Origin of the sequence: Mariniphaga anaerophila (assembly GCF_900129025.1) — a bacterium.
Classification (GTDB): domain Bacteria; phylum Bacteroidota; class Bacteroidia; order Bacteroidales; family Prolixibacteraceae; genus Mariniphaga; species Mariniphaga anaerophila.
This window is the reverse complement of sequence record NZ_FQUM01000012.1, coordinates 1-91,064: the sequence shown is the minus strand read 5'-3', so window position 1 is coordinate 91,064 and position 91,064 is coordinate 1. Positions and strand designations below refer to the sequence as shown.

Sequence of the window (91,064 nt, the reverse complement as noted above, 5' to 3'; positions counted from 1 at the left end):
TCGCGTAGTTGCCCGAACCTATCTCACCCGAAAGACCTTCTCTTTTCATAAATCCCTATTCCCTTAAATTATCTTTAAAACGAAAGAAATATCTTGCTAACATTTCTTTTTCTTTCTTTTCACCTTCTTAAAACACAACAAACATATGTAAAAAGAAATAAATAACAACAAAAAATTAGCAAAAAATTAAGAAATAGACATCAACTAAAACTTTATCCCGAAACACCACTTCTACTACTTACTTTAATAAAAACATAACGGAAAAGGCTATATTTGCATAAAACAATAATAAATAAGCATCATGTTAAGTATCGCAGAAAGGCACAAGTACATCCTGGACATGCTCAATAAAAATGGGTTTATTAAAGTATCGGACATCTCTAAAGAACTCGATGTTACACCCGTTACAATACGAAAGGATTTAAAATACCTGGAAGAAAAAAAGCTGCTTTACCGGACTCATGGGAGCGCAAGCCCCGTAAACCCACATACTGCGGATATTAATCTGCAGGAAAAGGAAAAAATGAGAACGTCGGAAAAAAAGAGAATTGCGATGGCTGCCTGCAAACTAATCGAAGAAAATGATTCTATTATTATTGCTTCCGGATCAACGGCTCATACATTTGCCCAGGAGTTGAACCCCAAAGGAAACCTTACCGTCGTGAGCGCCTCCCTGAAAACATCTATTCTGCTTAACAATATTCCCAACATTGAAGTAATCCAGCTGGGAGGAATTGTCCGCAAAAACTCTTTCTCTGTAGTAGGCGATTTTGCGGCCCAGCCTTTTAATGATCTAACCTGCTCTAAACTTTTTTTGGGCGTGGATGGGATTGATTTTGAAAATGGAATAACCAACTCAAACATTGAAGAAGCAATTCTGAACAAAAAAATGATGAATGCAGCCTTGCGAACGATTATTCTTTCCGACTCCTCCAAATTTGGGAAAAGAGGTTTCGGCAGGATATGTCCGCTCGATCAGGTTGACACTATCATTACCGATTCTGGCATTCCTCAACAAACAGCCATTGCCATAGAAGAAATGGGAATTGAACTCATAATTGTGTAAAATAAAATTTCTTGTTACTAAAAAGCATCCGGCCATTTACAAAAGGGGACATTATCCCCTTTCTTTCTTTGCTGATTTTCTTTCTACGCACGGTTTTTCTGAATACTTTATCAATTTGAGTGGTCCAGCCAATCCTGAAACCCCCAGATTAAAACCTTTTCTTACACCGATATAAGAAGTCCAAATATTATTCAAATGCCCCTTTTCGCGAAGGTCTCCGATTAACCGGTTTCGGTTAGTTGTTGCTATTACTATTTCCAAACGATTATGTTTCGTCAATATCTCAGTAACCGGAATAGTTACACCCGGAAACCACACGTTTTCAAGAAATCGTCCGTTCAACCTTACTTCACCTGTGGTTCCAAAAATACCCAAATCGAGGCAGACAGAACTACGATTATCAAGATACTCCGAAGGAACACTAAAATCAATAACATATTTCATTTCACCAGAGAAGTACTTAATCTGGGACACATCTGATTCTGTTAACAATCCCAAGTTCGAAATAGTAACAGGCTCAATAGAATCTCCCCCAATCGATAAAAAACTTACACTTCCGCTGAAGTCAGATACATTATATATATCAGGAGATACGGCATCAAATGAAACTCGTTCTCCCAGATTTGTAGTAGTATGATAAACACCGTTAACATAGCCGGTTAACGACCAGTTGCCATTTTCCAGTTTGATTTCAGGAACTACATCAGACGAAACGCCCTCGGCTTGTGCAGGAAATATTTGACGTCCATCCAATTCGACCTTAGTAACAAAATTCTTTCTACTTCCTTTTTTGAATATAAAGAATAGAGATTCATTGGGCTGCAGCCGAACCGGAACAGTGGTTTCTTCATTACTTTGTATGTAAACCAGCTGGTTCTTACACTCTCCTGTCATCGGGTTCCAAATTTCAAGGCTCTTGTCACCTACTGCGAAATTACACTCAAAATTCAGAAGCTGATTATGTTGATTTACTACAAAAAACACATCTTCTTCTGGGGTAGTTTTGTGAATCGATAATACTTCAAGAGAATCGGGCAGAGTAGTTGAAAGAGCCGGTGCAACTTTTAACTCCTTCAACATGTCGTTTACAGAAGCTCCCCAACAAACCAATCCTTTTCCATGTGGATTTCTTCCGGTTTCACCTTTCTTGTAATCTCCCCAAAGCTCTGACATCAATTTTTCAAAGCCATTCCTATTTTCAGTCATGTCTTTTAGCGACAACAAATACTGAGGTTTTTCCCCAAAAACAACAGCGCCATCCCTAACCAACCTGTCGATTTCGATTAAAGTAGAATAATTTATGGAACGAACATTCGGCAAAGCCAATATTGAGAATTCAGCACCAGAAGGAAATGATATTTTTCCTTCTTTTACTACAGCATTTTGAAGCAGGTCGAAATTACACGGGATGGCATGAATATCTTTAGGAAGATTATTGACCAACTCAACATTTAAATCATGAGGCAGCTGGTCTCCAACAAAGTAAAGCACTTCTGCCGGAATAATTCCTTTTTGCAATACGTATTGAATACGTGCCTGATAATCGAGCCAACCCCTGGAGTAATTCCACCAAGGCGTATTTCTGTTAAAATGAGAACCAAAAGCATACAAAGTTAATCCCGGCTTCTGCTCATTGGGCTGATGGACATAACTATGAAGAACCATCTGGTTGATACCCGAACAGAAAGCTCTGTCACCATACAATTTTAAGTCGGCTGGTGTTTCACTGTGGCGGCAACTTGCAGTGAATGCTTCGGAAGCCAGCACAGGCTTGTTGTATAAGCCCGACAACGATGCCAAACTACTTAGCGGATTGTTTTTTAATGGACTATAAGTAATAACTCCGTCGTTGGCCAATGTCCAGAATTCAGTCATTGGCAAATCTGCATAACTATTTGCTTTTAATACATCCAAAGGAGGATACATTCCCCCTCCGTAAATTACTTCAGCGTGCATTTCAAGATTGTTTCGGTGGCAAAGTTCACTGAAATGCAAATAAAAATTTTCTTCAATCATCTCAGCTATGGTTTTTCTGAAGTCGTACAAAAATCCTTCAGATAAATCCATATCCCCCACAACATCACCACATAACACAGGCAACCAATCAATTAAACTATATCCCCGGCGTTTCTCAAATTCTTCGGGCATTTGAGCAGTCCAGTTCTGAAAATCACATTCCCAACTGTCAATCAACAAAAATTTGAAAGTACTTCCATTCAATCCTTTGGAGTGTTGAACTAATTTTTGAGGAAAATTAGAGAAGTGCACATTAAGAGCAGTCGTATCCATTTTATCACATTCAAGCCCTTCTCCTTCAACAGTAGAAGGAGAATTAACAACTCCGGTTGTTGTGTATCCAAATCGAAGAATAGTCCAGTCCCCATCGGGCAAATCAATATCAATTATTCCATCTGAATTCATCTGATTGGAAAGATTGACTATTTCGTTGCTTTTTATTGCTTTGTAACCACCCAAGTCAATTCCCTTCTCGTCAAGCTGCTTTACATCCAAAATATTTCCGGAAGCAGTTTTTTCAAATACGCGTGGAACGGCAGGAGCAAACCCTGAATGATCGCCGTCTGCCAACAACTCAACATGAGACAACAAATACTTGCTGTTTCTCCATGTTGAGAGAGAAAGTCCGTCACTAATAATCAGCTTGAAACGGCTGGATTTTGTCCTGGGGAAATTTATGATTGCAGTGTCGTTAAAGCACGTCAAGTTAAACCGGGTTATCTCTTTATAACTTTCACCGCCATTGTTTGAACTCATCAGCGTGTATTGACTTGATGTGTTTTTATTGATGCCTGAACTCCCAACTTTATAGCCCTGAAAGACTAAAATTTTGTCTGCAACAAAATCAGCATTAAAAATAAACTCGATTGAGTCTCCCTTTTTAGCCTCAAAAATTGTAGACGGAGCTATTTTTTGCTGGTTATTGATGATAATCTCCGGGTTGGCAGATTGAAACGAATTCTTTTTTAAACCACTATTTTTATAGGCAACAACAGCTACGTCTTTATAAAAATCGAAATTGTTATATGGTTTATCCAGTTTTATTTTGCCTTTGAATCCGGAGGGTATAATTGTTTTGGTATAAACAAACTTTTTCATCGACATCTCAGGTTTAATCCAGGGGCCACCACTTTCACTCCACCCATCACAATTATGCACTCCTATGGTAATTCCAAGTCGTTTGGCTTCCTGCAAAGCCCATTCAAACATTTCGTACCATTTGTCTGTAACGAATTTAACTTTCTCAATTTTATAATTTTCCGACGGAAGCACACTCGCATTTTGAGGAAAACCTAAGTTAAGGATTGTTGCCTGAGCAATACCAACCTTTTTCATTGACTCCAAATCTTTGGTGATTCCCTCTTTTGTTATCATTCCATCAACCCAGTGCCACCAGGTATGTATCCTGACTTTCTCTGCCGGTTGTGTAAATTCATACTGTTTAAAAACTTCCGGCTTGTCAGTTTGCGTACAACTGGAAACGGCTAAAAAAAGCCCAACAAGCCCCGCCAGGGTCAAACCTGTTTTTGCAAAAACCTTCATATTGTTCAATAATATGCGTTCAGACAATTATCTATATTTATTCTGGATCTTATTTTATAGTCACGAGTAGAAGCAGAGTTCTACGAACCTCCTTTATCACGGCCTGCGAATATATGGAAAAAACTTGTTTGTTAATTACTTTTTCAACTTGGAAACCTTGTTAAAGAACAACAATCTGACACAGCGCGCATAACCGACACTGAGAGTATAGACAAAGCTTTACAAAGAGGCTATCAGCATTTGAACGGTATAAAATGTCAACACCTATGCCGTTCCCGTCACTCAAATTTTCACCCGTAGGGAGCAATAAAAAAACAGCAACCTTTTATAACAAAATATAGAAGGTTACTGTTCTTTCATAAATTACTAGTAATCGGGATTCTGCTCAAGCAAGGGATTCAGATTTATTTCATTTTGAGGAATTGGATACAAAACATATCCGGGTTTTATCCCAGTCACTCCCTGAGACTCAGCTGTCGAAATAAACAGATTGTGCCGATTCAGATCATTTCGGCGTTCACCTTCACCAATAAACTCTGCAGCGCGTTCATCCAGAACTGCATTTCTAAAAGATTGCTGATCCAGTCCGGCAAGATCGGGATAAACAGATTCTGGCTGTTCAAATATTGTCCCAACTGCTCTTGCCCGTTGACGAACTTTATTAATTGCAGCAAATGCTTCTGCAGTGGGTCCGTTATTCAATTCATTTAGTGCTTCAGCATAAGTCAAGTACACATCGGAATATCTTAGCACTGTGAAATTCACTCCTGTTTGCAGATACCCGGTTGCATAATCAGGATGATAATACTTCACTATATTTATTCTCTGCAATTCGACTGTATCTTCAATCCAGCTAATGGGGTTTGCTCCGGTTATTAGATATCTAGGCATACGATCCCTAACAGACCACCATTTCCGGTATGTATTTGGAGTTTTTTGAAAGTAATTATCGTCAACCTGCCAGCTTCCTGCATTCCCATCATCAAGTGTAAACATTATCCCTGTTCCATCAGGAAGTGAGTAACCTTTGGGACACAAGAAAAACGTCATATGTTCACCATAGTTCGTAGTATTATCGCCTCCGTTATTATGTTGAACAGAGAAAATTTGTTCAGAACCGTTCTTATAGGCAGGATCCCATATCTGAGAATAATCTTTATACAAATCGTAAACTCCCATATCTATCACTTCTTTGGCTGTAATTGAAGCATTTGCCCAGTCACTCTTCTGAAGATATACTTTTGCAAGCAGGGCTTTAGCAGCTCCGCTAGTAGCATAGCCTTTACTATGTTTAGCGGCATCAAACGGTGACAAGCGTACATAAGCACTTTTTAGATCTAAAATGATTTGCGCATACACCTCATCTACTGTATTTCTTGTCTTGTTTACATCGGCCAAACTTTTAGTTGCTGTAATGTGTAAAGGAACGCCACCAAAATCTTTAACTAAATTAAAATAACAAAGTCCTCGTAAAAACTCGGCCTGTCCAATCGCACTATTCTTATAGACGTCAGTCACATTACTATTTTTAGTTCGTTCAATCACTTCGTTACAACGGTTAATCATTTTATAACTCGCTTCCCAAAGCTGGTCAAAATAATTGTCACTTACTGTCCATGCAAATAAATCCCAGGCGTTCTTGTTCGGAGTAGAGGTCATGATATCAGTAGGCATGTCGCCCAGTTGTACATAAGAGCCATCTTTATAAATATAACCATCCCAAAACATTGAATAAGCTCCATTTAAGGCTAATTCTATCTCTTCCTCACTTTTATAAAAGTCATCTACATTTTGATTGCTGTAAATCTCTTCATCTAAAGAGCAAGAAAAAAAGCCAACGATAATGAAAATTAGAAAAATATAATATGCATATTTTTTCATTTGTCTACTGTTTTTTTACTGTTACTTAAAAAATAATCTTTATTCCAAATCTTATAGATTTTGAAGCAGGGTATCCAAAAAGGTCTACTCCTTTTACTGAATTATTTGCTCCAAATGAATTTACCTCTGGATCGTATCCAGAGTATTTTGTAAACACTACAGGATTATCAGCTGACAAGGAAAGCATCACGTCACTCAGACGGTTCGACTTTACAGGTATTTTATATCCTAGGCTAACTAACTGTATCCTCAAAAATGATGCATCCTCCACATTATCAGTACTAACATAACCGGGATAGTTTGAATTTGCAGCCAATTCAGTTCCTTCAGGGTTTGTTGGCGACCAGCGATTCCGTCTAATAGCGCCATAATAGGTTCCCCCATCTTTCTTTACTTTAAGAACATTCAGAACATCCTGTCCAACTGCTCCGTATGTATTTAAAATAAAGGACCATTCTTTATATGAAATACTATTGTTAAATCCAAATGTAAAGTCAGGATTTGGGTCACCAACGTAAGTACAATCATTACCATCGAAAGTACCGCTTTTATCGTAATCTCGAAATCTGGCTGATCCAGGGGTAGCAGATTTTTGTGTTCCTGCCGCATCGATATCTTCCTGAGACAGCCATATTCCATCTCTTATGACTCCCCAAAATTTTCCAACAGGTTGCCCTGGAGTAAGACGAACTGCATTACTCCCATTTAGCCCATTTTTAGCACCACCTAACCAGCCGGTATATATTTCACTTGCACCCCCTAGGTCAATTACTTTATTTCTATTTAAGGAAAAAGTCATATCAGTAATCCAGCTAAAAGAATTGGAATTCCAATTAATAGTTCTGGCCGAAATATCTACTCCAGTGTTCTGCATTGACCCAATATTCTTGAGTACACTCCCGTAACCGCTTTCCCTTGCTAAAGAGACTTCAACGAGCATATCTTTTGTCTTCTTTTTATACCCATCGATAGATAGATTTATCCGATTTTCGAAAAAACCCATATCCAATCCAAAATTCAAGTCTTTTGTTTTCTCCCATGATAAATCTGGATTAGGTATTCTGCTGGGATATGCTATCCCCACTAAATCTCCCCCAAAAACATAGCCGGAGCTATAATCTTTGGCGGTTGAAATTGTCGAAATTGATTTATAAAGCCCTATTCTTTCATTTCCGACACTCCCGTATCCAGCTCTTAACTTCAAATTACTAAATACATTCAAATCTTTCACAAAACTCTCTTCGTACAAGCGCCAGGCTACAGCCACTGAGGGAAAAAATCCCCATTTACTATTTTTTCCAAATTTTGAAGAACCATCCCAACGGCCTGTAGCAGTAAGCATGTATTTGTCGTTATATACATAGTTAATTCTACTTATATAGGAAAGCAAAATCCATCTAGTTTTAGTAGATTTTGTATATTGTTGCTTTGCAATGCCCATATTATTGTATTTGTAATAATCAGAGGGAAATCCATAGCCTGTTGCAGTTACCAATTCATCATTTTCTGTTTGATTAGTAAAACCTGCCATTACATTAACGTTGTGCTTTTCTCCTATATTCTTTTTATATTCAAGAATGTTTTCATTAAGAAAATTAGTAGTTCTTTCACTTGTAATACTAGCTATTCCTGCTTTACTTTTTGCCGCTGCTGATTCAAGAGGGTAATAAGAATGATATCTCCAGTCCCTATAATCAAGACCACCTCGAACCCTCAACTCCAAGCCATCCATAATTTTGTAGTTTCCATAAATACTTCCTAAAAGTCTGGAAGTATTATCCTGAATATCATATTCTTTAGTCATATACACAGGATTATCCATAGAGCCTATTCCCTTTTTATAATCTTTAAAAAACGTATACTTTCCGTCTTCATCTTTCACTGGTATATAAGGCCATGAAAACAGCACATTAGAAATCACATTAGTTTGTGTCCCGTACCCTTTAGAATCTGTAGGCACCATGTCATTCATTGCATTGGAAAACATAATATTAGTTCCTATGTTAAACCTTTCAGTAATATTTGCATCAAGATTAACATTCATAGAATAACGTTTTAGATTAGAATTCACGACAATCCCTTGCTGATCCAAATAACTTCCGGAAAGAAGATAACGAATTGCCGATGTTCCTCCGGAAACCGACATCTTATAATTCTGAGTCAATGCTGTGCGTAAGACTTCCCTCTGCCAGTCTGTCCCCTTACCCATTTCGGAAATCTCGCCTTCTGTAAAAGTACGAGCAGTACCGTTTAAGTCATCCGCTTCATTAACCAAAACGCCCCATTCCTCGGCTGAAAGAAATTCCAAATAGTTTGACGGAGTATCAATTGAAGTTGAGCTCTCAAAGGTTACAATAGCTTTCCCCGTTTTTCCTTTTTTTGTAGTAATTAAAACTACTCCATTTGCTCCCCTAGCACCATAAATAGCTGTAGAAGAAGCATCTTTCAATACTTCGATAGATTCAATATTTGAAGGATCTATTGAATTTAATGGATTCTGAGAGATAGCAACCGCTCCGTCGACCGAACTTGCTGAGGTAAAATCATTTGAGATCGGAAAGCCATCAACCACATACAGAGGCTGACCATCAGCCGACAATGAAGAAGTTCCTCGTATTTGCACAGAAATACCTCCACCAGGAGCATGAGAGCTAGTATTTACTTGTACACCAGCCACTCTTCCTTGCAGCGCCTGATCCGGAGTTGTTAACATATTTGAACTTAACTCCTTAGAGTTTATTGAAGAAACAGCACCTGTCAAATCTCTCTTTTTCAATGTTCCATATCCAATCGCCACAACCTCTTCAATACCAACAGTCTCTTCTACCATCACTACATTGATTGATGCTTTTCCTGCCACAGGTATTTCCTGTGTTTTCATTCCCACAAACGAAAACACAAATACAGCATCTTCAGGAAAGTTAGAAACAGAATACTCCCCATCTGCATTCGTTACCGTACCATGAGTGGTACCTTTAATTATAACGGTTACACCGGGCAAGGGTGAACCTGAAGAATCAGTCACTTTTCCAGATACGTTTTTTTGTTGTTGTACAGTTAAATTATTTCCTCCTGCTTCCGGGGTCGTCAACAAAATATACCGATCCCGTACCTTATAGCTCACATTGGTATCTGCAAACAGCTCGTCAAGAATCTTTTCAACTTTTTTGTTACGGAAATTTATTGATACTTTACGATTTACATCAACCAATTTCTCACTATACATAAAATAGAACTCGCTTTGTTCCTCAATATTACGAAGCACTTCTTTTACCGTGCTATTTTTCAAATTTACATTCAGCACCTTGGTTTGCGAATATGTTTTCTCCGCAAACACACTAAACACTGAAACCAATAATAAAAAGACAGTTAACTTCATCATTCTCAATAATCTTCGTAATTTGGAAATATTACAATCCCCAAAGTACTGTAATTTTTTTTTCATACTTTTGTAATGTTAAGATTAGAAATTGTCCGGAGTAATTACCGGAGATAATTTTTAGATTTCACAGGGGAATGTTGGCGCATTCCCCTATTGGTTTTTAAGGGCTCATATCATAGGCATTTTTGTTAGGTTATAGTTTACTTTCGCTTATCTATCCATATTTTCTGTTTGGTAAAAGTACCATCCGGAAGTTTTTTACGTGGCAATCTGGTATAAGTAATGGGGGTTGTTTCTGTCATCAGGTCAAGAATCAAAAACAAAGGATCATCGGTAAAAGTAACCGTGTATGTCAAATCCCTAACCTCTTCGGCAACCTGAATGTCGACATTAAACATTCTGCCAAGTTTTTCTGTCACATCTATAATTGGAGTATTATCAAATACCAGTTTCCCCTCTTTCCATGAAATGTATTCATCAATATTCCCTGTTGTCGACATAACCCTGTCCGTTTCTGTATCATAGGCAACATGTTGTCCCGGGAGCATTGCGCCCAACCGCTCTACTCCACTTCCCGATAATACCTTCTCTATCTCTACTTTCCCTTCTACAAGTGTTGTTGCAATAACATTATCGTCGGGGTAGGCATTAACATTAAATTCGGTTCCCAGAGCTTTTACATTCAACCTGCCCGCTTTTACAATAAATGGTTTTTCGGGATTACGAGCCACGTCAAAATATCCTTCGCCCGTGAGTGTTACTCCCCTTATGTCTCCGACAAAATCGCGGGGATACTTAATTCTGCTTCCGTAATTCAGATTTACTTCTGTTCCGTCAGATAACTGAACCACTGTTCTGGAACCGATTGGTGCAATAATTTCAATTGAATCTACAGCCAATTCAGCAGTCTGATATAAATGAATATTTCGTTCTGAAAGCAAATAGAACACAACACCAAGCAACGGAATGAAAAAAACAGCTGCAGCTCTGGTTAACCATTTTGTTACTTTCCCTAAAGAAACAACTTTACTCTCCTTCTTTTCATTCTCCCGAAGATTTATTTCGTGATGAATTTTATTGAGCAATGCGTTGTATTTCTTTGCATCTCTGTTTTTCAATTCGGGTTCAAGCAATTGCCACTGATTGTAGCTCAAATCCTTTATGTTTCCAGACAGCACACCTTGCTCCAACCATGCAACCAACTCTTCAAACTCCTTGTCTGAACAATTATTTTTTAAATATTTTAAAAGGATCTCTTTATCCATTGCTATTTGAATCTTTATACCTCCCCAAATACGGGGAGGTACTGCTAACTAAACTAAACCTCTGAAAACTATATTCTGTTTTCATCAGATTTAATACTATTACGCATAAGCCCGCAATGATAACTAAGCGAAAACTCAATTTTTTTTCTAAAAAAAGAGACACAAAAACAAAGCATTGATAACCAAACTACTATCAACATGTAATTTTATAAATTTCAAAGTGGTTACGAGGTGATTATTTACAGTACTTTCGGAAATGTTCAGTTTCTCCGCTATTTCAGAATGTGTCAACCCCTCCTCTCTGCTCAAATGATAAATTTCTTTCTGGCGCGGAGTCAGTTGTGTCAACAAAGACTCAATTTTGTTATTTAACTCTTTAAACTGAATTTCGTCGATTACCTGTTCAGCTGCATCAATACGCTGCAGGGATCTTAAATATTCCCTCGATTTTGTTTCGCTTACCCGCTTGCGCAGCAAGCTCATGGTTGAGTTGTATGCAATTGTGAACAGAAACGACTCAAAAGAGGAATAGACATCAATTTTCGCTCGTGATTCCCAGATTTTTATAAAAACTTCCTGAACAATTTCTTCGGCATCCTCTTCCTGCTTAAGATACATAAATACAAACTGATGCAACTTATGGCAGTATCTGTTATAAATGGCGTCGAACGCAGCCATATCTCCCTTTCTCAGGAGCTTCACAAGCTCGGTATTTAATATGTCTTTCTTCAAGATTAAGTCCGATTTGAGTAGCAAAGATATTGAATCAGACACAAAAATCAACATTAAAAAACAACCGAATTGTACTATCCAGATATCTCTTACAAAAAACTAAAAACATATTTTATCGGAACCAATTAGAGACAACCAATAAAAAAGTCATCCTTCGACACTACTCACCACACGCCAGTTTAGTCAGCAGATCACGAACTTCTTCGAAGTTTTCAACTTTATAACCTGCAATAGTTTGGGCTATGCCTACTTTAATGGTAATTGCATCGTCGGGTAAATCTGAAAAAAGAAACTCATCGGTCCAGTCGTCACCAACGGCCAAAATTTTATCGGCCGGCTGAGAATGAAGTACTTTTAGTGCAGCACGACCTTTGTTTACACCGCGATTTTTTATTTCAACCACTTTGTTTCCTTCCAGTATTTCAAGGTTCAGATTGGAAACCAGGCTTGTCATTTCGTCTTTCAGCTCAATGGCCCGGTTCAGGCCCAACTCAGGGTCAGACTTTCGGTAATGCCAAACCAGGCTGTAGTTTTTCTCTTCGATGAACGAACCAGGTGTACGATCCACATAAAATTCAAGCGACGAGCGAATACTCTCTTTCCACGAATCGTCGAGCGGTTCAATCATTTCCCAGTCACTACCGGCAGAACGCGACCAAACCCCATGTTCCACAATTAATGTGTAAGGTTTACTTCCGAACCATTCTTCAAAGGTATTTTTGTCGCGGCCACTGATAAGAACCACCCTGTTTTTCGGATTTTCAGCCAATTTATCAAGAATATCGTACAGCTCTTTATCAGGCCGCGCGTGCATCGGATTGTCAACAAAACCGGTAAGTGTTCCGTCGTAGTCCAGAAAGAAAATCCGATTTTCGGAACTGCAAATTTCTTTTACTATTTTGTTTTTTGACGATGCAGTAAGTCTTTTGGCAAGGTACTGCTCTTCATTCTGACGTGCTTTATCCAGGCTACTCAAAAAATCAGTAGCCCACTTTTCCACATTATAACGCTTCAGGCGCTTTTGCAAAACGGTGTTCCGTTCAACCTGTTCGTCCAAAGGCATTTCTATTGCCGTTTTTATGGCAGTGGCAATTTCTGCTTTATCGTTTGGATTGATAATCAGAGCTTCGCTCATTTCCTTTGAAGCTCCTGCCATTTCACTCAAAATCAATACTCCGCGTCCATCTGTTTTGGAAGCTATGAACTCTTTTGCAACCAGGTTCATTCCATCGCGAATGGGCGTTACCAACGCTATCTCACAATAGTTGTACAAATCTACAAGGTTCTCAAAAGGCATTGAACGGTAAAAATACCAGACCGGCGTGCGGTTGATGGTAGAATACTCGCCATTAATTCGCCCAACCACCTCATCTACTTCGCTTTTCATTTGCTGGTACTGATCGACTCCAATTCGCGAAGGCACCGCCAACAATACCAAAGTTACATTATCACGGTACTGCGGGTATTCTTCCAGAAAGTATTCAAAGGCTTCCAACCTGTTAATCAGCCCCTTGGTATAATCGAGGCGATCTATTGAAAGTATAAACTTGGTTTCAGGATAAAGCAAATAATACCTCTCAAGTTCCTTTCGAACCTCCGATTTGTCTCTTACCGAACGCTTTTGCGATTCCATTGCCGAATCATGAAACTTGTCGTAATCAATTCCCATGGGGAAGTTGTCCACCTTAACAATTCGCTGCGGAAGACTAATTTCATTAATATTGATATCGTACCCCAAAAGGCGCCGCACCGAACTCATAAAGTGGCGTTCGTAATCGAAAGTATGGAAGCCGAGCAGGTCGGCACCAAGCATTCCGTTAATAATTTCGTCGCGCCACGGAAGTATCCTGAACAGCTCGTACGAAGGAAACGGAATATGCAAAAAGAAACCGATGGTCACGTCCGGAAATTTGTTCTTAATCATTTGCGGAAGCAGCAACAAATGGTAATCGTGCACCCAAATTTTATCAACCCCTTCCATATTTTCGGCAATTACATCGGCAAACTTCTGGTTCACTCTTTTGTAAGCCTGCCATTGTTCTTCCTCGTATTCAACAAATTGTGTAAAGTAATGAAACAAAGGCCAAATGGTTTTATTACTAAATCCTTCGTAGTACAATTCCACCTCTTCTGCGGTGAGATTCACATCTACACAACCTTCTTTTTCTAGGGCCTTATTTACTTTTTTTACCTGTTTTTCCGAAAGCTCTTCCCGATCGACACCCGACCAGCCAATCCACAAACTATCAAATGATTTGTTAACTGACATCATTCCGGTTGCCAGGCCTCCAACACTTGGTGTTACTTCAACATTATCTTCTGAAATATTAATCTGTACCGGCAATCGGTTTGAAATAATTAGAAATCGACTCATAGTTTTTCTATATTTGTTCGCCTTAAATAATAAGGATAATTATACCAAATTGTCAAAGTTAAATAAAAAGGATTACAATTAATAATGACAAATCTGGATTACGGAATCATCGGAAACTGCAGTAGCGCAGCACTAATTTCAAAATCAGGAGCACTAGAATGGCTTTGTTTGCCGGTATTTGACTCAGCTTCGATTTTTGCCAAACTGCTTGACAAGGAAAAGGGAGGAAGTTTCGAATTTATCATAAGCTCTGATTATCAGCATACGCAGAGGTATTTACCGAAAACCAATATTTTAGTAACGAAATATTCAAACGGGAACGACTGTTTCGAGGTGATTGATTTTATGCCCCGCTACCATTATCATAACGGAGTAGATCATCTGTATTCGCCTCCGGACGTGATTCGGTATGTGAAAATAAAATCGGGCACTCCCAAATTCAGAGTGAATTACAATCCAAAGCTGGAGTACGCCGAAAAACAAACGACCACCGAGGTACGACAAGAATTCATTAAAAGTTTCACCCGGTCCGGAGCATACGATTCGCTTTACCTTTACACCAACATCGAAAAAGAAAAAGTCGTAAACGGAGATGAAATTGAGCTGACCCAGGATGCTTACTTTCTGATAAGTTACAATCAGAAGCTGCTGGCGCAGTCCATCGAAAGGTCTTACCTGAAATTGCAGCGAACCAAGGTGTACTGGCTCAACTGGTCGGAAGAAACGCACCGGTTCAGGGAATACGACGAACAAATACTTCGTAGCGCCCTGGTACTAAAACTGTTGAGTTTCGACAAAACAGGAGCGGTACTTGCTGCGGCAACCACTTCGCTGCCAGAAACCATTGGTGAAATTCGAAACTGGGATTATCGATTCTGCTGGCTCAGAGACGCCTCGATGGTTATAAAAGTTATGACCCAACTCGGCCACTGGAAAAGTGCCGAACGATTTATGAATTTCATTATTGATGTGGTATCGGATAAGGATGAAAAAATCCAAATTATGTACGGCATCAACAAAGAAAAAAATCTGAAAGAGCGAATACTTTCTCATTTTGCCGGATACGAAGATAGCGCGCCGGTACGTGTTGGAAATGCTGCATACAAACAAAAGCAACACGATATTTACGGAATTTTGATGGATGTGATTTACCAGCAATTCCTGTTGTTTGAGGTTTCGTTGCAAAACAGTGAGGAACTGTGGACCATCACACGTAGTATTGTGCGGATAGTAAGCAAAAACTGGAAAAAGCCCGACCGCGGAATTTGGGAAATCCGCACAGAACAACGCCATTTTGTATTTTCCAAACTGCTCTGCTGGGTAGCCATCGACAGGGCAATAAAAGTTGCCAAACTTATCAGAAGAAACGAGTATGTGGACAAATGGAGCAAGCTCCGCGACACAATCTCAAAAGACATCATAAAAAAAGGCTGGAACGAAGAAGTTCAGGCATTTACGCAAAGCTACGGCTCGAAAAACCTCGATGCGTCTACCCTGCTCATGGAATCTTTCGGGTTTATTGATGCGTCGGATTATCGCTACATCAGTACAGTAAAAGCCACACAGAAAGAATTAAGCCGCAACGGCTTGATGTACCGCTACAAAAATCGCGACGACTTTGGTCTCCCAACCTCATCGTTTACCATTTGCACATTCTGGCTTATTCAGGCTCTTTATAAAATCGGCGAACAAAAACAGGCGCGCGAACTGTTCGAGCAGCTGCTTACTTACAGTAACCACCTCGGACTATTCAGCGAAGACATTGATTTTGAATCAAAAAGATTACTGGGGAATTTTCCACAGGCCTACTCTCATTTGGCATTGATTGAAACCGCCATGCTTTTTTCAACAGACATCGAACTAAAAAACAGATTCTGAACATTATTCGAAAAAAATCATAAGTCAATCCAATAAAAAAGAACCCCTAAAAGTTATAAGCACTTTTAGGGGTTTTTCTGTTACAGACTCCAGCCGTTCTGATAATTATGTTTTATCCATTCCTTGCACATTTCCTGGGCATTCCATTCTACCCTGCTCCTCGACTCGCTTTCCACCTTGTAGGTAACTACGTCAGAAGAAAATTGCGACAGCTTGGTAGTAACCAGTTTTTCATCAGGCGAAATGTTGGTTACTTTCATATTTTCACTATCCCAAAGCAATGTTTTCTGAAGCGACTGCATGCGCACCGCCAGGTTCCCCATAACAACCATTTCGTTGAAAGGGCCTGAATATTCGAAACGCGACGCAGGTTTGCCACCGTTTTTGCAGCAATTTACAAAGTGCATTTCGTGGCGGCCACCGCCCTGCGGATCGTCAGGAATCCTATCGATATTAACTTTCGTTTCAGGAACAATTTCCTGCCCGTTTTTATATACTTTCCATTTGGAGCCATAGGCTTCTGCAATAAGTGTTGCCTTTGACCCGACAAACATAAACCCGCCGCCCGGATTCATCGGGGCATCAACCGGCAAATCGTAAGGACGAGAAGGCATCAAACCTCCGTCGTACCATGTCAATTCCAATTCAGGCAATGCGCAGTAGGGCAAATTTTTCCGTGCCGGAAACAGGTAAGATACCTTGGCAGACACCGGCGCGCTTTCAGTATTCACCAGCGACGAACTTGCCTGAAAAGCTATCGGCGCACCCAATTGCAGTGCATAGTTGGGAACATCAAGCAGGTGGCATCCCATGTCGCCCAGCGCGCCCGTTCCAAAGTCCCACCAGCCTCGCCAAATCCACGGATGGTATTCAGGATTGTACGGCCGCATGGCAGCCGGACCAATAAACAAATCCCAGTCGAGCGTTTTTGGTACTTTCACCTCTTTCAACGGTTTTGGCATTCCCTGGCGCCAAATGGGGCGATTGGTCCACACGTGCGCTTCTTTTATATCGCCAAGACAACCGCTGTGCACCACTTCGGTTACTTCGTACACCTCGTCGTTGGAATGTCCTTCGTTTCCCATTTGCGTAACCACGCCTGTTCGTTTGGCCACCTCAGTAAGGTACCTCGATTCCCAAACCGAGTGAGTTAGCGGTTTCTGAAGGTAAACATGTTTGCCTAATTCCATTGCAGCAGCGGCAGGCAGCGCGTGAGTATGGTCGGGCGTTGCAATCATCACTGCATCAATGTCTTTTTGTTTTTCGAGCATCTTTCTGAAATCTTTCCACTTTTTTGCTTTCGGGTAGGTTTCAAAAACATGATTTGCATAATCCCAGTCCACGTCGCACAAAGCAACAATATTCTGACCGGGCATATTACGCAGGTTTGTGGCTCCTTTTCCGCCGATACCAATGCCGGCAATATTCAGTTTGTCGCTGGGCGGAGTGTGCCCCAACCCTGCCACGGCACGACTGGGGATAATACTTATTCCTGCAAGAGCAGTTGCTGTTGTTCCGATAAAGTTGCGCCGGGAGTACGCTGAATTAGTTTTTAGGTTCATTGTAAAAAATTTTGGATTAATAATTTCTCGTTCGGTTTAGTTCTGTCACCCGTAAAATTATTCATTAAATTTGAAAAACGGCTATTTTTTTCTTTTCAGATTTTCGACTTACTTTTGAAAGCTGAAAAAAGATAGCATGAACATCGAAAAATATCCATCGAAACTGCTTGAAAATGCGGTGAACGAATTTTCCAAACTACCCGGGATTGGCCGAAAGAGTGCACTGCGAATGGTTTTGCATTTACTCAGGCAGGAAAAAGAAGGAGTTACGGCATTTGGGCAAAGCCTCATTCAGTTGCGAAATGAGATTAAACATTGTAAAATTTGCCACAATATATCCGATACCGAAACCTGCCAAATCTGTTCAAACCCGGCCCGCAACAATTCGGTAATTTGTGTGGTAGAAAACATCCGCGATGTAATGCTAATTGAAAATACGCAACAGTACAACGGGCTGTACCATGTGCTGGGCGGCATTATTTCTCCAATGGATGGCATTGGCCCGAACGAGCTGGAAATAAATTCGCTTGTTGAACGGGCGGAAAACACTGAAGTTGTGGAAATAATTCTTGCCCTGCCAACTACAATGGAAGGCGACACCACCAATTTTTACATTTTCCGCAAGCTGAAACAGAAACCGGTTCGCGTTACAACCCTTGCCCGTGGGGTGGCGGTGGGCGACGAGTTGGAGTACACCGACGAAATTACCCTGGGGCGTTCGCTGTTAAACCGTGTGCTGTACGAAAATTCGGTGGGAAAATAATCGGACGAAAAAATCAGAAATCTTTCTGCTTTCCGTTATCCAATGGAAATGTTACATTTGAACCATTAAAGCCAGGCTGAATAAATGGAACTTTCGGTAATTATCGTCAACTACAATGTTAAACACTTTTTGGAGCAGTGCCTGCATTCGGTACTGAAAGCTTCCATTAATATTTCTGCTGAAATATTTGTGGTTGACAACAACTCGGTTGATGGTTCCACGCAACTTGTCCGCGACAAATTTCCGCAGGTTCATCTCATCGAAAACAAAAAAAACGTTGGATTTGCCAAAGCCAACAACCAGGCAATACGCACGGCACATGGCAAATATATTTTACTGCTAAACCCGGACACAGTAGTGGAGGAAGACACTTTCACAAAAGTTATCCGGTTTATGGAAGAGCACCCTGACGCCGGTGGACTGGGGGTAAAAATGATTGACGGAAAAGGCAATTTTCTGCCCGAATCAAAACGCGGGCTGCCTACTCCGTGGGTAGCATTCTGCAAAATGTCGGGGCTGGCTAAATTATTCCCTAAATCGAAAAGATTCGGAAGGTACCACCTCTCCTACCTCAACGAAAACGAAATTCACGAGGTGGAAATACTGGCAGGTGCTTTTATGTTAATGCGAAAGGATGCTTTAGACAAAGTAGGGCTGCTGGATGAAACATTTTTTATGTACGGCGAAGACATCGATCTTTCTTACCGAATTATACAGGGCGGATACAAAAACTATTATTTCCCGAAAACAACGATTATCCACTACAAAGGCGAAAGCACAAAAAAAGGATCGCTCAATTATGTAAAAGTGTTTTATAAAGCGATGATTATTTTTGCGCAAAAACACTTTTCCGGTGGAAACGCGAACGCTTTTTCGGTGCTGCTCAATCTGGCCATCTGGTTTCGTGCGGCACTGTCGGTGTTAAAACGAATTGTAGATCGTTTCTTTTTGCCTATTCTGGATGCGCTGTTCATATTTGCAGGTTTCCTTTTTCTTACTCCGGTGTGGGAAAACCTGCGCTATCACCCCGAATATTATCCCCCCGACTTTTTACAATGGATAGTGCCTGTCTACATTTTAATTTGGTTGTCCGCTATCTTTTTTTCCGGAGGGTACAAAAAACCGGTTAAACTGGCACATGTGGAACGCGGCATTCTTTGGGGAACAATTGCCATTCTGCTGATTTATTCTCTGGTTGACATAGAATTTCGGTTTTCCAGGGCATTAATTCTACTTGGCTCTGTGTGGACCGCCATTATTCTTGTTTTGTACCGGCTGCTTTTGAACCGGATTAAACGAAATGCATTTGGGCTTGACATTAAACGCTCCAAAAAAATTGCCATTGCCGGACACCCCGCCGAAGCCTCACGGGTAAGAGAAATTCTGAATCAAACCCGCATTAAATCTGAATTTACCGGCTATATTTCGCTGGACGAAACCGACCGCGGAGAACAATACATCGGCTCCATAAATCAGTTAAACGAAATTGTTCGCATTAACCGAATCGACGAAATTATTTTTTGTGCTGAAAACATGAGTTCGGCAAAAATCATCCATGCCATGCTCGAGCTGACCTCCCTTGATATCGACTTTAAAATAGCTCCGCCGGAGAGTATCAGTATTATCGGGAGCAATTCCATCCACACTGCGGGCGACTTGTATATTGTACAGATTAACGCCATTACAAAACCCGCCAACCGAATGAAGAAAAGAGTTTTCGATTTTTTTACGGCGGCGTTTTTTCTTGTAATCAGTCCTGTTTTTATATGGATATTTAACAAAAAGCAGCGTTTTCTGAAAAACGTTTTCCAGGTGCTTTGGGGCAAAAAATCATGGGTTGGTTATGCTGAAACTCCGGAAAGCAAAACCGAACTTCCTGCAATAAAACCCGGCATTCTGTCGCCGGTTGATATGTTCGGCGACGCCGCAACCGATTGGAAGAAAAACCACCGGTTAAACTCGCTCTACGCCCGGAATTACAGCGTTACAACCGATGCAGAAATCTTATTAAAGGGGTGGAAAAACCTGGACAGGCTCGTTATCAATTAGAATCACTAAAAAAAGTAAACGGTAATCTTTCTGAAATGACAAAAAAACTACTTCAACACGGAAAAATAACCCTTCGCCCGCTGGAGCCCGGCGATATAGAATTGCTTTACAAGTGGGAAAACGACTCGAGAATATGGGGGCTGAGCAATACCCGCACTCCGTTTTCAAGATACATTTTGGCAGAATACATTAAAAATTCAGACAGAGACATATACGAAACAAAACAGTTGCGCCTCATCATCGAAAAAACAGATAATCAACCTGTCGGAGCAGTTGATTTATTCGATTTCGAACCGTTTCACCTGCGTGCCGGCGTTGGCATTTTAATTCACGACGAAAAAGACCGCAATTGCGGTTATGCAACAGATACGCTGGAAGCACTTTCTGAATATGCCCTTCATTCACTCGGGCTCAAACAACTTTACGCCAACATTTCTGCCGACAATTTTCAAAGCATCAAGCTCTTTGAAAAAGCGGGATTCACCAAGGCCGGCACAAAAAAACAATGGCTGAAAACTTTTTCCGGCTGGGTAGACGAATTGCTTTTCCAAAAAATATTGGATTAAAAAACGATATCACACCCCTTATAAAAAACCATGCTTTTTAATTCAATCGAATTTGTCATCTTTTTTCCTGTCGTTCTGCTTTTGTACTGGCGACTTTTCAACAAATTCTCGGTTAACCTGCGGAATGCATTTTTACTGGCGACCAGTTACCTGTTTTATGGATGGTGGGATTACCGGTTTCTGGGACTAGTAATTTTAAGTTCGGTAGTTGACTTTTGGTGTGGAGCAAAAATTTTTCAGGCGCAAACAAAAAGGAAGAAACGTCGTTTTCTGATTCTCAGCCTGTCGGTCAACCTGGGCGTTTTGTTTTTTTTCAAATACTTCGGATTTTTTTCCCGCGAACTTATCGCTTTATTCGCCAATTGGGGATACCCAATCCACCCGGCTACTTTAAATATCATTTTACCTGTAGGAATAAGTTTTTACACATTCCAAACCCTCAGCTACACCATCGATATTTATCGCGAGCGGTTAAAACCTACCAACGACTGGCTGGCATTCTTTTCCTTTGTAGCGTTCTTTCCCCAGCTTGTTGCCGGTCCGATTGAGCGCGCAAAACATCTGCTTCCACAATTCTACTCAAAAAAAATATTTGATTACCTACTGGCTGCCAACGGTTTTCGACAAGTACTCTGGGGATTTTTTGCAAAAATTGCGGTGGCCGACTCTGTTGCCCCGATAGTAGATACCATTTTTGCACAATATGAAACAGCAAACGCTGCCACGCTGGCAATGGGTGCCTTTCTTTTTTCCATCCAGATTTTTGGCGATTTTGCAGGCTATTCGAACATCGCCATCGGATTGGCGGCAATGCTGGGTTTTAATCTGATGCAGAATTTTGCCACCCCCTATTTTTCACGCAACATCCGCGAATTCTGGTCACGCTGGCACATTAGCCTCTCTACGTGGTTTCGCGATTATGTTTACATTCCGCTGGGAGGCAACCGCCGTTCGCCGCTTCGTCATTCCATAAACATTATGGCCACTTTTGTGCTTAGTGGTTTGTGGCACGGTGCAAACTGGACATTCATAATTTGGGGAACCATCCACGGACTGTTTTACCTGGTTACCCAGCCGTTTTCCACAAAAACCCGCTCCGATGAAATCCGGCTAAATCAGGTACTTCCCATTATTGGCACATTTGTGCTGGTTACCTTCGCATTCATATTTTTCAGAGCTGAAAATATTGTACAGGCCGGTGGAATAATTTCACGCATTGGCGGATTAGCAACCGGAAACTCCATCTTTCAAATGATGAGTTTTTCCAAAATTATTCCGGCGCTCTTTTTTTCTGTTATCCTGATTGTAACGGAGTGGCTGCAAAAAAACCGGCAACACGGACTCGATATCACTTTTGTAAAACCAGCAGTAAGACACGCCATTTACTACTTTATTATTTTCGCTATCCTGTTTTCGTTTCAAACCAACCGGGTTTTTATCTATTTTCAATTTTAACCAATGAAACTGTTTTCGCGCATATTATCGGTTCTCGTTCTTCCGCTGCTAATCATCGGCAGTACAAACTACCTGATTGACCCCGACTACACTTTACGAAAAAATTATCTACAAAAAGCAGCGCTGGCGCTGGCAAATGGAAAGTTGCTCAGCGGCCCAATCAATGCCAACGGTCGCCTGCTAAAAAAAGAATGGATAGAACAACTGCAAAAATCGCCAGAGGTGCTTATTCTGGGTTCGAGCCGAACAATGGGGGTTAGTAAAAATCTGTTTAACGGCAAACAGATCTTCAATGCATCTGTCACCAATTGTACGTTTCAGGACATGTACGCTTTTGTTGATTTAATGGGAAAAAAGACTAACACTGTTCCGAAAAAAATTATCATTTGCTGCGATCAATGGCTTTTGGGCAACTCATTTACAGAAAAACGCTGGCTTTATAACCGCAAAAATTTTATTAACCTGCTCAAAAAATCCGGCAACATTTCGCCCTCAGCATTTCCCCGTAAATGGGAACTTCAAAAAGAATGGATTAAAGAGCTTTTCTCAGTAAGGTATTTTATTCGTTCGATTAAACTGTTGGGGAAACCTGAAAAATTTGAAATCAGGAACACTGTTGTTGAAGGGAAAGCCATGCTACTGCCGGACGGATCGCGCATTCTCCCTTCCCAAATAGCAAATCCAAATCCAAAAATAGCAGAAGAAAAAGCCAAAAACTATTTTTACGCCAGCAGCGATGAAGTATTCACCCGATTAGATCCGGCACAATGCCAACTGTTCGAAAATCTCATTGGCTACCTACAGGAAAAAAACTGTAAAATCACCCTTTTTATTCCTCCTTACCATCCGTTAACGTGGCAATTAATGCACAACTCAGAAAGCCATTCGGGCATTTTTGAAGCAAACGACTACCTGCTGAATATTGCAGAAAGAAACAAAATCTGTGTAATTGGCGCTACCAATCCATCTGTTTTGAATCTCTCGCCTGCTGATTTTTACGACGGCGTACATCTAAAAACAGAAGCACTTTTTCGTTTGTTTTCCGTCACCCGATAATTATACAAACAAGCAAAAAAATACCTACTTATAGGGATTGTTTTTCTTTTTGAGTTCTGCTATTATTGCCGGCTAAAACAGGCCGCGGAATATGGCTGACAACCAATTGCCTGCCTTGGTGTTATTCTACTATTATGAAAGATACAATCGCACAATTAAAAAAAGGTGAAAAAGGAATAATAGAAAACTATTCGACCGATTTAATTCCCGTAAAACTACAAGAACTTGGTTGTCTTCCAGGAAATGAAGTTCACGTCATTCAACTCTCTCCGTTTAAAGATCTTTTCTACCTGAATATTAACGGCAGTTTTTTTGCCATCCGTAAAGAAACCGCTGCACTCATCGAAATTGCGAAAGTATTTTAACAATGGCAAAAACACTCCACGTAGCACTAATCGGAAATCCCAACACCGGAAAAACCTCCGTTTTCAATCAGCTCACCGGCTTAAACCAGAAAGTGGGAAATTACCCGGGAATTACAGTTGAAAAAAAGACAGGCACCTGCAAACTCTCCGACGAGATAAAAGCCCGGATAACAGATTTGCCGGGAACATACAGTCTCAATGCCACTTCTGCCGACGAGCAGATTGTTGTTGAGGCACTGCTTGACGAAAACCCGGAAGCTTCTCCTGATGTTGCCGTTATTGTAGCAGATGTAGAAAGTCTGAAACGAAACCTGTTTCTGTTTACTCAGATAAAAGAGTTGGACACTCCTGTTATTCTGGCTATAAACATGGCCGATAATATGGAGAAAAAGGGAATTTCGCTGGACGTGAAATTACTGGAAAAACAACTAAATACCCGCGTAGCATTAATTAGTGCCCGCAAAGGAACCGGAATTGATTCCCTGAAAAAGCTGATTCTCGAATACCAAAATCTTCCGAAAAATCCGGTTGTAAACATTTCAGAAGTTGACCCCGAATATTTTAAAAAGCTAGAGCAAGCCTTCCCCGGTAAAAACCGATACAAACAATGGCTCCGGATAACACAGAATTTCAGTTTTACAAACCGCAAAGTTAATCCGTCAGAAAACCTGGATAAAACCCTCCGAAAAGACAAAACGGAGTTAAAACGCATGCAACAAAAGGAAGCAATATTGCGCTACCTTTTCATCAATAAAACACTGAAAGAAACTTACCGGCAAGATGTTAACGCAGCGAAAGATCTCCGCAGCCGGTTAGACCAGATTTTAACCCACCGAATTTTCGGGTACGTTTTGTTTTTCCTGATTATACTGCTGGTTTTCCAATCGATTTACAGCTGGAGCAGCTACCCCATGGACTTAATCGACAGCCTGTTTGCGTCAATGTCTCAATGGGTAAAAAACACTTTGCCTGACGGCGCCTTAACAGATTTGGTTTCCGAAGGTATAATACCGGGAATAGGCGGAATCGTAATTTTCATTCCTCAAATCGCTTTTCTTTTCTTCTTCATTTCCATTTTGGAAGAAAGCGGGTATATGAGCCGCGTAGTTTTTATCATGGATCGCCTGATGCGCCGTTTCGGACTAAACGGAAAAAGTGTGGTTCCGCTCATTTCGGGAACCGCCTGTGCAATTCCGGCAGTTATGGCCACACGCACCATCGAAAACTGGAAAGAACGACTGATTACAATTCTGGTAACTCCGTTTATTACCTGCTCTGCCCGACTGCCTGTTTACCTTATTATTATTGCGTTGGTTATTCCCGACCAAACTTTCTTTGGCTTTAATTTGCAGGGGCTGACGCTCATGGGATTGTACCTCCTTGGATTTTTAGCAGCAGTAATTTCTGCATACATTCTGAATAAAATTCTGAAAATAAAAAACAGGTCATTTTTTATTGCGGAAATGCCCGACTACAAACTGCCGCTGGCAAAAAATATCGGATTAACGGTTTACGATAAAACCAGAGATTTTGTGGTGGGGGCAGGAAAAATAATTCTGGCAATATCCATTGTATTGTGGTTTCTGGCGTCACACGGATATTCAGAGCAATTTCATAATGCGAAAGAAATTGTTCTTGCACAACCCGATAGCAATCAGCTCGATGAAGAAGCGCTGGAAACCGCAATTGCCTCTTACAGGCTGCAGCATTCCTACATCGGAATTTTAGGGCACACCATTGAACCGGCAATCAGGCCACTGGGCTACGACTGGAAAATTGGAGTTGCGCTAATAACTTCTTTTGCGGCTCGTGAAGTTTTTGTTGGCTCGCTGGCAACAATTTACAGCGTTGGCACCGACGATGAAGAGACCATCAAAAACCGGCTGGCAGGAGAAACAAACATTACCACCGGGAAAAAGACGTTCAATCTCCCGACGGGAATTTCGTTGCTGCTGTTTTATGCGTTTGCCATGCAGTGCATGAGCACACTGGCCGTTGTAAAAAGGGAAACCAACAGCTGGAAATGGCCGGCAATTCAGCTCTTTTTCATGAGCGGTTTTGCCTACATTGTTTCGCTTCTGGCATATCAGTTTCTAAAATAATTCACACTGAAAATTCATGGAAGAAATACAAAATATACTGGTTTATTTAATTGTGGCAGCAGCACTGTTTTTCCTATTCAAAACGTTTTTTCGGAAGAAGAAAAAGCGAAACGCTGCCGGATGCAAATCCGACTGCGGGTGCCACTGAATACTTTTCATCCCGGAAAATTATAACGTTGAAAAGGCAGATGCCAAATTAATTGCAAATTTTCAACATCTTTCCCTACTTTTGCACCGGTTTTAAAATGAAACAATGCAAAACATCTGGCCACAAAATTTCGAAGAGAAAGTAGGATTTAACCGCGTTCGCGAAATGCTGAAAAACAAATGCCTCAGCACCATGGGAACCGAATGGGTTGATGCGATGCATTTCCACGATAATTTTGAAACCATTACCAGGCAGTTGGGCGAAACAAATGAGTTTTGCCGTATTATCCGTGAAGTAGAAAATTTTCCATCGGACCATTTTTACGATTTACGGAGCGCCTTAAAAAAGATACGCATCGAAGGCCGTTTTCTGGAAACGAGAGAGTTGTTTGATCTGAAACGGTCGCTGGAATCGATTCGCGCCATTGTTCAGTTTTTCAAAAAGCAAAACGAAGACACATTTCCCCTGCTGAAAGAGAAAACCGAGCCGGTACAAATTTTCCCGTACATCTACGATCGTATTGAAGCCATTCTCAACAAATTTGGAAAAATACGCGACAACGCCTCGCCCGAGCTGGCGCAAATTCGAAAAAGCATACTGGCGTTGCAGTCGAGCATGTCGAAAAGGCTGCATGCCATTTTAAAACAGGCACAAAAGGACGGACTGGTCGACGAAGACGCGTCGGTTTCCATCCGCGACGGAAGAGCAGTTATTCCGGTTTCCGCATCCAACAAACGAAAAATAAAGGGCATTGTTTACGATGAGTCGGCCACCGGAAAAACATCGTATGTGGAGCCCAACGAAATTGTGGAGATGAACAACGAAACCCGCGAGCTGGAATATGCCGAACGCCGGGAGATTATGCGCATCCTCATTGAGTTTTCAAACGATATCAGGCCCTACCTGTCCGATTTGGTTTACTCCTACGAATTTCTTGGTGAGATTGATTTCATCAGGGCAAAAGCACTGCTGGCGGTTGAGTTCGACGCAATTTTCCCGGTAATGCAGGAGAACCCGTTAATTCAATGGCAAAAGGCAGTCCACCCGCTTTTACAACAGGCTCTGAAAAGGGAAAACCGGAAGATCATTCCACTTGACATTCACCTCGACGAAAAAAATCACATTCTGCTCATTTCCGGGCCAAATGCAGGCGGCAAATCAGTGTGCCTGAAAACAGTTGGTCTTTTACAATACATGCTGCAATGCGGACTGCTTATTCCTGTTAACGAGGCCAGTACAACAGGAATTTTCCAGCAACTTTTCATCGATATCGGCGACGAACAGTCGCTTGAAAATGATCTGAGTACATACAGTTCGCACTTGCTGAACATGAAGCATTTTGCAAAAAACAGCAATGCAAATACCCTGGTGCTTATTGATGAGTTTGGAACCGGAACCGAGCCCATGCTGGGCGGCGCCATTGCCGAAGCAATTCTCGACGAGTTGAATCAGTTGCGGGCTTTTGGGGTAATCACCACCCACTACACCAATCTGAAACACTTTGCTTCGTCGGCAGACGGAATTGTGAACGGCGCCATGCTTTACGACGCTCAAAATATGAACCCTCTTTTTCAGCTTGAAATAGGGAAACCCGGCAGTTCGTTTGCCTTTGAAATTGCACGAAAAATTGGGCTCCCGGAAAAAATTCTGGAAAAGGCCACAGAAAAAATCGGAAAAAAGCACATTGATTTCGATCGGAATCTGCGTAAAATAAACAGGGATCAGCGCTACTGGGAAATAAAGCGGGAGAAAATCAGGAAGGTGGAAAAAATTCTGGACAACATGGCTGCCAATTACGAAACGGAGCTGAAAGAAACCCAGAAGCAAAGAAAAGAGATCATCAAAAAAGCCCGGGAAGATGCCGAAAACCTGCTTTCCGGGGTAAACAAACAAATCGAGAATACCATCCTCGAAATTAAAAAAGCACAGGCAGAAAAAGAAAAAACAAAAGATGCGCGAAAGAAGCTGGAAAAACTTAAGTCTGAAGTTGTAAAAAGCAGCAGTGCTGACGACGACCAAAGCATTTCCGCAAAAATGGACAAGCTTCGGCGCCGCGAAGAAAAACGGAATAAAAAACGCCCCGTTGATTCGAAAAAAGACATCGGCAAAAAGAAACCGGAGAAACAGGTTGAGCTGAAACCCGGCGACAAAGTACGAATTGCCGGACAGCAAACCATTGGCGATTTAATTGAGCTGAACGACAAAAATGCAGTGGTGGCGTTCGGACAACTGATTACTACCCTGCCCCGCAAACAGGTGGAACGGTTAAGCAACAACGAAGCAAAAAAAGTGGACAAAGAAAAACGGTCGGGAAACGGCACACGTCTGCTAAGCAACTTTTCAGAACGGCGGCTAACCTTCAAGCCCGAGATTGACATACGCGGGCAGCGTGCCGAAGAAGCCATTCCCAAAATTCAGGAGTTTATCGACGAAGCCATCATGTTTGAGGTAGCCGAACTTCGTATTCTCCACGGAAAAGGGCACGGTATTCTCAAAGAAACCATCCGCAGTTACCTTCGCTCAGAGCCAATGGTAAAAAGCATGAAAGACGAACATGTTGATTTTGGTGGCGCCGGCATTACCGTGGTAACCCTTGCGTTATAATTTTCTTCGTATAGAAAACTCAAACAAAAAAAGCACCATTTTGGGGACCGCACTACTGTTTTGCTGACTTAATCGTTTCCAGGTACAATTCTTCTACTTTTGCCCGGGCCCACGGGGTACGCCGAAGAAACTTCAGGCTCGATTTTATGCTCGGATCTTTTCTAAAGCAGTTGATCCGAATCCGCGCTCCCAATTTTTCCCAGCCGTAAAAACTTACCAGGTAAACGACCATGGCTTCGAGGGTTATTCCGTGTAACGGATTATTGGGTTGCATAAAATATAAATTTCTATTTCAGTAAATTTCATTTCGAAAAGCTGAAGAACAAGAACCGTCAAATTTTCAGTCCTTCAAGCATTTTTATGTACTGCTCAACTCCTGCAATAATTTCGCTTTTGTAAATATACTCGTCGGCAGAATGTGAACGCGCCGAATCGCCCGGGCCCATTTTTACTGAAGGGAAAGGAACAATGGCCTGGTCAGACGTGGTAGGCGAACCGTATAACCGGATTCCCATCTCCGCTGCTTTTCGGGCAAACGGATGGTCGACACTAATTCCGGAAGAATTTAGCCGAAATGAACGGGGTTTCACCTCAGACTGAATCAGCCCCGAAATAATTTTTGCTGCTTCTTTATTGGGGTAGTGCTCATTTGTACGCACATCCACCACAAAATGGCAAACATCCGGAACCACGTTGTGCTGCGTTCCAGCTTCAATCTGGGTAACCGTAACTTTCACCTCACCTAATAATTCCGAAGCATTTTCAAATTGATAATTCCGAAGAATCTGAATATCATCGATAGCTTTATATAGTGCATTTTCCCCTTCGTTGCGCGCTGCGTGCCCCGATTTTCCATGGGCGTAACAATCGAGTACCAAAAGGCCTTTTTCGGCAATGGCCAGCTCCATGCTTGTTGGCTCGCCTACAATAGCAAATGCAACAGGCACAATCTCGGGCAACACAATTTCCAGCCCCTGCTTTCCGGATATTTCCTCCTCGGCAGTAGCGGCATAAATCAAATTAAAAGGCAGGTCATCGCGTTCGTAAAAATGCATAAAAACAGCCAGCAGTGCCACTAACGGACCGCCTGCATCATTACTTCCCAACCCGTAAAGTTTATCGTCGTCTTCAACAGGCGAAAACGGGTCGAATGAATAACCTTTTGCCGGCCGCACCGTGTCGATATGCGAGTTTAGCAACAAAACCGGTTTCCCCTTGACAAAATGCTTGTTGTATGCCCAGGTATTATTCTTTTTAACTTTATAAGGGATATCTGCATCCTGCAAAAATTCCCTCATAATAGCAGCAGCTCTTTCTTCTTCTTTGCTGAATGAGGGAGTCGAAATCAACCGTTTTAGTAAATCAATAAATTTATCCATGTCTAATTTCAATTCCGAAGATGCAAATGTGGCAAAAAATTCCGGAATTCAATCCCGTTTAAAATACACTATCTCTGTATTTCAAAATCAAAATTACTGACGATGTCCAGTGTGGCGATGATGACAGGTTGACTTCCCTGATTCTTCAGTGTTCAAAACATCAAACAAAGCCGGATAAAACGGATTATAAAACTTATTTTCAGCAAATTAAAGACGAAACGTTTTAATTCACACAAATTAAGACAGTCTATCTAAAAACCGGACCGGATTAAAAATTACGCTTGGTTACGTATTAGTTACCAAAAAACCCAAAAAGGAAGAATGGCGCTCATTTGTGCCTTCTTTATTGAAAAAACGAATACTTTTGCACCACAAATTTTAAAGAAAAAATCATGGACGATGGCCCGTGTCATAGACAGAGAGAAGTATTAACCTGCTTGTAAGGAGGGCCGACAATGCCTCCGCGCGAGCATAAAGCATAAGGAGGCAAACCATGCTGAAAATTTTTAAAACATTCGGGGGTTACAACGAAATTCCAAATGTTGAAAAAGGGTGCTGGATAAATGTTTCAACGCCAACCCCAACAGAAATCAATCGTTTAACAAATGAGTTCAATATTCCTGCCGACATTGTTCAGGACATCCTCGATGCCGATGAGCGTCCGCGTGTGGAATTTGACGACGAATGGCAACTGGTAATTTTACGCATCCCGGTCAGCAGTCCCGACAACGGAGTTCCTTATTTTACGGTTCCGCTCGGAATTTTCCTGGCCCACAATTACACCATTACCATTTGTTCCCTTTTAAACGACGTTTTGCCATTTGAGCAGCCATCGGTTTACCGCGACATGAAACAACCAATTTCCGATGAACTCAATTTCATTCTGAAACTTTTTTTACGTTCGGCAACAACGTACCTGCATTACCTGAAACAGATTAACCAGCAAACCGCAAATATCGAACAAGACCTGGAAAAATCTATCCGGAACAAGGAGCTGAACAAACTCCTGAAAATGGAAAAATGCCTGGTTTTCTTTATTACTTCCTTAAAGGCAAACGAACTGATTCTGGCCAAACTCAGGAGTTCGAGAAAAAACAACATCAGCGAAATAAACGAGGATTTGCTGGAAGATGCAATCATCGAAAACAAACAGGCGCTGGATATGGCTCAAATATATTCGGATATTCAAAGCGGAATGATGGATGCTTTTGCTTCGGTAATTTCCAACAACCTGAACGTGGTAATGAAGCAACTTACACTCATTTCAATTATTTTGATGATTCCAACATTGATTGCCAGTTTATACGGAATGAATGTGCCAAACTACCTCGAAGGACACAGTTGGGCATTCCCGGCAATCATTGGCTTTTCCGGTTTCATGTCGTACCTGGGAGTTCTGCTTTTCCGAAGAAGAAAGTGGTTTTAAACTTCCGATTCCCTTAACTTTCTGACGGTTCTGATTAGAAACAGGAAGGCCAGAATTCCGGAAACAAAATTGGCCAGCAATGCAGCCCAAAAAACGCCGGGCAAGCCAAAATAAAGGCTTCCAACCCAGGCAAGCGGCACATACAATGCAAGCATTCTTAACACCGAAAAAAAAGTGGATGGCAGCGGTTTATTCAGTCCGTTGAAGCACGACATACTTACCATTACCAATCCCTGAAAACCGTAGCTCATACCTACAGTTTTCAGGTATTGCGAGGTAATATTTACCACTTCCTGGTGGTCTGAAAAAAGCGCAGAAACCGGTTCGGCAAAAAATACCAGCAAAACAAAAATTGCTCCTCCCCACACCAGCGAAAAATAGCCCGCATATTTCAACGCCTGAAAAATACGGGGGAACTTTTTCTGGCTGATGTTCTGTCCCATAAAAATAATCAGAACCGAGCCCAGGGCAGATATCATCATCAGGGCAAATGTTTCGATGCGCGAAGCCACACCGAATGCCGCCACAGCTTCCTTTCCAAACCCCGAAATAATTCGCGTAATCAAACCAATAGAAACAGGAGTAATTAAAAGTGCCAGACTTGCAGGGCCTGCAATGGAAAGCACATCCCGCCAGGTTTTCATAATCTCCTGAAAGCGTCCCAAGTGCAACGAAAGCAGCTTTTCACGGCGAATGAGAACAATGAGGATAAAAACCAACCCGGAACTTCTTGAAATTACAGTAGCCAACGCTGCTCCTTTCATGCCCATTTCGGGAAACGGGCCAATTCCGAATATCAAAAGCGGATCGAGAATCGCATTGATAATTGCAGAAATAACCATCAACATTCCCGGTGTAAATGTATCGCCGGTTGCCCGCACAATGTTATTTCCAATCATCGGAACCACAACAAAGGCAACGCCGTAATACCAAACACTCATGTAATCGTTAATGTGCCCCAGTATTTCGGGACCGGCGCCCAGCGCAATAAAAAGCGGACGAATGGTAAGAAGTCCTGCAACCACAAAAATCGCCACAATGATAATCCCCAGCAAAACAGCCCGGCTTGCCATCAGCTTTACCGTGTTACGATGCGTACTTACAATATTGCGCGACACCAGCGAAGAAGTGCCGATTCCCACACCGTGCGACAGACTATTTACAAACATCACAACCGGGAAGCAAAATCCCATGGCAGCCAACTGCTGAACGCCAAGCTTCCCGATAAAATAGGTGTCCACCAGATTGAAAACAACCATTCCTGTCAGCCCCAACAACATAGGCCAGGTAAGTTGCACCAATTGTTTTCCGGTGGGTCCTTCAGTGAGGTTTTTATTTATGTCGCGCATTTTGCAAATATTGCGGTTTAAAACGAAACACAACGAAGTATCGTACGTTTTTTATCAAGCTTTTTTAGAACAGGTCACCGTGGAAAGTCATACCTTTGTATAAACATTTTTCAAAAAAATGAAAACACAAAACCTTCCGAAAATCATTCTGTCGCTTCTGGTTTTACTACTTATCATGGGGTATTTTCTGAAAGACAACTTAAATAACTTCATTTCAGAAAAAATAAAAAAAACTTCTGGTACTGAAGCCATTATTTCCGGAGAACAATGGGTAGATTCTCTTTTTAACTATACAAAAAACGGAAAAAATTTTGAGTTTACCCTGCTTCAGTTCAAATCAAACGGATGCACTATTTGCAAACAAATGGAGCCCGAACTGGAAGAAATCAAGAGTATCCCCGAAAAAAATGTCAACGTTGTTGTTCTTAATATCCTGAATTCCAACAGTCAGAATGTAATGAGGTATTTTGGAATATCAGCAGTGCCCACCCATCTGATTCTCAATAAACAGGGTGAAGAAATTTACAGAAAATACGGATATGTTCCGGCAAAAAATTTGATGATACGCTTCAGAAAATAAGAAAAAATCTAAAAACCAGGTTTGTTCTCAAACTAAACCAGACTGCTTTCTAATTCGACAAGCCAGTGTTCCAATCGATCATTTCCCGGGGAATTACCTTTTTCGAATTTAACCATTCGGTTAAACTTTTCGGGTAAATTGTTTGGCTAATAAAATAAAGCTTCTTAATTTTGACCAACTGGTTAAATTAAATGGTTAAATAATGAGTCAAACTAAGAAAGACAATACAGAAGACAAAATTCTGGAAGCCGCAAAAACAGTTTTCATAAAAAAAGGGATGGATGGCTCACGCATGCAAGAAATTGCCGATGAAGCTGGCATTAATAAAGCACTTTTGCATTACTATTTCCGAACGAAGCAAAAACTGTTCGAAGCCATCTTCAGCAGGGTTTTCAAACAAATTTTTCCAGACCTCACAACTTTCATCCGCTCCGAACTGCCCATCGAAAAAAAGCTGGAAACTTTCATTGAAAAGTACATTACACTACTGATGAAAAATCCGTTTCTGCCGGCTTTTATTCTGAAAGAAATTCATCGCGATCCCACTTTTCTGGCGGCAGTAATTAAAAAGAACGGAATAAATCCTACTGAAGTTTTTGCAATGCTGAACAACGAAATGGAAGCCGGAAGAATCAGAAAAATGGATCCGCGGGAACTGCTTATGAATATACTTGCACTTAGTATTTTCCCTGTTGCTGCGCGCCCGCTTGTGCAAATTATGCTTTTTGACAACAACAAAAAGGAATACACCGATTTTCTGGAAAGGAGGAAGCAAACCGTAAAAGAATTCATTTTCAACTCAATTCTTATAAAATGAGAAAACTAATTCTGTTTCTGCTGTTGCCGGCCCAACTGGCTTTTGCTCAGGAAAATATTTCGCTTAACGACTGCTACGGCTGGGCACGCGAAAACTACCCGAACCTGAAACAAACGGAAATCAGAAAAGAAATTTCCGAATTGAACAAGAAAAATAACCAAACCGGGTATTTACCACAGGTTTCTGTCAACGGGCAGGCCACCTACCAGTCGGATGTTACCCACATAAATATCGACATTCCCAACATGGCCATTCCGTCGGTTTCCAAAGACCAATACAAAGCTTACGCAGAAATCAGGCAAACCATTTGGGACGGCGGGCTGGTTGCGGCAAATGATCAACTTGAAGAAGCGATGTTGCAAAGCAACCTCAGCCAGTTGGAAGTGGAGTTGTACAAATTAAACGAGCAGGTTGCCCGGGCTTTTTTTGCGGCGCTGGCCATCGACAAACAAAAAAAAGTACTGGAGGCTCAAAAAAAAGTGCTCCTTGAAAAACTGAAAGCAGCGCAATCAGGAATAAAACACCAGGTAGTGGAGCAATCGGCAGCACTAATACTAGAAGCGGAAATTCTGAACCTTGAACAAAGTAAAATTGAAATAAACGCAGCAGAAAAAGCAGCCTTGCAAATGCTCGCCATATTAACCGGGAAAACCATAGAAGAAAGTTCATCGCTAAAATACAGTTCATCGGGAATTTCTGAACAGCAAAGTTTTCGAAGGCCTGAATCGGCGCTGTTTGAAACGCAAAAAATTCAACTGGACAAACAATCGGAATTGCTTGAGAAAAACAGAAACCCCAGACTTTTCGGATTTGGACAGGCCGGCTACGGAAAACCGGGATTAAACATGCTAAACAACGAGTTCGACACGTATTACATGGTTGGGCTGGGGCTTTCGTGGAATGTTTTCGACTGGAAAAAAACGACACGCCAAAAACAGGAACTACGGCTTCAGCAACAATTAATCGACCGGCAGGAAGAAACCTTCAACCAAAATCTGGAAATACTGCTGGCGCAGCAAAACGAACAAATCAAAAAATTGGAGACACTGCTAAAAACAGACGTGCAACTGGTTTCGCTCCGCACAAAAATTGCACGAGCGTCTGCCTCAAAGCTGGAAAACGAAACGATTACTACATCCGATTACATTCAGGATATACAAGCAGAAACCGTTGCGAAACTCAATTACGAATTGCACAAAATTCAGTTCAACGAGGCTAAAGAAAAATACAACTTAATAAAAGGAAAAAACACTCGCTAGTGATTAACAGCACCATTTTCAGTTTTTAAAATAAAACCATGTAACGAACATGAATTTTTCGAACATTCAGAAATCAAAAAACTTCACACAGATGAAATACAAAATACTCATTGCCACTCTGTCCACCGTGCTTTTTGGATGTACCAACAACAACGACCAATCCGACGCATACGGAAATTTCGAGACGGAAACAACAATTGTTGCGGCAGAATCATCGGGAAAAATTATTCAGAAAAATGTAGAAAAAGGGCAAAAAATTGAAGCCGGTTTTATTGCTGTTATTACAGATACGGTTCAGCCTTTTCTCAAACTGAAGCAAATTGAAGCACAAAAGGCGGCAGTGGTTTCAAAAAGAGCTTCGGTAGCGGCACAGATTGCTGTTTTTGAAGAACAGAAAAGAAACCTGCAAATCAACGAAAAAAGGATTTCGCAAATGCTGAGCGACGGCGCGGCCACGCAAAAACAACTGGACGACATTACCGGCCAAATCAACGTTGCCAACCGGCAGATTGAAAGCACAAAAACGCAATTCTCATCCATAAGCAAGGAGCTGGAAGTTGTGGAAACACAAAAGGAAGCGACCGGCGACCTGCTCAGGCGTTGCACCGTAAAATCGCCTGCAAGCGGAACAATTCTGGAAACTTACGCCGAATTGGGAGAACTGGCAACTCCGGGAAAACCACTGTTTAAAATGGCCAACCTTGACGAATTGACATTAAAAGTTTACGTGAGCGGCGCGCAGCTTTCCAACATAAAAATTGGGCAGGAAGTAAGTGTTTGGGTCGACAAAAACGAAACCGACAATCAATCTTTTCCCGGGAAAATAACCTGGATTTCTTCTGAAGCGGAATTCACGCCAAAAATCATTCAAACCAAGGAAGAACGGGTAAAACTGGTTTATGCGGTAAAAGTGGCGGTAAAAAACAACGGCACGCTCAAAATCGGCATGCCGGGGGAAATCAGTTGGCAGTAATCACTTTCTGATTCAGCAATCAGCAGTATCCGAAAAAATGATAGTTATTAAAAACATATCGAAATCCTATTCCGACACGCGGGCATTGAAAAACATTTCCCTGCGGGTAAACAGAGGAGAACTGTTTGGGCTGATTGGACCCGACGGAGCCGGAAAAACCTCTCTGATGCGAATACTCACAACGTTGATTCTGCCTGATTCGGGCAAGGCAAAAATGGACGGGCTGGATGTAGTTTCCGATTTCAAAAAAATACGACAAATAGTAGGTTACATGCCGGGGCGTTTTTCGTTGTACCAGGATTTGAGCGTGGAAGAGAACCTGAACTTTTTTGCCACTGTTTTTGGAACTACCGTGGAAGAAAACTACGATCTGATTCGCGACATTTATTACCAGATCGAACCATTCAAAACCCGGCGGGCAGGCAAGCTTTCCGGTGGAATGAAGCAGAAGCTGGCGCTTTCCTGTGCGCTCATCCACAAACCAAAAATACTGATACTGGATGAACCTACCACCGGCGTAGATGCAGTTTCGCGAAAGGAGTTCTGGGACATGCTAAAAAAGCTGCAAACAAAAGAAATTACCATTCTCGTTTCTACCCCGTATATGGATGAAGCCACGCTGTGCGACCGGGTAGCGCTCGTTCAAAACGGGCAAGTTCTGGATGTGGATTCGCCCACTCGTATTACTGAAAAGTTCCCGCGAAAAATCATCAGGGTGCGTTCCGACGAAACTTATCGGTTAATCAATGATTTGCGCGCTTACGAAAAAGCAGAGTCAGTTTTTGCTTTTGGCCAGTTCGTCCATTTTGTGGGAATCAATGACGAAGTTGAAACGTCGGAGCTGGATATGTACCTCGAAAAGCGAAATCACAAAAATATACTGGCAGAAGAAATTCAACCCGGAATTGAAGATGTGTTTATGAATATGCAAAGCAATATCTGAAAGCGATTCTGTACAAAAAACGAATACCAGACGATGGAAAACGATAAAATAATAACCGTACAAAATCTCGTTAAAAAATTCGGTTCGTTCACGGCCAACGATAACCTGACATTTGATGTTTACCGAGGCGAAATATTCGGTTTTTTGGGGGCAAACGGGGCAGGAAAAACAACAGCTCTCCGCATTTTGTGCGGCCTCTCCTCTCCCACTTCAGGCGAAGTAAAAGTAGCCGGGTTCGACATTTATCGCGAAACGGAAAAAATAAAAAAGAACATTGGTTACATGAGCCAGAAATTTTCGCTGTACGAAGATCTAACGGTTTCCGAGAACATTCAGTTTTACGCCGGCATTTACGGAATTTCTCCTAAAAAACGAAAAGAAAAAGAAGCTCTGCTGCTTCAAAAGCTGGAAATGACCGGTGCCCGGCACAAACTAATTGCAGGGCTGCCGCTGGGATGGAAACAGAAACTGGCCTTTTCAGTTGCCGTTTTTCACGACCCAAAAATCGTTTTTCTGGACGAGCCCACGGGCGGAGTAGATCCTGTTACCAGGCGCAAATTTTGGGATCTGATTTACGAAGTTGCCAGCAACGGAATTACCGTATTTGTTACCACCCATTACATGGATGAAGCCGAATACTGCGACCGCGTTTCCATAATGGACGCCGGAAAAATTGAAGCGCTCGACTCGCCGGCAAACCTAAAAAAAACGTACAATGCAAAAAACATGGACGAGGTATTTATTCAAATAGCCAGGTAGTTTGCAACAATGCTGCACATTCAAAAAAAGCAGGCCATGGAAAAAACAAAAAGGGAAAGATGAAACAACTGAAATCATTCATAAAAAAGGAATTCTACCATATTTTTCGCGATCCGCGGACAATGCTGATTCTTTTTGGAATTCCCATTGCGCAACTGCTGATTTTTGGCACAGTAATAAAAAGTGAAATCAAAGATGTGCACATCGCCATTTTCGACCAGGCAAAAGACGAAACCACGATGCAAATCACCAACAAACTTTTGTCATCGGGCTATTTTATTCTGGACGAAAATCTTTCGAACACGGCAGGCATTGAAGATATTTTCAGAAAAGGGAAAGTTAAAGAAGTAGTGGTGTTTGAAAACAATTTCGAAGAAAAACTTACCCGCGAAGGCACTGCTGCGGTGCAACTGATTGCCGACGCTTCGGACCCCAACATGGCGCGGCTGGTTACTTCATACACCACCGGAATTATAAACGACTACATACGAAAACTTAATCCGAACCTGCAAATACCGTTACAAATTGAACCACAGGTACGCATGTATTTTAACGAAGAAATGAAAAGCGCTTACCTGTTTGTACCGGGCACCATGGCTCTTATTCTAATGCTGATTTCCGCCATGATGACCTCCATTTCCATCACCCGCGAAAAAGAACTGGGCACCATGGAAATTTTGCTGGTTTCGCCATTGCGGCCGTCGCAAATAATTATCGGCAAAGTGCTTCCCTACCTAATGCTTTCCGTCATCAACGCGTTTGTAATTGTGTTGATTGGGCACTTCGTTTTTGGCGTGCCGGTTACCGGAAGTTTCATTTTGTTGATGCTAGAAACAATACTGTTTATTCTGATGGCGCTCTGTTTGGGAATTCTAATTTCCACCGTGGCAAAAAGCCAGATGGTGGCCATGTTTATTTCGATGGTTGCCCTCATGTTACCCACCATCATTTTGTCGGGTTTTATTTTTCCCATCGAAAATATGCCAAAAGTGTTACAGTTGCTCAGCCACATTATGCCGGCCCGCTGGTTTATCGCTATTATTCGCGGCATTATGCTAAAAGGAACCGGGTTGCTTTTTGTTTGGAAAGAAACATTGATTCTGGTGGGAATGACACTGATTTTTATTGCAGTAAGCGTAAAGAAGTTTAAAATACGATTGGAGTAAAAAAGCGAACGAAGTAACCACTGAAAATGAAAACAATTCTCTACATATTACAAAAAGAGTTCCGGCAGATTTTCCGAAACCGCACCATGCTTCCCATGATTTTCGGGGTTCCGCTGGTACAAATGCTGATTTTGGTTTTTGCTGCCACGTTCGACATGAAAAAAATTGACATGGTGGTGGTCGATAAAGATCTGTCAACCACCTCCCGCCAGTTGGTAGCAAAATTCGACGGAATTCCATTTTACCACGTTTCGCAGGCGGTTATGGACGAAAAGCAGGCAGAAGCTCTTCTTCTTAATGGCGAATCTGACATTGCACTGGTTATCCCGGCAAATTTCGAACGCAACCTCATCCGTAACAACAACGGGCAACTTCAGTTGCTAATAGACGCCGTCGACGGGAACAGCGCGCAACTGATTTACGCCTATTCAGGACAAATTATTTCCTCGTTCAATAAAAACCTGATTGCCCACTGGAAAGGCATTCCTGAATTTGCTCCGCCAACACAGGTAAAAATTTCGGAAACCTACTGGTACAACAACGAGCTGGATTACAAATGGTACATGGCACCGGGCATTTTGGCTATTTTGGTGACCATAATCGGGATGTTTATGTCGGGAATGAATTTGGTACGCGAAAAAGAAATCGGCACCATCGAACAACTTAATGTTACGCCGGTAAAAAAATACCAGTTCATTATCGGCAAACTGGTTCCATTTTGGGTGATTGCGCTTTTCGACCTTGCATTCGGACTGCTTATTGCCTGGCTCGTTTTCGATTTGCCCATTGTTGGCAGCCTTTGGTTGCTTTTCGGCTTTGCAGGAGTTTACCTCATTGGGGTACTCGGACTGGGGCTATTTATTTCAACCGTTACCGACACCCAGCAGCAGGTAATGTTTGTGAGTTTCTTTTTTATGATGATTTTTATTCTGATGGGAGGAATTTTTACACCGGTTGAAAGTATGCCACACTGGGCGCAGATTGCCGATCGTATTAACCCGATTTTCTATTTCATGAAAATTCTGCGGATGATTATTTTAAAAGGTTCAGGTTTTTCCGATCTGCTGAGCGAGTTTTTGGCGCTCTGTGTTTTAGGCGTTGTTTTTTTAAGTCTGGCCATCTGGCGTTACCGCAAAACAATATAGAAAAACCTGATTAATATAAATTGCCGGGCGGATTACTTTTCGGGAAATAATTAAATCAACTTTACAGCTGTTTTGTCCGCTTCACTTTAACGCACGCCAATTAGTATTTCAAAATAACAAATTCTGTCCGCCGATTCACCAGGTGCTGCTTTTCGGTACAAATAACGCCATTGGCACAATGGTTTAACAAACGTGTTTCGCCATAACCTTTCGCAACAATACGCTCTTTGGCAATCCCTTTCTGAACGAGGTATTCTGCCACCGAATCGGCACGTTTCTGGCTTAGCCACATGTTGTACTGGTCTTCCATTCTGCTGTCGGTATGCGCACTGATTTCAATTCTCAAAGTCGGATTGTCTTCCATCAGTTTCACCAGTTGATCCAGTTCCGGCTCCGAGCGCGGCATTAACCGCCACATATCGATGTAATAATCGATTGATTTCATCAGAAATTTTCGTCCAATTTCCTTCTTAAAAAGCCGGACAGTATCTGTTGTTTCAGTGCCCGATACAAACCGCCCGGGATCCAGGTTGAAGGTATCGTCAAAATATCCGGCTTTGCTTACCTGCACCCGGCAATCGAAAATACTATCGAATTTTATATTGATTTCACCCGCAGCATCAGATCTCCACTGCATTTCGCCACAACTCATTTGCGCATCATCCAGCGCATTTCCACTCTCAAAATCAGTAACAGTAAGCTGATAACTAATTATCCTTTTTAACCGCAACTCAACAAATTCGTTTCCCGAAGCAGACACCAGTTCCGACTCAGAACCTTCTTTATCAGCACGAATCTGATAGCAGCCTCCTCTGGGTACCTCAAATTCAAAATTCCCGAAATACCCGGAAAGGACCGATTTTATTTGATTTCCGTCGCAATCTTCCAGGTAAACGATTGCATCCTGAACCGCCTCTTCGTTATGATCGGCAATAACTTTTCCCCGGATATTTTCCATGGACCGAAAGAACTCCACAAGAAAAATATCGTCCTTTTTCCAGCTGTACCGATTGGAAGAAAAATATCCAAATTTCCCGGAAGGATGGATGGCCAAGCCAAAATCGTCGTCAGATGAATTTATCTTTTCACCCAGGTTAGCCGGCTCATTTTCACTTAAAAATATGGTATGATAAATATCCAGCCGTCCGTAGTTTGTCAGCCTCCCGTCCGAAGAAAAAAGCAACATCCCATCGGGGCCAAATGTCGGGAACATCTCATTCCCTGGGGTATTGATTTTATCACCCAAATTCACAGGCGTACTCCACTGCCCCTCTTTTCGGACTGACATGTACAGATCTGAATTTCCAAATCCACCATCCATGTCGCTCGAAAAAACCAGGGTATCGCCGCTCTGGTTTATTGCCGGATGCGCCAGATTATAGTCGTGGCTGTTAAACGGAAAATCAAAAGTAACCACCCACTCCCCGTCAATCTTTTTCATTATTCTCAACCCCAGTGTTACCGCCCTCTGCTTTGCAGATCGGCGCCGGGAGCCAATCGAAATATCACTCATTGTAACGAACATCTCGCCTGTTTTTTTGCACCACGCGGCAGGCCCTTCATGATACAAATTCCCAAATCCGGGAACCAGTTGACGCTCTGTTACAGGATTTCCCTTTTCATCAATTTCGGAACGATAAATATCGTAAAACAGGGCATTTTGCTCCTGCCGTTGCGCATCTCCGATAAACTCGTCTCTTATCGACGAAAAGAACAATTCGTTGTCCACAAAAAAAGGTGAAATATCACTTTCATTTGTATTAACCGACGCTAACGGTGTAATTCGAAAATCGAGATAATCGAAAAAATTCGAAGTCTGACTTTTCAAAATGTGCGGGAGTCCAATAAAAAGTAAAAATATCGTTGCTGAAATCCTAATCATATCGTATTCCTTTGACTTATTGGCTAAAACATTCTTGGATTGATCCATTTTCGACGAGACGGCAATTCGTAAGAAACCATTACTTCATGCGTTGCATTGGTGAACGATTTCAAGGGTGTTATGGAATAGTCGAATGCGTATCCAATCCTCAACTGGTTTTCGAAAATCCACTGCCCGATAAACCCGAAAGAATCACCTGTTCTGTAGTTTGCGCCCAGCCATACTTTTTCTCCGAGCAAAAAATTTGCGGTTAAATCTACCACAGAAGAGGCGCCCCAAACAGACCTTGCCAAAAAGGTTGGCTTAAATTTAAGGTTCTCTGCCAAGTCGAAAACGTAGCCGCCAATTAAAAAGAAATGGCGCAATTCAGCCCAGGTTGACATTTCGGAAGAGCTATTCTTAAAATCGGTTTTCAAAATTTTGGGAGACGAAATTCCGAGGTAATATTTCTCGTTATGAAGAAATGCCCCCACACCAAAATTAGGCATAAACCTGGTTTCTATGTCAGTCATAAAAACAGGATCCTCCGGATCCCCCGGATACCCCGTGTAGCCGGTAAAATTATTGGTGTACGCGGTTACTCCGCCTTTAATTCCCAAACGAAGGTCGGTAACGCCGGTGAGTCTTATCCGGTAAGAGTAATCGATGTCTGCGCCCATTCGTTTCTCCAGGCCAATTTTATCGGCAATAATATTCATACCCAGCGCAAAATTCTGAAATTTCACCGGCGTTTGAAAAGAAAAAGTATACGTTTGGGGTGCGCCTGACATGCCAACCCACTGGTGACGACCGATTACCATAAAACCGGTATTCTTCCAGGTTCCGGCATAGGCAGGATTAAAAGTCTGAATATTAAAATTATATTGAGTAAACGTGGGTTCCTGCTGCGCTTCAGCCTTAAATACCATAAACAAGAGAAGGAACAACACGCCCCGGTTCAGTCTAATTCTATATCTCATTATATCAGTTGTTTTCATCTTATTCAGTAGTTATCGGTTCAGGAATAAATAACCATTCAGCGGCTTGCTGCCATCTTTTAAATCGAGAATATAGAAATAGGTACCGGTTGGCATTTTTTCGTTTCCAAAGGTTAGTTTCTGGGTAGAGTAGCCATCCCACCAGGCATCGGTAGAGCCGTGAATATCTGTATTTCCGAAGTTGTCTTTTTCGAATACACGGTTTCCCCACCGGTTAAAAATTTCAATCCGCGCATTGGGGTACCGTTCCAAACATTTTATTCTCCAGGTATCCTGAATTCCGTCATCATTCGGAGAAAACCCGGTGGGAATAACAAGGTCGCACTGCTCAACAGAAACAGTAACCGAAAAAGAAGCGTCCACCTGGCTTCCACCTGATGTGTATGCGACAACAGTAGCCTCGTTATCAAAGTGCCCTTCGGATTCGTCTGCCGCCTGAACGACGTAACTGGTGGTAAAATTCAATAAGCCGCCCGGCTCAAGTGTTGGTGTTTCCTGTTCAAAACCGGTTAACGGATCTTCAACCAAAACATTGTACAATGTGACGTTTCCGGTGTTGGTTACCGAGATATTAAAACTGACTTCCTCGTTGAAAGCAACTTTCTCGGCATAGAGAACAGCCTCTTTTTCAATATAGACCGAAGGCTGCTGAACAATCGGGGTGACAGTTGGCTCGTCATTCTCCATATCATTTCCGGAGATATCCTCAACGGACTCCCCTTTTGCATTGAGCCCGCGCACCTTTGCAGTGTTAGTTACGCCACCTTCGTCGATGTCACTCTGCAAAATTTTATAAACAACACTGGCAATTCCTTTTGCCCCCGGAGTTAATGTTGCAGGCGTTACCGGCAGTTCTGCCACACCAATCCGCTCATCGCTTACGGCTAAATCGGAAACCGTTATTTCACCGGTATTTGTTACTTCAAACGTGTATTTTATGGTTCCGCCGGCAGAATTGTATTCGTCTGTTTTTACCAGCGCCACCGAAGTAGTAAGCACCGACTCGTCGTAGGAAACAGAAACAGTTGCCTCATCGCACAATCCGGGGCTGGCTTTGCTGCATAACCGGTAAGTCAGCGGAGTAGGATTGGCATAAAAATTATTGTTGGGCATAAACGTTAAAACGCCGGTTGCCTGATTCAAACTCCAGGTGCCCTCACCCTGAACTACCAATTCCGCCTGCACCCCGGCACTTGCTATATCGATATCCACCGTTACTGATTCCGGCAGCGCAGGAGAACCGTCGCTCAGTTTATCATTTGTCAGAATATTCAAAGCAACCGCACTTCCGGGAGTATTCTCCTCGCTACTGTCGTCTTCTGCAACCGGTGGTTCCTCTGAATAACCGGCAACAATGGTGGCAGTGTCGCTCAATCCGCTCAGATTTTCGATGAGCAAATAAACTATCGGAGTCGGGTTAGAAACAAATCCGGCAACGGGAACAAATGTAACAAGCCCCGTTTGAGGATTGTATTGCCAAGTTCCTTCTCCGGACACAACCAATTCCGTCTGAATTCCATCCGTTGTAACGTCAAGATCAACAGTAACCAATCCGCGCAAAGCGTTAGTACCGTCGCTTAACTTGTCGTTACTTAAAATGGCAATGCTGGCCGTCGCTCCGGGTTTGTTTCCCAAACTGCTGTCGTCTGCAGCAACCGGAGCTGTTTCTTCATACAAAACGGTAACCGTTCCGGTACTACTCAACCCCGTCAGGTTTTCGATAAGAATATATTCCAGAGGCGACGGAGAAACGGTAAAGCCCTCTGCCGGAGCAAAAGAAAGAACTCCTGTTCCTGCATTAAAGTTCCATGTTCCCTCTCCCTCAATAACAACATTTGATTGTATTCCATCGGTTTCAGCATCTATATCAACGGATACAAAACTCATTGAAGCAGAGGTGCCGTCGCTAAGTTTATCGTTAGCCAGTATATTTACACTCACAACGTCGCCAGGTTCGTTTCCGGAGCTACTGTCGTCCGTTGCCAACGGCGGTTCTTCGTCATATCCGATGGTAACAATTCCATCGTCGCTCAGCCCGGTAAAGTTTTCCTTCAGCAAATAAGTTAATGGCGAAGGATCTGTTGTAAAACCGGGGTTGGGGGTGAAAGTAACAAAACCGGTCTGTGGATTGTATGTCCAGCGCCCCTCGCCGGCAACAACCAGTTCATTCTGAGTGCCGGCCACCGATGCATTAATATCAACAGAAACCAAAGGAATTGACACCGGCGTTCCGTCGCTCAAACGGTCGTTTGCCAGAATATTTATGCTCACTGCATCTCCCGGCTTGTTTCCCGCGCTGTTGTCGTTAATGGCAAACGGCTCACCCTTATTGAACTGAACTGTAATGGTGGCATTATTGCTCCGACCGGTCAGCTTTTCCGTTAAAATATAGATAATTGGTGTAGGATCCGCAGTAAAACCGGCATCAGGATTAAAAGTTACTTCGCCGGTAGCAACATTGTACGACCAAACCCCTTCGCCGGCGACAGTTCTCTCGGTTTGGCGTCCGCTCACGGTGTTGTTCAAATCCACGTCAACCAGTCCCGGATTGGCAGAACTGTTATCGTGCAGTTTATCATTTCCCAGAATATTTATAACTACATTATTTCCAGTAATATTATCAGAACTGAGATCGTTGACGGCCGTGGGAGGCCCAAGTGCGTAAACAATTTTGGTGTCGGAAGCATTCTGCGAAGAACCGTCCGGTGCTTTCGCCGAAACCGTTACCGTGTTTGTTACACTTCCGGCAGCATAATCGGCAGATTTCACAAAATAGCTTTTTGTGTACGTGGCTTTTTGTCCCGGCACTAAAGTTCCCATTGATTCTGTAAGACTAATTAGCGCATCATTTATCGCGATTTCGGAAAGCGTTACGTTTCCTGCATTTTCAACTTCAATAGTATACGAAATTTCAGAATTAATATTGGCAAAAGTTGCAGGAGTGGCTTTTTTAACGACAGCCAGCGCCGGATTCTGAACGGCAGGAATCGTCTTTTCACCATCTGCATCGACTGCCTCTGCACCAGGCGACAATCCCGAAGCCGTTGCGGTATTTGTCAGGTTTCCGTTGTCCAAATCAAGCTGAGAAACAGAATATGCCTCGGTAAAGGTTTTTGATTCGCCCGGCGCAAGAGTGGAAATCTGTGTACTCAACTCCACCAGCGGATCGGTCAGTAATATATCGGTAACGGTTACATTTCCAATATTTTTCACGGGAATATCATAAACGACACTTTCGCCCGGAGAACTGTAACTTTCCAACGAAGCATCTTTTGTAACCTGCAGTGCCGGCTGCTGAACCGCCAATATTGTTAACTCATCGGAGGCACTAACATCACCACTCTGAGGACTAAAACCGGCGGCACTGGCCGTATTGCTCACACTCCCCAAATTCAGGTCGGCCTGCGTAATATTATAATTTTCGGAATAAGTTTGTTTGGCGCCGGGCGACAGACTCGCAATCGTAGTACTTAACCCGGTAAGCGGATCGGTTACTGAAATATTTGAGACAGTTACATTGCCCGTATTTTCAACGCCGATTGTGTAGGTTATTTGCTGGCCAACTGCGTTGTATGTAGTTGGAGCGGCGGCTTTGGAAACTGTTAACGCGGGATTCTGGCTTCCCGAAATGGTTTCGGTAGCGCTATCGGATATCGTTTCGTTGTCCGGGCTTTTTCCCGAAGCGGTGGCCGTATTTGCAACACTTCCTGTATTCAAATCATTTTGCGTAATGGAGTAGTTTTCGGTGTAGGTTTGCTTTGCTCCCGGCGCCAGACTGGCAATTGTGGTGCTCAACCCGGTTAAAGCGTCAACGACTGATATGTTTGAAATCGACACATTTCCAGAATTTTCAACCTCAATCGTATAATCTATCTGCTGACCAACCGTACTGTATGTTTGCGGAGAAGCCGATTTAGAAACAGTCAGCCCGGGTTCCTGACTTGCCGAAATAGTTCTTGTCGCACTTCCGGTTATGGTTTCGTCATCCGGACTTTTTCCCGACGCACTTGCAGTATTTGCCACACTTCCGGAATTCAAATCGTTTTGCGTAATAAAATAGTTTTCCGTGTAGGTTTGTTTTGCACCCGGCGCCAGACTTGCGATTGTTGTATTCAATCCGGTTAGCGGGTCAGATACCAAAACATTCGAAAGCGTGACATTACCAGAGTTTGTCACCTCAATGGTGTAAATTATCTCCTCTCCCGACGAAGTGTATGACGAAGGCGTTGCATTTTTCACTACCGTCAGGCCCGGTTCCTGGCTTGCCGAAATAGTTTCGGTAGCGGTTCCGGTTATGGTTTCGCTGGCGGGACTTGTTCCCGATGCATTTGCAGTGTTGGCAACACTACCTAAATTTAAGTCGTTCTGGGTAATGGTGTAATTTTCAGTGTAGGTTTGTTTTGCGCCCGGCACCAGACTTACTATTGTTGTATTCAATCCGGTAAGCGGGTCGGTTACTGAAATACCAGAAAGAGTAACATTACCTGTATTTTCCACTTCAATAGTATAAGTAATTTCCTGGCCCACCACGCTAAATGTTGAAGGCACTGCATTCTTTGTTATGGTTAAGCCAGGTTGCTGGTCGGCGGTCACGGTTTCAGAATCAGATGCGTTTACCGTACTATTGTCGGGAGCACTACCGGAGGCACTGGCGGTGTTGGTCACGCTGCCCGTGTTCAAATCCGGCTGTGTTACCGTATATTTTTCAGTATAGGTTTCCGTTGCTCCTGCGGCAAAAGCAGGGATGGTGGTATTCAATCCCGTTAGCGGATCGGTTACTGAAACATCAGAAAGAGTTACATTTCCGGTATTCGTAACCTGAATGGAATAAGTTATCTCCTGCCCGGATTGATCATAAACCGATGGCGTTGCATCTTTTGTTATTGCTAATCCGGGTTGCTGAATTGCCGTGATTGTTTCAGTATCAGAAGCCGTCACCGTTGCGTTATCAGGAGCTGTTCCCGAAGCGTTGGCAGTATTTGCCAAACTCCCCGAATTCAAATCTGCAGCGGTGACATTGTAAGTTTCCGTAAAACTCTGCGTTGCTCCCGGAACAAGGCTGGCAATTGTGGTATTTAGTCCCGTTAACGCATCAGTTACAGCAATACCAGAAATGGTTACATTACCTGTATTTTCTACTTCTACGGTATAAGTTATCTGCTGCCCTATCGAGCTAAAAGTTGCAGGAGTTGCACTTTCTGTAACAGTCAATTCCGGTAGCTGAATAGCAGTGACAACTTCATTATCAGACGCAGTGACCGTTTCATTATATGGATCCTTTCCTGAAGCGCTGGCAATGTTGGTAACACTCCCGGAATTCAAATCGGCCTGGGTAATATGATAAGTTGTTGTTTGGGTCTGTGTTACATCCGGCGCCAAACTGGAAATTGAGGAATTCAGCCCGGTTAACGGATCTGTTACGGTAATTCCGGAGATGGTCAGATTCCCTGTATTCTTAACAATAATAGTATATGTAATCAACTCCCCCACTGAACTGTAGGTCGAAGGAGCGGCACTCTTTGAAACCACCAGTCCGGCTTGCTGGCTTGCCGTGATGGTTTCGGTAGCAGAAGCATTTATTGTAGAATTATCGGGAGCTGTTCCCGAAACACTTGCGGTATTAACTACGCTGCCCGAATTTATATCTCCCTGAGTGATGTTGTAGGCCGTGTTGTAAGGTTGCTTTGCTCCCGGAGCAAGACTACTTATTGTTGTGTTCAGTCCGGTTAACGGGTCTGTTACCGAAACACCGGTCAGCGTTACATTTCCGGCATTTTCCACCTCAATGGTATAATTTATCGCCTCGCCCACAGAACTATAAGTAGCAACAGAAGCTGTTTTAGAAAGAGAAAGTTCGGGCTGCTGATTTACCACGGTAGTTGCACTGTCCCCAGCCGGGTCGGTCTGATCAGTATCAACTGACGCAACATTCACCAAATCTGTCCCTGCGTCGATGTCGCCCTGCGTCACTTCATAATCTGCACTGTAAATCCACGTCTCGCCCACATCAAGAACTGAGTTGGAATTGGTGTCGCCGCTAATAAGTGTGGCTCCTCCTGCAAAAACATCGGTTACGACAACATTCGTCAAACCTACATTTCCCACATTTTCTACTTCTATTGTGTAAGAAATCGTTTCGCCGGCGGAACTGACACTCGTTTTATCGGTATCCTTGGTAATAGTAAGGGCTGGTCCCTGGCTAATGCTCGTAGTTGCACTATTCTCAGCCGGGTCGGTCTGGTCAGTATCAACTGACGCTACATTCACCAAATCTGTCCCTGCGTCTATGTCGCCCTGCGTCACTTCATAATCTGCATTGTAAATCCACGTCTCGCCCACATCAAGAACTGAGTTGGAATTGGTGTCGCCGCTAATAAGTGTGGCTCCTCCTGCAAAAACGTCGGTTACGACAACATTTGTCAAACCTACATTTCCCACATTTTCTACTTCTATTGTGTAAGTAATCGTTTCGCCGGCGGAACTGACACTCGTTTTATCCGAATCCTTCGTAATCGAAAGGGCTGGTCCCTGGCTAATGCTCGTAGTTGCACTATCCTCAGCCGGGTCGGTTTGGTCAGTATCAACTGACGCTACATTCACCAAATCTGTCCCTGCGTCTATGTCGCCCTGCGTCACTTCATAATCTGCATTGTAAATCCACGTCTCGCCCACATCAAGAACTGAGTTGGAATTGGTGTCGCCGCTAATAAGTGTGGCTCCTCCTGCAAAAACGTCGGTTACGACAACATTTGTCAAACCTACATTTCCCACATTTTCTACTTCTATTGTGTAAGTAATCGTTTCGCCGGCGGAACTGACACTCGTTTTATCGGTATCCTTGGTAATCGAAAGGGCTGGTCCCTGGCTGATGCCCGTAGTTGCACTGTCCTCAGCCGGGTCGGTCTGGTCAGTATCAACTGACGCTACATTCACCAAATCTGTCCCTGCGTCTATGTCGCCCTGCGTCACTTCATAATCTGCACTGTAAATCCACGTCTCGCCCACATCAAGAACTGAGTTGGAATTGGTGTCGCCGCTAATAAGTATGGCTCCTCCTGCAAAAACATCGGTTACGACAACATTCGTCAAACCTACATTTCCCACATTTTCTACTTCTATTGTGTAAGTAATCGTTTCGCCGGCGGAACTGACACTCGTTTTATCGGGCGTCACATCAATCGTTACTGACGGCAATTGATTTATAGAAACAGTAACATCATCTGTAAATGTCGCTCCTTCTGTTGTAGTAACTGTCGCCTGATTTTCGATATCAGCGCCGGAATTTATATCTGCCTGTGTTACCTGATAGGTGGCAGTGCCGCTGGTCGTTCCGGCAGGAGCCAGTTGGGTCTCATCAAGTGCAACTGCACCCAACTGGTCGTCGGTTACTGAGATGCCCGTTAAAGTTACATTTCCGGTATTGGTAACAGTGTACGTGTAAGTAATCGTTTCGCCGGAGGAACTGACACTCGTTTTATCGGGCGTCACATCAATCGTTACTGACGGCAATTGATTTATAGAAACAGTAACATCATCTGTAAATGTTGCTCCTTCTGTTGTGGTGACTGTCACCTGATTTTCAATATCTGCTCCGGAGTCCATATCCGCCTGTGTTACCTGGTAGGTGGCAGTGCCGCTGGTCGTTCCGGCAGGAGCCAGTTGGGTCTCATCAAGTGCAACTGCACCCAACTGGTCGTCGATTACTGAGATGCCTGTTAAAGTTACATTTCCGGTATTGGTAACAGTGTACGTATAAGTTATGGTTTCGCCGGCGGAACTGACACTCGTTTTATCGGGCGTCACATCAATCGTTACTGACGGCAATTGATTAATAGAAACAGTAACATCATCTGTAAATGTTGCTCCTTCTGTTGTGGTAACTGTGGCCTGATTTACGATATCTGCTCCGGAGTCCATATCTGCCTGTGTTACCTGATAGGTGGCAGTGCCACTAGTCGTTCCGGTAGGTGCTAGTTGGGTCTCATCAAGCGTAACAGCGCCCAACTGGTCGTCGGTTACTGAGATGCCCGTTAAAGTTACATTTCCGGTATTGGTAACAGTGTACGTGTAAGTAATCGTTTCGCCGGAGGAACTGACACTCGTTTTATCGGGCGTCACATCAATCGTTACTGACGGCAATTGATTTATCGAAACAGTAACATCATCTGTAAATGTCGCTCCTTCTGTTGTGGTAACTGTGGCCTGATTTACGATATCGGCTCCGGAGTCCATATCCGCCTGTGTTATCTGGTAGGTGGCAGTGCCGCTTGTCGTTCCGGCAGGAGCCAGTTGAGTCTCATCAAGTGTAACTGCGCCCAACTGGTCGTCGATTACTGAGATGCCTGTCAATTCCTCATCTCCCTCATTGGTAACAGTGTATGTATAAGTTATCGTTACCCCGGCCGACGACACGCTGGATTCTGAAGGACTAATCTGAAGAGTTACTGCTGCCGCACCTCCAAAACTTTCAGTAAAATTGCGGGGGTACGAATTTGCCAGAGAAATTAGTGTGGTTGCAAAGAACACGAGGATTACCAACAATAGTTTCATTGCGTTTATATTTTTAAAGTACTTACATGGGGAAATCTTCCTGATGGGAAAAACAGAATGGGAGCTTGCTTCAAATTTCAAAATAAAATCCCTGAACAAATGCACTCTCATAAATCAGATATTAGTCTATTTCGTGTTTAAATACCATTTAAACCCTTTTTTGTTTACTAATTGAAAGAAGATATTTTGTTTTCTTCGTTAGAATTGATTCACCTCCACCAAATCCACATAAAAAATACTAAGATTTTCTTTGCCGAACAATCATTTTGAACCCGAATATCATTTTCCGGCAATTTATTTTGTATTGGTAAATATTTCAATATGTGATTGCTACAGACAAGAAACCGTTCAAGATAATTTTACGAACCGACAAAAAAACACCTGCATAATTTTTCATTTTATTCCCGTTACCGCCGCAAAAGACCAGTGGCAGAAAAATCCACGCATCTGAGCGGTTCAGCAGCCAGAGCTCCATCAAAAATAATTTATCTCCACACAAACACTTTTATCTGGGCTTGGGAAACTCCCTCATCGGGCTGTATCGAATATACGAATCAAACACTTCTTTGTCGGGACCGACAACCCTCGGGTCTCCCGACTTTTTCAATTCTGAAATCAATGTCTGTTTCAACTCTTCCTCAACCAGTGCAAACGCAGGCATTCCGGCCAGGTTATGCAAATTGTACGGATCATCCTTTATGTTGAAAAGCTCAAATTCGGGGCGTTTGGCATGGGCCAGTTCAAACCAGGGATGGACATATCCATCCTGCCAGTTTTCAATAATAAAGGATTTTGTTGGCGCGGCGTCGATATCGGTAAAAGCCCATTCAGAATGATGAATCCCGTTGCCGTCAATTCCAAACATCGGAAGAAGCTCATTTTCCGTTCCCGGTTTTATGCGCTGAGGAGCTCCGGCCGGCCAGCGATCAGGTTTCATGTTCCAAATCAGCAAATATTCGTGACTGCGAATGGCACGCTGCGGATACCCCCAGTTCAAATAACGCGAAGACGAATGCCGTTCACGCCCCGCAAAAACATACTTTTTCGACGCATCAACTACGCCTTCCTGTTTCGATTTTAAAATATTCAGCACACTTTTTCCTGAAATTGGCAACATTCCGTCAGTTCCTGTTTCGGTAATTTCTAAAATGGTTGGCGCCAGGTCTGCAAAGCTCAGCAAATCATTCACTACCCGGCCACCCGGAAATGCTTTGGGATAACGTACTGCAAAGGGCACGTGAATGCCGTACTCGTAACAGTTGGCTTTTACGCGGGGAAAAGGCATTCCGTTGTCGGAAGTAACCATTACAATTGTGTTTTCCAGTTCGCCTGTGCTCTCCAGGTACTCCAACATCCGTTGCAAATGCAGGTCAAACCATTCAATCTCCACAGCGTAATCGAGCATGTCACCCCTCACCACCGAATCATCGGGGAAAAACCCGGGCACATTCACGTCCTCCAGCTTTTTATCCGTCCTTTTCCATGCATCCTGTTCGTACGCACGGTGGGGCTCCTGTGCTCCATACCAGAAGAAAAACGGCTTGTCGCCACGCACGTTTTCCATAAAATATTTAAAATTCTCGAAATAGTTGACGTTACTGATAAACCTGGCCGGGCGCTCATCGCCATCAGTATTTTCGTTGTAACGCATGTCGCTGTGTGTAATACCGGCAGCATCGGTTGCACGCCACAGCGAATCATTTTTATCCTGCGCATAGCGAAAAGGAGAAACTCCTTTGCCGGTTCTTCCGGTGACATAACCGTTGGCATCGAGTAAATCGACAAACGGAATGTATTTTTTCATCCACGAAGAAGCGTGCTGCCCCGACTGTTCGTTTTGCCAGTGATAGCGCCCTGTAACAATTGTGCTGCGCGAAGGCGCACACCCCGGAGAACCGGCCATGCAACTGGTGAAATAAATGCCCTCTTTTGCAACACGATCGAAAGCCGGTGTATTTACAAATTTTGCCCCTGCAAAACTGGTATGTGCGAACGACTGGTCGTCGCTAATGGCAAACAAAATATTTGGCCGCTGAGTTGGCTCGGCTTTTCTATCTGAGTTACATCCGGGTAGGCTAAAAAGTACAATGGCAACAATCAAAAAAAATGCATTCTTCATAAGTTGAATTATTTAAAACTGAAAAAATTACCGGGTAAAAACTTCTTCGTGCACCACATTCCCGTTAACATCCCGATGCTGAAAAACAAGTGTTGTTTTTCCATTTTCGCGGGCTACTTTCCCATAAAGAAAACCTCCTTTTACGCGCAAAAAGCGATGTTCGGGCCTCACATCTTCCTGCCTCCAGCCACCGGCATGCATGTCGGCACCGGCGCCGCAACTGAACTCCCATAGATTGGTTCCCTCAAAATGAGTTACATATTGCCAATGCCGATCGCCATTGCACAAAAACACGTTATCGAAACTGTTCAGAAACTCTCGTATTTCATCGCCTTCGTATTTAAAATTGGAGTTGGAATAATTATCACTTTTGCTGTCGCGATCGGGACCAAGGACAGGATTTGCATTGATTATCACTTTAAAAGTAGCATCAGATTCTTCCAGCGTTCTGAAAAGCCACTCTTTTTGTTCCTTACCAAAAATAGTTTTTTCAGGCCCGTCGGGATCGGTATTTTCACTTCGAAAAACACGACCTTCGGTTAACCAGATTTGCAAATCCCTGCCCCAGCGAACCGTTTGATAGGGTTTGCCGCAAACCGGATTCTGTTCATCAAAAATCTCAAGGCCACGTTCCCAACTAACCGTTCCGTACGTCATTCCCGGAAAAGCGTCGTCTGTAAGCACATCGTGATCGTCTTTCATGAAATAGCTGGTAACCTGCCCCCAGAATTCACGTTGCAACGGCAAAGCAAACACACGGTCCCATTTAAAGCGCATTAACTCCTCTGTTAACGCGTACGGTTCCGGCTTGTCGTAGTATTCAATGTCGCCGGTGTGCACATAAAAATCAGGAAAAAGCTTTAGCATTGCATCATAAATCTTGTGCCCGCCAGTAGTGTCGCGCCTCCAGTAATCGTGGCAGGTGACCACACAAAAACCAACGTCTTCTTCGGTTTCTGCTGCCGGAGGGGTACGAAATGCTCCCTGAATACGATCAGACACAGTTGAATTTTTATGTGCACGGGCTTCAATTTCCACCACATATTTAGTTCCCGGCGATAAATCTTCCAGTTTCCATTGCAGGGTAAAATTTTTTAAAGGATCGACAGGAGTCCAGTCTTTTACCAACTTCTTCTCCGAATTGGTTAACGGATAACAAGTCAGCCGCACTTCTCCCTGAGCCCCCGGACAAGCGCCATCCATTTCGTCTAAATTAAAACCTTCGGGAATCTGAGCCTTCCATATTTTTGCGGAATCGGCTTCGCGATTTAGTTCCCGGTGTTCGTCGGGGTCTGGAACTAAAAACTTTTGACCGGCGACATTTCCTTCGGGATTTTGGGTCAGGCGTGTCCAGATAACCACGGAATGATGATCGGCGCACCCATTGTGAAAACCATTACCGAAATAGGGGCCGCCTCTTTCTTTCTTATTCTGACAGGAATAAAGCAGGGCGATTGAAAAAAAGCAAACGAACAACACAGAGGTCTTCATTTTTCAGACTATTGGGTTTCAAAATCGGGAAGAGAAGCTTTCCAGCTATTGAACAACGATATTAACTCATTTACTTTGTCGGGATGCTGCTCAGCAAGATTTTCCGTTTCAACCGGATCCGCCTCCAAATTGTACAAATCCCATGGTTTATCCAAGCCGTGCCGAACCATTTTCCACGAATCCCGGCAAACTGCCTGGCCATTCCGCCACTCCCAAAACAAAGGGTTTTTCCGCGCCGGGTTCTCCCCCCTAAAAACAGGCAAAAGACTTTGTCCCTGCATGGGAGTTATTTTCTGCCCATTTAACTCCTCCGGATATTTGGCGCCAGTAAGATCAACCAACGTGGACATCACATCAATAAAATGCCCGGGGAAATGAGAAAAAGTACCGGCCTCAATTTTTCCGGGCCACCAGGCAATCAACGGCGTGTTAATGCCACCTTCGTAACTGTAATTTTTATAATACCGAAACGGCGTATTTCCTACGTTCGCCCAGTTTCCGGCAAGCGACTCCCAACGTGTCAGCGTACCAATTTCGCCGTAGTCATCTTCAATTCGAACCACTTCCGCAGACGCGCCATTGTCCGACACAAAAAGGATAAGCGTATTATCAAGTTTCCCGGTTTTTTTCAGTGTATTAAGCACCCGCCCAATATTTTGGTCCAGACGATCAATCATTGCCGCATAAACTTCCATACGTTTTATTTCATCTGACTTTTCTTTTTCGGGCATCTCGTTCCACGACGTGTAAATCGGCTCAGACAATTTATAACGCTCATCAATTAAGCCCATTTCAAGCTGCTTTTTATATCGGGCTTCCCTGATTTTCTGATAGCCGGCATCGTACTTCCCTTTGTAACGGGCAATATCTTCGGGCCACGCCATTAGCGGGTCGTGCGGAGCAGTGTATGCCAGGTAAAGAAAGAATGGTTTTTCTTCGTTTTGATACTCTTCCAACCACTGAACCGCGTAATTGGTGAAATAATCGGTAGTGTAAAAATCTTTCTCTTCCGGGGTGTAAGGAGTGTACATCAAACTGTCGATGCACCACGCGCGAACCGTTTTGTTTCCGGGTACTCCTTTACGCGCAGGAGCACCCTCCCCGGGCCTCTGGTCTCCCGGATTGAAATAGTTGCAGGCCCCGTCTTTTAGACCATAATAACGGTCGAACCCTCTGTAAATGGGGTTTTCGAGTCCGTGATGTTTACCCGACCAAAGCGTGCGATAACCCGCAGTGCGCAGCACCTCGCCCAAAGTTACGGCGTTGGTTATCGGGTTTCGGTGCGTTTTATGGTAATTGCTTTGCTGAGCGTAAACACCGGTTATTAAACATGCCCGCGAAGGAAAACATTTTGACGTGTTGTGAAACTGTGTAAAGCGCATCCCTCCCTCGCCCAGCTTATCGAGGTTTGGCGTTTGTACTTCGCTGCCGTAGCAGCCAATGTCAGACCAGCCTAAATCGTCGGCACTGATTAAAATAATGTTGGGAAGTTCCGGGTTGCTGTCGTCCGGTTTTTGCGAACAGGAAAAAAGAGAAGTTACCAGTAACAGCAGAAAGACTTTCTGTAGCTTCATTTCTAAGGTTATTTGATCGTTCCTATCAATTTGATAAATGTAACTAAAATGAAGAAAAAGGAAGCATATTTTTACAAGAAATGTAAAACAAATTCACTTCAACCTCAATCCCGGGGAAAAACGAACAAAAAGCAAAGCAACAACTAATTAATTAGAAACTTACCCCTTACAGTTTCCGTATTTTTATATTCTTAAAAAATACTTTATCGCCATGGTCGGTCAGTAGAATGTGTCCGCATTTCTGCTCTCCGTATTTTTCAACGTTTTTGAATTTGGTATCTGCTTTTCGTTCCAGAAAATCTTTGCTGCCGCGTTTGTATTTTACAACTCTTACCCCGTTAAGCCAGTGCTCTACAGTTTCGTTTTTCGCCACAATTCGTCCGGTGTTCCATTGTCCGTAATGATTCAGCTTTTTATTTTCCGGTGCATACAAGAGATAAGCCGATGCCGTTGAGCTTAATCCGTTTGGATCATCTTTTACGTGAATATTATGTTCATCGTCGATTATCTGGTATTCGGGTCCGTTTATCGAGACACTTCCTGTTTCTGAATTCACCAGGGAATCAACAAAATATTTTATACCACTGTTTGCTCCTTCGGTAAGATTGAAGCTGAATACCAGTTCAAAGTCGCAATACTTCTCTTTTGTGATAATATCGCCGCCGCCGCTTTCAGCAAGAAACAAAAGGCCGTTTTCAATTTTCCATCCTTTTTGGGGAAATACGTGACTTTCTTTTCCCCTCCACTTTTCCACGCTGTTTCCGTCAAACAATATTTCCCAGCCGCATTTAGCATTTACGGCACACGCTTGTGTACACTGGGCTAAAAGCGAAGCAGAAACAAATAACGAAATAAACAATACAGAAAGTAAGCCGACTAACTTTTTCATGGTTCTATACATTTTCAGGTAAAACAAAAGGTTTCCGATATTCTTTAGTGAGCATCTGATTTGCTTCCGCATCATTCAACACCGTTAAAGTCTGCGGATCGATATCCAACGTTCGTCCGAGACGATAAGAAATATTGGCCAGATGGATGAGTGCGCAGGAGTAAAATCCCTCTTCAATGGGGGCAGTCAACCGTCTGGAATCGTTTACCCGAATGGCATCCACAAAATTCTGGTAGTGGTTTCCCAATCCTTTTCCCGATTCGCCGGAAGCCCGCTCCTTTCCCATAAAAGTCTGCCACCCGTCCACGTCTTTCAGCATGTAACCATTCGACCCATAAAAAATATTTCCTACTACGTTAGTAGAGCTGGTCATGTACGTATTGGTTAGCGGAGCACCCGAACCCAAATGGTTTCCTTCGGGGTTGGTCATCCAATGCCTGACCTCAAATTGAAGGATTTTCTTTTTTTCTCCGCCACCTTCCTGAGCGGGAAATTCAAACAGCGCCATCAGCACATTGGGCGTTTCCTGGGCGTCGTCAAACATCATGTGGCCGCCAATTGCACTAACTTTTGTGGGCAGTTTCACACCAAGCCCCCACCTGGCGACATCCATTTCGTGAACGCCCTGATTTCCCATGTCTCCATTTCCGTAATCCCAGTGCCAATGCCAGTTGTAGTGAAACCTGTTACGGTTAAACGGCCGCTCGGGAGCAGGCCCCAGCCACATGTTATAATCCACTTTATCCATATAGCTTTTTGTAAACGGGCCAATCCACGATTTACTGCCCACTGTGCTGGCGTATTTCTCTCCCTCCTGCATGTACCCGTCGGGATATTTTCCAATGGAATCGCGCCATTTATAGCACACACCTTTGGCTAAATACACTTCACCCAGCTTACCGTCGCGCATAAACTGAACTGCCGATTGCGCTCCCGGATTGCTGCGCTGCTCAGCTCCGTCCTGCACCACCACATTATACTTTTTGGCAGCCTCAACCAGCTTCTGCCCTTCTTTGATGGTATGACACGACGGTTTTTCAATGCTGGCATGTTTTCCGGCCTGAATAGCCCAAATACCGGCCAGCGCGTGCCAGTGATTGGGTGTTACAACAGACACGGCATCAACCGATTTATCCTCAAAAAGCTTGCGCATGTCCTGATAAAGTTTGGGTTCACGCAGGCCTTTATCGGTGAAATGCTTTTTCACCCGTTCGGCAAATAGATTTTCATCTACGTCGCACAACGCCGAAACTTCAACATTTTTCAGTTTTTGATATTCCTGAATGTGCGACTGCCCCATTCCCCGAATCCCGATTACTGCAACATTTACGCGGTCGTTGGCACCTTTCCAGTTTGAATTGGTAAGAATAAAAGGCGCAGTGCCCAGTGCTATTGTGCTTTTGGCTGATTTCTGAATAAATTCTCTTCGTTCCATAGTTGATTCGATATTTAGTTTTCTTGAAATTCAAAATTAGACAACAGAGCCGACTTTAGTACTTGCCAAATTCCCGAAAGGCTTCCCACATGGCAACAATATTTTCAGGCGGCACCTCGGCCTGGATGTTGTGCACCGTGTTAAACACAAAACCGCCACCGGGAGCCAAAGCATCAATGTTTCGACGAACACTGCTTCGCACATCATGCACTGTTCCCGAAGGTAACACTTTTTGAGTATCAATGCCTCCACCCAAAAAAACAATCTGATCGCCGAAGTCTTTTTTGAGTTGAACTGGCCTTTTCCGAAAAAAAAGGATCGAGCATGGCATTCTCCTTGCTGCGCAGCAACCTATTTTTTAATCTTTCACACACCTCAGCGAGAAACCGTCCATTTTGTCACGCTCAACTCGAACAATTCCAAATTCGCAACAATATACACTTCTGGTCCATACGGTTGTACCAAACAGACCGGGAGTGGCGGTCCAAAAAGTTGATCGTTCTCCTTCGTGCAAAAACCCAACCCCGCCAAACACTTCTCCGGCCGGAAGGGCTTTAAAACTAACCGAATCAATTCCATTCCCGTTGTTATCCCAACCGTAGTTCGCTTTTAACTGATACCCAAGAAAACCGCTGTTCCGCTGGCCAATCACCTCAACTTCGGCGGGATTCATTCCCAATGCTATTTCCAATGCCATCCATTCCTCATCTGTAGGAACATGCCATCCGCATGGACAAACTCCCCGGAGAGAGCCGCCGTCGGCAGTATCATCGTCGACCAACGCTGCCCAGTTATACATTACTCCGTATTTTTCGTAAGGCACAACCAGGCTGTCGTTCCACAAATATGTCTGAAATGTTTTTGCACTATCTGCTGAATCTCCTGCATAACCAAACACATAGTACTTTTTTTGCTCTAACGATGCTTCTCTTGCAGAATCAACTGACGGAAGGAATGCCAGATTTTCGGCCATCCAGATGTCGTCGCCTATTTTAATCCATTGATATTCTTTGCCATCTCTTTTGTCAACAAATGTTCCGTTGGTTTTAGCACACGCAACCACAAAGAGAAAAATAATTGAGAAGGGAACAACAAATTTCATAACACAGTCAGGTTTATTTAAGTTATTGATGCAAATTCCGGAATGCGGACGGTCAAATTTATATAAATACATTTTTCAGACAAAATAAACATCACCTTAAAAACAAGAAAAGAAGGATTGCATATACAATCCTTCTTTTCTTGTTTTTAAACTTCTATCAACTAGACTATTAATGTGATTGATAACCTGGATTCTGCACAAGATTAACGTTCGTATTCAATGCACGCAAAGGAATCGGACACAGCTCATATTTCGAGTCTGAATCCACACTTTTGTTCCACCATCTGCCTTTTGTATATTTATCAAAACGGCGCAATTGCATCCTGCGGAATCCTTCGCCAATATACTCCCGTCCCCACTCGGCAAGCAACTCATCCATATCCAGCAACTCCGGATTTTGAACATAACTGGCGTTCATCCAAAATTCATCTATATTGCCTGTTTCAGTTGTAGCTTCATACCAACTGTGCGGGGGCTCTCTGAGATCTTCAATCTCGCCTGCCTCGAACTTTGCCTTTCGAGTAGCGGCTTCATTTGCGCCAATTTGAGTAAAATATTTCACCCTCACTTCATCCAACAATTGAGCAGCTCGCTCCTTATTCCCCGCTCTTAATTCACATTCCGCAAGGGCATAATATACATCCGTAATTCTCATCGCCACAAAATCGCTATTGTAGTTCCAACCGCCTGCTTCAAACACATCCGGATAAATAGGATACTTATTTAATCTAAACCCGGTATTTTCTTCACCTTTTGTGATTCCGAGCCCTGGAGTTGCAACATCTGATGATATCGACTTTAATTCGCTGCTGGTTGCATTTTTAAGAACGTATTTAAAGTTATGCGAGTCAACAAATCCGGCATACCTTGAATCTCCTGCCTGCTGCCATGCCGAAACAATTTCAGAGAATCGTCCAATGCGATCGGGGAAATACAGTGTATCCTGATTACCAGAAAACTTCCACTCTTCCGAAGCAAAAGAAAAAGCCGGCTCTCCTGCCCATGTTGCTCCAGGTACACTCTGAGTTCCGATTAAGAAAATCCCCTGGCGCGTTCCATCATCTTCTATATGCATTGGCACTCTTCTTTCATCTCCATCGAAATATCTTTGATAGGGAGAACCCTGAGCATATTTGTCTTCAAAAAAGCTGCCATCAGTATCTTGAGAAGGCTGCAAATGAGGACCATTGCAAGAGCCGCCTTGTTCTGAGCGGAAAAAATACTTAGTTTGATAATGATTATTACACGGCATTGTTGTCCTCCTTAACCAGTTTTTCTCACCCGGAAAACACCAAATTATTGCTTTAGATAAATCATTGTTGTAATTCCATTGCAGTTGCCATGAATTATCCAACTCATAATTTCCATAATCGCCATCCAGAATTTTTTCACATTCGACTTTGCATTCAGCAAATTTTTCCTGCCCAATGGTCACATTGGCATTCAGGTATAAACGCACTAAAGCTGTTGCCGCTGTTGCCTGATCAACCCGTCCGTAGTAGTCATCTTTTGTTCCAGACACATGATTACCAAGCTTTCCTATGTTCTCTACAATCGTTTTTTCAATAAAATCGAATAAAGCAGTCCCTGTTTCTGATTCAGGGCGTTCATCGCCACCCATATCAGGAGTAAAAATCACACCTCCAGGACCAAATACTTCAAGTATATGCATGTGAAAGATTGCAGACAAAACCATCATTTCCGCTTGTAGTGTTTCCACATCTTCTGTCGTAATATTAAATTTTTCAACGTTTGGTTTAATCACATTTTCCAAGTCATTATAGAAGTTATTTGCATACCCTACCCCTTGGTACATTCCTCTCCAGATTGTATAAAAATCGCCAAAAATATAGTTCCAACTGTGGCCATGCAGTTTCACATAATTTCCTTCGTCGTACCAATGACGCCCTTTTTGTGTTATCGACATATTATCTGTTGTCAACTCTCCAACTTTCCATAACGAACCATCGTTACACAACGCCCAGGAAGTATGTTCATAAACCCGAGCAATGCCTGCGGCAATATCCTGATAGGATTGATAAAAGCTATCAGCATTAATTTGCTTGTACAATTCTTCATCCAAGTTAGTACACCCGATACTAAATAAAACCAGAATGAATGACAAAAGAATTGATTTATATTTTATACTTTTTTTCATAATCGTTAGTTTTAATTATTTCGAATTAGAATGAGGCCTGAACACCTAGGGTTAAAGTTCTGGACACCGGATAATAAGCCTGCGTTTCCCTTCCTGGTTCCAACCCGGTAATAGGAGCTAATTCAGGATCAATGCCATCATATTTCGTAAATAGGAACATATTTTTTCCTGAAAAATAAAACCGCAAATTACTGATATTCTTAACATTTTTAAAGGTATATCCCAGGGAGACAACATCGAGTTTCACATAATCTCCTTTTTGCAAAAAAAAGTCTGAGATTTTTTTTGCATCATTCACTTCGTATAGTTGAATTCCCTTGTCAGCCGGAAAATAAGCTTTTCTCAATAAATTTGCCCCCTCAAATGCTTTCAATCCAAAATACATGTTCTTTTCATTCAATATTTTGTGTCCAAAAGCACCACGAAAATACAGATTCAAATCAAAATTTTTGTATCTAAAACTGTTGTTCAAGCTTGCTGTTACTTTAGGTACAGCAGTACCTGCATGGTATTTCTGATCATGTTCCAGCCCCTGAATCAGTTGTTTTTCATCTGTAAACTCTCCATCGACCTTTTTATATGCCAGCAACATTCCGTTCTCATCAATCCCTGCATGTTTAAACATATACCAAGAGCCTATCTCTGAACCTTCTTCCAAAAGCATAGTAGGGCCAGGACTTCCGGGAGCAGGAAGCGTATTCAAATACACCTGACCTGCCTCGTAAATATCATTTGAAAAGGATACAAGCCAGTTTTTATTATAAGCTGCAACTGCATTTACATTATAACCAAAGTCTCTCTTATTTATTAGTATTGCATTTAAAGAAAGTTCTGCTCCTTCATTCTTAATTTTACCTACATTAACCCATGTCTGCGTGTGAATATTCGGAGGTACTGCCACATCATATTCGCCCAACAAACCATCAGATGTTCTGTTGTAGTACTCTAAACTCCCACTCAAATGATTATTCAACATCGAAAAGTCCACACCTACATTGAAATTTATTGAACGCTCCCACTGAAGGTCAGGGTTATAATTATTTCCCGGGCCAAATCCTTGAATCCACTGCCCCATAGTAAAATAATTACCAGCACCAGAATACAATTTTTGAGCCCGATAAGAAGGGAATCCTTGATTTCCTGTCACCCCATAATCCGCGCGTAGTTTTAATTCGTCAAATAATCTTTGAGTTTGCATAAACTCCTCTCCGGTCAATCTCCATCCCACAGATACACCGGGAAACCAACCCCATTTATTATTTGCTCCAAACTTACTTGACCCCTCTCTGCGCATACTACCAGATAGAAAATATTTATCCTGATACGACAAGTTTGCCCTTCCAAAAAACGCAATTATAGTTGATGAGTTTCTGTCTGATCCTATTTCAGCCCTTCCTTCTTTCAAATATAGCCCGGATCCTAAGTCATTATATGTAAGTGCATCCGACGGGAAATCATAATTTTTTGCCGAAAATGTTGAATAATGGAAATACTGATAGGAATAGCCGCCCAGTATTCTTGCTACAAAATCATCTGATTCATAGATATAATTTCCTAACCAGTCTAATATTTTGTTATCCCAATTTTCGAGTTCCCGAGATGCTTCTCCCCTCCGTGAATTATTTTTTGACTCAGTAGAATTACTGGGGCTAAAAAAATTATACTGCCTGTCATTTGATTCCACTGCGTACATTAAAGAAGTGTTCAAATTAGGCAAAAGATTAAGCTGAACCTTACCACTTCCGGTAAAATATTTGCGAGAAGCTTCCCTCTTTTCAAGCTTCAACTGCTCAACCGGATTCCATGTGTCATGCGCTACAATAAAATTGTATTCATTCGGATTATCAGGATCCATTACAGGAAGTGTTGGATTTAAATGTATTGCCTGATAAAAAGCACCGTATTCTGTAAGTTTTTCCTTAACAAACCTCGGAGCAATATTTAAATCAAATTCCAACAAATTTTCAAAGGCTGTATGATGAATATTCACACGTGCGCCATACTCCTCCCTCGCAGTTGCAATATCAATTCCATCGTAATCCCGGTACAACACAGAAGCCCTGTATTGAGTACGTGAATTTCCACTACTTAAGGCTAATGAATGGCTATGTGACATGGGAAAATTAGTAGTCAGTTCATCAAACCAATTTGTTCTGGCTCCTTCATCTTTACTTATACCCAGCTCAAGAAATTCATCCGCGCTCAACAGCTCCAGCTCATTTTTGATCATTTCGGTAGTGATGTAGCCACTGTAATCCACCTGAATTCTATCGGAAACTTTTCCGCCTTTAGTAGTAACAATAATTACCCCATTAGCTGCTCGTGTCCCATAAATTGCAGCTGCAGCACCACCTTTCAAAATATCGATTGACTCAATATCATTATTATCGACGTTTTTTAAGTCTCCTCCTGGAATCCCATCAATCACAACCAAAGGTCCAGTGCCGGCAGTTCTTGAACCTGCCCCCCTAATCTGGATACTTTCGCCTGCATTCGGATCCGAAGCACCGGTTCGTTCAATTTGTACACCTGCAACTTTTCCTTGTATCTGCATAATCGGATTAGTCGAAGGGATATTAAGGAAATCTGCCTCACTGATATGAGTAACAGAGGTTGTAAGTTCCTTTTTATCAACTGTCCCATAACCAATTGCGATTACTTCATCTAATCCAAAAGCATCCACTTCAAGAGTAACGTTTATATTACCTTGCCCTGAGTAGGTTACTTCCTGCGTTTTCATCCCTAAAAATGAAAACACTAATACATCTTGTTCATTCAGACCACCAATGGAATAATTGCCGTCAATGTCAGTAATTGCACCATTTGTAGTCCCTTTGACCAGAATAGTAACTCCCGGTAATGGAATATCTTTATCATCCGTTACAGTACCGGTTACAGATTTTTGCTGTGCAAGAACATTTGCAGAAAAAACAAAAATTGTAATTAATAAAAAATAGAAGTTTTTGATCATAAGTTTTAATTTAAAATTTGCAATTAAATTCAATCAAATATCCGCTCTACACTCACAAATTTGTGATTATAAAAGCATTAAGATAAAAATACTATACATTTAACATATCACAGAAATAGGGAGACATGCCTATTTCAACTGAGGTAAATATTCTAAGACAAAAGATAAATGGATTGTACGTTTTTTTCATAGGTGATTGTAGTTTTACATGAATTAACAGCGCATCATTTTTTGAGCTTTGGTAAATTTATTAAAAAAAAGTTAACAAAACATAAAAAGATGCCTCACAACACAATTATTTCACAAATTAAACTATGAAAAAAAATGAATCCATTCTTATTACAAATTTTTAGATCATTTTATTAAATACCCCGTTAAAAATAACTCAACCGCACCGCTACTCCATCCATAAACGCGTTCGATCCCATAGAGCTACTTTTCCTACTATTTCTTTTAAGTTTTCTCAACTTTTCAAAACAAAAACGGCCTCATTTCGAATTTCTTCTTACATTTGCATCAATGTTGCATTTAAAACAATATTGCACATGAAAGCAGTTGACATTTTAAATATTCATAATCTAAAACGAACGAGTTGTCGGGAAGGAATTATTGACGTGGTAAAGGATGCCAATCAGGCACTTTCTGAAAACGAAATAAAAAACAAGCTCTCAGGGAACTATGATCGAACCACCTTTTACCGCTCTTTTAAAACACTGGAAGAGAGCAAAATAATTCACAAAATTGTAGTAGACAGCCAATTGGTAAAATACGCACTCGATAATTCAATTACTCATAAAAAAGAACACGCACACTTTTACTGCAACCAATGTCATTCGGTAAAGTGTCTGGAACCTGTTTTACTGGAAGAAATCAAAATACCAGAGGGCTACCAAAAAGAAGAAACGGAGATTGTAATTAAGGGAACATGTGCCATTTGCAAAAACAAGACATAAAAAAGTGCCAAGAATAAAAAAACATATTGCACGGTTTTTATTCGGAATTTTCATTTTTCCGCTCACGTTTCAGTCCGTACATATTGTTTGGCACCATTCCTCGTGCCACCACGGGGCTTGCCATGCCCAAGTTGCAGATGACCATTTCACCGACGATATTGTAAAAATCGTACAGGACGAAGAGCACTGTCCCATCTGCGAATATCAGTTTGCGGTAAACAGCATACCTTCTGCCCCCGCTTTTCAATCGAACAAACCAACAACGACCGATAAATATTTCGCCCCCTATGCAAAGCAACCACACAAAAAAATACCCACGACAAAATCGCCACGGGCGCCGCCGCATCTGATTTAACATAGTGTTTTAGATTCAAAAATTCAGATAATTTAAACTCAGCTAATTTGTTATGAGCAAATTTATCATGCTCTTGTTATGCATGAATGCTATTTATGGTTTGTCTTTCGCTCAAAAGAAATACGAACTAAAAGGCAAAGTTATTGACGAAAACAATCAGGCTTTAGCGGGAACGTACGTGATGTTGTATCCCATAGAAAAAGGTTCAGTTGTTGACAAAACAGGTTCTTTCCTTATAAAAGATGTGGAAGAAGGGACATACAAAATCGAGATATCATTTATTGGTTATCAAACGGTTACCGACTCCATTTCAATACCGGAAGACCAACCATACAATGCCGCACTCAAAAAATCATTTCTCAATTTGCAGGAGATAGTTGTTACCGACAACTACGCCGAGAGACGCAAAAGAGAGGAGTCTTTAAATACTGAAATTGTGAATGAACGCTATCTCAGACAAAATCTTGGAGGAAGTCTGATGAAATCGCTGGAAAGGCTGCCCGGCGTAACCACTATCGACATCGGATCAGGGCAGTCGAAACCTGTTATACGCGGCTTAGCGTTCAACCGTGTTGTTGTTGCAGAAAACGGCATCAAACACGAAGCTCAGCAGTGGGGAGCAGATCACGGACTTGAGATGGATCAGTTTGCCATAAGCGATGTGGAAATTATTAAAGGGCCGGCCTCCATTTTATATGGTTCCGATGCCATTGGCGGTGTCATCAATATAAAACACAGAAAACTGCCGGCTGACAATTCCATTGCAGGCACTGTTAACCTGTCGGGAAAAACAAATAACGACTACCTAGGCACGTCAGTTTCATTGTTCGGAAGAAGGAAATGGTTCTTTGCAGATTTTCGTGTAACCTTGCTGGATTACGGTGATTACAAAGTACCTGCCGATAGTGTGGATATTTATTCTTACCGGGCAGCAATACACAAAAACCATTTGCGCAATACGGCAGGCGGAGAGAAAAATCTGCACTTCTCATTTGGGATTGTCAAAACGGCTTTTCAAAGCAGATTTTATCTCAGTAACGTAAGCAGCAAAAGTGGATTCTTTGCCAATGCACACGGCCTGGAGCCGCGGAATGTTGATACTAACCTGCACGACAAATCGGCACGGGATATTAATTACCCTTACCAGCAGGTCAACCATTTCAAACTGATAAACAGAAGCCGGTACCAGTGGGACAAAGTCAGCCTTGAAACTGATTTGGGATTTCAACGGAACTTCAGGCAGGAATGGAGCAAATACGTGAGTCACGGGTATATGCCGGCAATTTTTCCGGGTACGCTGAACTTCGACCCCGACCTTGAACGCCAGTTCGAAAAATTTGTCTATTCAGGAAACGTGCGATTGAGTTACCACGCCAACGAAAAAACACATTTTATTATTGGCGCCAGCGGCGATTTACAGGACAATAAAATTGGCGGGAGAGGTTTTATTATTCCTGCTTACAAACAGTGGAGTTTTGGTAGTTATGCTTTTTCAAAACATACATTTTCAGAAAAAAGCATCATCCAGATGGGCATCAGGTACGACCACGGCACTATTCACACTAATGAATACTCCGACTGGTTTACTTCGCCTGTTATTATCAACACCGACACAACATTCCACTACCTGAAAAGAGCCGGAAACATCAGCCGCAGTTTTTCCAATTTTTCGTGGTCGGTTGGCTACAATTACAACCAGGAAAGGTGGTCGTTTAAAACCAACGTTGGCAAAAGTTTCCGCATTCCCATTGCAAAAGAGCTGGCAGCAAACGGAGTAAACTATCACAATTTCAGCTACGAAGTCGGCAACCCGGATTTATCTCCGGAAACATCGTGGCAATTTGATGCCGGGGTGGAATTTAATGCGCCAAAATTTGCAGTGGAAACCACTCCGTTTCTGAACTACTTTCCCAATTACATTTTTCTCAATCCGAGTTCAGAACACGACAGGCTTTATGGCAACGGCAACCAGGTTTTCTATTACACCCAAAGCAAAGTATTACGTTTGGGGGCAGAAATTCATGCCCATTACGAAATACTGAACGCGCTGCAGCTGGGGGTTATCGGAGAATTCGTTTATTCAGAACAACTCTCCGGCGAGAAAAAAGGATTCACACTCCCCTTTTCGCCACCTGCATCTGCAATTTTCAACATAAAATACAAAAAGCCAAAAATGTATTTTCTTGAAAATCCTTATTTGACTGTTGATTTCAGAATTACAGCCGCTCAAAAAAACATTGTGCCGCCGGAAAAAACAACAAATGGGTACCATGTTATAAACATCGGATTGGGCGGCGATGTAAAGCTGCAAAATCAGAAAGTTAACATTTCGCTACAGGTTCAAAACCTGACAAATAACAAATACTTCAATCACACAAGTTACTACAGGCTTATTAATGTACCCGAGCCGGGACGAAATATTATAGCAAACATCTCGATTCCCTTCTCCGGTAAAATGAACAAAAAATAATGATGTCTAAAAAAATTAATTTCAATATTATGAGCACAACAATCAAAACAATTGCCCTGATTTTTATTACGTTGAATGCATTTATCTTTTCTTCCTGCGATAAAAACGATGACGCAGTTCCCAAACCTGTTATCAACATACTGGAGCTGGGCAAAGACAACAGCCGCGTTGCCTACATCGGCAAAGACCTGCACATTGAAGCCGAAATTAAAGCCGAAGGAAAAATAGATTTTATTACGGTGGAAATACACATGGAAGAAGGCGAGCATGAAGAAATTATGGTTCGATTCGATGACTATGCAGATTTGAAAAGCACCACATTCCACGAACATCTGGAAATTCCTGCAGAAACCGAAGAAGGCGACTACCATTTTCACCTTACGGTAACCGACCAGGAAGGGAATCAAACCACTGTTGAAGATGAAATTTCAATTGAAGTTCCGACAGAATAACAACCAAAACCTGTAATAATCAGGTCGTTTAATTTGAATTTATCGATTTCAAGTTTCAGGGGCAGGCTTCTGTCCCCTGATTTAAATTTATAAAACGAAACGAGCACAACAATGGAATTCGCATTGATTTAATCTCTCAGTAAATTCCATCTGTTGGCTCAAAAAATTAAGAACAATGAAAAGCGTAAAAATAATTTTAGTTGCATCGCTGCTGCTTTTGGTTTTCAATTTTTGTACGCAAGATGCTGAAATAGACAAGCAAGAGCCACAAATAGATCTGACCATAGAAGGAGCGTTTCCGCAAAATTGTGACACGCTCTATTTTGGAGAATCCTTCAAACTGAAAATGCTGTTCTCCGACAATGTTGAACTCGGGTCGTTCAGCATTGATGTGCATCACAATTTCGATCACCATTCACACAGCACCGAAGTTTCCCAATGCGACTTTCTGCCCGAAAAAGACCCGGTTAATCCCTTTTCGCTTATCGATGACTATAAAATTGAAAACGGGCTACAGAAATACGAAACAGATGAATTGATAACCATTCCATCGGGAAATGAAAATGGCCCTTTTGATGATGGCGACTATCACTTTTTTGTCCGGCTAACCGACAAAGAAGGCTGGTCTGTCCGAAAAGGACTCAGCATAAAAATATTTCACCGCTGACACATTTGCCGTCGTCAGCCGCCAAAAAAGAGCAGAAGCATCAACCTAAAATAAATGCGACTCAGATTGGCTCCGGTGATCAAAAAAATAACCTGCGGCCTATTTGTCTCACTTTTTAACAATTACAAAAATTCAGAAAACAGAATTATCTGACATCTAAAATTTTATTTTCCCCGGGAAGTTTCTTAAACCTAAATTTTTTTCGAATTTTGCCGCCGCAATTTACTATACAGGGGAAAATTACGATTTAGGTATGAGGGACGACAATAAAAAAATTGGTTTCGATAACGAAAAATACCTTCGGGAACAAACTGCCTCCATTCTCGAACGGGTAAACAGGTTTAATCACAGGCTATATCTCGAATTTGGCGGGAAAATTCTGTACGATTACCACGCAGCGCGAGTACTCCCGGGTTTCGACCCGAATGTTAAAATGAGGCTGCTGCAACAGCTCAAAGATAAAACAGATGTCATTCTGTGTATTCATGCAGGTGATATTGAACGAAAAAAAATACGGGCGGATTTTGGCATCACATACGATGTGGACATTCTAAAAACCATTGACGATTTCAGGGAGTGGGATATTGATATCTGTGCGGTAGTTATTACACGCTTTCAGAATCAGCCGCCGGCAATTGCATTCAAAAATAAGCTGGAAATGAGGGGAATAAAAGTGTACCTGCACTACCCCACCAAAGGATACCCGACTGATATCGATCTGATTGTAAGCGATAACGGTTACGGCGCCAACGAATACATCGAAACCTCCAAACCAATTGTAGCAGTTACCGGCCCCGGTCCGGGCAGCGGCAAACTGGCAACTTGCCTGGGAAACCTGTATCACGAACACAAAAGGGGAGTAAAAGCCGGATACGCAAAATTTGAAACTTTTCCGATTTGGGATTTACCGGTTGACCACAAGGTAAACATTGCCTACGAAGCGGCAACTGTCGACCTTAATGATAAAGTGATGATCGACGAACATCATTTACGCGCTTACAACAAAAAAGTTGTTAACTACAACCGCGATATAGAAGCGTTCCATTTACTGAAAAGGATAATTGAAAAGATTACCGGCGGAGAATCGATGTACCAGTCTCCTACCGACATGGGCGTAAACAGAGCCGGCGCAGGAATTACTGACGACCGAATTGTGTCGGAAGCAGCTCACCAGGAAATTATCCGGAGGTATTTCAGATGTGCAGTGGAATATGCAAAAGGCATGGTGGATAAAATCACTTTTGAAAGGATCAAAAGCATCATGGAAAAGGTGGAAGCAAAACCGGAAGACCGCAAAGTAGTTGAACCAGCCAGAGCAGCCGCAAAATGTGCAGAGGCAGAAGAAAAAGGAAATGCCGGAGTTTATTGTGGCGCATCCATTGAACTGCCCGACGGAACTATTATTACCGGAAAAAATTCGCCGTTGATGCACGCATCTTCAGCCCTTATTTTAAATGCAACCAAGCACTTAGCCGGGCTTCCCCACAGCATGTACCTGCTTCCTCAAAGCATCATCGACTCGGTTACCCATTTGAAAAAAAGTATTCTCAACAGAAAAATGACCAGCCTCGATGTGGACGAAACACTCATTGTTTTGTCAATTAGCGCTTTGTCTAATCCTGCGGGGCAAATGGCGTTGGAAAAGCTGAAATATCTTCAGGATTGTGAAGTGCATTTAACACACATTCCAACACCGGGCGACGAAGCCGGATGGCGCAAATTAAAAGTAAACCTGACGTGCGAACCACAGTACCCGGGGAAAAGCCTTTTCTTCAGCGATTAGCAGATATTTGGGGAAACGTTAATCCGTCTTTCCCAACGCGTTAAAAAGAGTTTTTCGTATTTCTGCAAACCGGGGAGCCTGCACATCCCGTTTTCCGGCGGGTTCGTTAATGCTTTCGTGGGCAACAATTTGCACCGGGGCCTGACTCAGCACAATTATTTCTTCCCCGAGCGAAAGAGCCTCATCAACATCGTGGGTGACAAAAATTACGGTGCGTTTATCTGCTTCCCAAATTTGCGAAAACCACTGAATGATGTTTCGCTTTAGCGCAATATCTAATCCTGAAAGCGGCTCGTCCATCAAAATTACATCCGACGGACTGGCAAAAGCCCGGGCAATGGAAACCCGTTGGCGCATTCCACCGCTCAACTGCGACGGATAGTGATCGGCAAAACCGTCGAGTTCTACCAGCCGGATAAGCCGGTCTACCTGCTCCTTGCGCTCGGCCTGAGAAAACTTTCGGCTTAAAACAAATTCAATATTGCCGCGCACAGTTTTCCACGGCAACAAACGGGGTTCCTGGAAAATATACGACGCCGACTTCCCTTCAAAACCAATGAGGACTCCGCTATCCGGCGAAACTATTTTCCCGAGAATATTCAGCAGGGTTGTTTTGCCACACCCCGAAGGCCCCAGAATGCAGGTGATAATTCCTTCTTTGAAATCAACAGTAAACCCGTCGAACAGAAAATTGCGGTTGAAACTTTTACTGATATTTTTAATCTGCAACTCCATTGTCATGCTTTCCATTTTACGATCTTTTGCTCGCTCCACCGAATAATCTTCTCAAAGACAAAACTAATCAGCACCGCAATCAGCGTCCAGGCGATTACGGCATCAACATTTAAAAAAGTTTGTGCCGACTGCATTTTTGTTCCAATTCCGTATTGAGGCTGACTCAGCACTTCTCCAATGATTATTGCCCGCCAGCCTATGCCCATGGCGCTGGATGCTCCGCTCATAATAAAAGGAACAATGGCCGGAAGATAAACTTCACTAACAATTCTGCGCTTTCCTGTTTTGTAAAACCGGGCCATTTCAATTAACTGAGAATCGACACTTTTTATCCCGTCAACCACATTGGTACAAATAAAAGGAAACATGGTTAGCATGGCAATAAATACGGGCACAGCATCGGGGCTGAACCAGATAAGCGCCAGCAAAATAAGAGCAATTACCGGCGTGGAACGGATAGTAACCAACATCGGATTTATAAACGCATTAAATCCGGGACTGATTCCGGCCATAATGCCAATTCCTACTCCCAGAAAAAAAGAAATGACAAAACCAATCAGCCCGCGCAAAACAGTAGTACCCACAACCGCCGCAAAACTGCTATCGGCAAACAGTTTCAGAACTGTTAAAAACGTATCTTCCGGATGCGGCACAATAAAATCTGAGTCGAAATACAAAGCCAGAAGTTTCCAGACTGCCAGCATTACAGCCACCGAAATAAAACCTATGTATTGCTTTTTAGTAATAGAAATTTTCATCAGGAAGTTTGCCTCCAATAATTTCAGGGTTCATACTGTAAAAAATGCTCAGGTATTCTTCTATTTCCTCTGAAATTCCCCGCGCTCTCACAAAATTAAGGTTCGACCGGGGAATTGACTGCGACGCAACGTTTTTGTCAGGCAGAATACCGTATTTGACAATAAGTGTAGCAGCACTGTCGGGATTCTGATTTACCCACCGGGTTGATTTATCGTAAGCAGCAATAAGCTGTTCTGCCATTTTGGGATTTTCCTGAAGCAGTTTCCCTTTTCCCAAAAATGCAGTTTGAGCAATGGGCGTTCCCTGCACGTTGTTCCACTCCTTGTTCAAATCGAAAATAGGACGCACCTTTTTATTTCGTTGCATCACCAGGCTGACCAACGGTTCCGAAATAACTCCCAATTTTGCCTGCCCCGCAGCAACGGCGTTTGCCAAATCAATGTGAGTAGGAAAACTGTAATCGAGCACAACGTCTTTGTCCGGATTGATGCCGTGCTTTTGCAACAGATAACGAAAAAGCACATCCGGAGTCATTCCCTTTTCCATCACATTTACACGTTTGTGCAGAAGGTTGCTCCAACCGGTAATGGTTGTGTCCTCGCCAAACAAATAAAGCGTGCCCCAAACCGGAACGGCAATCAAACGGTAATCCAATCCTTTATTATATAATATTGCAGCCATGGTTGTCGGCAGAATGGCAAAATCTGCCGATCCGTCGAGCATCATCTTCCGCACCTGTATCGGTTCGTTCAGAAATTCAACCCGGAAGTCCGTATTTTCTGCATTTTTCAAGCTGTCAATAAGCTGTATCATTCCCATCGATGAAGGCCCTCTGAGCGTAGCAATCGTATACGAAGCAGCACTTCCGGCATTTTTTTTCGGTCTGCATCCGGTTACGAGTACTACAAAAAAAATGATTATGAAAAATCTGATTCTCATCCTTTCGAAGCTTTACTCACAAAACTACCCAATTTAGGCAAATTAAAATTTATTTCTTCTGATATAAAAGAAAAATTGACTGATGCCGGATTTGGTTTGAAAACATGATATAGAGCATCCCTTTTCTTCGGGGAAACCAATAAATTTGAATCGATAATAAAAAACCGTAACTAACTGCGATTCAGACATTGTTCCCAATCAAGGTTTTACGAAAAAATCAATCATCTAATCCGGAGGCATTCTGATGGAAAAGAGAACAGGAACCGTACTAATTCAAATTGAAAACCGTGAAAACGTTCAACTCCTGAACGACATCATTTCAAAACATTCATCGATAATAATCGGGCGACAAGGATTGCCGCGAAGCAATGGCCTGAGTATTATTTCTCTTGTTCTAGAAGGTACCACCGACCAGATTGGTTCCCTTACCGGCCAGTTGGGACGATTAAAAGGAATTCAGGCAAAATCGGTACTTCTAAAAAACAGGACTCATGAATAAACTATGGCTTTTAACCACCGTTTTTTCCGTTTTTACAGCGTTTGGCTCCAGCGGTCAGACCGGAACAAAACAGGAAATTCGCAATGATTCAATCCCCCTGTCCGACAAAAATATCCGCATTGGGGAAGTTGTTGTATCCAGTCTCAGAATGAACAGAAAGATGAAGGAGTTGCCCACTTCGATGAGCGTTGTTGAGGCATACGACTATCAGAGGCAGTCGTCACTCACGCTTTCCAATGTATTAAATGCCGAACCAGGCATTTCCATGGGAAGCGACGGAGTATGGGCCACCAGCATCAATGTTCGGGGATTAAGCGAAAACCGTTTGGTTACCCTTATTGACGGGAACCGGATAGAAACCGCCACCGATTTGACAGCTTCGTTCAGCATGATTGATGTAAACGATATCGAACGTGTTGAGGTAATAAAAGGAGCCCAATCGTCGCTCTATGGAACAGGCGCCATGGGTGGCATTGTAAACATCATTACCAAAGACGGACATTTTTCAAACCGTCCTTATTTGTCGGGAAATGTTATATCGGGCTTTGCTTCGGCCAACAAACTTTTTTCGAACCATGCCGCCATAAATACCGGCGCCGACAAATGGTATCTGCGGTTAAGCGGAACATACGGCAAAGCCGATGATATTCGCACTCCGGAAGGAAAGCTTCCCAACAGCCAGTTCACCACCAGCAATATTTCTGCAAAAGTCGGTTTTCAACCAATTAATAATCATGTACTGAAAGTACAATTCCAGCGCAACTGGTCTACCGATGTGGGCATTCCGGGAGGAGCTGCTTTTCCCGGCCCGGCAGAAGCTACGTATTCAGACATTGGGCGGCAACTGCTAAATGCGAGTTACGAAATCACCAACATCAGCAACAAACTCACTTCGCTTAAGCTAAATTATTTCAACCAAAATATATTGCGCGATGTATTGATGAAACCCAACACAGTAGCAGAAGCAACGCTTCCAAACGGCAACACCCAGCGTACTACGCCGGAAAAAATTACGCCAACCGGAAAACACCTGACAAACGGGGTTCAACTGCAAAGTACCTGGAATTTAAACGACAAAAACGTTTTTATTGCGGGAATCGATTATTGGGGAAGGAAGCTCACCACCGAACGCGAAAAATATGTTACGGTAGAGGTTTTAAATCCAGAGGAAACAATCATTAAAACAAACAATATTGTACGCGGAGAGACACCAATTCCCGAATCGAATTTCAACAGTGCAGGCCTATTTCTTCAAAATGAAAGCCACCTGCTAAACAACCGGCTTACGCTTATTACCGGCGGACGAGTGGATGGAATATGGATTAAAAACGAGCAAGGCTTCGATGTTGATTACCTGATTATTAACGGCACCCAAAATGACTCACCACCGACGCAGCGCATTACATTTGAAAAAGGAACTGAAAACAACGTTTCGTGGAGCGCCAATGCCGGCCTTCTTTATCAGATTTTCAAAGACGCCGATATTTCGTTGAACCTGGCACGGTCATTCCGGGCCCCTTCGCTGGAAGAGCGTTTTAAATACATCGATCTGGGAAATTATGTTCGCCTGGGAAATCCTGCACTAAAACCCGAAAGTGGCTATTCTGCTGACCTTGGATTACGAATATGGAATCCGAAACTTTGCTTGCAATCGGGTGTTTTTGTTAACCAAATCAGCAACATGATAGTGGAAAGTCCGGGTGAATTCATCTACACACTCACGTCAGAATCAACTCCGGATACCATCCCGGCTCTTATTAATTCGAACGTAAGCAAAGCACTGCTTTACGGATTCGACTTCAAACTCGACTACAACTTTTACGACAACCTGGTTGTATTTTTATCAGGTGCGTACGTGCGCGGGAAAGACACAAAAGAGAACGAAAACCTTCCGCTAATTCCGCCGTTAAACGGACAACTGGGCATTCGCTATTCCAACAACAAGGCAGGCTCGGTTGAATTTTCGCTGGCCGGCGCAGCAAAACAGGATAAAATTGCCGATGGAGAAACTGAAACAGATGCGTACACACGTTTGGATATGACAGTAGCCACCAAAAAATTTAATTTGGGAGCTACTCATTTGCAAATTTTCTCGGGAATAGATAACATCACAAACACCAGTTACACCAATCACCTGTCAACAAACCGGGGAAGCATTAGCGTAGAACCCGGCCAGAATATTTTTGTGCGTCTGAACTTTTCGTTCTAACCTGATTTTCAAGTTCAAGCCTAACCTAAATGCCAATCATGCAAAACGAAAAGTTTGATCACGACCAGAAAGGTGCCCGTGTAATGTTCTAATTTCCGTAAAGAAAAAACGAGTGAGAAATTCACTCCTCACTCGTTTTACTTTTTGTCTTTCCGAATTCTGTCCAGTTCCTGTTCGGCGTTGGACAATTGGTCTTTCAGATTACGAATTTCGTTTTCCAACGAAGTTTCGGCTGAAGCATCAGAAAAAGAATTGTCATTCTGAAAACCGAATAAATTTCTACGCCGAAGCCCTAAGCCTCTGCCGTTTTGCCTTTCGTTCCTCCTGCCGAATCCACGGCCGGCTCTTCCGGCTCCGCGTCCTGCAAAATCTGTTTCATTTCCGGCACACCGGCCGCGTTGTTTCCCTGTTAGCGGACCTTCACCCATTGGCCCTTTTCTATTTAATCCTGGCATAATAACCTCCTTTTAATTTGGAATAATTTATTTAAAAACAAATAACAACACACAAATATATTAAACTTATGTGCAAAATAAAATATTTTAAATGAATTATTTTATTGACGAAAAACGAAGAAACTCTGCTGTAGAAAATTTAATCTGCCCAAATTGGCAACAAGAAAACTACAGCATTAAGTATCACCCGCCACATTAATAAGACCCTGCATTTCACATCCGTTCAGTAAAATGCAACATCACCCAAAGCAACAATCGATAAAGCAAAGAGAAATCAAAAAAGAAATTGGGCACCACTCCCCAATTCGAGTAAAAAGAGCAGCACTATTATGCTTGATACAAGCAACAAAAAACTAATAAAGATTGGTTTGAAGGGATACAAAAGTTCGTCAATCGTTTAGTTTTCTGACAGACTCCTTAATTTTCAATTCAGGCCGAAGCAACACCTGACTGGGTTCAAATTCAGCATTATTTATTTTTGCAAAAAGAAACTTAATGGCAATTTTACTGATGTCACTTACCGGCTGTGCCACGCAGGAAAGCGGGGTTGACAAATAATCGAGATACGGATGCTCGTCGAACGTAATCAGCGAAATATCTTCAGGGATACGAATACCTTCTTCTTTTATCGCTTTCATGCATCCCAGGGCAATGGTATTGCTCAGCGTTAAAATCGCGGTTGGCCGCTTACTTTGCCGGAGTAGAAGCTTCGTTTCCAGGTATCCGTTTTGAACCGTGAAATCGTCACCAACCACACTGTGCTTTTTTAATCCGGCGTTTTCCATTGTTTCAACAAAACCTTTTACGCGCAGCCTGTTTGGCGTAGACGACCGAACCCCCTGAATACATGCGATTGACTCATGTCCTTTATCAATAAGGTGTTGCGTGGCAATCTGCGCTCCCATAAAATTATCAGTTGAAACGTAAGGAATATCCAAATCTTCGAAGTAGCGGTCGAAGCAAATTACCGGCATTCCCCGATCATTTAACGATTTTATATACTCCGCCTGGTCTCCACACGGTGCAATTACCAATCCTTCGATATTTCGCCCCCTCAACTGCTCTAACTCCATCTTTTCAATGTCCGGATTCTCATCGCTATCACTAATAATGGCAATGTACCCAAACCTCCTGATTTCGGCATTTATTTCGCTGGCTATGCTTGCAAAAAACGGATTACTCAGCGAAGGCAGAATTAATGCAACCGTATTACTCTTTCCGGTACGCAGATTGGCAGCAAAATGATTTGGCACATAATGCATCTCCTTTGCAGCTTCTTCTACCTTTTGTTGTGATTTCTTCCCAATGCGGTATTGCTTTGCTTTTCCGCTCAATACCCGGGAAACTGTTGTGGTAGAAAGCCCTGTCTTTTGTGCAATATCAGTAATATTTACTTTTTGTGTGGTCATAGCGTCTGTGCAATCGTTAGTGCAAATATAATAAATCAAACCGTTTATTTATCACAAAAAGAAGGATAGTAATTTTTTTATATCATGCTATAACACAGCAAATACAATACTGGCCTAGGATAGAAAGCAAATTTCTTGCTTCCCACTTTTTTATTGAAATAAATTTTTTGCGCAAACGTTTGTACAAAATATTTCGTTTTCATATTTTTGTGTAGGAGAATTATCAATTTTATGTTTTAAACGAACCAATTATGAAAGAAAGTCAAACCGAGATGAGATGTAATTCCTTCGATAAAGCAAGCAGTTACATCTTTCAAAAAAGCCTGTGGATATTTCTCTGCACGGCATTTTTTTTCATGGCAGGGCCACCGGCTCTGCAGGCACAGCAAGGAAGTCGGGTTACCGGTAAAGTAACCGACATATCAGGCGCTCCGTTACCCGGAGTAACAGTTGCTGTAAAAGGAACGTCCATTGGCACAGTTACAAATGATGAGGGCAACTACTCTCTAACGAACGTTGCTTCTAATGCAACCTTAATTTTCTCTTTTGTAGGAATGGGAACTCAGGAAGTACCGGTTTCCGGAAAATCAGTCATTTCTGTGGAATTAAAAGAAGAAGCCATTGGAATGGACGAGGTTATTGTGGTAGGTTACGGTACCGTAAAAAAGAGAGACCTTACCGGTTCTGTATCTTCTATTAAAAGTGAAGACCTGATGCAGTCCAACCCTCAAGGGATTAACCAGGCACTGCAGGGACGTCTGGCCGGTGTTCAGGTGCAACAGGCAGACGGAGCTCCGGGTGCAGGCATTAACATCCTGGTTCGTGGAGCAAACTCCTTCACCACCAGCAACGAACCGCTTTATGTGGTTGACGGTGTTCCTTTTGAAGCGGGCGAAGCACCGGCTCCGGGAGCATACGGTGACAAACAGAGAAACAATCCGTTAAGTCTGATTAATCCGAACGATATTGCATCTATCGAGATTTTAAAAGATGCCTCGGCCACAGCCATTTACGGGTCAAGAGCTGCAAATGGCGTGGTTATCATAACAACTAAAGGACAGGGAGTATCCAAAGCAAAAATTAACTTCAGCACCAACTTTGGTGTTTCCAGCATTGTTAAACCCATTGACGTTTTGGATGCGGCTACTTATGCTGAATTTCGCAACGAACAGGTAATAAACGGGTATACATACGACGGAAAAGAATACGTAACAGACGACAACCTGCCGTTTCCCATAAACGGAAGATGGTCTTATTCAACAATAAAAGATCCGACTACCGGATTAGATGTAGTATTAGACAGCACGTACCTTCCCGGCCCCCAGGATTTCAGAAATGGTTACCAGAACGGAGGAACAAACTGGCAGGACCAGATTTTCCAAACAGCAATAACACAAGAATATAACCTTAGTTTTTCCGAAGGGAACGAAAAAGGTCACAGTCTGTTTTCTGCCGGGATGCTAAATCAGGAAGGCGTAATTGTCAACTCTTTCTACAAAAGATACACTGTCCGCTCAAACATATCCAGAAAAGTATCGAAATGGATTGAAGTCGGGAACAACCTCAGCGTAACAAAATCAATCAACCGACTAGCCAGAACAAACAGCGAAACTTACGGTGTAATTCCCTCCGCCATCGCCTTTAATCCTACCCGTCCGGTGTTCGATCCAACACGAGACTCGGGATACACAGAAGATACTTCCTCGGGGTTAGCCAACCCTTACCTTTACACACGCACTGCAAAAAACCTGGTGGAAGCGGTTAACATTTTTAACTCGGCATACGCCGAAATTACATTCACCGACTTTTTGCGGTTTCGGCAAAACCTCGGATACGGGAACAACAAAAATAAACGAAACGAATATTACAACCGCTGGGTAGGCGAAGGGCTTGCCCCCACAAATGGATATGGAAGACAAGCCGATAACTTCTACGAAAGCACCACGCTGGAATCGATGTTAAAATACGATGAAGAGTTCAACGAAATTCACCGGGTAAATGCCGTTGTTGCATGGACCTACGAAAATGTTAACTGGGGTGGAAAAACAATGAGTGCTTCTGGGTTTCCAAATGATTTAACAGAAGAGAACGACATGAGTGCTGCGGTTCATCAAAACACAAACACCAGCGACAGGGGCGAGAGTTCCTTGATGTCGTACTTAGGAAGAATAAATTATTCACTTTTAGACAAGTACCTGTTTACTGTTTCATTTCGTCGGGACGGCTCCAGTCGATTTTCCAAAACAAACAGATGGTCAAACTTCTCGTCAGTTGCATTTGCATGGCGACTTTCCGATGAAGGATTTATTAAAAATCTAGGATTCTTCGATGATTTAAAACTAAGAACGAGTTACGGACAAACAGGAAACCAGGGTGTTAATGCTTACGCTACACGCTCCAGAATGGTTGCCCAGAACTATCCTTACGACGGAAGTCTGGTGAGTGGCTATGCAGAATCCCGATGGGGAGGGCCGGCAAACCCCAACCTGAAATGGGAAACCACCACGCAGGCCAACCTCGGGCTAGATGTAACTTTCTGGGACAACAGAGTTAACATCAACGTTGACTTGTATCAGAAAAAAACAGTTGATTTGCTTCAAAACAGGTTTATTCCAGCCAGCACCGGGTTCTCCACACTTGCTTCGAACTATGGCAACATTGAAAACAAAGGGCTCGAAATTGCCGGAAGCATTTATGCAATTTCTCAAAACAGATTTAGCTGGAAAATTGATGCCAATGCATCCTTCAACGAAAATAAAATTGGAGGGCTTGAAGCCGACCAGTTTTCAGATGTAGCATGGGGATTGGAAAGTATGTTTTTACGCCGAAACGGAGAGCCCATTGGGTTGATTTACGGCTACCAGGAAGACGGCTTTTATGACAATGAAGCTGAAGTAAGGGCAGATCCCCAGTACATGAACGAGACCGATGCTAGAATAAAAAGCATGATTGGCCAGGTAAAATACAAAGACAACAACAGCGATAACACAATCGATGACCGCGACAAAGTCATCATCGGAAACACAAATCCGAAAGTACTCTATGGCCTCACCAATTCTTTCGCATACAAAAATCTTTCTATGAGCTTCTTCCTGCAGGGAACTTATGGGAATGACATTTTAAATGTAAACATCAAACAATTCGATTTGTCGGGCACCAGCAACATGCCTACGTTTATTTATGAAAACCGTTGGACCGACGAGAACAGATCGGGAGCAACCGCTCCCCGCCCCGACGGAACCTACACAAGAAGCATGAAAGCATCGGACAGGTACGTGGAAGACGGGTCATATATTCGATTAAAAAATGTAAACCTGAGTTACACATTCAGGAATCCGATAAAGGGGGTTGAATCCCTACAGCTGAATGCCAGCGTCAACAATCTTTTCACCATTACAAACTACAGCTGGTACGATCCCGATGTAAATACATTCGGAGGAGATGTCTCCCGACGCGGAGTAGATATGGCATCTTACCCAAGTGCCAGAACTATTTCTTTTGGCTTTAATATGGAGTTCTAAATTTCAACTTTATTAAAATGAAAACAAAAATTAAATACATACTATTTATCGCCATAAGCGTAATAGTATCGGCGTGTTCCGACTTACTGGAAGAGAACACCTATACTTTTATTGCCGGAGAAGATCTTGTTGACAACAAAAACTACGACCAGCTGGTTGCAGGCGCTTACAATCCGCTAAACTACGGTTTTGAATGGGGCAACTACCATACAATTGTAAATTTTGATTGCGACTACCAAAGCGGGCCAACCTGGGCTTTTGGAACAATTGGTGCCGGAAACTTTTACGAAAATAGTTCCAACACCAACTTTTACAACTACTATTACATTGCAATCCATCGAGCCAATTACCACAAATCGTTAATTGAACAAATGGATATCGATGAAAAAGTAAAATCCAACGCCATGGGAGAACTGGCCTTTTTGAAAGCATGGAGCTATTTCAATCTGGTTCAGTTTTACGGAGACCTGTGTTTGTATAAAGTTTCGATTGCCGAAGGAGCCGACCTTTACAAACCCCGCTCGCCTATTAAAGATGTTTACGAACACATTATCGAAGAATTAAAGTACGCAGAAGAAGCGATGTTCTCAACGCAAGATCCTCAATACACCATTGGGCACGTTTCGAGCGGAGCGGCAAAAGCGCTTCTGGCTAAAGTGTATGCAACCATTGCTTCTGCCTCAATGCCATCAGGGCAAATTTCCGTGATGGGCGGACCGGGACACAGGTACGATGAAGAAGGAATTAAAATATTCATCCCTGTTCCTCAAAAACTGACCTTCGAAAAAAGTCAGGTTGCCGGATACGAAAGTTTCAATTCGCAGGAGTATTTCAAACTGGCAATGGACAAGGCAAAAGAAGTTATCCAGTCCAACGACTTTTACCTGTACCCATCGCAGCAGGAATTATGGGCAGTGGCAAGCAAAAACAGAGGCGAATTTATTTTCACCTTGCAAACCATACCCGGGAGCACCGAAACCAGCAACTTTGTTGCCACAGACTACGCCGGGTATTACACCGAAAACGGAACCCTTTCGTCAGGCTATTATGTTCAACGCGACCATTGGTACCAGCTTTTCGACGAAAATGACGGGCGCGCAAGATGGGGAGTTATTCACCGGGTGCCAATTGATGTTGATAATGAAGGTAACCTGATTTACTCCTACTACCCGGCCAAAGACAGCGTAAAAGTAAGATTGGGAACAGACGGCTACTCTCCGTCGGACATATTGCGATACGACGCACACCTCTACGGTTCGAAACTCACCAAGTTCAGGCAGGTATCTGTGCCATTAGACGGAAGCAGAACCGACTTCAATTTCCCGTTTATGCGCTACGCCGAAGTAATTCTGCTTTATGCCGAGGCAGCCAACGAAGTAAATGGCGGCCCCACGCCCGACGCGTTGCTCGAAGTAGAAAAACTGAACATACGGAACAACAGCACAAAAGTGACCGACATTGGGCAAACCCGCCCCTGGACCCAGGAATCTTTCCGTTCATACATTCTTGAAGAAAGAGCTAAAGAGTTTGCCGGAGAAGGGTTAAGAAGATTTGACTTGTTGCGCTGGGGCATTTATCTTCAAACAATGAATGCCATTGATGTAGATGAAAAAGATGTTGTAAAAAGAAGGCAGGACAGGCATCTTTTACTTCCGTTACCTGCTAACGAAATCAATACAAACCCGTTAATTGAAACAAATAATCCGGGGTGGTAAATGAACTTAAAACATAAGAAAATGAATACAATAAAAAAATATTTCAAGCTTCTGGTTTTTGCAGCCATATTATTGCCTCTTGTTTCGTGCGAGAAAGACGATCCAGTTTACGAATCGCCAAAATTCTTAAAAATAACTCCGCTAAAACAGCCGGACACTTCCATATCCACAGGCGAAATGGGTGACTGGATTGCAATTCAGGGGAGTAACATTGAAACGGCAAAATCAATCTACTTTAACGATGTACCCGTAGACATGAAGGACGTTTACTACGAAAACAACATCCTTTATTTGCAAATTCCAGTTGTTATGCCAACCGAAATAAACAACAAAGTAAAAGTGGTTACAGAAGGCGGCGAGTTTGAATTTGATTTTTCGGTAGACATCCCGGAAATAAAACTGACCGGAATGTTTAACGAATACACGCCTCCCGGTGACACGTTACGGATTTACGGCGACTTCTTCCAGTTGTACGAAGTAGACCCGTCCAATACGGTAATTTCGTTTAACGGAACAGAAAACCCGGTTATTAACGTGGGAACAAACTTTATTACGGTAAAAGTTCCTGAAAACGTTGATCAAAACATTAAGCTGCAGCTGATAAATCAAAAATTTGACGCAACAGCCGAATGTCCCGGTTTTTATGCCGACAGACAGAACCTGGTAACCAACTTCGATGACGTGCCATATACCGGAGCCGACGGAGCACAATACGTAGGTTTATGGGACGACCCAAAACCGGTATCAGGGAAATACTCGCTACTGAATGTAGGTTCGGGAGGCAGCGGATGGGCATATATGATTGGAACCGGGTTCAACTATTCCAATGACATGAAAGATCATCCCGACAAATACGAAATAAAATTTGAATTGAATATGATCCAGCCGATTATGAATACCAACTTTTATCTTTATAATTACTGGAATCACACGCCAATGCAAATTACTGCATCCGACCTTGTGGTGCAAAAAATGGGACAATGGCAAACGATACGGATTCCTCTGGAAAGACTTATTCCAGTAGATTTTACAGGAAACAAAGATTACATCGGATCGTTTAACATTCGCATCGATTCTCCCGCCGGAGAGCCGGTTAAAATGGGCTGGGATAACTTCAGAATTTCGTTGAAAGATTAACTTCAAAAAAAAGCAACACCCTGCCTCGTGACGAGTTTTATACCACGGGGCAGGTATTTCTCTTTTTTCTTTCTATCTTCAATAACTATTGCATCAAACTTCGACATGGCTCATAAAAAACATCCACGAATTCCTTTTGCTTTCGCATATCTGATATTTTTGATAATCATCAGTTTCGGGTGCAACAGCGCAGAAAATACGCCTCCACAAAAAAGCCACCCGGTGGCAACAGGCACCTTCATTCAAGACAACTTAATTGCCCGCTGGGACGACCAACGATGGCAACAAGAATTAGCAATGCTAAAAGAAGTAGGAATGGAATACCTGGTACTCGCACCTACATTATATTCAAACACCGACAATATTCCCAGAACAATATACAACAGCGAAATTCCCGGAACCGTTAAAAAGCATAATTCAGATCTAGTTGAAAATTGTTTGAGAAATGCAAAAGAAGCAGGGTTCAAAGTATTTCTCGGTTTAAATTTCCACGAAAACTGGTGGACCGCTTCGTTTTCTCCCGAGTGGCTGTTCGCACAAATGGAGACAGGAAACCAGGTGGCAACAGAGTTGGTTAAAAAGTACAAAAACAAATACCCAAATACCATGTACGGTTGGTACTGGGTTTGGGAAGTAGACAACTTAAATGTAAAGACCACCGAAAGACAGGATGTATTGATAAATGCATTAAACATAAATATAAATCACCTGAACGAAATTACCCCCGAAATGCCATTTATGCTCTGTCCTTTTGTGAATTACCGCGTTGGCAACTCCCCCGAAAACGCCGAAATGTGGAAATATGTATTGCCCCGGGTTAATTTTCGCAAAGGAGACATTTTTGCACCTCAGGATTGCGTAGGTGCTGGAGGGCTGGAACTTGAAATGGTTGATGAATGGTTCAGCACAATGGCAGACGCCGTAAAACTGGTGCCCGGCCTAGAGTTTTGGTCTGATGCAGAAACATTTGATCAGCAATTTTGGACCGCTGCCCCACTCGACCGTTTTGTAAAACAAATGGAAGCTGTTTCGCCTTATGTTAGTAACATAATAACTTTTGCATACAGTCATTATTACAGCCCTTTTTTAAAAACCGATGAATTCCATAAAACATACATGCACTATGTACACGAAGGAACTTTCCCCGACAGTCAGGAACCGTCTCCGGTCAGAGCGGTAATAGCTAATAAATCTAACGGTGCAGTTACCATTAGTTGGGACGAACCGGAATCGAAACTGTCGCTTGCAGGCTTTTATGTTTTCAAAAACGACGAGCTGATTGCTGACCTGCAATACAATGCTCAGGGTAATTGTAAAACATTTTTTAATGATACCGAAACAAGTTCCGACGGAAAAAACATTTATAAAGTTTGTGCCTATTCTGCTGACGGAAAAATGTCTTCATCTGAATTTATCGAAGTAGAAAATTCTATTTATTAAAAATAATATGTAAAATAAAAAACCATGTTAGTTATTCATTCTTACGGATTAGCCGTTTTCCTGGCCTTCATAACCATGTTATGCTGGGGCTCTTGGGGGAACACCCAAAAAATGGCAGAAAAGAGTTGGTCTTTTCAATTGTTCTATTGGGATTACGCCATTGGCGTTTTACTTCTGGCTTTGATACTTGCGTTTACCGCCGGAAGCATCGGAACAGAAGGGCGCAGTTTTCTGGAAGACTTAGCTCAGGCAGACTTCCGATCAATTGGTCTGGCATTTTTAGGTGGCACAGTATTTAACATAGCAAACATTCTGCTGGTAGCTGCAATTGCAATTGCCGGTATGGCAGTCGCGTTTCCGGTTGGAATCGGGTTGGCGCTTGTCATTGGAGTTGTTTCCAACTACATGGCAACCCCACTGGGAAATCCGGTTTTATTGTTCGCGGGTGTTGCATTGGTAACCGTAGCAATTGTTCTGGATGCAATGGCTTACCGAAAGTTACCTTCTTCAAGTTCGGGTAATTCTACCAAAGGAATTATTATTTCACTTGTTGCCGGTTTTTTAATGGGATTCTTCTACCGGTTTGTAGCAGCATCAATGACCGCCGATTTTGTAACTCCTGAAGCAAACAAACTCACACCATACACAGCCTCCGTTATTTTTGCTGTAGGCTTGCTTGTTTCCAACTTTTTGTGGAACACCATTTTTATGTACAAACCTCTCGTTGGAGAAAAAGTTACGTACAAAGACTATATCAAAAAAGGAAATGCAAAATTACATATGGTTGGCATTTTAGGTGGTGCCATATGGAGTTTGGGAATGACGCTAAACATTATTGCTGCAGAACAGGCAGGTTATGCTATTTCTTACGGACTGGGACAGGGCGCTACTCTGGTGGCTGCGCTGTGGGGTGTGTTTATCTGGAAAGAATTTAAAGGGGCCAAAAATGTAAAAGGACTGCTGACTGCCATGTTCGCATTCTTTGTGGTTGGTTTATCCCTTATTATTGTTGCACGGTTATATTAATTAAAATGAAAAAACCCAAAATTGTAATAGTTGGAAGTTCAAATACCGATATGGTAATAAAAGTACCGCGTATTCCTATTCCCGGGGAAACAATCATTGGCAAAAATTTCATGATGATTCCCGGAGGAAAAGGAGCAAACCAGGCTGTGGCTGCAGCCCGGGCAGGAGCCGACGTAACTTTTATTACCTGCGTTGCTGATGATGCTTTCGGAAGGCAGGCAATTGAAAATTACAGGAAGGAAGGAATCAACACTTCATACATAAAAGTGGTAAAGGGAGAACACTCCGGAATTGCCTTAATTGCTGTTGCTAACGACGGCGAAAACAGCATTGCAGTTGCGCCCGGGGCAAACAATCTGCTTCTGCCGGAAGACATCGAACAGTTTGAAGACGCTTTTTCAGAAGCACAACTTATTTTAGCGCAACTGGAAATTCCGATACAAACAGTTCTATCCGTTGCAGAAATTGCCTCTGCCAAAAACATTCCCTTCGTTTTGAATCCTGCTCCGGCAATGCCGGTTCCTGTTGATTTGTTAAAAAAAGTGACACTAATCACTCCCAACGAATCTGAAGCAGGCATTTTAACAGCTCAGGAAAACCTTACCGGAAATAACATTCAGAAAATGGCCGGTTCTCTTCGTGAAATGGGAGCAAAAACAGTGCTGGTTACCCTGGGCGAAAAAGGAGTTTATCTGAAAAATGAAAAACACCAGGGAATGCTGGTCGGGTATCCGGCAAAAGCAGTAGATACCACTGCGGCCGGCGATATATTTAACGGAACTTTGGTACTGGCATTGGCCGACGGTAAAGAAATAAAAGAAGCCATCGATTTTGCCCAGCGGGCTGCGGCAATTTCTGTTACCAGAATAGGTGCGCAACCGTCTGCGCCAACAAGGCAGGAAATAGACTGTTTTATTTGAGTTTATCAGGAAAAACATAATAAATCAAAAAAATAACAATGAAAATCAATCTGTTCATCGGAATCGCAACCCTTCTCTTCGCTGTCTCCGGATGCAATTCCGGAACCACGGGAACAAAACCGGACACACCAGCGCAAAATCAAAAAATAAAAATATCAAAAGCTGATTTGCAGGACAAAATAAAAGGAGGTTGGGCCGGCCAGGTAATCGGATGCACCTACGGCGGACCTACTGAATTTAAATGGCTGGGCACTATGATTAACGACGAAGTGCCTATTCCCTGGGACGAAAACCAGTTGGAATTCTGGTACGACCAGTTCCCCGGCCTTTACGACGATGTTTACATGGATCTCACTTTTGTATCGGTTTTCGAAGAGCACGGCCTCGATGCTCCCGACACATTGCATGCACTGGCTTTTGCAAATGCCGGATATCCGTTGTGGCACGCCAACCAGGCTGCCAGATACAATATTCTAAACGGAATTATGCCGCCTCAATCAGGACACTATTTCAACAACCCGCACGCCGATGATATCGATTTTCAAATCGAATCGGATTTTGCAGGCCTCATGTCTCCGGGGATGATAAATGCGTCTTCCGAAATTTGCGACCGCATAGGCCATATTATGAATTATGGCGACGGCTGGTACGGCGGTGTTTTTGTAGCTGGAATGTACACGCAGGCGTTTATTTCCGATAATATGGAGTTCATCGTTACCGAAGCACTAAAAGCAATTCCTCACGAAAGTCGTTTCTACCAGATTATTGCTGACGTAATAAAATGGCACAAAATGTACCCAAATGACTGGAAACAAAACTGGTTCGAAATACAAAAAAAATGGTCGTTTGAAAAAGGCTGTCCCGACGGTGTTTTTAACGCATTTAATATCGATGCCAGTTTAAATGCAGCGTACATCGTTCTCGGCCTCCTGTATGGCGAAAGCGACTACGGAAAAACAATCGACATAAGTACACGTGCCGGACAGGATTCTGATTGCAACCCTTCCAACGCAGCAGGTATTTTAGGCACCATGCTGGGTTACAGCAACATTCCTGACTATTGGAAGCAGGGGCTCGACCGCGTAGAACACAGAGATTTCAGTTTCACTGAGCTTTCTCTTATCGACACGTATGAACTGGGTTACAAGCATGCTTTACAAATGATAGAAAATCATGGTGGACAACTTCACCAGGACTCGGTAGAAATAGCATACCAAACGGTGTCGCCGGTAAAAATGGAGCAGTCGTTTGAAAACCTTTATCCGGAAAAAAGGCTCTCTTTCGAGTGGCCACTGTCAGGAAAAGTAATTAACAATTCGGAAAAAGAAATTGAAATTCAATTTGAAGGCGCCGGAATCGTTTTAAGTGGAGGCGCCGTAAAAACAGACAGTTCGTTACCAGACCATAATTTAAAACTGGATGTATTCATCAATGACAAACTGGGCGAAACGATTTCTCTGCCAACCCAGTCGCTAATCGGAAAAACAAATGTGTATTGGAACTACCGGTTAGAAGACGGGCCTAATTCTGTAAAACTCGTTGCAACCGATGTTCCTAAAGGATACCAAGTGAACATCTATTCTGCACTTATTTATTCCAAAGAAAATTAGTATTAAAACTTAAATAATAGAATTACCATGACCAATATTAACCGAAGGAAATTTGTAAAAGCCACGGCCCTGGCAGGCGCCGGGCTGACCATTGTGCCCGGCACCGTGCTGGGCAAACGTTTCGGCCACGTATCGCCAAGCGACAAGCTGAACATTGCCGGAGTGGGCGTAGGCGGCATGGGGCGCAACAACCTGCGCAACATGAGTGCAGAAAACATTGTTGCCCTGTGCGATGTAGACTGGAATTATGCCGGGAAAAC

Annotated in this window: 63 protein-coding genes; 36 read left to right on the top strand and 27 right to left on the bottom strand. The window is 42.6% G+C overall.

Going from position 1 to position 91,064, the window contains the following annotated elements; genetic code table 11:
• Nucleotides 1–301: 301 nt before the first annotated feature.
• A complete protein-coding gene (locus BUB08_RS18060; protein ID WP_073003319.1) occupies nt 302–1,066 on the top strand; it encodes a DeoR/GlpR family DNA-binding transcription regulator in 765 nt (254 codons plus the stop codon).
• A gap of 51 nt (nt 1,067–1,117) precedes the next feature.
• On the opposite strand, the gene BUB08_RS18055 is transcribed toward BUB08_RS18060, so the two are convergent.
• The 6 genes from BUB08_RS18055 to BUB08_RS18030 form a co-directional block, all read right to left on the bottom strand.
• Complete coding sequence (locus tag BUB08_RS18055; protein WP_073003318.1) at nt 1,118–4,624, bottom strand: glycosyl hydrolase; 3,507 nt, start codon at nt 4,622–4,624, stop codon at nt 1,118–1,120.
• Between the two features lie 366 nt (nt 4,625–4,990).
• Nucleotides 4,991–6,505: a RagB/SusD family nutrient uptake outer membrane protein gene (locus BUB08_RS18050; RefSeq protein ID WP_073003317.1), complete on the bottom strand. Its 1,515-nt coding sequence runs from the start codon at nt 6,503–6,505 to the stop codon at nt 4,991–4,993.
• A 25-nt stretch (nt 6,506–6,530) separates the two neighbouring features.
• Entirely contained in the window at nt 6,531–9,950 is a 3,420-nt protein-coding gene (locus BUB08_RS18045; protein WP_083570851.1) for a TonB-dependent receptor, read from the bottom strand.
• 137 nt (nt 9,951–10,087) lie between these two features.
• Complete coding sequence (locus BUB08_RS18040; protein ID WP_073003315.1) at nt 10,088–11,152, bottom strand: FecR family protein; 1,065 nt, start codon at nt 11,150–11,152, stop codon at nt 10,088–10,090.
• A gap of 147 nt (nt 11,153–11,299) precedes the next feature.
• Nucleotides 11,300–11,884 carry an RNA polymerase sigma factor gene (locus BUB08_RS18035; RefSeq protein WP_073003328.1) on the bottom strand — a complete coding sequence of 195 codons (585 nt, stop codon included), beginning with the start codon at nt 11,882–11,884 and terminating at the stop codon, nt 11,300–11,302.
• A 160-nt stretch (nt 11,885–12,044) separates the two neighbouring features.
• Complete coding sequence (locus tag BUB08_RS18030) at nt 12,045–14,258, bottom strand: bifunctional alpha,alpha-trehalose-phosphate synthase (UDP-forming)/trehalose-phosphatase (RefSeq protein ID WP_073003314.1); 2,214 nt, start codon at nt 14,256–14,258, stop codon at nt 12,045–12,047.
• A gap of 84 nt (nt 14,259–14,342) precedes the next feature.
• Here BUB08_RS18030 and BUB08_RS18025 point away from each other — a divergent pair, with 84 nt between their 5' ends.
• Nucleotides 14,343–16,136: a glycoside hydrolase family 15 protein gene (locus BUB08_RS18025; RefSeq protein WP_073003313.1), complete on the top strand. Its 1,794-nt coding sequence runs from the start codon at nt 14,343–14,345 to the stop codon at nt 16,134–16,136.
• Between the two features lie 80 nt (nt 16,137–16,216).
• On the opposite strand, the gene BUB08_RS18020 is transcribed toward BUB08_RS18025, so the two are convergent.
• Complete coding sequence (locus BUB08_RS18020) at nt 16,217–17,698, bottom strand: Gfo/Idh/MocA family protein (protein ID WP_073003312.1); 1,482 nt, start codon at nt 17,696–17,698, stop codon at nt 16,217–16,219.
• Between the two features lie 136 nt (nt 17,699–17,834).
• Between BUB08_RS18020 and recR the strand changes: the two genes are divergently transcribed.
• From recR to BUB08_RS17975, 9 genes are all read left to right on the top strand, one after another.
• Nucleotides 17,835–18,461, top strand: a complete 627-nt coding sequence (recR, locus tag BUB08_RS18015) for a recombination mediator RecR (protein ID WP_073003311.1) — start codon at nt 17,835–17,837, stop codon at nt 18,459–18,461.
• 84 nt (nt 18,462–18,545) lie between these two features.
• Nucleotides 18,546–20,510, top strand: coding sequence for a glycosyltransferase (locus BUB08_RS18010; RefSeq protein ID WP_073003310.1), 1,965 nt, complete (start codon nt 18,546–18,548; stop codon nt 20,508–20,510).
• A gap of 35 nt (nt 20,511–20,545) precedes the next feature.
• The gene (locus tag BUB08_RS18005; RefSeq protein WP_073003327.1) at nt 20,546–21,076 is read left to right on the top strand and encodes a GNAT family N-acetyltransferase; all 531 of its coding nucleotides are present in this window, start codon (nt 20,546–20,548) and stop codon (nt 21,074–21,076) included.
• 30 nt (nt 21,077–21,106) lie between these two features.
• Entirely contained in the window at nt 21,107–22,531 is a 1,425-nt protein-coding gene (locus BUB08_RS18000) for an MBOAT family O-acyltransferase (RefSeq protein ID WP_073003309.1), read from the top strand.
• A gap of 3 nt (nt 22,532–22,534) precedes the next feature.
• On the top strand, nt 22,535–23,587 hold the full coding sequence (locus tag BUB08_RS17995) for a hypothetical protein (protein ID WP_073003308.1): 1,053 nt from the start codon (nt 22,535–22,537) through the stop codon (nt 23,585–23,587).
• Nucleotides 23,588–23,721: 134 nt separating this feature from the next.
• Complete coding sequence (locus tag BUB08_RS17990; RefSeq protein WP_073003326.1) at nt 23,722–23,952, top strand: FeoA family protein; 231 nt, start codon at nt 23,722–23,724, stop codon at nt 23,950–23,952.
• Between the two features lie 2 nt (nt 23,953–23,954).
• Nucleotides 23,955–26,054: a ferrous iron transport protein B gene (gene feoB, locus BUB08_RS17985; RefSeq protein WP_073003307.1), complete on the top strand. Its 2,100-nt coding sequence runs from the start codon at nt 23,955–23,957 to the stop codon at nt 26,052–26,054.
• Between the two features lie 16 nt (nt 26,055–26,070).
• Complete coding sequence (locus tag BUB08_RS20785) at nt 26,071–26,202, top strand: FeoB-associated Cys-rich membrane protein (protein ID WP_083570849.1); 132 nt, start codon at nt 26,071–26,073, stop codon at nt 26,200–26,202.
• 105 nt (nt 26,203–26,307) lie between these two features.
• The gene (locus BUB08_RS17975; protein WP_073003306.1) at nt 26,308–28,806 is read left to right on the top strand and encodes an endonuclease MutS2; all 2,499 of its coding nucleotides are present in this window, start codon (nt 26,308–26,310) and stop codon (nt 28,804–28,806) included.
• A gap of 52 nt (nt 28,807–28,858) precedes the next feature.
• Here BUB08_RS17975 and BUB08_RS17970 read toward each other — a convergent pair whose 3' ends face one another.
• On the bottom strand, nt 28,859–29,080 hold the full coding sequence (locus tag BUB08_RS17970) for a VF530 family protein (RefSeq protein ID WP_073003305.1): 222 nt from the start codon (nt 29,078–29,080) through the stop codon (nt 28,859–28,861).
• 58 nt (nt 29,081–29,138) lie between these two features.
• Nucleotides 29,139–30,185, bottom strand: a complete 1,047-nt coding sequence (locus BUB08_RS17965) for a M20 family metallo-hydrolase (protein WP_073003304.1) — start codon at nt 30,183–30,185, stop codon at nt 29,139–29,141.
• Between the two features lie 493 nt (nt 30,186–30,678).
• On the opposite strand from BUB08_RS17965, the gene BUB08_RS17960 reads away from it, so the two are divergent.
• Nucleotides 30,679–31,611, top strand: coding sequence for a magnesium transporter CorA family protein (locus tag BUB08_RS17960; RefSeq protein WP_073003303.1), 933 nt, complete (start codon nt 30,679–30,681; stop codon nt 31,609–31,611).
• Here BUB08_RS17960 and BUB08_RS17955 read toward each other — a convergent pair.
• Nucleotides 31,608–32,960, bottom strand: coding sequence for an MATE family efflux transporter (locus BUB08_RS17955; protein WP_073003302.1), 1,353 nt, complete (start codon nt 32,958–32,960; stop codon nt 31,608–31,610). The genes BUB08_RS17960 and BUB08_RS17955 overlap by 4 nt on opposite strands.
• Nucleotides 32,961–33,078: 118 nt before the next feature.
• On the opposite strand from BUB08_RS17955, the gene BUB08_RS17950 reads away from it, so the two are divergent.
• From BUB08_RS17950 to BUB08_RS17915, 8 genes are all read left to right on the top strand, one after another.
• Nucleotides 33,079–33,540: a thioredoxin fold domain-containing protein gene (locus BUB08_RS17950; RefSeq protein WP_073003301.1), complete on the top strand. Its 462-nt coding sequence runs from the start codon at nt 33,079–33,081 to the stop codon at nt 33,538–33,540.
• Between the two features lie 202 nt (nt 33,541–33,742).
• Entirely contained in the window at nt 33,743–34,357 is a 615-nt protein-coding gene (locus BUB08_RS17945) for a TetR/AcrR family transcriptional regulator (protein WP_073003300.1), read from the top strand.
• On the top strand, nt 34,354–35,616 hold the full coding sequence (locus BUB08_RS17940; RefSeq protein WP_073003299.1) for a TolC family protein: 1,263 nt from the start codon (nt 34,354–34,356) through the stop codon (nt 35,614–35,616). Before BUB08_RS17945 ends, BUB08_RS17940 begins: the two co-directional genes overlap by 4 nt.
• A gap of 91 nt (nt 35,617–35,707) precedes the next feature.
• On the top strand, nt 35,708–36,589 hold the full coding sequence (locus tag BUB08_RS17935) for an HlyD family secretion protein (RefSeq protein WP_073003324.1): 882 nt from the start codon (nt 35,708–35,710) through the stop codon (nt 36,587–36,589).
• Nucleotides 36,590–36,626: 37 nt separating this feature from the next.
• Nucleotides 36,627–37,532, top strand: a complete 906-nt coding sequence (locus tag BUB08_RS17930; protein WP_073003298.1) for an ABC transporter ATP-binding protein — start codon at nt 36,627–36,629, stop codon at nt 37,530–37,532.
• Nucleotides 37,533–37,565: 33 nt separating this feature from the next.
• On the top strand, nt 37,566–38,291 hold the full coding sequence (locus BUB08_RS17925; protein ID WP_073003297.1) for an ABC transporter ATP-binding protein: 726 nt from the start codon (nt 37,566–37,568) through the stop codon (nt 38,289–38,291).
• 59 nt (nt 38,292–38,350) lie between these two features.
• Nucleotides 38,351–39,457, top strand: coding sequence for an ABC transporter permease (locus tag BUB08_RS17920; protein WP_073003296.1), 1,107 nt, complete (start codon nt 38,351–38,353; stop codon nt 39,455–39,457).
• A gap of 26 nt (nt 39,458–39,483) precedes the next feature.
• On the top strand, nt 39,484–40,602 hold the full coding sequence (locus BUB08_RS17915; protein WP_073003295.1) for an ABC transporter permease: 1,119 nt from the start codon (nt 39,484–39,486) through the stop codon (nt 40,600–40,602).
• A gap of 100 nt (nt 40,603–40,702) precedes the next feature.
• Here the strand turns inward: BUB08_RS17915 and BUB08_RS17910 are convergent, their stop codons facing one another.
• The 12 genes from BUB08_RS17910 to BUB08_RS17855 form a co-directional block, all read right to left on the bottom strand.
• Nucleotides 40,703–42,484, bottom strand: a complete 1,782-nt coding sequence (locus BUB08_RS17910) for an OmpA family protein (protein WP_217651653.1) — start codon at nt 42,482–42,484, stop codon at nt 40,703–40,705.
• Between the two features lie 23 nt (nt 42,485–42,507).
• A complete protein-coding gene (locus BUB08_RS17905; RefSeq protein WP_175550042.1) occupies nt 42,508–43,443 on the bottom strand; it encodes a PorP/SprF family type IX secretion system membrane protein in 936 nt (311 codons plus the stop codon).
• Between the two features lie 30 nt (nt 43,444–43,473).
• Nucleotides 43,474–52,011, bottom strand: a complete 8,538-nt coding sequence (locus tag BUB08_RS20280; protein ID WP_175550041.1) for a DUF7507 domain-containing protein — start codon at nt 52,009–52,011, stop codon at nt 43,474–43,476.
• Nucleotides 52,012–52,516: 505 nt separating this feature from the next.
• Nucleotides 52,517–54,130 carry a sulfatase family protein gene (locus BUB08_RS17895; RefSeq protein WP_073003291.1) on the bottom strand — a complete coding sequence of 538 codons (1,614 nt, stop codon included), beginning with the start codon at nt 54,128–54,130 and terminating at the stop codon, nt 52,517–52,519.
• Nucleotides 54,131–54,157: 27 nt separating this feature from the next.
• Nucleotides 54,158–55,621: an alkaline phosphatase D family protein gene (locus BUB08_RS17890; RefSeq protein ID WP_073003290.1), complete on the bottom strand. Its 1,464-nt coding sequence runs from the start codon at nt 55,619–55,621 to the stop codon at nt 54,158–54,160.
• Between the two features lie 8 nt (nt 55,622–55,629).
• Entirely contained in the window at nt 55,630–57,195 is a 1,566-nt protein-coding gene (locus tag BUB08_RS17885; protein ID WP_073003289.1) for an arylsulfatase, read from the bottom strand.
• A gap of 166 nt (nt 57,196–57,361) precedes the next feature.
• Nucleotides 57,362–58,084 carry a 3-keto-disaccharide hydrolase gene (locus BUB08_RS17880; protein WP_073003323.1) on the bottom strand — a complete coding sequence of 241 codons (723 nt, stop codon included), beginning with the start codon at nt 58,082–58,084 and terminating at the stop codon, nt 57,362–57,364.
• Between the two features lie 4 nt (nt 58,085–58,088).
• Nucleotides 58,089–59,519: a Gfo/Idh/MocA family protein gene (locus tag BUB08_RS17875; RefSeq protein WP_073003288.1), complete on the bottom strand. Its 1,431-nt coding sequence runs from the start codon at nt 59,517–59,519 to the stop codon at nt 58,089–58,091.
• Nucleotides 59,520–59,574: 55 nt separating this feature from the next.
• Nucleotides 59,575–59,850, bottom strand: a complete 276-nt coding sequence (locus BUB08_RS17870) for a uroporphyrinogen decarboxylase family protein (protein WP_073003287.1) — start codon at nt 59,848–59,850, stop codon at nt 59,575–59,577.
• Nucleotides 59,851–59,877: 27 nt separating this feature from the next.
• Nucleotides 59,878–60,621, bottom strand: a complete 744-nt coding sequence (locus tag BUB08_RS17865) for an FISUMP domain-containing protein (RefSeq protein ID WP_175550040.1) — start codon at nt 60,619–60,621, stop codon at nt 59,878–59,880.
• Nucleotides 60,622–60,790: 169 nt separating this feature from the next.
• Entirely contained in the window at nt 60,791–62,779 is a 1,989-nt protein-coding gene (locus BUB08_RS17860; RefSeq protein WP_073003285.1) for a RagB/SusD family nutrient uptake outer membrane protein, read from the bottom strand.
• A 25-nt stretch (nt 62,780–62,804) separates the two neighbouring features.
• Nucleotides 62,805–65,750: a SusC/RagA family TonB-linked outer membrane protein gene (locus BUB08_RS17855; RefSeq protein ID WP_073003322.1), complete on the bottom strand. Its 2,946-nt coding sequence runs from the start codon at nt 65,748–65,750 to the stop codon at nt 62,805–62,807.
• Between the two features lie 545 nt (nt 65,751–66,295).
• On the opposite strand from BUB08_RS17855, the gene BUB08_RS17850 reads away from it, so the two are divergent.
• The 6 genes from BUB08_RS17850 to BUB08_RS17825 all read left to right on the top strand — a co-directional run bounded on the left by BUB08_RS17850 (nt 66,296) and on the right by BUB08_RS17825 (nt 72,430).
• Nucleotides 66,296–66,703 carry a Fur family transcriptional regulator gene (locus tag BUB08_RS17850; protein WP_073003284.1) on the top strand — a complete coding sequence of 136 codons (408 nt, stop codon included), beginning with the start codon at nt 66,296–66,298 and terminating at the stop codon, nt 66,701–66,703.
• A gap of 4 nt (nt 66,704–66,707) precedes the next feature.
• The gene (locus tag BUB08_RS17845) at nt 66,708–67,058 is read left to right on the top strand and encodes a hypothetical protein (protein ID WP_073003283.1); all 351 of its coding nucleotides are present in this window, start codon (nt 66,708–66,710) and stop codon (nt 67,056–67,058) included.
• A 52-nt stretch (nt 67,059–67,110) separates the two neighbouring features.
• Nucleotides 67,111–69,528, top strand: coding sequence for a TonB-dependent receptor (locus BUB08_RS17840; protein WP_073003282.1), 2,418 nt, complete (start codon nt 67,111–67,113; stop codon nt 69,526–69,528).
• 29 nt (nt 69,529–69,557) lie between these two features.
• A complete protein-coding gene (locus tag BUB08_RS17835; RefSeq protein ID WP_175550039.1) occupies nt 69,558–69,980 on the top strand; it encodes a DUF4625 domain-containing protein in 423 nt (140 codons plus the stop codon).
• 175 nt (nt 69,981–70,155) lie between these two features.
• A complete protein-coding gene (locus tag BUB08_RS17830; RefSeq protein WP_073003280.1) occupies nt 70,156–70,647 on the top strand; it encodes a DUF4625 domain-containing protein in 492 nt (163 codons plus the stop codon).
• Between the two features lie 253 nt (nt 70,648–70,900).
• Nucleotides 70,901–72,430 (top strand): DUF1846 domain-containing protein, encoded by a 1,530-nt coding sequence (locus BUB08_RS17825; protein ID WP_073003279.1) that lies wholly within the window; start codon nt 70,901–70,903, stop codon nt 72,428–72,430.
• A gap of 18 nt (nt 72,431–72,448) precedes the next feature.
• On the opposite strand, the gene BUB08_RS17820 is transcribed toward BUB08_RS17825, so the two are convergent.
• From BUB08_RS17820 to BUB08_RS17810, 3 genes are read right to left on the bottom strand one after another with little or no spacing between them, the layout of a single operon-like run.
• Nucleotides 72,449–73,180 (bottom strand): ABC transporter ATP-binding protein, encoded by a 732-nt coding sequence (locus BUB08_RS17820; protein ID WP_083570845.1) that lies wholly within the window; start codon nt 73,178–73,180, stop codon nt 72,449–72,451.
• Complete coding sequence (locus tag BUB08_RS17815; protein WP_073003278.1) at nt 73,168–73,923, bottom strand: ABC transporter permease; 756 nt, start codon at nt 73,921–73,923, stop codon at nt 73,168–73,170. Before BUB08_RS17815 ends, BUB08_RS17820 begins: the two co-directional genes overlap by 13 nt.
• Nucleotides 73,904–74,863: an ABC transporter substrate-binding protein gene (locus BUB08_RS17810; RefSeq protein WP_073003277.1), complete on the bottom strand. Its 960-nt coding sequence runs from the start codon at nt 74,861–74,863 to the stop codon at nt 73,904–73,906. Before BUB08_RS17810 ends, BUB08_RS17815 begins: the two co-directional genes overlap by 20 nt.
• A gap of 244 nt (nt 74,864–75,107) precedes the next feature.
• Between BUB08_RS17810 and BUB08_RS17805 the strand changes: the two genes are divergently transcribed.
• Nucleotides 75,108–75,362, top strand: coding sequence for a TM1266 family iron-only hydrogenase system putative regulator (locus tag BUB08_RS17805; RefSeq protein WP_073003276.1), 255 nt, complete (start codon nt 75,108–75,110; stop codon nt 75,360–75,362).
• Entirely contained in the window at nt 75,355–77,571 is a 2,217-nt protein-coding gene (locus tag BUB08_RS17800; RefSeq protein WP_073003275.1) for a TonB-dependent receptor, read from the top strand. The genes BUB08_RS17805 and BUB08_RS17800 overlap by 8 nt, the downstream gene beginning before the upstream one ends.
• A 137-nt stretch (nt 77,572–77,708) precedes the next feature.
• Here the strand turns inward: BUB08_RS17800 and BUB08_RS17795 are convergent, their stop codons facing one another.
• Together BUB08_RS17795 and BUB08_RS17790 are read right to left on the bottom strand one after the other, a co-directional pair.
• Nucleotides 77,709–78,026 (bottom strand): DUF5320 domain-containing protein, encoded by a 318-nt coding sequence (locus BUB08_RS17795; RefSeq protein ID WP_073003274.1) that lies wholly within the window; start codon nt 78,024–78,026, stop codon nt 77,709–77,711.
• Nucleotides 78,027–78,415: 389 nt separating this feature from the next.
• Nucleotides 78,416–79,435 carry a LacI family DNA-binding transcriptional regulator gene (locus tag BUB08_RS17790; protein WP_073003273.1) on the bottom strand — a complete coding sequence of 340 codons (1,020 nt, stop codon included), beginning with the start codon at nt 79,433–79,435 and terminating at the stop codon, nt 78,416–78,418.
• A gap of 251 nt (nt 79,436–79,686) precedes the next feature.
• Between BUB08_RS17790 and BUB08_RS17785 the strand changes: the two genes are divergently transcribed.
• The 8 genes from BUB08_RS17785 to BUB08_RS17750 all read left to right on the top strand — a co-directional run.
• The gene (locus tag BUB08_RS17785) at nt 79,687–82,956 is read left to right on the top strand and encodes a SusC/RagA family TonB-linked outer membrane protein (protein WP_245820221.1); all 3,270 of its coding nucleotides are present in this window, start codon (nt 79,687–79,689) and stop codon (nt 82,954–82,956) included.
• 17 nt (nt 82,957–82,973) lie between these two features.
• A complete protein-coding gene (locus tag BUB08_RS17780; RefSeq protein ID WP_073003272.1) occupies nt 82,974–84,671 on the top strand; it encodes a RagB/SusD family nutrient uptake outer membrane protein in 1,698 nt (565 codons plus the stop codon).
• A gap of 21 nt (nt 84,672–84,692) precedes the next feature.
• Entirely contained in the window at nt 84,693–85,808 is a 1,116-nt protein-coding gene (locus tag BUB08_RS17775) for a glycan-binding surface protein (RefSeq protein ID WP_139249787.1), read from the top strand.
• A 105-nt stretch (nt 85,809–85,913) separates the two neighbouring features.
• Nucleotides 85,914–87,248: a DUF4434 domain-containing protein gene (locus BUB08_RS17770; protein ID WP_073003270.1), complete on the top strand. Its 1,335-nt coding sequence runs from the start codon at nt 85,914–85,916 to the stop codon at nt 87,246–87,248.
• 24 nt (nt 87,249–87,272) lie between these two features.
• Nucleotides 87,273–88,274, top strand: coding sequence for a GRP family sugar transporter (locus BUB08_RS17765; RefSeq protein WP_073003269.1), 1,002 nt, complete (start codon nt 87,273–87,275; stop codon nt 88,272–88,274).
• 5 nt (nt 88,275–88,279) lie between these two features.
• Nucleotides 88,280–89,194 (top strand): ribokinase, encoded by a 915-nt coding sequence (rbsK, locus tag BUB08_RS17760; RefSeq protein ID WP_073003268.1) that lies wholly within the window; start codon nt 88,280–88,282, stop codon nt 89,192–89,194.
• A 38-nt stretch (nt 89,195–89,232) separates the two neighbouring features.
• Complete coding sequence (locus BUB08_RS17755; RefSeq protein ID WP_073003267.1) at nt 89,233–90,804, top strand: ADP-ribosylglycohydrolase family protein; 1,572 nt, start codon at nt 89,233–89,235, stop codon at nt 90,802–90,804.
• Nucleotides 90,805–90,831: 27 nt separating this feature from the next.
• The coding region (locus tag BUB08_RS17750; protein WP_139249786.1) for a twin-arginine translocation signal domain-containing protein at nt 90,832–91,064 on the top strand (233 nt) is incomplete at its 3' end.

Excerpts from the sequence above, each read along its gene's own strand:
- BUB08_RS18060 (WP_073003319.1), top strand. The coding sequence starts at position 302 with ATGTTAAGTATCGCAGAAAGGCACAAGTACATCCTGGACATGCTCAAT.
- BUB08_RS18055 (WP_073003318.1), bottom strand. The coding sequence starts at position 4,624 with ATGAAGGTTTTTGCAAAAACAGGTTTGACCCTGGCGGGGCTTGTTGGG.
- BUB08_RS18050 (WP_073003317.1), bottom strand. The coding sequence starts at position 6,505 with ATGAAAAAATATGCATATTATATTTTTCTAATTTTCATTATCGTTGGC.
- BUB08_RS18045 (WP_083570851.1), bottom strand. The coding sequence starts at position 9,950 with ATGAAAAAAAAATTACAGTACTTTGGGGATTGTAATATTTCCAAATTA.
- BUB08_RS18040 (WP_073003315.1), bottom strand. The coding sequence starts at position 11,152 with ATGGATAAAGAGATCCTTTTAAAATATTTAAAAAATAATTGTTCAGAC.
- BUB08_RS18030 (WP_073003314.1), bottom strand. The coding sequence starts at position 14,258 with ATGAGTCGATTTCTAATTATTTCAAACCGATTGCCGGTACAGATTAAT.
- BUB08_RS18025 (WP_073003313.1), top strand. The coding sequence starts at position 14,343 with ATGACAAATCTGGATTACGGAATCATCGGAAACTGCAGTAGCGCAGCA.
- BUB08_RS18020 (WP_073003312.1), bottom strand. The coding sequence starts at position 17,698 with ATGAACCTAAAAACTAATTCAGCGTACTCCCGGCGCAACTTTATCGGA.
- recR (WP_073003311.1), top strand. The coding sequence starts at position 17,835 with ATGAACATCGAAAAATATCCATCGAAACTGCTTGAAAATGCGGTGAAC.
- BUB08_RS18010 (WP_073003310.1), top strand. The coding sequence starts at position 18,546 with ATGGAACTTTCGGTAATTATCGTCAACTACAATGTTAAACACTTTTTG.
- BUB08_RS18005 (WP_073003327.1), top strand. The coding sequence starts at position 20,546 with ATGACAAAAAAACTACTTCAACACGGAAAAATAACCCTTCGCCCGCTG.
- BUB08_RS18000 (WP_073003309.1), top strand. The coding sequence starts at position 21,107 with ATGCTTTTTAATTCAATCGAATTTGTCATCTTTTTTCCTGTCGTTCTG.
- BUB08_RS17995 (WP_073003308.1), top strand. The coding sequence starts at position 22,535 with ATGAAACTGTTTTCGCGCATATTATCGGTTCTCGTTCTTCCGCTGCTA.
- BUB08_RS17990 (WP_073003326.1), top strand. The coding sequence starts at position 23,722 with ATGAAAGATACAATCGCACAATTAAAAAAAGGTGAAAAAGGAATAATA.
- feoB (WP_073003307.1), top strand. The coding sequence starts at position 23,955 with ATGGCAAAAACACTCCACGTAGCACTAATCGGAAATCCCAACACCGGA.
- BUB08_RS20785 (WP_083570849.1), top strand. The coding sequence starts at position 26,071 with ATGGAAGAAATACAAAATATACTGGTTTATTTAATTGTGGCAGCAGCA.
- BUB08_RS17975 (WP_073003306.1), top strand. The coding sequence starts at position 26,308 with ATGCAAAACATCTGGCCACAAAATTTCGAAGAGAAAGTAGGATTTAAC.
- BUB08_RS17970 (WP_073003305.1), bottom strand. The coding sequence starts at position 29,080 with ATGCAACCCAATAATCCGTTACACGGAATAACCCTCGAAGCCATGGTC.
- BUB08_RS17965 (WP_073003304.1), bottom strand. The coding sequence starts at position 30,185 with ATGGATAAATTTATTGATTTACTAAAACGGTTGATTTCGACTCCCTCA.
- BUB08_RS17960 (WP_073003303.1), top strand. The coding sequence starts at position 30,679 with ATGCTGAAAATTTTTAAAACATTCGGGGGTTACAACGAAATTCCAAAT.
- BUB08_RS17955 (WP_073003302.1), bottom strand. The coding sequence starts at position 32,960 with ATGCGCGACATAAATAAAAACCTCACTGAAGGACCCACCGGAAAACAA.
- BUB08_RS17950 (WP_073003301.1), top strand. The coding sequence starts at position 33,079 with ATGAAAACACAAAACCTTCCGAAAATCATTCTGTCGCTTCTGGTTTTA.
- BUB08_RS17945 (WP_073003300.1), top strand. The coding sequence starts at position 33,743 with ATGAGTCAAACTAAGAAAGACAATACAGAAGACAAAATTCTGGAAGCC.
- BUB08_RS17940 (WP_073003299.1), top strand. The coding sequence starts at position 34,354 with ATGAGAAAACTAATTCTGTTTCTGCTGTTGCCGGCCCAACTGGCTTTT.
- BUB08_RS17935 (WP_073003324.1), top strand. The coding sequence starts at position 35,708 with ATGAAATACAAAATACTCATTGCCACTCTGTCCACCGTGCTTTTTGGA.
- BUB08_RS17930 (WP_073003298.1), top strand. The coding sequence starts at position 36,627 with ATGATAGTTATTAAAAACATATCGAAATCCTATTCCGACACGCGGGCA.
- BUB08_RS17925 (WP_073003297.1), top strand. The coding sequence starts at position 37,566 with ATGGAAAACGATAAAATAATAACCGTACAAAATCTCGTTAAAAAATTC.
- BUB08_RS17920 (WP_073003296.1), top strand. The coding sequence starts at position 38,351 with ATGAAACAACTGAAATCATTCATAAAAAAGGAATTCTACCATATTTTT.
- BUB08_RS17915 (WP_073003295.1), top strand. The coding sequence starts at position 39,484 with ATGAAAACAATTCTCTACATATTACAAAAAGAGTTCCGGCAGATTTTC.
- BUB08_RS17910 (WP_217651653.1), bottom strand. The coding sequence starts at position 42,484 with ATGATTAGGATTTCAGCAACGATATTTTTACTTTTTATTGGACTCCCG.
- BUB08_RS17905 (WP_175550042.1), bottom strand. The coding sequence starts at position 43,443 with ATGAGATATAGAATTAGACTGAACCGGGGCGTGTTGTTCCTTCTCTTG.
- BUB08_RS20280 (WP_175550041.1), bottom strand. The coding sequence starts at position 52,011 with ATGAAACTATTGTTGGTAATCCTCGTGTTCTTTGCAACCACACTAATT.
- BUB08_RS17895 (WP_073003291.1), bottom strand. The coding sequence starts at position 54,130 with ATGAAGAATGCATTTTTTTTGATTGTTGCCATTGTACTTTTTAGCCTA.
- BUB08_RS17890 (WP_073003290.1), bottom strand. The coding sequence starts at position 55,621 with ATGAAGACCTCTGTGTTGTTCGTTTGCTTTTTTTCAATCGCCCTGCTT.
- BUB08_RS17885 (WP_073003289.1), bottom strand. The coding sequence starts at position 57,195 with ATGAAGCTACAGAAAGTCTTTCTGCTGTTACTGGTAACTTCTCTTTTT.
- BUB08_RS17880 (WP_073003323.1), bottom strand. The coding sequence starts at position 58,084 with ATGAAAAAGTTAGTCGGCTTACTTTCTGTATTGTTTATTTCGTTATTT.
- BUB08_RS17875 (WP_073003288.1), bottom strand. The coding sequence starts at position 59,519 with ATGGAACGAAGAGAATTTATTCAGAAATCAGCCAAAAGCACAATAGCA.
- BUB08_RS17870 (WP_073003287.1), bottom strand. The coding sequence starts at position 59,850 with ATGCCATGCTCGATCCTTTTTTTTCGGAAAAGGCCAGTTCAACTCAAA.
- BUB08_RS17865 (WP_175550040.1), bottom strand. The coding sequence starts at position 60,621 with ATGAAATTTGTTGTTCCCTTCTCAATTATTTTTCTCTTTGTGGTTGCG.
- BUB08_RS17860 (WP_073003285.1), bottom strand. The coding sequence starts at position 62,779 with ATGAAAAAAAGTATAAAATATAAATCAATTCTTTTGTCATTCATTCTG.
- BUB08_RS17855 (WP_073003322.1), bottom strand. The coding sequence starts at position 65,750 with ATGATCAAAAACTTCTATTTTTTATTAATTACAATTTTTGTTTTTTCT.
- BUB08_RS17850 (WP_073003284.1), top strand. The coding sequence starts at position 66,296 with ATGAAAGCAGTTGACATTTTAAATATTCATAATCTAAAACGAACGAGT.
- BUB08_RS17840 (WP_073003282.1), top strand. The coding sequence starts at position 67,111 with ATGAGCAAATTTATCATGCTCTTGTTATGCATGAATGCTATTTATGGT.
- BUB08_RS17835 (WP_175550039.1), top strand. The coding sequence starts at position 69,558 with ATGAGCACAACAATCAAAACAATTGCCCTGATTTTTATTACGTTGAAT.
- BUB08_RS17830 (WP_073003280.1), top strand. The coding sequence starts at position 70,156 with ATGAAAAGCGTAAAAATAATTTTAGTTGCATCGCTGCTGCTTTTGGTT.
- BUB08_RS17825 (WP_073003279.1), top strand. The coding sequence starts at position 70,901 with ATGAGGGACGACAATAAAAAAATTGGTTTCGATAACGAAAAATACCTT.
- BUB08_RS17820 (WP_083570845.1), bottom strand. The coding sequence starts at position 73,180 with ATGGAAAGCATGACAATGGAGTTGCAGATTAAAAATATCAGTAAAAGT.
- BUB08_RS17815 (WP_073003278.1), bottom strand. The coding sequence starts at position 73,923 with ATGAAAATTTCTATTACTAAAAAGCAATACATAGGTTTTATTTCGGTG.
- BUB08_RS17810 (WP_073003277.1), bottom strand. The coding sequence starts at position 74,863 with ATGAGAATCAGATTTTTCATAATCATTTTTTTTGTAGTACTCGTAACC.
- BUB08_RS17805 (WP_073003276.1), top strand. The coding sequence starts at position 75,108 with ATGGAAAAGAGAACAGGAACCGTACTAATTCAAATTGAAAACCGTGAA.
- BUB08_RS17800 (WP_073003275.1), top strand. The coding sequence starts at position 75,355 with ATGAATAAACTATGGCTTTTAACCACCGTTTTTTCCGTTTTTACAGCG.
- BUB08_RS17795 (WP_073003274.1), bottom strand. The coding sequence starts at position 78,026 with ATGCCAGGATTAAATAGAAAAGGGCCAATGGGTGAAGGTCCGCTAACA.
- BUB08_RS17790 (WP_073003273.1), bottom strand. The coding sequence starts at position 79,435 with ATGACCACACAAAAAGTAAATATTACTGATATTGCACAAAAGACAGGG.
- BUB08_RS17785 (WP_245820221.1), top strand. The coding sequence starts at position 79,687 with ATGAAAGAAAGTCAAACCGAGATGAGATGTAATTCCTTCGATAAAGCA.
- BUB08_RS17780 (WP_073003272.1), top strand. The coding sequence starts at position 82,974 with ATGAAAACAAAAATTAAATACATACTATTTATCGCCATAAGCGTAATA.
- BUB08_RS17775 (WP_139249787.1), top strand. The coding sequence starts at position 84,693 with ATGAATACAATAAAAAAATATTTCAAGCTTCTGGTTTTTGCAGCCATA.
- BUB08_RS17770 (WP_073003270.1), top strand. The coding sequence starts at position 85,914 with ATGGCTCATAAAAAACATCCACGAATTCCTTTTGCTTTCGCATATCTG.
- BUB08_RS17765 (WP_073003269.1), top strand. The coding sequence starts at position 87,273 with ATGTTAGTTATTCATTCTTACGGATTAGCCGTTTTCCTGGCCTTCATA.
- rbsK (WP_073003268.1), top strand. The coding sequence starts at position 88,280 with ATGAAAAAACCCAAAATTGTAATAGTTGGAAGTTCAAATACCGATATG.
- BUB08_RS17755 (WP_073003267.1), top strand. The coding sequence starts at position 89,233 with ATGAAAATCAATCTGTTCATCGGAATCGCAACCCTTCTCTTCGCTGTC.